The following is a 114,497-nucleotide window of genomic DNA, read 5'->3' as shown; positions in this document are numbered from 1 at the left end:
TCGGCAAGCCTACGCTGATGCTGGCCACGCAAAAACTGGCCCTGGGCTACCTGCGCAAACAGATACGCGATCCGGAATTGCGCCGTAAGCTGACCCCGGATTATGTGATGGGCTGCAAGCGCATCTTGCTCAGCAATGACTACTATCCCGCGCTTGCCCGCCCCAATGTTACCGTGCATACCAGCGGCATACGCGAAATACGCGCGGGCAGCATTATCGACAAGGACGGCCATGAAAGGCCAGCCGATGCACTGATCTTTGCCACCGGTTTTGACCTTGAAAGAGTGCTGGGTCCGCTGGAGTTGCGGGGCCGGGGCGGCATCAGCCTGCAGCAGGCGTACCAGAATGGGCTGGATGCCTACAAGGGAACGAGCTTGCACGGTTTCCCTAATTTCTACATGATCACCGGCCCCAATACCGGGCTCGGCCACAATTCGATGATTTACATGATCGAATCAGCGGTGGACTACGTGCTGCAGGCGATCCTGTCCATGCAAAAGCAAAACATCAAGTCGCTGGAAGTGAAAGAAGCTGCTGCCATTGACTACAACCGGCATATACAGCAAAAACTGAAAGGCACGGTATGGAGCTCAGGCTGCAAGAGCTGGTACCTGAACAGCCGGGGAAAAAACCTGACGATATGGCCGGGCTATACCTTTGAGTATCGGCGTTTGATGAAAAAATTTGACGTCGATAACTACCATGCGCAGACAGGTTAAAGCCTTTTTTCAGATACAGTCCCATCTTCCGCTCGTCGCTATTCTTTTTTGCTTGCTGATGCCGGCAGAGGCGACCGCGATGACCTTGACCTTGGGCGCCTCCGACGTGGATAGAGTGGTTGGCCGCGTCACGATGGAAGTGGTGACGCAGGCCTACGCCCAGCTCGGTATTACGGTCAATTTTGTGCGCGCTCCCACGCGTCGCCGCCTGCTCGCCGCAGAGCAGGGGGAAACGGATGGCATTGCCAGCACTCTCGATCAGTCTATTTATAACCCGGAAGGCAGAAGCAGTAATCTGATCCAGTTGCAGACACCGATAGGGCGCGAAGACTTTGTCGTCTTTAGCAAGCATACGATGCTGACTATCAATGGCTATGCCAGCTTGAGTCCGTATAAGATAGGCTATGTCATCGGTGTCAGGATGACTGAAGAAAGGTTCAAGGGCATGCGCACTGATATCGCCCCCAACCAGGAATCACTTTTTAAAAAACTGGATGCAGGCCGCACTGATGTGGTGATTGATGCGCGCTCAGGCATCTGTACAGCCAGGCGATTAAAATTGATGGATATTGTGGCACTGGAGCCTCCGTTGGAAACCCTGGATTTTTATCACTATGTGAATAAGAAGCACCGCGATCTCGTGCCCAGGCTGGAGGCGGTTCTGCAAAAAATGAAGCAGGACGGCAGCATCAAAAAGATCCAGGAAAAAGTGGAGCAGGAATACTACGCCCAGTGCAAATGAGCCCGCACCCACTCACAAAGTAAATAGCATCGCGATCACCGCCAGCGCCATCAACGCTGTCGCCAGCCAGCCGAGTATCCTGAGCCGGGTAGATATCACGAATTGGCCCATGATTGCCGGCTTGACTGCCATCAGCATCATCACGGCCATCACCGGTACCGAGATCACGCCGTTTATCACGGCGCTCCAGTACAGGGCTTTAATCGGATCTATGCTGCTCAGGCTGAATATCACGCCGATCAGCGTCGATACCGCGATCACTGCATAAAAACCCTTGGCCTTGCCGGGCGTGTATTCAAGGCTGTTTTCCCATTGGAAGGTGCCGGCGATCGCATACGCGGAAGAGCCGGCCAGCACAGGGATAGCCAGAAGCCCCGTGCCTATGATGCCGGCGCTGAATAGCAGGAAGGCGAATTCACCTGCAATCGGCCTCAGTGCTTGTGCCGCCTGTGCGGACGATTGTATGTCGGTAATTCCATGCGTATGCAGCGTGACGGCTGTAGTCAGCATGATGAAAAAAGCCACCATATTGGAAAATCCCATCCCTATGTAGGTATCTATCTTGATCCTGTGCAGGCTGGCCCTGGCTTGTTCTGGAGATTGCAGCAGGTCATGCTGTTCCGGCTTGGCGCGCATATCCTCCACCTCCTGCGAAGCCTGCCAGAAGAACAGGTAGGGGCTGATGGTGGTGCCGAATACAGCCACCACGGTGGTGATGTACTCGGCTTTTAAGGAGATGTGCGGCAGCAGCGTATGCATTGCGACCTGCTGCCAGGGGATGCGCACGACAAACACCGTGGCCACGTAAGCCAGCAGGGCCAGCGTCAGCCACTTCAGTACCCTGACGTAGCGGTGATAAGGTACCAGCACCTGCAGCATCACAGACAACAGGCCGAAGCCTATCGCATACCAGTGTGACGGGCCGCCGGCCAGCAATTTGGTGGCTTCGCCCATCGCGGCGACGTCGGCGCCTATGTTGATCGTATTGGCAATCAGCAGCAGGCTGACCAGACTGTACAGCAGCCAGCGCGGATAGTGTTTGCCGATATTGGTTGCCAGCCCATGTCCGCTGACCCGGCCTATGCGCGCGCTGACTATCTGTATTCCCACCATCAGAGGATAGGTCAGCAAGACTGTCCACAGCATGTTGAAGCCGAACTGCGCCCCAGCCTGCGAATAGGTAGCGATGCCGCTGGGGTCATCATCTGCAGCGCCGGTGATCAGGCCCGGGCCCAGTTTGGAGAGAAATGGCTGGTCGTCCTGGTCTTCAAGTGCCTTGTCCGCAACGGTCTGCATGTTCATCATCTCTTTCATTCTTGTTATTGTTGCCATTTTTCGTGTCTTTGGCTTGAAACCGCATGCAGCCGTTTTGCACATTCTGCCCAGTGATGGTGGAATAGCCATGAAATGCAGTCTGTTCGCAAGCGTACGGTGGTGCATCGCAGCAACACTGCTTTTTATAGGCGAATCATAGGCGAATAATAAATCTACCCGCCCACAGCAAATAAGCGATGTTGCAAAGCCGCACAGATTGACAGCGAAAGCGTTCAACTACAAATTGACAATACCGTTTAGCCTGTTTATCGTCTGTATTAACAATAAAAAATCCTGCACTCGATGACGGGATAAAGCTCATGATCAGGTACCAAGGGAGACACCGATGAAATTGCCTGTTGCACTCGTAGCATTGTTATCCGCCGCCTTTTCTCTTTCTGCGTCTGCGCAGACTGCTTGCAGCTATGTCGATCAAAAATATACTTGTGAAGACGCCAGCAATTACCAGGAAAAAATCCAGAAACCGGGCAATTCATTGTTGACTGCAGACAAGTTCAGCAATCCGCTGATCCATGAAAGCAGGGACAGTGCCTTTATTTCAGCCGACAACCGCAGCAAACAAAAAAACTCTGATCTGGCCATAGTGACCGACGGTCGAGGCATACAATGGACCGGCCGCCAGGTAGGCAGCCAGACTGTGTACATGAACAACAAAGGCAATAAAGTCACCTGCCAGACCATAGGTTCGCAACGCGCCTGCATCTGAGTGGCGGCAAGCAAGGACAGACCGTGCCTGCAACAAAATATCGTAAAACAGCGGCCTGCTTATCCAGGCCGTTTTCTTTAGTGTAAGGATTTTCCGGATAGCGTAGTTTGATTCGGATCAAGCATGCTCGTAGCTCCCCCGACAGCAAAACACCCCTCCAAAACGCGTTCTGTCCTGCTTTAACTGCATTTCATCGCATTCCTGATGTCTATTTATCAGCAGCCTGTAAGATTCAATCTCATCAAGTCAAGGCAAGTACCGCTCCAGGAGCCGCTTGCCGGCACGACAGACATTTATTGAACGAAGGAAGTCCTAGCCATGCAAGTACGCCACCGCCTGACACGAAGCTTTTGCGCTGTTGCGATCGCCTTTGGCAGTGCCGCTGCACTGATGCCTGTCCTAAGTGCGCACGCAGAGGGATGGAGCATAGGCTCATCCCGGATAACGGGTTCCGGCAAGGTGGAAAAGCAAAGCCGTGCCCTTAGCAATTACAGCAGCGTCTCGGTAGGTGTGCCGGCCAATGTGGAGTTGATACAAGACAACACCGAAGGCCTGACGATAGAAACCGATGACAACCTGCTGGCGCAGATAGAGACAGTGGCAGAACACGGCGAACTAAAAATACGTACCGTCAAGCGTAACCTGAACCTGGATACGAAGACGCTGAATATCGTCATCCATCTGAAAAACATCGAGCGCGTCAACCTTGGGGGCTCCGGCACGATTTCTGCGGGCAAGCTACACGCGTCCAACATGAATGTGAACCTGGGCGGAAACGGTACAGTTGATTTCAAGGCGCTGGAAGCAGGCAAGCTCGACGTAGCCCTGGGCGGCACTGGCGGCCTGAAGCTGGCTGGAAATGTGAACAGCATGTCTGTTGCGGTAGGCGGTGCCGGCAAGTTTGATGCCGGCAATTTAAAAGCCGGATCCGTAGATATTGCGATAGGCGGTTCTGCGAGCATGACTGTGGCCGCCAGGGATAAGCTGTCGCTGACAGTGGCAGGTTCCGGCGATGTTGGGTATTACGGTGATCCGCAAATCAGCAAAACAGTGGTCGGTTTAGGCAGCCTGAAACGTCTGGGGGCGTTTCCGCAGTAAAGAACATGGAAAGTCCGGATGCAGGCATCAGGACTTTCCGCAAGGTGTTATTGGGGGAGTAAGTTCGGTGGGCATTCGTGCCCACCTTTTTTTATGTGTTGCTGCACTTATATTACTACTCTTGTGCTGCAACGCCTACTGCCATAAAACAACAATTTATTGACGCCGGCCGAAGGAGACTGCATACGCATTTGCCCTGGCATTTGCCATCTGATCTTCTACCTCGATTCCCTTGGGGAGATTGTTCGGCATGAACAGCAAGGCTTTTTGTGCTGCATCGCTATCGGCGACGGCAGTGGTAATGGACAAGGTGCCTAGTTCCACTACGCGGCGGCTGTCGGGCCAGGCGATGGATGGATCATCAATCTTGTCATCCTTTTCTGCTATTTGCAGCATTAGCTTGAACTTGACGGGGCCTTTTTTGACGCGTTCGCGAATTTCATCTGCCAGGTAGCCGGGGGCCGCCTTGGCGGTCTGTTCATCGCTCAGGTAGGCTGCGTCGGCGACAGGGATGATACGGTAGCGGCCATAGGTCACCTTGTTCTGGGCGTTGATGAACTTGAAGGTATTGACTCCGAAGTAGGGCAAAGTGCCAAAGCTGACCGGGGCCGGTTTCGGCGAAGTGAGGAAGGTCTTGGCAATCGGATGGCTGCCCAGGTAGTTGTCCAGTTGAGTAGGTTTTGCTGCATCGGGGCCGCTTGCGGCAAGCGCCTGCAGCAGTTCGCGGAATTGATCGGTATTCGCAGTAGGGAAGCCATTAAATGAATGCGAAACGATGTCGGTAGAGCTGCTGTCCGGTAACTTGAATTTGATAGCCAGGCCGCGTGGCGACGCCAGCGGATGATTATCGGGAATATCCGGCAAACCGGCAAAATTGGAGAAGCGCACGGTGACCGGAACAGTCGTTTTTTGTAAATGCGCGGCCTTGGTCACGCTGGCAGCAGAGGGACTGGGCGCGAATGTGCCTTCCAGCACGATGCCCTTCGCATGGATTGCACGCACATGATGGTCGCCGAAGACACTATTGAGTGTATCGACCATCTGTGTCGGCGTGCTTTTCAATTCCGGCTGAGGTGTGGATACCTGTGCGCCGGCGAAGCCGCAAACCAGGGCGGTGGCAAGTGGGATGAGCCTGGGTGTCATGTAGAAAATATTTTTCATTTTGCAAATTCCTTGGTATTAGTTGGATAAAGTAAGGCTCTGGCGTCTGGCGGCCAATGTATGAACCGCATGCGCATCGTGTGCCAGCTTCGGTCGCGCAAGTTCGCGTGCAAGCGGGTGGAAAACCTACCGGCTTGCAGTCGTTTTTCAGGGGCACGCCCTGTTTTCGATCCGACGTATGCTGTTAAGTCGTCGTTGAATGGATTGTGTTACAGCTTTTTTCTGTCTGTTTTACAGATGGTGTGATTTCCGCAACCCAGGCCTTGGCCGGATGCCCGCCATCAATAATCGGCTTTTTGATTTTTATTGTTCGGAAATCCAGAAACCAGATCCGGAATATGCAAGCTATTGAGAAAGGCGTGCGATCTTCATACTATTGCCTCCGAGCCAGATCCAGCTAGACAAGTTCTCGGTTTTGCATGATTTGAATTTTTTGTGGTTTGCTGTGATTTGTGAGAAAAGCGCTGTTGCCCCATATCCTCTAATTAGAAAGAAGGAATAGATGAGACTTAAATTTGCCGTTTTGTTCGCAATGCCATGTGTATTGTCCGCCTGCGCACCTATGCCGGTGGGAGACGAAAGTAATGATATGCAAGAAGAGAAAGTGTATGTGACTGGCAGCAATTTGCCTCAGCGCAGCCGTAGCTCCAACCTGGGTAAGATGAGTGAACAAGACCTGGAAACGCTACGCCGCAACCAGACCATGACGGTCGCTCCATTGCCGAAGTAATTTTTCCGGCGAGACTCACATGCTGGAAAAGCTGGTCACGAATGCCTGGGCCGGCTAATCGGCCTGGCGATGCGAAATCACGCATTTCAGTCAATGCGTGCTTTCGCAAAAATGATGTTGCGCATGAGTTTGCATACGCAGCCGAAACTCCATTCATCGGTGAATGGAGCTCTCTGGAACGGGCCTTCGATTTTCAGCTATGGCTGGCGGTTTTCGCGTCAGTTGCCGAAGTGAAATGCTCTTCGGCTTGGGCTCTTACCACCGCAGGGTAGTCCCAGTCAGGCGCAAACAAGGTACCGTCCGCCCTGGCCATGGCTATTCCCGCTTTGACTTCCGCGCGTGTCTTGCCTGCGCCGCTTGGCGTTGCGGCGACGTGCGGGTAGTCGTAGTCGGTATCGGCAAACAGGCTACCGTCTTTTCTTGCCTCCTGGATGCCGGCAACAACCTGCGCACGGGACAAGGTGGATTGTGCTGCAGGGATGACAGGATAGTCGGCATCGGAAAAATTCAGCAATCCCTGCGCTCTTGCCTGATTCAATTCATTGACGACTTGCTGGCGGGTTTTTCCCTCGCCGGAATTTCCAGTTTGAACATCTTGAGAAAAGGCCACGGAGCTTGCAGCAGTCAAGGCCAACAGCATGATTAATTTTTTCGCATTCATTTCAATTCTCCAATAAGTGGTTGATGAAAGTCAGCAGGCATCGGGACGATTCGGAACTGGCTAACTTGAGTGCAAGTGTAGGCGTGGGGCAGGAACATGGAGATGACGCAGAAATGACATGTTTGTCATTTCCTTGCATGCCCTTGATGCGAATCCCTTGGCACTGCATAGGGACATTATCCAGTCGCAAGAAAGTGTTTGACCTGAAGTGCAGTTGAGGTTTTATAGTGAGCCTATCGCTAACCAATAGCCCTTGAAGGAAAACATGGCCAGCACAAATACCCGCCGCACCTCGCTCTCTTTCCTTAACCCGCAGGGTCTGTATGATCCCAGGCCTAATGGTTATACGCATGTAGTAGTGGTACAGGCGCCTGCGCGTTTGATTTACATTGCTGGGCAGGGCGGAGAAAATGCAGAGGGCCAGTTACCGGCGCAATTTGAGCAGCAGGTGCGCCAGGCATTGGGCAATCTCCGGCTTGCTCTTGCCGCCGCTGAAGCAGGGCTTTCCGATGTGGCGAAAATTACGGTGTTGATTGTCGACCATAGCGAGGAAAGGCTGGCGGTATTGAGCCGCGAGCTTAATCAGGCCTGGGGCGATCTGCCTGCGCCAGCCTGCACCCTGATACCGGTTCCTCGTCTCGCGCTGGATGGCATGCTGTTCGAGATTGAAGCAACGGCAGTATCGCAGCTTGGCACTGAGGGCCGAGGTGAAGGCTGGTATTCCTGGTGCGACTCATGCTGCAAGCGGTTTCGCAAAATCCATCTGCCTGTCATCGATGGGCAGGTGCAACAGGCTGGCCAGCAAGCCCAGCGCAATCGCGATCATCCATACCGCATGATATGAGTGGGTCGCATCAAACATATGGGCGCCCAGCCACACGCCGAAGAAGGCGCCCAGTTGATGGCCGAAGAAGACAAAGCCGAACAGTGTCGCCAGGTATTTCATACCGAACACCTGCGAAACGATGCCATTGGTCAGCGGAACTGTGCCCAGCCAGGTCAGACCCATCAATGCCGCAAACAGATAGACCGTGGTTGGCGATATCGGCAGCCATATGAAGGCGGCGATGGCAGCGGAGCGTATCAGGTACAGGCCGGACAGCAGGTACTTGCAGCTATATTTGCCGCCCAGGTAGCCGCAGTAATACGTGCCGACGATGTTCGTCAGTAAAATGATCGCCAGCGCAGTTACTGCGACGCCGGGCTGCATGCCCTTGTCCATCAGATAGGCGGGCAGGTGGTTGCTGATAAAGGCAAGCTGGAAACCGCAAGCCAGGAAACCGGCATTCAATAGCCAGAATCCGCGATGCGAAAAAGCAGCCCGGATGGCCGACGACATTGATTGCCCGGCGGCCGGCGGCTCCTGAAGCTGGTCTTGCAGCGCGAATGAGGTCGGTGCAGCGGCAACAAACAGCAGCGCAATCACGACTAATGCGGCGGCCCATCCCAGCGCACCCATCAGGCCGTGCGTTATCGGCACGATGGCAAACTGGCATAGTCCGCCAATGGCGCCGGTCATGCCCAAGGCCCAGCTACGCTGCGCCGGCGCAGCAATGCGGCTGACTGCGCCATACACCGTCGCAAAGGCGGTGCCGGACAAGGCCAGGCCTATCAGCAAACCTGCGCCCAGATTAAGGCTGGCGATGGAGCCGGCAGTTGCTTCCAGATACAGGCCCACAGCATACAGCGCACTACCGGCCAGCAATACCCTGACGGAACCGAAACGGTCTGCAATCATGCCCATCAGCGGCTGCGACAGACCCCAGACAATGTTTTGCAATGCTATCGCCAGGCCGAATTGTTCCCGCGTCCATCCGCGTTCGCTGATCATCGGCAGCATGAACAGGCTCTGCACGTTGCGCATACCCATGGACAGACCGAGCAGGATGCCGCCGCACAGGACGACTAGCACTGGGGTTTGCCAGTTGCGTGTGGTATTCATAAAGATTCTCCCAGAATAGTCCGGCTCTGATCCGATGTGGGGGCAAAGCTTGGTACAAAATTTAAGGCATCCGTCAGCCTGTCATTACCCCAGAACATTTCATCATTGACGATGAAGTTGGGCGCGCCGAACATGCCCAGAGCCTGTGCTCTTGCCGTTTGTTCCCGCAATTGCTGCTTGATGCCGTAGCTCTGCGCAAGCCGGATGATGTGTTCCGTTTGCGGCCGCAAATCAAGCGCCTGCAGGACTTCCCTCATTGCGGTTTCATTGTCGATATCGCGGTCATGCACGAAATTCAATTGCATCACCGCCTGGACAAATGTGGCTATCCAAGGCGCATCCTTGTGCGCGAGCGCAATGCGCGATGGCAGTATGGCCCAGCGTGGAAAAACCGTAGGCCGGCGAAACGGCAGGCCATACTTGGCGGCTTCGCGCGCCATGTCTTTCCACATGTAAGCGCCTTTGGCTGGATACAGCACGAAAGGGGAATCGTTCCAGCCCTGCTGCTGGAAGATAGGCCCTAGCAAAAAAGGACGGTAGTTAACTGCCATTCCAGCCTGCTGCGCCAGTGCAGGTAGGCGCATACTGGACAAATAGCTGTATGGGCTGCCGAATTCAAACCAGAAATCCATCGTCTTTATCCTTATTTTGAGATTGGTGTTGTGGACGCTGTCAGTGAAAACGGCCCCTCAACACTGAAGCGCGCCTGTGACGCCCATTGCGGTTGACGATACCATTTCTCAACAAAATTGACCGTCATCCGCTCAGCTTCCTTATCTGCTGCCGCACTGGATAGTGTTATCTCCACGGTCGAAGCTGAGAAGGCCTGGATCACCAGATCCTGGCCTGAGCCTACCTGCAACTGCTGGCCGGGACCCAATATGCTGTCTTCCGCATTGCCCAATTGAGTCACCCACAGAGATCCTTTGCCACACTGTATCAGCACACCCGCGTCATGACAGATCGCCAACGCGGAGCGTCGCTCCAGCTCCAGCGATGCACTGAGCCGGATGTGGCCGGTAGAGGAAATCACATTCCTGCGAAGAAAGTGAAAAATACGCTTTAAAAGTTCCATGCCTGCTATTAAAGTCTTAAAATACAAGCTGCTCAAGCGACTTATATGCATGCTTCGCATGCGTGCTGGGAATGCGTGCTGGGAATGCAAGAAAAATATCAAGAGGATGATTCTGACGGAGATATGACTATGCTCAGGATGCAGGAAGGACTAGCGCTGTGCCGGACCCGTTAAGCAAGTTGCCGCCGCTGGACCTGGTGCGCGGTTTTGTCGCGGTGGCGCGGCGCATGAGTTTTACCCATGCCGCTGAGGATCTGTTTGTGACCCAGTCCGCGATCAGCCGCCAGGTGAAGAACCTGGAAGAGTTTCTGGGAACCAGCCTGGTGATACGCAAGCACAGGGCGATAGAGCTGACGGACGACGGCATGCGCCTGTTCCGCTGCGCGGATGGTTGGCTGCAGCAATTGGCGGAGGTTACTGCCAGCATGCGCCGCGCAGATGAGCGGCGCCCAGTGACCATCACTGCCAGCCTAGGCGTGACTTCCCTGTGGCTGGTGCCGCGGCTGGGCGAATTTCAGAGCAGTCATCCCAGCATTGATGTGCGCGTTGCGGCGAGCAATAAAATTGTCAACCTGGAGCAGGATGACATGGACCTGGCGATACGCTATTGCCGCAATGCGCTGGTGCCGCCGGGCGCCATTCGCCTGTTTGGCGAAACCCTGGTGCCGGTCGCGCATCCTTCGCTGAAGATCAAGGATATAGAATCCACGAGTGCGCTGGCGAAAAATATCTTGCTGGATCTGGATGAGCCGCAGCGCCCCTGGCTGCAATGGTCGGACTGGCTGAGCGCCGGCCAGCTGGATAAGGTCAAGCCCAAAGGCGTGCTGCGCTTTAACCAGTATGACCAGGTAATCCATGCGGCACTGGCCGGCCACGGCATTGCGCTGGGCCGCATGGCGCTGGTGCAGCCCATGCTGCAGCAAGGGCGACTGGTAGCCGTCGGCAAACGTACTGGGCAAGTGGATCACTTCGCCTATTGGCTGATCATGCGCTCCGGCCAGATGAGGGCGGAGGTGCATGAGTTTGCCGAGTGGATCATGCAGGAGGCCAGGCTGGCGAACGAAGCGCTGGCCTGAGCGGCCAGGTTCGCTGCAGCCGCGGGTAGGCTACTGCTTGGGTTTGGCTTCGCCGCTGGCGGGTTTGCCGCCGGAACGCAAGGGCAGCAGCTTGCTGATCAGGTCAAACCAGAACGGCGCGCCCATGGTGGCGGCGCTGGCGGTAATCAGCCAGCCCACAACCAGTAGCAGCGCATCGCACAGCCATTGCCAGTCTGTCTTGGGCGCCGCATTCTTCTCCGACCAGGCCGCCGCCGGCCAGCCCATGGGAAGGGAAGGAGGCAGCGCATTCAGCATCTTCTGGCTTTGAGCAACCAGGTCCATATCCTGCAGGCTATTGTCCTGCAGGATGGCAGTACTGGTGATATTGTCCGCCTGCTTGACCATCATTTCACGCACGGTTGGTTCGCGCCAGAGCTGTTTGAAGATCTGGATGGAATCCACATTGAAAATGACAGCCACCGTCAGGCCGATCAGGAACAGCAATGCCTGCGTACGGCGCTTGTACCAGCCGCTGACCCTGTCCATTGCCTCATCAAACCAGGCCTCGATTGCTTTCTGCGCCTTGTCCATGTCGCCGCCGGCCTTGGTGATGAAAGATTGTAGGGTAGTCTTCAGTTCGCTGTCGGGCATGTTGGCGATAGCCTGGCTCAGGTCGGTAGGGTTGCCGTTTGTGTTCTTGTAGGTTTTGCGCACAGTGTCCAGCAAGGTGATCGCAAAGGTGGCGGATTTCAGATACGAGGGTTTGGTGTCGCCGCTGTTTGCGGTAGGCTGGCGGCTGCTGAATAGCCATTGGAACAGGTCGCGTATGCCGAACTTGTCTGGCACCTGGCCGCGTATCAGCGGATGCATCAGCATGTCTTGGGCGATCTTGTTGCCGGGGTCTTCCGATGAAACAACGGCTTTGGCCGGCGTATTGCCCAGCTTCATGTCGCCGGCGATCAATATGCTTTGTATTCCTTCCCACAGCGTCTTGCCGCGCAGGTTCAGGTAACCGGCGATCACTTCCTGCACCCCGGCACAGAACATGGCGACCAGGAAGAAAATCGTACCTAGTCCGATTGCCACATCCAGAAAAACAAAATTCATGATCTATCCCCTCATTTTGATGCTCGAAATATTATCATTCTTTTAATTGATATCGGCTATATTTGCAGCCTGTCATCGCATTTCTGCAACTTGTCGCAAACCGCTCTTTTTTTCTGCTGCCTGTGGGCATACTGGCGCTGTCGCTTATCCCTTACTAGTGCCCCACATAAACCCTTATTTAAACCTATAACCTGCCTGCCGGAAAATGAAAAATACACTACTGCGCTCACTGACTTCCGTTGCTGTCCTGTCTGTTCTCGCCGGCCTCGGCGGCTGCGTCATTATTGCTTCCAATGACGATGCCCATATCCACACCGCTTTTGATATAGGCAAGGGCGTTACAGGCAATGGCGACATCGTCCGCGAAGGGCGCCAACTCGCTGCTGCGGATGCATTGGAAGTGAATGGCCCGATCTCCGTGCAAGTACGCATGGGAGCAGTCAATTCGCTGGAGGTGGAGGCTGACTCTAATCTCCTGCCCCTGGTGAAAACCGAGGTGCGCGACGGTGTATTGAAGCTGCGCCTGGACGGCAGCGTTTCCAATAGCCGTGCACTGCGCGTCATCTACACGACGACTTCGCTGCGCGAAATCACGGTCAACGGTTCCGGCAGTGTGGATGCGGCAGCGCTGCAAAACGAGACGCTGGCAGTATCAGTCAATGCGTCTGGCAGCGTGCGCCTGGAAGGTGCAGGCAATAACCTTGACCTGCGCTCGCGCGGCTCAGGCAGTATTGATGCCTCTGGATACAGGCCGCAGCGGGCTAATGTCAAAATGTCTGCCTCCGGCGCGATAACGCTGGGGCAGATCAATGCAGCGCAGTTGTCTGCCGAGATCCGCGGCTCAGGTTCTTTCAAGGCCAGTGGCAATGTACGCCAATTGACGGCCAGCCTGCATGGTTCAGGCAGTGCCGATCTGCGCGGCCTGACAGCAGAATCTGCAGAATTGTTCAGCTATGGCTCGGGCAGCATCTCTGCCGCGGTCACCCGTTCGCTGGAAGCGCAGGCAGTGTCGTCCGGCAGCATCAAGGTGTATGGCAATCCTCAGCAAAGCAAGGTCAGCGGCAGAAATGTGCAGATTCTTGGCTAATCTCAAAGCTGGTATTGCCTGAGCAGATGATGGTTTAAGATGGTTTGAAAGGTTTGAGTGATCTCCCTCTTCCGCAAGCGGACGAGGGAGTTTTCGTTTGAGGCGGTTCAATTCCCAAACCGCCGCTGCGATCAGGCCAGTGCGCGCGCCAGGAAAGCACGCATCAGCGTACCGATTTCCGCTGCATGGGTCTCCAGCGCAAAGTGGCCGGTATCTAGGAAATGGACCTCGGCGCCGGGGATGTCGCGCTGGTAGGCTTCGGCACCCGGTGGCAGGAAGAAGGGGTCATGCTTGCCCCACGCTGCCAGCAGAGGCGGTTGGTGGCTGCGGAAATATTCCTGGAACTTGGGGTACAAGGCCACATTGCTGGCGTAATCCAGGAGCAAGTCCAACTGGATCTCATCATTGCCGGGGCGTGCCAGCATCCAGGTATCCATGGTGTAGGATTCCGGTTCTATCAAGGACGTATCTTTGACGCCATGCGTGTACTGCCATTTCAGGCTTTCCGGCGCCAGGAACTGGCGTAATACGTCACGGTTGGCCTGGGTCGGCTCTTGCCAGTATTTCTGGATAGGGTTCCAGCCTGTGCTCAGGCCTTCTTCATACGCATTGCCGTTCTGGGTAATGATCGCAGTCACGCGCTCAGGATGGGCCATCGCCAGGCGGAAGCCGGTTGGTGCGCCATAGTCAAACACATACACCGCATACTTTTTCAGACCCAGCGCAACGGTGAAAGCGTCGATGCTGTTGGCCAGATTGTCAAAGCTATACACGTAATTGCGTTCCGGCGGCACGACGGTAAATCCAAATCCCGGCAGATCCGGCGCGATCACATGATAGCGGTCAGACAATAAAGGAATCAGGTTGCGGTACATGTGCGACGAAGTTGGATATCCGTGCAGCAACAGGACTACCGGTGCATCTTGCGGACCGGATTCACGGTAAGCGATGCTCAGGCCGTCGGCATCGACGGTTCTTTGATAGACGGGAACGACATTCAGTGCGGAAGGCAAGGTTGACATGGCAAGCTCCAAAAAATTCAGAAAAGTGGCGAGATGGCATCGATGGATTATTTTGTAACCGGTAATCGATGTTTTATATGGTTATCTATAAAATGTAACTTGTCAAGTATATTTTTAGTGGTTACAATGTATCCATCTCATGTTTCAGGAAATATCCCATGAAAGCCCAAGAACCCGTTGCCATCCAGCCGGCGAATGTTGCTCCCTTGTTGGCAGACCATCCGGCCCTGGATTTTTTGAATACTCTTGTACGCGTGCGGGATGAAGACGTGGATTTCCTGAGCGATGATGCGGCAGTGATGGCATGGCTGCTGCGCACCGGTTTTACAGATGAAGATGCGCGTGAGGAACTGGCAGGTGAGCTTAGTTCGCGGCCGGGTGTATTGAAGGACATCACGGTGGGCTTACGAGAAAACAGCCGGCAACTGATCGCGCTTCACAAGACGGGTAAATGGGGCGATCCGGCCATCATCAACCGGTTTCTGGAACGTGGCGGCAGCTACCGGCAATTAGCCTGGAGCAAGGAGACATCGCCCGCGACATACAGCTATCGCAGACTCAAGACATTGGAAGATCTGCTGGTGCCGGTTGCCGAGGCGGTTGCAGATTTACTATCGCATGGCGATGTAGAGCTCGTCCGCAAATGTGAAAACCCGGAATGCAGGATGTGGTTCTACGACCGCACCAAATCACACAAGCGGCGCTGGTGCAGCATGGCGCTTTGCGGCAACCGGATGAAGGTTGCCGCGTTCCGTGCGCGGGAGCGCGGCTGAACTTACAGGCTTTGGCCGAGGTTCGTACGCTTGGTTCATGCAGGTAACTGATGCGGAAGTTCATGCGCATTCTTGGCCGTACGGTAGGCCAGGAATGCTGCCATCAGCAATAATATCGACGAGGCAATCAGCGTATGGACTACGCCATTGCTGATCTGGGCATTCGTTCCCAGGCTAACCATCGCACCGTACACGGCGACACCCATCGCGCCGCCCACCTGGCGTGCGGCATTCAATACGGCTGAGGCAGTGCCCGCCATGCTTTTTTGCACGCTGGACAGGATGGAGGTCGTCATCGCCGGCACTGCCAGGCCCATGCCTGCCGGGATCAGCATCAGCCCCGGCACCATGCCCGCAAAACCAGCCTGCGAGCCCACGCCTATGCCCATGGCCAACAAGGCATAGCCGCTGCAGCATATCAGGCCGCCAGCGATCATGGGCATGCGCAAGCCGAAATGCGCGGTCACTTTGCCGCTGGCGATATTGGAAAAGATAAAGGTTCCGGTCAGAGGCAGGAAAGCCAGACCGGTTTCCATTACGGAATAGCCGCGTATTTTCTGGAAGTAGAAGCTCAGCACGAAGATCACGCCATAGTAGGAAAAATTCACCAGTACACCAAACAATACCGCGCCCGAAAACGCCGCCTGACGGAATAACGGCAGCGGCAGCATAGGCGACGCCACCTTGTTTTCCACGATCAGGAATAGTGCGCCGGCCACCAGCGCTACTGCAAAGCCGCCTTGCACCAGGGGATGCGACAAGCCCAGCGCATGCACCTCTATCACTGCACCGATAAAGCCGGTGAGGGCAGCGATTGCCAGCAGTTGGCCTGCAATATCAAACGACTTGCCGTGTTCTGCGCGCGGTATGCGGGGCACGCTGAACCAGGTCAGCAAAAATCCCAGTATGCAAATTGGTACATTCACCCAGAAGATGCTGCGCCAGCCGCCGACCGATAGCAGCAGGCCGCCGACCACAGGACCGGCGGCGATGGATACGCCACCCGCTGCGGTCCACAGGGCGATGGACTTGGCCAATTGTTTTTTGTCATGCGCATAGCTGTAGTTCAGGATAGCCAGCGAGCTGGGCACCAGCAGCGCCGCTCCTATGCCCTGAATGGCGCGCGCGATATTCAGCACCATGCTGCTGGGCGCCAGTCCACAGGCGACCGACGCCGCCAGGAACAGGGAAAAACCAGCGAGAAACACCTGCTTGGGGCCGAACTTGTCGCCCAGCACCCCGGCAGACAACAGGAAGACGGCAAAGCCCAGCGTATACGCATCGACCACCCATTGCAGGTCTGAAACGCCGGCCCCCAGGTCAGCCCCTATGCGGGGCAATGCAACGTTGACGATGGTGACGTCGAGCTGGACGATGATGAAGGCAAAGCTGCTGGCCAGCAGTACCCAGAGTGCGGAAGGTTTGGCAGGGACTTGTTGCATATGGGCTCTCTGATGCTTTCTAATGCTTACTGATTGCTTTAAGGAATTGCTTGTAAAAACACAAAGGCAAGCCTGTTTCCTGGGTGAATGTGCCCATCATAAAACATTGCGTTCATCTCTAAAAATGATTAATAATGAAGATATATATCTTCATTTAAGAATGGTTGTCTGATATGGATCTGTCTGTCTTGCGCATTTTTAAGGCCGTGGCCGAGGAGGGCAGCGTCACCAAGGCGGCTGTCCGCACGCACAGGGTACAGTCAAACGTTTCTTCCCGCCTTGCGCAACTGGAAGAGAGCCTGGGGGTGTCGCTGTTTCACCGTTCCGGCCGCAATTTGATCATTACCGCGGAAGGCACGCGGCTGCTGGAGTATGCCGACCGCCTGCTGCAACTGGCGGAAGAAGCGGAAACGGCAGTGCGCGGCAGCGACAAGCCCAGCGGCAAGCTGCGCATAGGTTCAATGGAAACCACGGCGGCGGCACGCCTGCCGAAGATACTGGCAAGTTTTCACAAAAACTATCCGGAAGTGGACATGCTGCTAGAAACCGGCACCACCGACTATCTGGTGCAGGAAGTGCTGGGGCACCGGCTCGATCTGGCGCTGATCGCGGCGCCATTCTTTCATCCGGATCTGCAGCAAATGACGGTATTTGAGGAAGAGCTGGTGCTGGTCACCGACCATGCGCATGCTGTAGTAACGTCCGCGCATCAAGTGCAGAAAAAAACCTTGCTGGTATTTAAATCCGGCTGTTCTTACCGACGGCATCTGGAGCGCTGGTTTGCCGATGCCGGCTGCACGCCCTTGCGCACAATGGAGTTTGGCACCTATGAAGCGATCATAGGCTGTGTCGCCGCCGGCATGGGCGTGGCGCTGGTGCCCCGGACGGTATTGCAGCAGCGTGAACTCGGCGACAGCATACGCGTTCATACTATCGCCGCCGACATCGCCCGGGTAGAGACCCTGCTGATATGGCGTAAGGACGTCAGGCATCATCCAGCGCGGCAGGCGTTTGCAGAAAACCTTCAGGCTCTGAGCTGAATCCCACTTACGTTGCCGCTTGCCGGACTTGGCTGCGACGTAAAAAGCTTGTATCGTGGGGCCTGATTTTTACTGAGTGCAGAGACGGGATGCCGATGAAGATGCGAAGCAGGCTGCTGGCGATACTATGGACGGGATTGGCTACGTTGCAGGCCTATGCAGCAGACTATTCCCAATTTGAAAAAATTGACGTGCCGGTCAATGCAGCGCAACTGAAAAAAGATAAGGCCGTGCTGCAAGAGCTGAAGCGCGACAGTTTCAGTGCCGAAGCTTTTGAACCGGCACTGGGCAAGCCCTTGCCTTACCGCCTGCTGAGTCCGCTGTCGCCGCAGCCGGGAGTGCTGTATCCGGTCGTCATCGTCCTGCACGGTTCGGGTGCGGTGGGGGATGACAATGTATCGCAGCTTGGCGCGTTTGCTCTATCGTGGTCGGCACCTGCGATACAGAGCCGCTTTCCTGCCTATGTGCTGGTGCCGCAGTTCCCTGAGCGTAGTGCCAACTATAGTGAATCAATAAAGGATGGTTTTCTGGCCTCGCAGCCGGGAGCATCCCTGGGCCTGGTATCACAGATGCTGGATGATTTCATCGCGCAGCATCCTGTCGATACCCGGCGCATCTACCTGAGCGGTTTTTCCATGGGCGCCTCTGCCGCATGGAACCTGCTGTTGCACAGCCCCGGAAAATTTGCCGCATCGGTAGCGTACTCCGGCATCCCGCCGGAGCGCAGCACGGCGCTGCAACTGAAAGACGTTCCAGTGCTCATCGTGCATGGCAATGCCGATACGGAGAACCCCATACCACCGGACCGGGCGATGTTCGCAGCATTGCAGAAGGCGGGGGCAAAGCACGTATATTTTCGTGAGTATGAAGGGATGGAACACAGGGTTCCGGCAGACATGTTGCTGGATCTGCGCTGGCGCGAATGGCTGTTTGCGCAGCGCAAGGCCGACTAGCTGAACCGGCGAGGGCGTAAGCTAGTCCGGCTTATTCCGGTGTAGGCGGTGCAAAATACGGCGCAAGATGCCAGGTCACCAGCGTGTCGAAAGGTGTCCAGCGGCTGACTTTGATACCGGCGCGCTGCAGGCCGCTGCCCACCCAGGAATTGCAGGTATTTAACATGCTGTATCTGCCGCGCGCTTCATAGAAGGCATCCTGTCGGCTGTAGTGGCTGCCCGCCACAGGTACTGCCTGCTGCCCGATGATGACGCTGGAAGCCAGCACGTAATCGGCCAGTGCCCGGTAATTTTTTTCATCCAGCGCCAGCCGGTACGCATATTGCCGCAAGTCGGATTTATCCAGATAGGTCACATGCAGCAGCGTTGCATGCTGTCCGCTTATTGCCCCCAAGGCGCGGGCAATGGTCAGGTCTTTCCATTCGGGTGTGTTCAGGTAAAAATCGCGGTCTCCCCAGCCTATGGCGATATAGTTTGCACTGGCCGGTACCGCAATGAAATCCTTTCTGAGGAAGTATTGCTCCCAATCGATTACTGCTGACTTTATAGGAAACACCAGGTCAGTGTGCACGCCATTGGTCAGCACATATGCCTCAATGCGGGGCGAGCCTGCCGAAGGACGCGCATCCTGCGGGAAGAGGACCATCAGGTAGGCAGCGGCAATATACGCCGATGCCAGCGCTACCGGCAGCAATAGCGCCAGCGCGCCGATTTTCAGCAGGCGCCGCAAGAATTTCCCCGGTGTTTGTCCATCATGTGTTCCATTGTGTGTTGTGAGCTTGGAGGCGCAGCAACGCCAGGGTAATTTCGCAACAGTCTCTTATTTGATCAGCTTCAGGATTTGCTTAAATTGAGCATGCTCGCTATGCCGCATCCATTCAAACATTACCATTTCCGAAGTCACAATGTCGGCACCCGCTGCCTGCGCCCGCTGTATGGCGGCTGCTTTATTGGCATTGTCGCGCGAGCCTATGGCATCTGTGACTATCTTCACCTTGCGTTTCCTGTTCAGTAGTCCCAAGGCGGTTTGCAGCACGCACACGTGCGCCTCGCTGCCGGTGATGATTAATTCGTCCCTGTCGCCTTCCAGTGCGGCCAGAAAATCCTGGCTGGCGCAGGCGTCGAAACTGGATTTCTCTATCGTCTTGTCGAGCAGCGGCTGGATAGCTGCGACGGTGGGGCCCAGGCGCAAGGGCTGCTGAGCAGTTCCCAATACCGGTATCTGCAGCAGCCTGGCGGCCTGTGCCAGCAAGGCCGCCCGCTTCACCACATGCTCGCCGTCGGCAATTACCGGCATCAGTTTTTGCTGCAAATCGATCACGATCAGCAGCGAACGGGATGCATCACACAGATAGCTCATGGCTTATCCCCTATTTATTGGCTGCCGGCATGGCAGGCTTGGCCGGAGGCTGCATCAAGCGTCCGCCAAACAGCACGCAAACCAGCGAGGCGACCACCAAGGTAATGCCGGCCCACTGCCAGCCGGTAATCACTTCACCCAGCGCCAGCATGCCCGTTGTGAGCCCGACCACAGGAACGCCGAGGCTGAACGGTGCTACTCGGTTCACCGGGTGGCGCTTCAGCAGGCCGGTCCACATTGCGTAAGCCAGGATGGTGGCGATCCAGCCCAGGTAGGCAATGGAGGCCCAGCTACTCCAAGAGGCGGCCAGCCATTTCCAGTGGGTGGAAGGCGCATCAAACAGCAGCGACATGCCGATGAAAGGCAATACCGGGATAGTGCTGCTCCACACCATGAAGGGCACGATCTCGAAATTGGGCGTGGCTTTCTGCGCACGCCTGACCACGATATTGGACGCCGCCCACATCGCAGCAGCGACCAGGCACAGTGCAAAGCCCAGGGCGGTGGTGGTGCCTGTGGCGGCACCCGGATGCAGGTAGTTCATCGCAAAACAGGCCAGGCCCAGCGCTGCCAGACACAGCCCTGCTTGCAGCGGTTTGCTGACTTTTTCGTGCAGCAGCACATAGCCTAGCAGCGCGGTAAAGAAAACCTGGGTCTGCAGCAGCACGGAGGCCAGCGCTGCCGTCATGCCTATTTGCAGCGCAATGAACAATAGGCCGAATTGTCCGACTCCCTGGCACAGGCCATAGCCGAGCACCCATTTCCAATGCAGCTTGGGAGGGCGGATCAGGATAATCAGCGGAAGAGTGGCAAATACATAGCGCGCTGCACCCAGTTGCAAGGGGGTGAAATCATGCAGGGCCAGTTTCATTGCCACGAAATTGGTGCCCCAGATCAGGACGACGCCGATCGCCGATACCAGGTCCAGACCGCTCAGGCGGGTTTGGTTCATGCTTGTCTCTTTGTTTTTATCTATCTGTAGGGCAACGATACCATATCGATGGATTTCGTGATAATGCGCCTATTTCAGGCAATAGCTGTGTACCCAGAGGTACACTTGACCCGCGCTTGCTTGTTCCTGTACCGAGACGGTGTTAATCTAGCCACACTTTAGGCCTACCGGACGCCGTCTGCAGATGTTCATCCTTGATCTACGCACTGTCTTACTCCTGTCTTCGGTGATGTCTGTGCTGATGTCGATAGTCCTCTTTTCCGCCTACCGCAGTTTTCCTTCCACAATAAAAGGCCTGGGCTGGTGGGCTGCCAGTTGCCTGCTTATGCTGACTACGACCGTATTGTTTGCATTGCGCGGCATTGTCCCGGAAAGCTTATCCATTGTTGCCTGCAATCTGGCCATGTTTGTTGCGGTTGGCTTCCGGCTGATAGGAACCCAGAAATTCTATGGTCATGAGCCAGCCTTGCGCCGGGTGTCCCTGATCGTAGTCGTTGGCACGACCGGCGCTATCTGGTGGACCTTGCAGGTGCCCAATTTCCAGATGCGCTTGTTGCTGATTGCACCCTTGATTGCATTGTTATACGGCGAACAGCTCTATGTGATTGCCAAAACTGCGGAACGGCATTTCGTCAGCTATTTTTTCGGCGGCATCACACTGATCCAGATTGTTCTCGTTCTGATGCGCTTTGCCACCGGTTTTAATGACAACGTGAACTTTTCCGGCTTCCATGCAGTCGATCAGACCCTGAGCGTCTACCTGACAATCTATAGCCTGATGACAATAACAATGGCGGTCGGTTTCATAATGGTAGCAACACGCCGCCTGCACGTCGAACTGGCCCGCGTATCCAACGTGGATCCATTGACCGAGGCATTGAACCGGCGCGCATTCTCCGATATGTATGACAATGAGATGCGGCGCATCAAACGCCATGAACGGCCTATGAGCCTGATCATCATGGATCTGGATCATTTCAAACGCATCAATGACAAGCACGGGCACTCGGTCGGAGACCGGGTGCTGATCCATTTCTCGTCGACAGTGACGCGCCTGTTGCGCGAGACCGATCATTTTGCACGTTTTGGCGGCGAGGAATTTGTGGCGCTGCTGCCCGAAACCACGGCAGTGGAGGCGCAGGCAGTAGCGCGACGTATTTGCGAGTGCCTGCGGCAAGCTGGCAATGCGGAGATTCCTGCCTACACGGTCAGCATGGGTTTGGCTGAGGTAACCAGCGGCGAAGAAAACCTGGATAGTGTGGCGAGTCGTGCCGATGCAGCCTTGTACAAGGCCAAATCCGAGGGCAGGGACAGGCTGGAACTGGCGACGCCATTGAAACTGGTCAATAGCGGCAGTGAGCTTGCCTGCGGCTATGATCCCATCCTTGCGCTGAGCAAAACCGGCCGTTAAGCTGGCGGCAATTCGTAGAAATTTGCGCTAAAACACCGGGCTCAGGCCTTGCCTGAAGCGGAGGCCTTCTTTCCACGCTTCTTTGTCTTGCCGGCTTCCCAGGCTTGTAATTCCTTCCTGTAACGCTCCATCGCGTCTTCATAGATATCAAAGATGCACGGCACGCATCCGCTGCCGCAGCATTCCTCCAGCTCCGGCTGTCTTGGTGGGACCGGTGGCTTATTCTCGCTTTTAGGTGCAGATGGCATTACTGGCTTTCACACTGAGATGACGGCTAGGCCGGATTTCCCAGCGCCGTCCCGCAGTTGCCGCAAAATTTCGCATTGCTGCTTGCTTCGGCTCCGCAATGCGAACAAAAGCGGGCTTTTGCCGTGTAGCTGGGGGCGGCTATCTCGGAGGCAGCGCCTGCTGGCGTAGGCGTAGCGCTGGCTGTTAGGATGGCTGCTGCCAATCGCTCGCCGCCTGCTACATCTTGCTGTCCTCCCATCAACTTGTTCATCGCGCCGACCTTGTTGGCGCGATCCAGATCCTGGCTGGAAGTTGGCGCCACGACCATGGAGCGGGTTTCGCCAAAGCCCTTCAGCGTGCTGGCCAGCTCATCGGCTACCGCCTGCAAGCCGCGCATGCCTATCAGTTGGCGCGCCTCATCCTTGCCGAAGATGACGGTATCGATCTCGGATACCCAGACCCGCATCGTCATGCTTTCGATATTGATGACATTCTTGGTCGTCTGCACATTGCTGGAGAGCTGGTTGCCCAGGTGGACATTGGCCGACTCATAACTGCCGCTGATATCCACCCAGATCAGTTCGGACACAAAATCAAAACGTCCCCACAGTGCATGGGAGGCGCTGTAGCAAAAAATGCCGACGGCAATCTGGCTCAATGCAAAGGCGATGGCGGTGACCACCGGTTCTGCGCCGAGAATATTGCGGCAGGCGAGTATCGCGGCGAAAGCGCCCACGAACAGGTACACGGTGGCAAGGCCGGTCAACGCGGTGAGCCAGAAAAACTGCGGAGAAGATAAGGCGTGTCCTATGCCGGACGCAATCCGGTTAGGCTGCGGGCGCGGCTGGGTTTCTTCCAGCATCTCTGCGGTGAACTTGCCTTGTGCGCCGATGACTGTAGGGGTCTTGTGCGTATAGCGGCGGTTGGGAATGCGGCTGAACCAGCGTGTCATCAGCATCCGGTCCAGCTCTTCCATCAGCTTGTTCGGATGCGCATTCATGGTCAGCGTTTCCGTCACGCGGGCCGAACCTACCGCCTGCGGCGCAGCCTGCAACTGGTTCTTCAGTGCCAGGCCAAACACAGCGCAGCCTGCCAGAGCGCATACCAAAGCCACGCACAGAACACCATTAATCGACAGCTCGCCAAGATCCGACAAATGCGGGCTGGCCATGCCCAGCAGGACCGGCCCCAGTACCGCAAGTATGATCAGCACGATCAGGCTACCTATGCCCACCTGTACGGCATCGGTGACGGCACCGCCGGCCGGAGCGCGATGTTTTTGCATCATGGGCCGCATGATCTGGAAGAAGGCAAATGCGCCATAGACCAGGCCTATCCAGCCATTAGCGCTGTCCTTGCCCAGCAATAGCCAGCAGATCAGGAAGCTGATGAAGGTTGCAGCCAGCGACAGGAAATTATAAAACTGGGTTTGCGCGGTGCGCTGGATCACGCCAGGCGCAAAAATCAGGTTGGGTAGCCAGCTATACAGCAGGCCGTTCAGCGGACCCTTGGGCTCGGGGTAGGTAATCGCGTTTTGCCTCAGGGTTTCCTTATACGCGGCGGCAGCGGCACTGTCGCCATCCTTGTCCTGCGGCAGCACCGGCGCCAGGTTGGCAGGGCGGTTGCGTCCAAAAAAATAGCGCAAGCGGGTAAATGCGCGCGCCAGCAAGCCTATGCCCAGCAACAGCAGCAAGACCGATATGCCCAGCACCGCGACGGCCCTGCCGTCCATGCCATGACTGAGGCGTTCGCGCACCAGTATCATGGTCAGGCCGCCGGCCAGCAGCATCACCGCACCGGAACAGATCAGGGCTGTGTTTTCTACTTTGTAAGGATTGGGAAATTCAAAGACCTGGCTTTCCGGGTTGAATTCATAGCTCATGCGGTTTTGCCTCGGCAGAATGATATTTGGATGTCTGTCCGAGAATATCCGCGCATGCAGCTATTGTCAAACCCATATCTTCTGCGGCAGCAGGGGCTGGGCGGCTATGTCGTGCCGGCACCCCATTGCTTCAGATAGCTCTCAATCTCGAACACATGGCTGTCCTGCTTGCCCAGGGCGCGCAGGGCAGCGGCCAGATCCAGCAAATAGTCGCTGTTGCGGCCGCTGGGGCCAACCGATGCGGCGATCTGGCGGGCGATATCCACCTCGGGCGCTGGGCCCAGGTAGGCGGCATTGTCTTCCGTTGCGATGTACACCAGGCCTTCCACGCTGCTGCCGTCTTCAAAAATAATGTCTGTGCTCAGGCGCAGGTAGCCATTCTTTTCGCGGTAGTCCAGATGCTCGAACTCTTCCGGCGTGACCAGATAGGCCATGCCTTCGCAAACGGCATTTTCTTGCGGTGTGAGCGTCGCTACGCGGCCCGGTGCGTCCGCAGTACCGCGATGGTCATGCGAGCCTTGCCAGAAGCGACGCGTCCAGCCTTTGATCAGGGCAGGGCGGCGCTCGATGAAGGGGAAATCGGCCTTGAAGATCAGGGAGCCGTAGCCAAACAGCCATACGCTGTGATGGCCGTCAAATTTGTCCATCAGCTTGTTGATGGCGGTAGTGTCAAACGACATGGGGCAGGTCTTTGCTGTTTACTTGGAATTCGTTGCTGGGGCGGAATCGGGCCAAGTCTAGCTAGCTTGGCGACCTTGGCCAGCCTAAATGTTACCGGCTTACCGCTTTGCTTGCCGAGAGTTCTTATTGGTTTGCATAACAATAAATTTGACTTTTATGTCAGAATGAACTTTAATTTCTGTAATAACAGAAATAAATGAATTGGATGGTGTTTGTGGCAAGCAAGAATTTGTTAACTTTCAGAAGTAAAGGACCAGGAAATGAATCCCCCGCTATTGAGCTTGTATTTCGATGGAAACTGCCCTTTCTGTGCTGCAGAAATGAAAAGACTGCGTCACTGGGATACCCATGCGCGGCTGGGCTTCATTGATATTGCCGATCCGGCCTTCGATGCATCGGAGCAAGGCCTGGATTTGCATGCAATGAATCTTCAATTGCATGGCCGCCTGGCCAATGGCGACATCCTGGTGGGGCTGGACACGATGCTGGCAGCGTATACGCTGGCCGGAAAGTTATGGGTGGTCCTGCCGTTGCGGATCAAGGCTTTGCGCCCCTTGCTGTCCATGCTGTATCGGCAATTCGCGCTTAAACGTTACGCATTTTCACGCCTGATGGGTTACAAGCAGGTGCCTGATTGTGCAGAAGACGTATGCCGTAGCCGCCACCCCTTCCTCGGTAACTGACAAGATTGAGTAGCAATCAAAACAAGGAAAATAATAATGAATGACTTGGCAGATACTGAAACAAAGTTCGGCGCAAAGTTAGAACCAAAGCTAAAAACAAAGCTGGAGAAAAAGTTAGAAGTAGCGCGGCCCTGGCTGGTGCGCTGGATGTATGCAGTCGTTGCCGTGCATCTGCTGGTGGGGCTGCTATTGCCATGGATAGCGGGTCTGTCCGTGTTTGACGCGTATCACCATACTATCGCGCGTGCCTTCTGGGGCGATGCCGCCGTTACCGCAGGTTATGTGTCCGCGACGGCGCATGCGCAGCAGGTCTGGTGGATCAGCCTGTTTGGCCCTACCGTGCAGGGCATGTCTCTATGGATGGGGGCGCTGACCTATATCGGCGACCGCCAGCGCATCAGCTTTGCCTGGGCCTGGCTGATTGCAGGCGTCGTGTTATGGGCCCCGCAGGATATGCTGATTTCGCTGCGCGCCGATATCTGGATCCATGTCTGGATAGATTGCTTCGCTGTTGCGACGATGCTGCCGCCTCTCGTAGGCCTGTATCTGAATGATCGCAAACCGAAAGCATCCGTCTCTTTCTAATTAATAATCTTTATCGTCTATTCCATGAATACGCACACCGTATCTGCAAACCACCCTTCAGAGGGAGAGTTGTTCAGGAAAATTCTCGGAAAGGAATGGCTGAAGCTGCATCCGGATATCCAGTCGCGATTTGCCAAAAATCCTGAGCCGGGCAAACCCTTGCATTACCGGGGGCGGCTCAGCGAGCTGGCATGTTCCCCGATAGGCAAGCTATTCGGTTTCATGAGCAGGCCTTTTATCCACGGAGCCTTGATCCCTTTTAACGACAGCGATTTTCCGGTGGATATCCAGGTGTATAGCAAACCTGCATGCGGTGCCATCTTCAAGCAAAGGATATACCGCCTGAATCACCGCGAGTCCATCCAGTTCACTTCCTACATGCGTGAAAGCGAAAAAGGCGAAGTGCTGGAATACGTGGGCATGGGCCTGGGAATGAAACTCGTATTGCATGTGCATGAGGGAAATCTCTACTTTACTAGTGATGGCTATTTTTGGGACCTGTTGGGTTTCCGGGTGCCTTTGCCGGCCATCCTGACACCCGGAAAAACCTTCCTGTGCCATCGCAATGACAGTGCTACAGATTTCAATATCCGCATAGAAATAAGGCATGTGCTGTTCGGCACTACATTTACGCAGGTTGGCGCTTTTCATGAGGTGACAGAAGAAGCCGTGATGGCCGAAGGGAGCCCTTCATGAACACCCATTTATTGGCTTTGCAACTGATGGCGGCACAAGGCGTGCTTGGCGCTTTCGATACGCTATACCATCATGAGCTGACCGAAGCGCTGGCCCAGCGCAGCAGTGCGCGGACGGAGTTGGCTATTCATGCCTTGCGCGCGATGATCTATAGTGTCTTGTTCATAGGTTTGTCTGCCTGGACATGGCAGGGCGCCTGGGCTCTGGTCTTGCTTGCAGTATTCGGCGTAGAGATTATCCTGACCTTATGGGACTTTGTGGTGGAGGACAGCACCCGCCTGCTGCCGGCAAGCGAAAGGATAACGCATACTGTGCTGGCCATGAATGGCGGCGCGTTTGTGATGCTGCTGGCATTGAACACGCCTGCGTGGCTGGCGCAGCCTACGGCCTTTGTCTGGCAGCCGTATGGTTTGCTTAGCGTTTTTCTGGCCGTATGCGGCATTGGTGTAGGTTTGTCCGGCGTGCGGGATGCCTTCGCCGCGATGCAATTGGGAGTCACTGCAATGAAAGAAGAAAGCCTTCCGCTTATCCGTTTCGGCGATAAAGCTGAAAACGTCCTGGTGACTGGCGCCACCGGATTTATCGGCCAGCGCCTGGTCCGCGCGCTGCTCGCAGACGGCCATCGGGTCACCGTACTTAGCCGCGATCCACGCAGGGCAGCGTGGCTGTTTGATGGAAAGGTCCGGTGCATAGACAGCATGCAGGAGCTGGCATCGGGCTATCCGGTGGATGTCATCATCAATCTGGCGGGAGCCCGCATACTTGGCTGGCGCTGGACCGCCGCGCGCAAGGCAGTGTTGCGGAGTAGCCGCATTGATCTGACCAACAGCCTGGTTGAATGGATCGCCAGGGCCGAGCACAAGCCGAGACTGCTGCTTTCAGCCTCCGCGATCGGCTACTACGGCATACAGCGGCAAGGGGATGAGCGGGAATTGACGGAAGATGATCTTCCCCAGGATATTTTCATGTCTCAGTTGTGCCGCGACTGGGAACTGGCCGCACAGGCTGCGGCAACCCATGGAGTGCGCGTGATACGCATGCGTTTCGGTGTGGTCTTTGGACAGCAGGGCGCGCTGCCCATGATGCTGCTGCCCATCCGGCTGGGCATAGGCGGCCCATTTGGAAGCGGCAAACAATGGCTGTCCTGGATACATGTTCATGACCTGCTGCGCGGCATGGCGCATCTGTGGCACGCGCAGGAAGATGGCGTATATAACTTCACGGCGCCGGAGTGCGTCACGCAAAAGCGGTTCAGCGAACTGGCAGCAAGTGTCATCCATAGGCCCAGCTTTTTCCCTACGCCGGGTTTCCCCATGCGGCTGGGCCTGGGAGAGCAGGCTGACTTGCTGCTGGAAGGGCAGCGCGTCGTGCCGGCACGGCTCCAGGCTAGCGGGTTTGAGTTTTCCTATCCGGAGCTGCGTAGCGCCTTGCTGCAGATATTATGAGTTGCGGGAAAAGATGATGGTCGAGTTGGTAGTGCATGTTGCTCTCCTTTACATCCCGTCATCAAAGAAATCGAATTGCCCGCTTTTGCTTTTACTCCTGGTGCTTTCCGCTGCCGGCACGATCAGCGGACGCCGGAAGCGGGAGCCGTCCAGTGTGCCAAAACTGCCTGAACGCCTGGTAATGCCGAGCCGTTCTATGCATTTATCGAAGCGCTGCTTGATCAGGTCGGCCCAGATGCCTTCGCCGCGCATGCGCTTGCCGAAGTCAGCTTCATAGTCCTTGCCGTTACGCATATCGCGCACCCTGTTCATGACCCGCTGCGCCCGCTCAGGGAAGTGTGCCTGCAGCCATTGCTGGAATAGCGGGCTGACTTCCCACGGCAGACGCAGGATGATATAGCTGGCGCTGACAGCCCCGGCGTCTGCCACGGCGGCCAGCACTTTTTCCAGGTCCGGCTCGGTCACGAAAGGGATCACAGGGGCTATGCTGACGCCGACCGGTATCCCGGCATCGGTCAGCCGCCGTACGGTTTCCAGCCGCCTTGCCGGCGTGGTGGCGCGTGGTTCCAGTGTGCGCGCTATGCTTGTGTCCAGCGTAGTGATAGTGATTGCGACGATGGCTTGCCGCTTGGCCGCCATTGCAGACAGCAGGTCGATATCGCGCTCAACCAATGAGGATTTGGTGATCAGCGCCAGCGGATGTTCGCATTCGTGCAAGACTTCCAGCACGCGGCGTGTCAGCTTCAGCTCGCGCTCGCAGGGTTGGTAGGCATCGGTATTCACTCCCAAGGCAATGCCGTGCGGTACATAGGATGGTTTTGCAAGCTCGCGCTGCAATAGCTCGGGCGCATTGATCTTGGCGAATATCCTGCTTTCAAAATCCAGGCCAGGCGACAGGCCCAGATAGCTATGACTAGGGCGGGCAAAGCAATAAATGCAACCGTGCTCGCAACCGCGATAGGGATTCAGTGAGACGCTGAAAGGAATATCCGGCGATTGATTGCGGCTCAGTATGCTTTTTGCATGTTCTTCGACGACCTGGGTTTTCCAGCTCTGGGGCTTGTCATTGCCGTCGTCTATTTTCCCAGGCTCCTCTTCAACGAGCCTGTCCGACCAGTCGTCATAAAAGTCTTCCCGGGCATGGACTTCATAGCGGCCTTGCAAATTGGATACCGCACCACGCCCCTTGCGCGCCTGAAGCATGGGGATCAGGGGTTGCGGTTCTATGTCATCTGTAGGAGGTGGCTTGGGCATGATAAATCAAAATACTGTATATATGATCAGTATTTTAGTTTCATCGGCGCGCTAGATCAAGCCTGATTTGCAGGCAAGCCTTGATCTTGTCTGCAGGAATTTTTAAGCAAAGGACAATTGCATCCGGATCATCCGGGGATGGTCAAATCAACAAGTAAGCCACCAGGCCTGCTGCGATCAGCAGCGGCACCGAGAAAAAGTGGAAGCGCAGCCATATCCCTTTTTCATTCGCCATCCTGAGCGCAATCAGGTTAGCGAGCGAGCCCAGCACAAAACCAAAACCGCCCGCATTGACGGCATAGGCGATGATTTTGCTGGCGGGTACGTATTTGGTTAGCAGGATGGTGGCAGGAACATTGCTGATCAACTGCGAGCCGAGCAAGCCGGCCAGGAATAGCTCGTGCGGCGCATAGGCGGCAATGCCGTCCAGCCAGGTCTTTAGCGCGCCGATTTCGGTAAGCAGGCGGATATCGATAAACATCAGCACGAAAACGGCGATCAGGCTCCAGTCCACTTCCAGCAGGATGCCGCGCGCGAGGAAAAAGACGCAGACGATGACCACCAGCAAACCCCAGCCCGGCTGGCCGAACTCCACTGCGGTTAAAAATCCAAGATACAGCAGGCTACTATAGCCCAGCAAGCGAGCATCCCACTGCAGGTTTTTTTCCGATTCTTCGGCGTGGATTTTCAGGCTGGGGAAAGACAGCGCGGTCAGCGCGAGCAAAAGCACAAAGACGATACCAGCCAACGGTGCCATCTGGGCGGTAAAGGCAAAAAAACTCAGATGGGATTTTTGCCATAGCAGGATATTTTGCGGATTGCCTATCGGTGTCAGCAGCGAACCGGCGTTCACCGCCAGCGCTTCAAAGATGACCAGGCGCCCGATCGGCAAGCCCGCGATACTGCGTAGGCCAAGCGTGAGCGGGACTATGATGAACAACGCGATGTCGTTAGTCAGCACCGTGGACAGGAGTGCCGCCGCGCTCACGAGGAAAATCGCCAGCACGCGTTCGTTATTCAAGCGGTTGACAATATATCTGCCCAGGTAAAACAGGTAACCGCTGCTTTCTATGCCCTTAGTCAGTACGATCAGGCCGATCAGGGTCGCAATGGTAGGCCAGTTCACCCAGCCGGGATAGGCAACTATCCTGGCCGGCTGGAATGCAGTGAACAGGACGGCGATCAGCAGTAGTACCTGAAGCAGGCGGTCTTGCTGGAAAGGGCGGAGAAGGAGCTTGAAGCGGCTTGTTGCGGTGCTGGACAGGGATTCTGTGGTCATAGGGGGAAATCGTGGATATGGCTACGCCGGATTTACGGCGGATTGCCGCCGAATTGTCGCTGCTGAGGCCGCTTGCTTGAAGCTAGCGTATAAACCGCTATTTTACAGTGCGCCGGGGGCCTTGTATGCCCTGCCCTTGCGGCAGGCAGGATCCGGCGAAAGTGGTGCGTTACTTACCGGCGAGCGATGATAGCAGGGCGCCAAAACTGCAAGCTGTTCACTGTCGGCTGGCTCGGCTTATCTCAAATAAGCCGGCCGCGGCTTGCTCGGGCTATTTAAATGCGCCATCCCCCGCAGCATCTGGTCTTGGTTTCCATTTCAGCGAATAATAGGTATCCCTGTCGCGTGCCCAGGGATCGAACACGTTGACCACGCTATCCAGTTCCGGTGCCAGCTCAGGTGTCGTGCGCAGCAATATGCGTTTTAGCGGCGACATTTCCACGATATGCCCATTGGATGGATATCTTTCCATCACCTTGCCGTCCGGCCCGTTCTGGTTGACCCAGCTGACGCCGAACTTGCTGTAAAACTCGGGCCGGAAGCTGGACGTGAAAAAACGGTCGCTGAACAGGCGGCGCGATGCATTCAGGATGAAGACCTGGAACTGGGTTTCCGAAATTGCAAAGCCTTGCGGGCGGGTGAATTCCGACAGCCAGCCCACTATCGTGTCCACATCCTCGATATTATCGACCATGCTGCCGTTGCGGTTGCCAAGGCAATCGTTGATCGCCGTGCCATCGTCGTTGCGCTGGCTAGCGGTGATGATTTTGCTGGCATCGCAGCGGTGCTTGCCATAAACCTCGCGCAGCGTGCTGACCAGGTTTTCCTGCTCCTTGCGCTCGGTGGAGTTGGGTGGAAGCCTGCGATCTATAAAGTCGTCATAACTGGTCAATTGCTTCAGGCCATACTGGCGGCGGAATTCATTGAAGCGGGGTACGCCGCGTTCGCGGTCGCGCAGGATGTCCAGCGCGGCGATATCGATTTTCTGCGTAGGGCTTTGCAGGCGGGGCAGATTGATGTTCTGCATGAACTGCGGCGTATTTTGCAAGGTCAGCAAACCCAGACGCTGCCTGCCCATGGACAGCGCCCAGTTAGCCAGACCGCGTTCATCCATGGCGGCAGTCGCCTTGCCGCGGAAGGTTTCTATCACCGGAATCTTATTGCGTATCACATTCGGATTATTGTTCCACTCTCGGTATTCGATCAGGTCCGGCACCAGCGCGTGCAGCCGGTAAACCGACACGAACTCTTCTGGGAAATTGAAGGGTGAACCAAAATGGTTGACGCCGCCATTCACATGTTCCGGTTTTTTCAGGTCCCAGATATCGGTCTTGGAAGGATCATACAAGGCGAAGATGGCATCGTCAGCGTACACAACGCTGCCCAGGCCGAAGATGCCGGGGCCGGAAGCAAAGGCAGAGTACCACTGGGTCGCTTTCTTGGCCTCGGTCGATTTACCGAAATTATTCACGACGATCTGTTCCAGCGCGGCGGCAACGATGTCATGCCCTTGCAGCAAACCGTGCCAGTTGGAATTCATCGCCAGGTACAGCGGTTCGTCGTACAGCAATTGCGGTGTCCACTCCGTGGTATGGATTTTCGCAATCTCGGCCGATACCACCAGCCTGCCGATTTCAAACAGTTCATCTGCCGTCACATCCTGATATCGGATCTCGCGGTCCGGCCGGGCCGGATTGCGCAGGCCGGAATCCGCGTCCGGCGTGCGGCTGGCCTGCTTGCGGAAAGCATCGACAAAGGCGTTGTGCTCGCGAGTAAACAGGTTGTGATAAAAGCTGATGCCTATGCTCCAGTTGTCCGGAAAGGCTGCTGCTTCCTGTCCGCTCCATTGCGGATTGATAGGGTCATTCGGCTGGAACACCGGCAGATAGCCTAGCTTTTCACCTTCGCCGGGGCGTGAGCCCTGCGGCTGCAACAGAAACCTGGCCCGGTCGGCCGGATCTCGCTTGACCCTTTGCCGCGAAACCGCATCATAGCCATACAACTGCGAAGCGTCCCACCAGGCCGTGACCTTGTTGCTGGTGGTTTTGTAGGCGCGGTTCAGGTACTCCTTGTCGCCAGCTTTGAATGTGGCCGGATCGCCATCCTGGGCGATGTAACCCTTGTCGATCTGGTCATCCGGCCGGCAGCCCAGCTTGGCTACCTCGTCTGCGGTCAACGGCACATCGGTGACGCCATCGCCTTTGGCGATACGCTTGGTGCTGCAGCCTGCCGGTATCATCCTGGCGTCATTATGGCCTTCTTCCAGATGCGAGAACCAGTCATGCGTCATGAACTGTATCCAGTAAGCCGCCAGCACATTGAAGAACGGCGCTTTCTTGTAGTCGCAGTTGGCGTCGGCGGAGTAGCCGGGCAGGCCGAAACCCTGGTTGCATTTGGCCGGGTCGCTTTGCTCGCGGGTCAGCAATTTGCGGCTGATTACCTGCGGGTCCGGCGTCAGCAGCGTGAGCCGGTCGCCGTGGCGGTTGCGTGCAAGCTCATTCTTGCCCAGATCGGGGAAGGTGGATTCAAACGCTACATTGCGTGCGAAAGGCTGGCCGGTTGAGCCCATCACTGGATTGAACAAGTCATTGCAACTGCCGTCCAGGTTACGGAAACGGATCTGCTCGCCATTGCAGACCTGTGTTCCTGCGCCGCCGGCTTGCGCATAGAAGGGATGGCTGGCAGGCAGGCGCATCGCAGGCCAGCGCTTGATGGCCTTGCCGTCCACGCCGTCGCGGCCTTGTACGTAATCGGCAAAGGTGCCGCTATTGTCGAACAGGTTCAGCTTGACCAGTTCCATACGCTGGTATTCCAGATCCAGCAGTGCGCCGTCTATGCCGCGCCCATTCCGGGCCAAGTGAGAGCCCACTGCGGTCGTGCCGGGCGACAGCGTCGATGCATCACCGGCAGCCCAGTAATTGGACCAGTCGGTATAAGGTGTCTTGCGGAAAATGACGGCCTTGTCGCCGCCGCGGCATTCCGCCGTGGCTTCCTGTACCTTGCCGAGGAAGCGCTCATCGCGTTCTGACGCGATGGGCCTGAAGCCGCTGGCAACCATGCCGGCGCAGGCCGCCGTATCTTTCGCTGCATCGCCCGCGCTGGGCTGGGTGGCGCAGCCGGTCAATAAAAAGCTGAGCAGCAGGCTGAAGTAAACGGCGGATGTTCGCATGCTATTTCTCCGTGAAAAAAATCAGGGATACAGCAACAACGGGGGACTTGCGGGATTGGGAAGGTATTTGCTGCCTTGGCAGAGCAGCTTATTTGCGATTGTCAGTATAGGTACAAACCGACAGCGTTGGCAAAAATATATTTGTTGGTGTGCTGCTTTCATTGCCGTAGGGCCAATGAAAGCAAGCAAACTTACCACATAGTGCCGAGGGGAATTTATTCCTTGGGCAACTCAAAGAAAAATTGCGAGCCTTTGCCTGCAACGGAATGAAAGCCTATCGTGCCGTGCATATGTTCGATGATGGTCTTGCAGATATTCAGGCCCAGGCCGGTGCCGCCTTTTTTCTTGGTGTTGGAACTATCCACTTGGGAGAATTTCTGGAATATCTTGTCGTGGAAATCTTCCGGTATACCGCTGCCGTGATCTGCGACGGTGACCTTCACGGTTTTTTCCTTGTTTTCAACCAGCACTTCTACAAATTCTCCGGTATTGGAGAATTTGATCGCATTGGACAGCAGGTTGGTCAGCACTTGCACAAAGCGGTCGCGGTCCAGTTTCACATTCAAGTCTTCACCTGCATATTCAAACTTCATCACTACGCCATACTGCTCGGCAAAGGCTTCGCTGGCCGCGACTGTCTCCTTGATCAAGGGCACAAGCGGATTGGATTTGAGATCGAATTCCATATTGCCGGATTCAATTTTTTCTATATCCAGGATGTCGTTGATCAGGCGTACCAGCCTGTCTGCATTACGCAAGGCGACTGTCAGCAGCTCCTTGGCTTTCGGTGCAATTTCTCCGGTTACGCCGGCCACGATTAGTTTCAGTGCACCGTTGATGGATGTGAGCGGAGTACGCAATTCGTGACTCACAGTGGAAACGAATTCGTTCTTCATCGCTTCCACCCGTTTGCGGTCGGTGATGTCGAAGGTCATCGCATAAAAACCTTCGACCTGTCCTGCGGCATCTTTGGCAGGGATATAGTTGTACTGGTAGTTGCGCTGATTATCCCCTATGCCCGTCATTTCAAAACTGATGTTTTCGCCTTGCAGCGCCGCCTGTATATGAGGCTTCATCACTGCATAGGCTTGTTCGCCGCTTATTTCTTCCAGCGTCTTTCCTATCATCTGATCCGGCATCACGCCGAATACGCTGGTGGCGTGCGCATTGACGAAGCGATAGCGCTGGCCGGCGTCTATGTAAGTGATCACTGAAGGCAGGTTGTCGGTGATGGCCTGCAAACGCAATTGCGTGCTTTGCTGCTGGGCCAGTGCTTTTTCCAGTTCCTGTGCCTTGTTTTCTATTTCCCGGGTGCGTTCTGCAACGGTTGACTCCAGGCCTTCGTTCATTTTGCGCAGCGCCAGCACATGCTGTTCTTCATTACGTACCATTTCACCGAGGATCACCGACAGCACATGGGCTTCGTGAAAGCTTGTTACCACCGGGATAGCTTGCCCGCTGGCGCCTTTGCCGCGTTTTTCGATTGCTGCGCTGAGTTCGTTCAATGGCGCTGCCAGGCGGCGGGCCAGTATTGCTGCAATCCCGGCAAGCAGCAGGCCCAGCACGCTGCCCAGCAACAGAATGTCGTGCCGCAATTGCCTCGACGCTTGCAGCGCCACTTCTTTCGGCTGGCGCACCAGGATGCTCCACTTCAGGCCGGGGAACTCTTTGGAACGCCCGGTCTGCGAATAACCTGTCAGGTAACTATTGCCGTCTGCCCAGGTTTCTTCCGTTGCACCGGTCTTGCCGGAACGGGATAGTTCTACACTTTGCGACGTGATTTTTTTTTCTTCCAGCGCCTTGGGGCCGAGGATGACCGTATTGTCTTCGCGGACCACGATGATTTCAACGCCATATTGGCTGTCTGTCGGCGCCAGCAGGTTTTTTGCCAGGTCGCGCGCCCAGTTCCAGCTCAGATGCACGCCCATGATGCCGCGGCTGCTACCGTCCGAGCGTAGCACCGGGATGGAAACATCCACGAAGCGCCAGGGGTCGGCGTTGTAAGGCAGCTTTTTTTCCAGCAGCAGGGCAGGGTGATAGTCGCCGGCATACAGGCCCAGCTTGCCGCTTTTGAACCATGGGCGCTGGCTGACATCCTGGCCTTCCAGCACAGCGTGTGTTGCTGCGAACACTTTGCCGTCCGGATTGGCCAGGCCTATCCATGCATAGGAAGGAAAGGTTTTTTGCAGGTTATCCAGGATGCTGCCGACTTCTTTTGGATCCTTGGCGTCTTTCACCTGGCTCAGTTGCGCCAGCAGGCTGACGTCGCCCACTGCTTTTTGCATTACCAGATCCAGAGAGTCGCGCATTTGCCAGGAAAGCTGTTGCAGGCGCTGCTTGGCTTCTTTTTTGGCGTAGTCGACTGCAAAATGATCCACCAGGAAAAGCAGGGAGAGGACGATGACGGCAACCGTAGAGCAAATGCTGACAGTGAGCAGGGTGGTAAGTCGTGGACGTGATGGTAATTTGAAGTTAAGCATGTAATCTGTCTTTGACTTATTCAGTGGGCGTGCCACATCTTGGTGCTTCTACCACAGAAGTGTATTTCTTTCAGAAAACTGGATATTGCATTCAATGCATGATTTTAATAAGAATATTGCCTTTTGTTATTAAAATCCATGAATAAATATAAACCAGCAATGCCGATTGCGGGTAATCCTGCGCATCTTGTTACAAAGAGAGAGTTTGACCTGCAGAACCAGTGTGCGCTACGGCAAGTAGCCGGAGTTTTGTAAATCTTCATTAAAAGTGTGTCGGATATGTCGAATCGCGCCAGCCTGCTTCGTCGTAGCAATGGGGCCGCCTGAATAAATTATTTGCTGTATCTGCAGCAAAGACTTTTTTAACTAAGCAGAAAGGAAATAAGCATGCGTTTCATGATCATCCGCAAGGCGGACAAAAATACCGAGGCAGCCAAGATGCCCAGCGAGGAATTGCTGGCAGCGATGGGGCAGTACAATGAAGAATTGATGAAAGCCGGCGTGATGGTGGCGGGTGAAGGCTTGCAGCCCAGTGCCAAGGGCGCGCGCATCAAGTTCTCGGACGGCAAGCCGCAGATTACCGACGGACCCTTTGCCGAGGCCAAGGAACTGATCGCCGGTTTTACGATGATAGACGTCAGGTCCAGGGAAGAGGCGATGGAGTGGGTCAAGCGCTGGCCGCCGCTGGATGGCGAAGGCGAGGTGGAACTGGAGCTGCGTCAAGTCTATGAGGCCTCCGACTTCGGTGCTGAATTCACGCCGGAGCTACGCGAGGCGGAGGAACGCATGCGCGAACATCTGATTCAGTCCGGCAAGCAATTGGGAGGCAAGTCCTAGCAAATCGCCAAGGATGCGGCAGTGCCTTATTTAGTGTTGTACCAATGGCCGCTCGCCGAACAGCGAGCCTCCATTGCGTATGGTGTCTTGCACCAGTTTGAACATTTTTGCGCGGTCGGCATAGACGGATGCGACGAACTGCTGGGGTGCGGTGGTTTCCTTATCGTACTGCGCGCTCCAGCCTGACATCTCCAGCAGGATGGGGATCAGGGCCAGGCCTTTTTCAGTCAGGCTGTAGATGTCTTTGCGTTTGTCTGCCGGATGCGGCCCTTTGGACAGCATCCCTCTTTGCTCCAGATGGGCGAGGCGGGCGGCGAGCACATTGGTGGCGATGCCTTCGCTGGAGTCCAGGAATTCCCCATAGGTTCTCTTTCCCCAAAACACGATGTCGCGCACGATCAGCAGCGACCAGGCATCGCCAAAATTTTCCAGCGCGAAGTTCACTGGGCAATGGGATTTGTTTTCGCTGCGTTTCATACTACTTAGCATAGCACACTTGCATAAAGCAAGTGAAATGCTATACTGAAGATGTTAAATATTAGGCAATATTTGGAGGGGTATCCGCAGTTGGGAAAAGCGGTTTCGCAAGCCCCGATGACACGCTGGTGAATTATTTTATTTATTTTATATTTCGCTGTCGATTTCGCATGCTCCCATTCGTCGTAGAGTAGAGCAGGAAACAATCCTGCCGGTTTTGATGCTTTGGCCGGGTCTTTTGTCCGGCCATGATTTATCACCCATTAGGAGGATTCACAATGAGCAACGCAAAAGTAAAACCTATTCCCGAAGGCATGCATTCCCTGACTCCGCATCTGGTATGCGACGATGCCGCCAAAGCGATTGAATTTTATAAAAAAGCATTCAATGCGGTAGAGCTGATGCGCTTGCCTACACCGGACGGCAAGCTGATGCATGCGGCAGTACGCATAGGCGATTCCACGCTGATGCTGGTGGATGAGTTTCCAGAGTGGGGTTCGCTGGGCCCTAAGGCTCTGAAGGGCACACCTATTACCCTTCATATGTATGTGGAAGATGTCGATGCCAGCTTTGCGCAGGCAGTTGCTGCCGGCGCCACAGCCAAAATGCCGCCGGCGGACATGTTCTGGGGCGATCGCTATGGCCTGGTGATTGATCCATTCGGCCACCAATGGTCGATCGCAACGCATACCCGTGACCTGACACCCGAGCAAATCCAGGAGGGAATGAAACAGCAGATGACACAGGGCTGCCCAGAACAATAAATACTGATTCTGAATAAATAAGCGAACACGATAGAGGGTAGAGGGCTAAAGGCCCTCGCCGAATTTGAATAAAAGGAAAACATTATGCGATTCATGATCATCATCAAGGCAGACAAAAATACCGAAGCGGGCGTGATGCCGGACGAAAGGCTGCTGACCGAAATGGGCCAGTTCAATGAAGACCTAGTCAAGGCCGGCATCATGCAGGCCGGCGAGGGTTTGCATCCCAGCTCCAGAGGTGCGCGGGTCAAGTTCTCCGGCAACAAACGCGAAGTCATCGACGGTCCTTTCGCAGAAACGAAAGAGCTGATCGCCGGCTTCTGGCTGTGGCAGGTGAAATCGAAAGAAGAGGCGATAGAGTGGGTCAAGCGCTGCCCCAATCCTACCGGTGCCGAATCGGAAATCGAAATCCGCCAGATCTTTGAAGCAGAGGATTTTGGTGCTGAATTTAATCCTGAGTTGCGCGAGCAGGAAGAGCGTTTGCGCGCACAAATTACAGCGAATCAAAAATAAATAAAAACACCATCATACGGAGTATATGCATGTTCAAAACCATAGGCCTTATTGTCCTTGCCGCCATCGCAGCGGTGCTGCTATTTGCCGCCACAAAGCCGGACACCTTCCGTGTCGAGCGCACGCTCAGTATCAAGGCGCCTCCGGAAAAGATATTCCCGCTGATCAATGATTTCCATCAGTGGGCAGCATGGTCACCTTATGAAAAGCTGGATCCGGCAATGCAGCGCAACTTCGGCGGCGCAGCCAGCGGCCTGGGCAGCACCTATGCATGGGAAGGCAATAGCAAGGCTGGCGCGGGCAAGATGGAAATTACAGAGTCTTCGCCGGCAAGCAAGGTCATCATCAAGCTGGATTTCGCCAAGCCGTTTGAAGCGCACAACACCGCCGACTTTGCCTTGCAAACCCAGGGCGACATCACCACTGTCACCTGGGCCATGCACGGACCTAGCCCATATATCAGCAAGCTGATGGGTTTGTTCTTTAATATGGATCAAATTATAGGCAAGGATTTTGAAACGGGCCTGGTCAATTTGAAAGCAGTTACTGAAAAGTGAAGGCTGTTGTAAACTGGGTTACTGGTCTTGTCCGCAGCATTTGACCTAAGCCCAACCTACCATTTCAGTCATCCACTCATCATGAGTTCATCCAGCATACATCGCGCTATCGAAGCAGTGTGGCGCATGGAGTCGGCGCGCATTATTGCGTCGCTGGCTCGCATGCTGCGCGATGTCGGTCTTGCCGAAGAGCTGGCGCAGGATGCGCTGGTTACCGCGCTGGAGCGCTGGCCGGAAACCGGCGTGCCGGATAACCCGGCGGCCTGGCTGATGGCGGCTGCAAAGAACCGCGCGCTGGATCGCCTGCGGCGCGCGCAGATGCTGGTGCGCAAACATGAAGAGCTGGGGCGCGAACTGGAAATAGAGCAGGAGCTGGCGCCGACCGAATTTGACGTGAAACTGGCTGGCGATGTTGTCGAGAATATCGACGACGATTTGCTGCGTCTGGTGTTTATCTCCTGCCACCCGGTGCTGTCGCCTGATGCCCGAGTGGCGCTTACCTTGCGCCTGCTGGGCGGCCTGACTACCGATGAAATAGCGCGCGCCTTCCTGGTGCCGGAGCCCACCGTTGCGCAGCGCATCGTGCGTGCCAAACGTACTTTATCGGAGGCGCGGGTGCCGTTTGAGGTGCCGCAAGCGGCAGAGCTGGCCAGCCGCACCGCCTCGGTACTGGGTGTGATTTACCTGATCTTTAACGAAGGCTATTCTGCCACCGCCGGCGATGACTGGATGCGGCCGACGCTGTGTGACGAGGCCTTGCGCCTGGGGCGTATCCTTGCTGAACTGGTGCCGCAGAATGCGGAAGTGCATGGGCTGGTGGCATTGATGGAAATCCAGGCTTCGCGCTCCAGGGCAAGGCTGGGGCCATCCGGAGAACCTGTGCTATTGCTGGAGCAAAACCGCACGCGCTGGGATCAGTTGCTGATACGGCGCGGTTTTGCGGCCTTGCAAAGGGCGGAAGAATTGGGCGGTGCATTCGGCCCCTATGCCTTGCAGGCGGCGATCGCTGCTTGCCACGCCCGTGCATTGACTGCCGGCGATACGGACTGGCAGCGTATCGCCGCCTTGTACGATGCGTTGTCGCAACTGGCGCCGTCACCTGTGGTGGAGTTGAACCGCGCGGTGGCGCTGGCGATGGCCTTCGGCCCTGCAGTGGGGCTGGAGCTGGCGGATGAGCTGATGGCGGAACCCAGCCTGAAGTCTTATCATCTGCTGCCCAGCGTAAGAGCAGACCTGCTGGCCAAACTGGGGCGCAACGATGAGGCGCGCCTGGAGTTTGAGCGGGCCGCATCGCTAACCCGCAATCTGCGCGAGCGCGAATTGCTGCTGGGCCGCGCTCAGGCCTGCATCGCCAATTCCTGATTTCCCTTCCCGGAGGACGCTCAGTCTTCCTCTTATTGCCTCGTGGCACATTTCCTGCATGTCATGGTTCACTGCGTTATAGCGTTTGTTAATTTGTCAATAAAAATCCCTAAAAAAATTATCAATACAATTAAGCAAAAATCTGTGTACATCTTGTTACAACTATATTGCTATGCCAACTTTTCCGTGGCAGCATACATGCTTTAATGAAACAGCATGCTCAGAGGAAACCCTGCACCAGCAAGGCTTGCGGCGATCCGGCATGTGGCAGTATCCGGTTGCGAAGTGCACCTTTGCGGCGCAGGGACGGATCAGTTTTTGTGAAGGCTTGGTAAATATTGGGTAGTTATTGAGTAGTTGTAGGGTAGTGACTGGCGGTAAGTAGTGGAGTGGATCGACCTGGCTTTGGTATTCGGTTTTTTACTGGAAACAATATGGATAAGGTAGTCAAAAACAACATGAACAAAATTGGTACCCTGCTATTGAGTCTTTTGTGTGTCGCCGTGCTGGCAAGCGGCTGTTCCAAAAAGCCTGCACCGGAAGAGGTGGCAAGTGCTCCTCCTGCTTCCGGCTCAGAAGCAGCCAAACCTACGGGCCTTGTTAAAAATGCGGTCCGCCATACCGATCAGACCGCCGACGTGACCAAGTGGATGGATCAGGCTGCGACCAAGACGCCAGCCCAGATAGCTTTGGAAGAAAAACAGGCCAAGGAAGCGAAGGCTGCGCAAGAAGCGAAAGCCGCCCAGGAAGCGAAGGCTGCGCAGGATGCCAAGAACCTGACAGCTAAAGCAGCCTCGGGTATCCGCGAGACCGTCAAGCCTATACCGGTAGCCGCAGCGCCAACGCCTCAGGCTGTGGCGCCCAAGGTCGTTGAAACCCCTGCTTCCACGCCGGTGGTAGTCGCCGCGGCCCCCAAAACCGCTCCTGCGCCGGCACCCGCGCCGGTAGAGCAAAATGTACTCAAGCTGCTGACCAGTACCCAACCTGGCTTTCCTGGTGCTGCGGCCCGTGCCGGCCTGACCGAAGGCGTGGTCAGCGCCCGCATTCATGTTGAGACGGATGGCAAAGTATCCCGGGTAGAGATCATCAAAGCCCTGCCGACCAAGTATTTCGACAAGGAAGTGATTGCCGCTGCGATGGCCTGGAAATATGCGCCTATCAGCAGCCCGCAAACCAAGGTGCTGGAATTTCATTTCAAGCTGGATAATTAAGCTACGCACAGTCTTAAACGCCTATTCCGCCGCAGCGCCTCCCGAATAGCGGAGCGCTGCGGCGATTTTTTCCCCGCAAGCTTTTCCGCATCTTTCTACTTTTCCCTTTATGAATACAACTGTGAGCGGACCTGCCGGTATCGTGCAAAGGCAGCTGGATGCCTATAACGCCCGCGACATCCATGCCTTCATCGCCTGCTGGGCCGACGACGCGCAATATTTCGAGCATCCATCTACGCTATTGGCCGAAGGCGCCGAACAGATACGCGAGCGCCATGTCGCCCGTTTCCAGGAGCCTGACCTGCATGGAAAGCTAGTGCAGCGCATGGTGGTCGGTAATATGGTGGTGGACCAGGAAGAGGTCACGCGCAACTTCCCGGAAGGCAAGGGCCAGCTCGATGTGATCGCCATTTACGAAATCGCCAACGGCAAGATCGCGAAGGCCTGGTTTAAAATGGGAGCGCGCACTTTGCTGCGCTAGCAGTGTTTTTTCGGAAGGGGCGTCTATGGCAGAGCTGGTCTTATACGGTGCGCAGGCTTCCGGTTCTATTGCGGTAGAAGCAGCCCTGACTTTGCTGGGCATACCTCATCGCATCATAGAATGTACGACCTGGGCCGATGCTGCGGCGCGCGAGCGCGTAGCAGGAGTCAATGCAATGCGCCAGGTGCCTGCGCTGGTCTTGCCGGATGGCGAAGTGATGACCGAGAGTGCCGCAATCCTGATTTACCTGGCCGATATGTATCCGTCAGCAGCACTGGCCCCGGCGCCGGATGATCCTCTGCGCCGGCAATTCCTGCGCTGGATGCTGTATGTGTCTTCCGCTATTTATTCCCTGCACTGGATCAAGCCCGATGTGTCGCGCATAGGCGCACCGCTTGTCGCGCGCGACGCAGTAGTGGATGCAGTGCATGAGCGGATTGCTTTTTGCTGGCAGCAGATGGACGCGCAACTGAATCCTGGACGGTATTTGCTGGGGGAGAGCTTATCGGTGCTGGACCTGTATGTAACCGTGGTATCGCGCTTCGGTCCCTGGCGGCCGCGCTTTTACCAGGCAGCGCCAAAGATGGCGGCCGTGGTTAGAAGGGTGGATGCCGATCCGCGCCTGACGGCTTTCTGGGCCAGCCGCTACCCGTTCGGGGAAGATGAATAAGTTTGCCTTACCCCGCACACCTCAAATGATGCTTTGATCTGCCTGTCGCTGTTAATGAGGATCATTGCTATTTGCGAATAAGAAGTGTTATCATTTGAAAATCTGGCCAGGCGCTAGCCTAGCCGTCCATTTTGCCCGCAGCCATTGCTTTTCCTGTTTTTAGCTCGGTGTTGGGCTATTGATAACACAGGAGTCACTTCAGCATGGCATCGCTTCCCCCTTCCTTTTCTTCCCGCAAGACTTTTTCAGAACTGGCCTTGAAGCCTTGCGCTGCCGCGGTGGCACTGGCAATGCTGAGTATGCCGGCACTGGCGCAGGCACAGCAGGCAGAGGGGAGTTCCGCCGATAATCCCATGGTGCTGGAAAGCATACAGGTGACAGGCAGCTGGCTTGGCAGCGGCTTGCAAAACAGCGTGAAAAACTTTCCCGGCGCCCGTACCGTTGTAAAAAAGGAAGACATCGACGACACCGGTGCGATGAGCATAGGCGATGTGATGCGCCGTATTCCGGGCGTGCAAACTACCGATAACTCTGGCACGGCAGGTAGCGCCATTTCCCTGAACATAGGCGTGCGCGGCCTGACAGGGCGCTATTCTCCGCGTTCCACGGTCTTGCTGGACGGCATACCGCTGGCAGTGGCGCCTTACGGCCAGCCGCAATTGTCGTTTGCTCCGGTCAGCCTGAATAATATTGAATCGATAGACGTGGTGCGCGGCGGCGGAGCAGTCCGCTACGGTCCGCAAAACGTGGGCGGCATCATCAACTTCACGACCCGCTCGATTCCGGATACAGTTGGCTTCCAGGGTGATGCATCGGTGCGCTATAACGGTTTCAGCCAGGGTGGCGGCCATAATGAACAATACAGCGCCTTCCTCGGCAACCAGTTGCAAAACGGCCTGGGCCTGGCCTTGCTGTATTCCGGCATGGATGGCACCGAGTGGCGTGCCGGCAGCAATGAAAAGATCGACGATTTTGCACTGAAGATGCGCTACCAGATCAATCCTGATTCGCAGGTCTATGGCAAGCTGTCCTACTACGACGTTACTTCCAGAACGCCAGGCGGCCTGACGGTAGCGCAATATAACGCAAACCCTTTTCAAAATACCCGTCCTACCGATTTCTGGAGCGGCAATCGCAAGGAAGCAGATCTTGGCTACCTGAACACGCTGTCGGCAACGCAGGAATTTGAAGTCAAAGCCTATTACAACGAGAGCTTCCGCCAGAGCGCTCTGATCAATACCGCCAATACGCAATTAACGCACCAGCCGCGCAACTATCAGGTGCTGGGTTTTGAACCGCGCTATACGCAGCGCATCAAATGGGGCGCGACTACGCATGACGTCACCGCTGGCTACCGCTACCTGCGCGAGCGCGGCAGCGATAGCAGCTACGTGGAGACGATCAGCAGCCATGGTACCGGCGCGGTATCCGTCTTCAACAATGCGACCGATGCGCATGCCGCCTATATCGATGACCGCATCGCCTATGGCGAATGGCGCATCACGCCGGGTGTGCGCTTCGAGCACATCTCCTCGGATCGTGACGACCTCAGCGCGCGCAAGACCTTTGAGACCCGCAACAACAAATCCTTGCCTTCACTGAATATCGCCTACCTGGTCAATCCGGCGCTGACGGTATTTACCAATTACACGACCTCATTTGGTCCTGTGCAAAACTTGCAATTGAATTCGCAAACAGCAGCCAATCCGCTGCAGCCTGAACTGGCCAAGACTGCCGAACTGGGCGCGCGCTGGAAGACCCGCGAGCTTAGCGCTGAAATGACAGCCTACAGATTGCGCTTCGATAACCAGATCCTGCAGGTGCCCGGTACCACGCTGGCAGTTTTCCAGAACATCGGCGCCACTCACCATGACGGTATAGAAACCGCAGTTGACTACAGCTTTGACGATGCGGGCAAGCTGGCCGGCCTGAACCTGTATGCCAACTATAGCTACACCGAGGCAATCCAGAAATCCGGAGCGACGGCAGGCCTGGATGTGCCGTTCTATTCGCGCAATGTCGGCACCCTGGGGGCGAAATACCGCGTCAAGGCATGGACCTTCAATCTGTCCGGCACGCAGCAAAGCTCGCAGTTTTCCGATACCGCCAATACGGTGGCTGAAACGGCAAACGCCGGCGTAGGGCGCATTCCCGGTTTCCGTGTATACAATGCGCAGGTTAGCTGGAGGATGCCGGGCAAGCCGGGCGTGGACGTAATGGCCGGTGTGGATAACCTAAGCGATACGCGTTACTACACCCGCAACGTCGACGGTAATGCCGGCCGCATGGTTGGTGCGCCGCGTACCGTCTATCTGCAGTTGCGCATGGCAATCTGATCGAAGAGTTGAGTCTATGCCGCGCCGGATCAGGGGCGGCATTCGACTATTTCACCCAGGCATGCTCGTATGCCTGGGTTTGCCTCCAAATATTGCACAAAGCCCTGAGCAAAGCTGGCGCTTTTGATTCATACTATTGTCCATTATTAAATTGATGGGATAGTAGTCATGGCAATTTCCGATGAAATTATCGCAAAACTGGATCCAAAGGCATTGCAAGCCTTTGTGGACGGCAAATGGGACAAGGAAATTGTTCCCAATCTCACCCAATACATAGAAATTCCGGCCAAGAGCCCGATGTTCGATGCTGCCTGGGAACAGAACGGCTATATCGACAAAGTGGCGCGCGATGCGGCCGACTGGATACGCTCGCAAAAAGTGCAGGGCCTGACGCTGGAGCTGATCAAGCTGCCCGGCCGCACGCCGGTATTGTTCTTTGAAGTACCGGCAACCGGCAATGCCGGTACAGACACCGTATTCATGTATGGCCACCTGGACAAGCAGCCCGAGTTTAGCGGCTGGCGTAATGGCTTCGGCCCGTGGACCCCTAGATATGTGGACGACAAACTGTATGGCCGCGGCGGCGCCGATGACGGCTACGCGGTATATGCCGCGCTGACCGCGATCCAGGCGCTGGATGCGCAAAACCTGGCCCGCCCGCGCTGCGTCGGCCTGATCGAAACCTGCGAAGAATCCGGCAGCTATGACTTGCTGCCTTATATCGATGCATTGAAGCCGCGTTTGGGCGAAGTGTCGCTGGTGGTATGCCTGGATTCCGGTGCGGGCAATTATGACCAGTTGTGGCTCAGCACTTCCCTGCGAGGCGCAATCAGCGGTTCGCTGGAAGTGCAGGTGCTGGAAGAGGGCGTGCACTCCGGTGAATCCAGCGGCGTGATCCCTTCCACTTTCCGCATCATGCGCCAGTTGATCGACAGGCTGGAAGACAGCAAGACCGGCCGCCTGCTGCCGTCCAACTTCCATTGCGAAATTCCTGCAGAACGCCTGCAGCAAGCCAGACAGACTGCAGAAATCCTCGGCGATGAAGTCTGGAAAAATTATCCGTGGTCTTGCGGTGCAGACGGCAACTCCGTGCTGCCTATGGTGGACGATCCTTTCAAAGCGCTGATCAACCGTACCTGGAACCCGACGCTGTCAGTGACAGGTGCAGAAGGTTTGCCGCCGCTGGCGGATGCCGGCAATGTGCTGCGCCCGCGTACGGCCTTCAAGCTGTCCATCCGTCTTCCGCCCTTGGTAGAGGCAGCGCCGGCTGTGGAAGAACTGAAGAATTTGCTGGAAGTGGATCCGCCGTATAACGCCAAGGTCATCTTCAAGCCTAGCCAGGGTTCTGCCACCGGCTGGAATGCACCGACCACAGAGCCTTGGTTGTCGCGGGCGCTGGATCAGGCGTCCAACCAGTACTTCGGCGCTCCTTGCGGCTATATCGGCCAGGGCGGCACGATACCGTTGATGAACATGCTGGAGAAGGGTTTCCCGAAAGCCCAGTTCATGGTGTGCGGCGTACTGGGACCAAAATCCAATGCGCACGGACCGAATGAATTCCTGCACGTACCTTTCGGCAAAAAACTGACCGCAGCGGTGGCGCAGGTGATCGCTTCTGCGGCGACCAAGCAAGTAGCCTAAGTTAGTTCAACGGGGCACGGTGTGCCTCCCTGAACTTCAGTCGGGATAAAAAAAGCCGGGTTCGCAAACCCGGCTTTTTCTTTACTGCTGTTTGGCATTTAGTCTGCCGTGATTACTGCTCCAGGCAATACGCGTGCCGCCAGCTTGTGATTGGTCTTCAGCAAGTCCACTTCATCACCCAACACATTGGCTGCTTCATTCAGGATCACGTCCTTGGCATCCTTGCGGGCCTTTTCGGCAGCGAGGTCAGCCGTCAGGTTGCGTTCATTGGCTTGCAGGCCGTCATCCTGGTAATCGGACTTGTCCTTGCCGCCATTGGCTTTTTCGCGTGCCTTGGTCTTCGCTTCTTGCGTATCGCGTTCCTTGCGGCGCTCAGCTTCATTCAGTGAGATCAGGTTTTTCTTGCGCTGCGCTTTCGCCTCGTTGACATCTTCCAGCAGGTACTGGAAATCCTTCTCTTTGGCGATGCGTGCCTCATAGCGCATTTGCAGCAGCGGCAGCATGTCGGTCAGGTCGCCGGTAGGCTTGTAGTCAGCCGGTTTGATCTGTACCCAGGCCAGTGCATTGTCGTAGCTGGATTCGCCAAAGCTCTCCGTATCCGAAATGACAGGGAAGTTGATATCCGGCGTCACGCCGCGCAACTGCGTAGTGCCGCCATTGATGCGGAAGAACTGCGCTACCGTCATTTTCAGCTCGCCAAACTTGGGCTTGTCGCTCTGTGCGATCTGGTCCAGGTCCACCATGGTTTGCACGGTGCCCTTGCCGAAGCTAGGCTCGCCGATGATCAGGCCACGGCCGTAATCCTGGATGGCAGCAGCAAAAATCTCGGAGGCCGATGCAGAACCGCGATTGACCAGTACGCCCAGCGGGCCATTCCAGACCACACCTGCATTATTGTCGCTTTCCACGGTGACCTTGCCTTGCGAATTACGCTGCTGGACGACAGGGCCTTTGCCGATGAACAGGCTGGTCAGTTCCACCGCCTCGTTCAGCGAACCGCCGCCGTTATTGCGCAAATCGATCAACACCGTATCGACCTTGTCTTTTTTCAGTTCTTCCAGCAGGCGCGCAACGTCGCGGGTGGCGCTCTTGTAATCCTTGTCACCTTTGCGGCGCCCATCGAAATCCTGGTAGAAGGTAGGCAGAGAAATCACACCGACCTGGCGGGTCGCTGTGGCAGTCTTTACCTTCATGATGGATTTTTTCGCCGATTGCTGTTCCAGCGTGATCTTGTCGCGCACCAGCGTGATCATTTTGTGCTTGCCGTCCGGGCCTGCATCTGCCGGCAATACATCCAGCAACACCTTGGAGTCCTTGTCGCCACGGATCAGTTTGACCACGTCGTCAATGCGCCAGCCCATTACTTCGGTCACTGCGCCTTTTTCTCCCTGGGCCACGCCGACAATGCGGTCGCCTACCGCCAGCTTGCCGGAAGAGGCCGCAGGGCCGCCGGGTACCAGCTCGCGTATCGTCGTATATTCATCGCGTTCCTGCAGTACCGCGCCTATACCGACCAGCGACAGCTTCATCTGGATGTCGAAGTCTTCCGATGCTTTAGGGCCCAGATAATTGGTATGCGGCTCTATCGACATCGCATACGCGTTCATGAAAATCTGGAATACATCTTCGCTCTTCACCTTGTACACGCGCGAGATGGAGTTGTCGTAACGCTTGGTCAGCGTTTCGCGTATCGCTTTTTCATCCTTGCCGGCCAGTTTCAGGCGCAGCCAGTCGTTCTTGACACGCTTGCGCCAGATGTCACGGACTTCATCTTCGGACTTCGGCCAGGGTTGTTTTTCCCGTGTCAGCTCGTAGCTTTCCTGCGTATCAAACGTGAAGCCCTGCTTCAGCAGGCTGCGCGCATAGGTCAGCCGTTCTACCGTACGTTTTTCGTACAGGTTGAAAATCAGGAAAGGGATGTTCAGGTCTTCGCTATAGATCGCATCATCGAGCTTGGTGCGGGCGCTGGCGAACTGGTCTATGTCGGCCTGCACAAAGAAGAGTTTTTCCGGGTCCAGCGATTTCAGGTAGCGGTCGAAAATCTTTTCCGACATCGCATCATCCAGCGGTACCGCCTTGTAGTGGAAGCGGGTCAGGAAACGCGCAGACAGGTTGGCGGCCTGGGATTGTTGCTGTAATGGCAGTAACAGCGGCGGCGCAGCAGGTTCCAGCGCGAACGCCTGAGTCGCCGTAGCAAACGCAAGCGCTATCCATAACAGTTTCTTCTTCATGCACAATCTCCAAAAATGTTCAGCCAAGTATATATATTAGCTGTACGGATGCCAAATCAAGCTCAACTGCATACTTTGTTGCAATGATTTACAAGTAGGCTGCAACTTGTATATCAAATCCAGGTGGCGGTTGCGAAATTACTCTGAATTTACTCTGGTTCTGTATCCCGCCTGCCTGGCATTCTGCCAGCCGCCGATGAAGGCAAGTGCCGCGGCACACCGAGTGGGAGCAGCAGCGCCAGAGGGATTTCACAACAGTCTTTATGAATTACTTAAGTATTCCCTGAGCATTAAACCATGCATTGGCTTGGCGCGTGGTTGGACACGCAAATTGTAAAGATAGTTCAGAGAGATTTATTCGATGCAGCGGCAAGGGCACTAAATTGGGTCTTAAATATATTAATTTGGATATTCAAGCCTGAACAACGTCCGTATTATCTAAATAGTATGGTTCAAGCCTGCTATTTATATATGAGCATTAGATATTCATACCCATCCAGATGACTGCCTCGGTAGACAGTGCCACCACCGGTGTAATCAGTTTGCTCCAAAGATTGCCGGTCGGCAGATAGGATGCAGACTGGTCATGATGCAGCCTTTCTTCCACGACGATCGCCGAGATGGCGGCTACTGCATCCTGGTCTTTTCCATGCAAATCGGTTAATTGGTGTTCCAGATGCTTGAGCACGACGCTTTCCACTGCGACGGTAGTTGCCGCAATCGCCCGCTTTCCAAACAGGCCGGTAAGCAGTCCAAGTGTGTAGCCCCCGGCGGCACACAACCAGTAGCTGCGGCAGCGGGGAAGGCCACGGCGTTTTAATTCTGCGGCGAAGATCGCGCGATGAGCTTCTTCGTGCGATTTGAACTCACGCAATTCGGGGACCAGCGTAGGAGTGGTAAGGCGGGCCATGAATATCTGCCCGGCATAAATATTGACTGCACCCTGCTCACCGGCATGATTGACTTTCAGGATACGTCCGCCAAGGGTGGTATGGGCATTCATGGAAACGGCAGGAATCATGGTTCTCCAAGCTTGGAATGTCGTTTTGCCAAGTTGCAAGCTTATCACTGAAGCTGCTTCAAACGGCTAAATCGCCATGGTGCATGGTGTAGAATGCTGGTCGCGAATCGTCACAGGGCGATGCTTTTTCCAGCTTGAGATGGAAAAAATTGTGTTCCCTGCCGCATAAAAGAATTGAAAGAAAAGTATGAACATCGTTATCAATGAAGAATTGCGCGCCTACATAGACCCGTTGACGCCGAACGAGTATGCGGCGCTGGAACGCAGCATGCTGGCCGAAGGCTGCCGCGATGCACTGGTGCTGTGGGGAGACACGCTGATAGACGGGCATAACCGCCTTGCCATTTGCCAGAAGCACGGCATTGAATACAAGACCGTGCAAAACTCTAGGTTCGGCTCGATAGAGGATGTGCAGTTGTGGATGATAGATAATCATCTGGCACGCCGCAGCGTGACCGATTTCCAGCGTGGCGTGCTGGCTTTGCGCAAGAAGGAAATAATCGCCACGCGCGCCGCTGTCCAACAGGAAAGTTCGCCCGCCCCCGCAGCGGATGTTGCTGATTCGGCGGCGGAGCCTGGTGCAGAAGCACCCCAGGCCGGCAAGCGCAACACCCGCGAAGATCTGGCCAAGGCTGCCGGCATCAGCAGCAATACCATAGGCCAGATAGAGAAAATTACCAAGACCGCAGCGCCTGAACTGGTGGCGGCGGTAAGGGCAGGCACCATTTCCATCAACGCGGCTGCTGCCGTAGCTTCATTGCCGGCATCTGAGCAGGCAGCAGCGGTTGCAGGCGGGCGCAAGGAATTGCAGCAGGCCGCAAAACAGGTGCGCGAAATGAAAGCTGCCAGCAAGCCGCCGAAGCCGCCGAAAGAGGGCGACACGGCAGAGGTTAGCGGTGCAGCTAATACAGTTGGCAATCATAGCGCCCAGGATGGCAGCGACGTCTCCCTGCTGAATCGCAGGATCAGTGAATTGAGCGCCGAAAATGCAGCGCTCAAGGAGCAGATCGCCATGCTGAGCGCCGCTTTGGAAGATGCAAGAAGAGCGGCCTGATTCCTTGCCTGATTCTGCAATGCAGACCTTAGTAAGAAAGGTGCGACAAGTACCATAGAGCCAGATAGATGAAGCAAGCAGTCCAGGCGGCTGTTTCCGCGTCCGGTTTTGTTGGTTGATAGAATGTCATCATCTGGTCATGCAGGCAAATTAGCATGGCTCCAGTTTTTCCAACTGGAGATGTGATCATGCTGAATAAAAAAATCCTGTCGCTACGTCCGCTGGGAATTTCCCTGGCTGTAGGCGGCAGTTTGCTGATGAGCGCTTGTGGCGGCAGCAATACTCCGCTGCCGTTTTCCACGCTGAATGCCGAAATGCCCCTGGTTATCGGACATCGCGGCTTGCCTGGCCTGTTCCCCGAAGAGACCCAGCCTTCCTATGAAGGCGCGGCCGACGCTGGTGCCGATTCGCTGGAAACCGATTTGCACCTGACCAAGGATTGCAAACTGGTTGCCCGCCATAATCCATGGCTGAGCGATAACACCAACATTGCCGATGTGGCAAAAACCAATGCTGACGTGGCCTCGCGCAAGCGCACTGTGCCTGGCGTGATGGTGAATGTGAAATATCCGGTCACTGCCGATAGCGGTCCAGCCCAGTACCTGAGCGACCTGACCGATCCTAACGATCCGAAGTCAGTGTTGAAATCCCTGATCGTTGATGGTGAAGACCATACCAATGACTGGTCCATCACCGACTTTACACTGGCAGAATTGAAGCAATGGTTCGGCGGCACGACCTACGATGCGCGCGACCAGCGTCCTACTGTATTGAATGGTAAATATCCTGTGCTGAGCTTCCAGGAAATCATCGATATCGCCAAGGCCAAGAGCAAGGCTACCGGCCGCACGCTGTCCGTCTATCCTGAAACCAAGAACCCGATCTGGAACAATGCGCAGGCAATCGCCAACGGCTGTGGCGCACCAGGCAGCCATCCGCTGGAAGATGCCTTGCTGAAGGCCTTGAACGACAATGGCCTGAACGCCAAGGATGCTCCAGTATTTGTGCAGAGCTTCGATCCGGTCAGCCTGAAATACTTGCGCTCCGCAGGGATGAAAGCCAAGGCGGTGCAACTGGTGGACGGTAATGACGTCAACTACAAGACCGGCGAGATGATCTATAAAACCAACGATGTGTATATTTTCGTTGATGGCCGTCCGTATAGCTGGACCCTGGCAGGCGATGCACGCTACTTTGGCGTGATGCTGACTCCGGCCGGCCTTGCTGAAATAAAAACCTATGCAGATGGCATAGGGCCTTGGAAGCCGCAAGTGATGTCATGGAAGGTCGTGCCGTTCAAGGACAAGAACGCCGACGGCACACCTTACACTGGCTCGCTGGCCGACGTGAACAGTGTCACGCCAACCAGCCTGATTGCCGACGCGCACAAGGCTGGCCTGTTCGTGCACAGCTACACTTTCCGTAACGAAGGCAAATACCTGGCCGGCATCTACAAGGGTGATCCTACACCGGAATACCTGGACTTCTACCGTGCTGGCATAGACGGCGTATTTTCCGACTTCAGCAATACAGCGTTTGCTGCCAGGGCCGCCTACCTGCGCGAAACCGGGCGCTGATCAAGCCGTTCACGCAATCTGCAAAAAAAGGAGGCCGCTGGCCTCCTTTTTTTTCGCCTGTGCTTGCAGACGGATGCCGACAAGCTCACACCATGCGGGTTTCGGCGCTCATTACATCTACGCCTGCGCTCGCAAAATTTGCCAGGTCGGCTGCCGTAGCCTGGCCCTGCTGCGAAGCCATCGCCGCACCTATGGCTTCCATCGAATCGAAGCCCAGTATCGCGACCAGATAGACTGCATGCTTGCCTCCCATGCCCATCACATCCCCGCTTGTTACTTCATAACTGCGCAGGCCGGGAATGGTTTTGGCCAGCGGCACATGCTTGTTGAAGTAATATTCATCGAACTTGGCGGGGTCGGCAGGCTGTTGATAAATCGCAAATAGTTTGGCCATGATGCAGGTCTCCGTTTTAATTGTCGTGTACTTCCAGGGGCTTGAGTGGCAATAGCAAAGCAAGGTGGACCGCTTGCTCGCCCCATTCTACTCCGGCGAGGCGGCGGGGTTTTTAAGCATGCTTATTCATGTTTTTGGGCAAGTTTTTAAATAGGCCGGGGCACGCATGCTATGATCGCCAGACGGCTAGATTGATGCATGGCGCAGGTTTTTTTGTTCGTGCCGGATAGCCGCCGTTTCCATGGATGCCAATACCTACAAACTTAAATTTTTCCGCGAACGCATCCCTTCGTTTGCGTGTGTGCCCGGCTGCCATGATTGCTGCGGGCCGGTGACTACGTCTACGCTGGAAATGGCCAGGCTGCCGGTCAAGACCGATGCCGAGCATGATGCGGCGCTGGCGGAACTGAGTTGCCCGCACCTCGGCCCGCAGGGCTGCCAGGTATATGACGAGCGGCCACTGATCTGCCGCCTGTTCGGTACCACGCCGCGCCTGTTGTGCCCGCGCGGCCAGAGGCCGGAGGTGATGACAGACCCAGCCATAGAGCAGCAGATCCATCAATATTTCGTCGAGGCGAGGCATGTACTGGTATGACTCATCCCAGGGACTTGAATAAAGGAAGACATAGTGCTGAACGGTTTTGACGAGCTGGCAGAGCAGTCCGTTTCCGGCAAGCCCTTTGTGCACAAGAGCCGGCGCACGGTGTCCCTGCTGTTTGATGTATCCGCAATTCAGAGCGAGATGCACCTGGACTATCCGGATCACCTGACGCTGGCCTATACCAAGGCGATGATGGGTTTTTTGTTGTTCAACAGCGAGCCGCAACTGATCGCCATGATAGGGCTGGGCGGCGGATCGCTGACCAAATACTGCTACAACCATTTACCGCTGGCATCCATCGTGGTGGTCGATAACGACCCGCGGGTGATTGCGCTGCGTGACAGCTTTTGCATTCCCGAGGATGATGCTCGCCTGCAGGTGCTGTGCCAGGACGGCGTGGAAATGGTTGCACAGGCCGATGCCGCCTATGATGTGCTGATCGTGGACGGTTTCGACAGGCATGGCCAGCCGCCGCCACTGTGCAGCCAGACTTTTTACGATGCCTGTTTCCAGTCCATGAAGGAGGATGGCATCCTGGTAGTCAATCTGTTGGGGGAGAAGCAGGATATGGAATTGTATGTGGACCGCATCCGCCGCAGCTTTGACGAGGCCGTGCTTGCGATTGACGTGCCGGATTCCAATAACAAGATTGTGTTCGCCTGCAAGGGCACGCTGCTGGACATCCCGGATCAACAAATCATCGACCGGCTGAGACTGCTGGAACCCCAGCATGATGTCGCCTTGCGCCTGACTGCACAAAACCTGCTGCAGCAACGCAGGAACAACTGGCAGCCGGTGGACTGAGGCCAGCTGAATTTAATTACGGAGCCTGTAAAAAAACATGCCGCTTCTTTACCTGCGCCAATTAACCAGCAACAAACGCGATAGCCGCAAGGACAGGCATCTGGGCTATGTGCTGGCTTTTGTCGCCGGTGCAGTGAATGCCGGAGGCTTTCTTGCGATAGGACGATATACCTCGCATATGACCGGCATCGTCTCAGGCATGGCGGATAGTGCCGCACTGGGAGAGTCGGGACTTGCACTGGCGGCACTGGCGGCGTGGATTGCCTTTGTGCTGGGAGCCGCCACGACGGCTCTGCTGATCAATTGGGCGCGCCGCAGTCAGTTGCGCAGCCAGTATGCATTGAGCCTGTTGGTGGAAGCGGCATTGCTGCTATTGTTTGGACTGGCGGGGCTCAACCTGGCGGCAATGCGGGATCTGTTGGCGCCCATCACCGTATTGCTATTGTGCTTCATCATGGGTTTGCAAAACGCGATCATCACCAAGGTCAGTGGCGCGGTGATCCGGACTACACATGTAACAGGGCTCAGCACGGATATAGGCATAGAACTGGGCAAGCTGTTTTACTACAATCGCCGTCAAATACCGGGCCAAATCGTGTATGCCAACCGCAGTAAACTGAGGCTGCACGCAACCCTGATCTTTTGTTTTTTCATCGGCGGGGTTTCCGGTGCGCTGGGCTTCAAGCACATAGGCTATTCGGCGACAATTTTTCTGTCCGCGTTGCTGGCTCTGCTGAGCTTCGGGCCTATCTGGTATGACTTGCGTTTGCGCTGGAGATTTTTTCGGCGCAACAAGAGAGAAAAGCCGGGCTGAGGAATTGGCCCGGACTTATCGGTCTCGATGAGTTTGTTGGCTCAGGGCTTAAACTCAGGCGCGCGGCCTATGGCTTCCGGCATATTGGACAGGTACCAGCTCATCATTGCCATCAAGGCTACCTGGCGGCGCAGATTGTCCGGCTCCACCTTGTCCAGCGTGTCAGCCGCGCTATGGTGGTAGTGGAAATAAGTATGCCTGTCCAGCAGTGGTTCAAAGCTGGGCACCCCACCCAGCTCCAGCGGTGTGAGGTCGCCGGTGTGCAAGGCATCCGCACGCCGCATGACAGGTGCGCCCAGCGGCAGCAAGGCTTTTTGCAAAGGGGCGAACAGCTTTACCGATTCCGGCCGGATGGCCGCAAACATGCCTTCCGGCTTGCCTGCGCCGCTGTCGCTTTCTATTGCGGCAAAATGCGATGCCAGCTTGTCCTTGTTGGCGTCAAAATAAGCCTGGGCACCGCGTCCGCCGTTTTCTTCATTCATCCATGCAATCACACGTATCGTACGACGCGGTTGCAAACCCAGTCGCTTGATAATCTCCAGCGCTCCCATGGCGGCAGTGACACCGGCACCGTCATCGATGGCGCCATGTGCCAGGTCCCAGGAATCCAGGTGACCGGAAATAATGACGATTTCTGCATTCGGATCGCTGCCGGGCAGATCGGCGATCACATTGTGGCTATCAGCATCCGGCAGTGTTTGCGGCGTCAGCGTCAGGTGCATGCTCAGCGGCCCTTTCGCTGAAAGACGCGCCATCAGCATGGCGTCTTCCGTGCTGACGGCAGCCGCCGGCAACTTCACGCCTTTTTCAAAACCGGTATTGCCGGTGTGCGGCATGCGGTAGTCTATGCCGGTCACCGAGCGCATCAATGCTGCAACGGCACCCAGCTTGGCCGCCGCGTTAGGGCCGGCTGAGCGATATTTCGCTGCCAGCCCATAAGCCTCTCCCGCGTGTCCGCCGTCCGCCAGGTCCTGGTCGAAGGGCACGTTGAACAGCACGATACGGCCCTTGACCTCAGCGGCGCGCGCCTGCAATTCGTCAAAGCTGTTAATCACCAGCACCTGGGCCGTGATGCCGGTGGTGGGAGTCGCTGAAGATCCGCCTAGCGTCGTCAGCACCACTTTTTGCGTAATGCCCGCAGGGCGGCCTGCATACTCCACCAGCTCTGCCGCCTCCGCGCCGCGCACCCAGTGCGGTACCTTGACCGGCTGCAAACTGACTTGCGCACCTATCTTCTTCATCGCTTCCGCAACCTGAGTCACCGCCGCCGCCGCTCCGGGCGAGCCGGACAGGCGCGGGCCGATGCGGTCGGTCAGGTCTTCCAGCCTGTCATAGGCCCAGTCGCTGCTCATGGCCGCTGCACGGATTTTGTCCAGCGTGGCTGGATCTACGGCGGGCTTGCTGCTTTCTGCTGCAAAGCTGCTTTGGCCCGCAGCCGTTGCCAGCAGACAGGCCAGCGCTACGGCACGGCTGATGCGTTTAAGCCGGGTGATGGCGGTATTTTTTGTCATTGTTTGCCTATGAATAGAAGTCAGTACTTTTTTGCGCGGCGATAATGATATCGCATACGGCGCAAAATTGTCCTGCGGGCATGCACTCATCTGCTGATATCAGGCGCTGAAAGTCAGCCAGTAAGCTACCGCTTCATTGAAGGCATGCGGCTGTTCCTTCATCACCCAATGGCCGGAGTCGATTCCCAGCACTTCGGAGCCGGGATGTTCCGCCAGCTCCAGCAGCCATGCCGGGGAATGGAACATGAAGGGTTTGTGCTTGCCGTAAATGTACAGCATAGGGCAAGCGGGCTTGAATAGCTGCGTGTTCTTGTAGCCGCCATGGGAGCCCGTCCAGAAAATATCGTAGGGATAGCACATGCGGGAACCGATGTCCCGGGGCCGTGCGTAAGCTCTTGCTGCACGCGCCATGCCGCGGGTCATCGCATCGCCTATCCTGCCGCCCAGGCGCCAGGCCGCAGCCAGCCATAGCTGGTAGCTGACTATCATCAGCCTGGCTTTCAGCGTTGGCTGGTAGTCGGGGGAGTCCACATCGCCTATGTCCACGCCGACTATCCTGGACACCATGGATGGATGTCGCATATAAAACTGGTAACCGAACACACAACCCCAATCGTGCAGCATCAGTATCACTTTGTGTCCGTGACAGACCTTGTCGATGATGCGCCGGAAAATTTCCATGGTTTCCTCCAGCGAATAGGCGCGGCGCGGTTTACCGGCGTCGAAGCCCGGCAGCGTGAAGCGCACGCAGCGGTAGCGGTCCCTGAGCGCGGCCACTTGCTCATCCCACAGACGGTGCGTGTCCGGCCAGCCATGGATCATGACTATCGTTTCGCGTCCACGGCCTTCCATATAGACGTCGATTCCTTCCACCGTCACATGCTCGGAAAATTGCCCAGCCGGGCTGTTTTGAGTGTGCGCTGCATGCCCCATATTGCGGTCTCCTGGCCGAGTCATAATGTTGGCGAAGTAAATGATGAATAGCTTGATGAAGCGGGTGCAGATTCGGCATTTTCAGCCTTTGCGGACATGTTCGCTACCGTACAGTTTAGCTGCCGCTGAGAAGTTATCATCAATGATCTATAAGTGTATGGAAGAAGGGCTACCATGAATATCCTGATGATACTGACATCACATGATCAATTGGGGAATACCGGCAAGAAAACCGGTTTCTGGCTGGAGGAATTTGCCGCGCCGTACTATGTATTCAAGGATGCGGGCGCTGTGATCACGCTGGCGTCGCCCAAGGGCGGACAACCGCCGCTGGATCCCAAAAGCGATGATCCCGATGCGCAAACCCCGGCCACCGAGCGTTTCAAGCATGATCTGGCAACGCAGGCGGCCCTGGCCGCCACGATCAAGTTGTCCGCTGTTTCTGCTGCAGACTATGATGCGGTGTTTTATCCGGGCGGGCACGGCCCCTTGTGGGATCTGGCCGAAGACAAGACATCCATCAAGCTGATCGAGATCATGTATGCGGCAGGCAAGCCGGTTGTTGCGGTATGTCATGCGCCGGGTGTTTTGCGGCATGCAAAGTCTGCCGATGGCCAGGCCCTGGTGAAAGACAAGAATGTCGCCGGATTCACCAACTCGGAAGAGGCTGCCGTGCAATTGACGGATATCGTGCCGTTTTTGGTGGAGGACGAACTGGTTCGGCTGGGCGGGAAATATAGCAAGCGTCCAGACTGGCAGCCATATATCGTCGTCGATGGAAATCTGATTACCGGACAAAATCCGGCTTCGTCAGAAGCAGCGGCGCTGGCCTTGGTAAAAAATCTGGGGCAAGCCTAGTAGGCTAGTACTCAATGCCTTGCCTTAATAGGCTTGTGTTTTGATCCGCGAAGTGGGACGGCAATGTCAATGTGCTCTAAGTCGGCGTATCAACGCATCTGCTTCCATTGCGGAGATCAGAGCAGCCAGGCTGGAGTCAGGAACGAGATCTTCGTCATCGTCGGCAAATTCTTCTGCCAGGTTGCGCCAGCCCTTGCTGGCGGCAAATTCGTTGAAGGGTTCCGGTGCCTGCAATACGATGAGCCTGTCATCCTGCAAGCCGGCATCGGCGAGGCCGAAGTCAGGGCCGCGGTAGCCGAGTGTTCGTAGCCGGCGGATTATCGCGTTGATCAAAACTTGATCCTCATGCAGCGGATCGTCTTCAAAACCGGAAGCGAAATCCACATACACGTCTATCATGCCGTAGCCCTCATCAAAGATACGAATACCTTTGATATTGCGCAACTGCCCCGAAGAGTCCTTCGCGCTGAACGGACCGCTGAGCTTAATGTCGGTTTGATTGTTCATAAGAATTAATATACATCAAGATTGGCTTACTGCACTTTTTGTTTTGAAAAATATTGTACCGGTGTTGTTTCAGAAGATCAGCCTGTTCAACAGGCTATCCGCATGCATCTTCCTTATCCGTACGCTGGCGCGCTTAGACATTTGGGTATCTGTGGTCAAATCTGAAGCATGCATTTACCCGATACTTTTTCTGTTTTAAGCGGATGCCATGATCTCTGATCCACTCTGGTTCTTGCTGGTGGGAGGCTTGCTGCTGTTCATGGGGCTTACTTCGGCCAGGCTGAAGCTGTTGCCGGTTACGTCCGCCATCATCTACCTGGCAGCCGGCTTGCTGGTCGGACCGACGGTGCTCAACCTGTTCCATTTCAATCCCTTGAAGGAATCGGCCTTACTGGAGGTGCTGACCGAAATCGCCGTGCTGATATCACTGTTTTCGGCTGGGGTGAAAATGCCGGTGCCCATCAATTTTCGGCGCTGGCGCACGCCGGTGCTGCTGGCAACGGTATCGATGACCGCCAGCGTGGCACTGGTTGCTGCTTTCGCTTATTACGTATTCGGCTTGCCTGTCGGCGCCTGTGTGCTGCTGGGGGCCATTGTAGCGCCTACAGATCCTGTGCTGGCGACCGACGTGCAGATTCGCCACCCGGGCGACCATGATCAACTTCGGTTTACGCTGACCTGCGAAGCTGGCATGAATGACGGCAGCGCCTTTCCGTTTGTGATGCTGGGCATGGGCCTGCTGGGTTTGCATGAGGTAGGGGATACGGGGTTGCGCTGGGCTTTGCTGGATGTGCTGTGGGCGACGGTAGCTGGCATCCTGCTCGGTGTGGTATCGGGAGTATTGCTGGCGCGGCTGATCTGGAAGATACGCGGCCAGCAGCAGAGCAGGGACTTGATGGATGATTTTCTGGGATTGGGATTGATAGGCGTGGTGTATGGCGTCAGCGTACTGATTAATGCCTGGGGATTCCTTGCGGTGTTCTTCGCTGCGGTCGCGCTGCATCAGACAGAGCTGAAGCTGGCCGGAATCGCCAGGAGCAAGCAAAAGCACTCCCGGCCCGAATCTCCACCTGATCCTTTGCCAGCGTCAGCGCTGGCCGTGCCCCTGTCGAGCGGCGTCGATGCTGTTCAGATTGCTGCCGACCCGGAAGACACGGTCAGCGAAAGTTCGCTGATCTTCAAGGAACACCTGGAGCGCCTGTCGGAAGTGATTCTGATCCTGCTGGTAGGCGGCATGCTGTTTGTCAATTCCTGGGATTGGCGCGCAGTAGGTTTCGCTTTTTTCCTGTTCCTGGTGGCGCGTCCGCTGAGTGTGATGCTGGGCATGCTGGGTAGCGGCGCCTCCTGGCGCATGCGCGGCTTGACGGGTTGGTTTGGTGTGCGCGGGATAGGTTCGCTGTACTACCTGATGTACGCGATACAGCACGGCTTGCCAGAGGCGCTGGCGCTGCAATTGATACAACTGACGCTGATCGTGATTACCTTGTCCATCGTGGTCCACGGCATCAGCGTCAAGCCTTTGATGAATATCGTCTGGCGGCACAGGAGGCCGCCGGAGAGGAAAGCCCAGTGATTATTTGAAATCTGTCGCTGCGACGAAGGCGGCAAGCAGCGCTTCAAGTCCCTGCTGGTCTTCTTCGCTGAAGCGGTTCAGGCTGGGGCTGTCGATATCGAAGACGCCAAACAGTTCGCCGTCCTTGATAACAGGAATCACGATCTCCGCATTGGATGCTGAATCACAAGCGATGTGGCCGGGGAAGGCGTGCACATCAGGGACCAGGATAGTGCGGCGCTCGGCTGCCGAAGTGCCGCAAACGCCGCGGCCAAAAGGGATGCGCGCGCAGGCAACCTTGCCCTGGAAAGGGCCGACCAGCAGTTCCTGTTCCTGTCCGCCTTTTTTTGACGGCCTTGCCAGATAAAAGCCGGCCCAGTTCAGGTCGGCAATGGTGTCGTAGATGAAGGCAGAGAATTGCGACGCATTGGCGACCAGATCGCGCTCGTCTTCAAGGATGCTGGCCACTTGGCGGGCAAGCAAAGCATAGTCTGGTTTGATACTGGCGACAGGAGTGGTGAACATGATGTAATATAGTTAATGTGTGATAAAAAATGCAATTAAAAATGCAAGCATATGGCGGTGCCGGCGCTCCATTATATATTCAGCAAGGTCTTGCCGCTGCCAGCATTGCCGTGTGGTAAGAAGATGTTACAGCGGTTGACGCTGCTGATGCATTCAACGATATTGGGTACTTGCCTGAAGTGCAGATGCGGGCGGATCTGTGAATAAAAAGCGCCGGTATGGCGAACTTTTTCGGAGATTTCTCACGTGACCAGTAGGCCAATTCCGACAGTGCCTGAACGCAAATGAATCTATGATGCGAATTGCTTTTTGGAAATTTCTTGGTCGATTGCCACTATGAGCTCCATAGAATAAGACGATGACTTTCTTCCCATGCACGACATTGTATAGGGAGCAGGAATGGTCTAAATTTAAACATTGGCAGATTGCTTGGCACTGCGGCAGGGTTTGCATCAGAAATACTGCTTCAATTTTCTACACAACTTTTATCAAGCGTACATGGTCAATAGCGAAGACATTTTGAGAGCACATATCCTGGTCGTCGACGATAGTCGCGACAATGTGGAAGTGCTTTCCATGCTATTAAATGCGATGGGCTACATGAACGTGGACGGGACCACCGACCCGGCTGCGGTGTGCAGCCTGCATCTGCAAAACGACTATGACCTGATCCTGCTGGATATGCAAATGCCAGGGATCAGCGGATTCCAGGTGATGGAAGAAATCAAGAGCCACTGCACGGAAGACTACCTGCCTGTGCTGGCAATTACCGGCAATAGCGATTTGAAGATACGCTCGCTGGAAGCGGGGGCCAGGGACTTCATCGCCAAACCCTTTGATGCACTGGAATTGGAAAAGCGTATCCACAACATGCTGGAAGTGCGCTTGCTGTACAAGCAGGTGACGGCGCATAGCAAGGCCCAGGAAGCGCTGGCGCTGCAAGATGTATTGACCGGCCTGCCCAACCGGCGCTTGCTGAGCGACAGGCTGGACACCGCGATCAAGCATGCCAGCAGAAATGAACTCTCGGTCGGCGTGCTCTATCTGGATCTGGATGGTTTCAAGCAAGTTAATGACAGCTACGGACACGATTGCGGCGACAAGCTGCTGAAGATCGTTGCCGACCGCCTGCTGTCTACCTCCCGGGAAGAAGATACGATTGCCCGCATAGGCGGCGATGAGTTCGTCATCGTGCTGGCACAGATACGGCAGGCCAGCGATGCGCACAGGCTGGCATCGGAGCTGGTGCGGGTCTTGTCCAGCCCCTGCATCATCGATGGGCATATGGTCAAGGTCACGGCCAGCATAGGGGTCAGCTTTTATCCGCATAATGCCACTGAAGCGGAAGACCTTATCAATTATGCCGATAAGGCCTTGTACGAAGCCAAGCGCTGCGGCAAGAACCAATATCTGGTAGCCGGCCCCGAATGCAGCAACGACAGCTGCGCCAACGATACATCCAGCATGACGATGGCCTCGGCTAGCTGGGGCAGCCGGGCATAAGCCAGGGGGCAGTATTACCAGCGCTTGCGCGCCGTTCCAAATCGCAGGCCCAGATGTGCCTTGCGCCTGCGTAAATATTTCCCATGCTGATAGCGTGCCCGCAGGCGCTCATTGGTGACCACCAGGCCCACCGTTTCACCGATTACCAGCACGATGCCAAACACCGGCAGCACCAGCATCAGGCCGGCGATACCGGCAACCGCGCCGCCGATAAAAATCATGACAACTGAAATCAGCGGATGGATGCGCAGGCTTTTGCCTATCGTCATCGGCATGTACAGGAAATCGTCCAGCAGGCGCAATACAATGAACAGGCCTGCTGCCCAGTAAGCCATGGTCGGATCGGTTGGGAAGGCCGACGCCGCCACCGTCACCACTATAAAGCCGCCCACCACGGAGCCGATATACGGTACCCAGGCCAATACTGCCGAAAGCAGGCCAAGCGCTAGTGGTGCCGGCATGCCTATCACCCATAAGCCGACTGCCAGTGTCGCAGTGTCCAGCACCGTCAGTTGTATCAGGCCGCGGAAATAGGCCAGCGCCGCCCGGTCCACTTCATGCAGCAGTTGTAGCGTGGTCTCGAAAAAAGCGTTAGGCACCGAGCGGCTGAGGAAAACCTTGAAACGCTGGCCGTCCTTCAAGAAAAAGAAGGCCAGCAGAGGCACCAGCAGCAGCGCCGGTGCCCAGGTAGCGGCTCCCATCAATACCGGTTCGACGATCTCTGAAATAGTGCCGGTCGCATGGCCGAAGCGGCCATTGAGCGTCCTGGATAAATGCGCTTGTGCCAGCACGCTGAAATTTTCCTCCAGCGCGGCGACCGTATTCAGCGCAAGCGATACCGCTCCATTCACATAGCGGCCTATCAGCGCCTGGCTATTGGACAGCCGCATCAAGACCCGTGGCAGGAACAGGATAGTGGCAAGGAAGCCGACCGTGACAAAACCGAGAATCACGGACAGCGCCGCACGCTCGCGGCTAAGGCCCAGGAACATCAGTCTTTCCATGAAGGGAAACAGCAGGTAGTACAGTATCAGCGCCAGCAGGAAGGGCGTTACCAGCCACAGCAGTTTCTGGAACAGGAACAGCAGTACGCAGGTGGTAGCGATCACGCTTAGCAATACAAACGGGCCGGATGCAGTAGTGCCGCGTGCATACTGGTTGATGTCAAAGTCGCTTTTCTCGTCATCCCTGTCAAAATACTTACTTTCTTCCCCGCTATCACTGAATGCCGGCTCCTGTGCCCTGGTATCCGCCTGCGTTTTGGCGGCGGCTTGTTGCACGGCCGCGATCATATGTTCTTCAGTCACTTTTCGCTCCTACAGATGCAGCGTAGTGCCGGTACGCATCGCAGTTTGCCTGACAATATGCGCAAGGTGGCGCGCCATCTGCAGCAAGACTTTATTCGATAGCACGACGTGGGTTTCGGCCAACGCTGCCAGGTCGGCGCGGAACATCACTACCAGCTTGCAATCTTCTGCGGCACGCGCAACGGCGGAGCGCGGTGCATTGTCCAGCAAGGCCAGTTCGCCGAAAAAACCTCCTGGTTGAAAACGGACGATTTCTTCTTCCACTCCGCTGGACCTGCGCGATACCGAGACAGCGCCCGACAAAACGATGTAGATCGCCTGGCTGTCTTCGCCTACGTCGAAAATCAGCTCGTCCTTGACATAGTCCCTCTCATGCAGCATTGCATCAATGGTGCTGAACTCCCGCTTGTTCAGTGTTTCGAACAGCATCACAGAGCGAAGCTGCTCATAACGCAGGCTAAAATGTGGCTTAAAGAAAGGAAATTTGGACATGGAGCTGGTCTGTAGTAGAGGCTGGAAGAGTTTCAGGCGCTAGACTGCTCGCCACTGCAGATTATCCGACACATTGCCGAATCTGCGGCATTTGCCCGGAAATATTTTCTCCAGGCATTAAAAAATAAGACGCGCCCGATCCGCCTGAAGGGCAGGGAGCCGGCTCACTTGGCGAATGCAACAAATTCGCCACGCAGATGGCCAGCGGGTTTTCCTTCAAACTCCAGCACCGCCGTGACAGCAATGCGGGCGCGTCCCTTGCGGCCCAGCATGCGCAAGAAGCCCTGCCAATCCGCATCGCTGATCTGCGAGCGTGCGCTGAACGCGCCGCTGACCGGTAATTCATACTCCATGGTGTTGCGCTGTATGATCAGGTCGTTCTTGATGCCAGCCTGTTTCAACCTTACCTGGACCAGCGACCACGCGGCCAGAATGGCCACGGCGGAGGCGCTGCCGCCAAACACGGTTTCCTGGTGGTTGATATTGGGTGCCAGGGGAGCGGTCAGCACGATGCTGTCCTGGCTGCTGTGCGCGACTTCTACCTGCATGGCCTTTGATAGCGGAATGTGTTCGTACAGATATTGCTGCAGATCGATTTCTTTCACTCTTGGTCCTTGCTTGGCATGGTCGACAGATTAAGACTGGTTCGGAAACACGACTGGTTCGGTGCCGCGGTGTTTTAACCTCACCACGACAGTGCCGGCAAGCTTGTCATGCCAGCCTTGTTTTCTTTTGTCGAACAAGACCCAGAAAAAGCCGAGGCATAGCGGTATCAAGGAAATGTAATAAGCGATATAGCGGATGATATGCTGTTTGGTAGTGGGTGGCAGTCCGGTATTGGCATCGACTATTTTCGCGCCTATCGCCATCTTGCCCGGTGTCGCGCCTTTCAACAGCCAGAATGCCAGGATGATCAGGGCAGGGAGTACATAGCTGAAAAATATATTGGTCCAGCCCGTCAGTTCCAGGCCACTGGCCAAACTGTCGGCGCCATACCAAACGAGCAGGATTGCAATCAGCAGGATAGTCAGTAGTACGGTGTCTATGATACTGGCCCACAGGCGCGGGCCGAATCCTACGTATTCGAGTTCTGTCACATCCATTATTTATCCCTAAAGGCTGGCCGTCACATCGACGGCAGGCATCATGTTACGCCAGATTGCATTCCACTAAGTATTCACCAAGTATTACGTCTTCTTTGATATCGGCTGTCTCTCCGCCGTTGCCACGCATCCTATAGATTTCGCTGAATTTCATCTCTTTTATTTCGTCTCTTGTATTTCACATCATTTATTATCATTGTAATATTTTCATCATACAATCGCGTATCCGCGCTAAAGCGCGGATTTTATGCACTGGTGAACCTTCTTTCCATTCTCCCTGGATTTCTACTGTGAAAAAAATCTTTGCGCATACAGCCATCGCTGCTTCCCTGCTGTGCTCCATTCCTGCTTTTGCGGGTGACGCTGCCGTGGTTGCCGCTGCGCCTGCTGTGCCCGCGCCGGTACCTGCATTCAAAACCGATAAATATGAGTCTTCTGAACTGGTACAGGCAATGCGAGCCGTTAGTGCCGAACTGAAGGCTTTGCAGGCGTTGAATTTGGCGCCCAAGGCAAAGATTGCAAAATACAACAGCTTCGACTTTTCTCCGGCAACCCGGCAAAAACTATTGAAGGTATTCGGCACCGAAAAACCCTGGAAGTTGCAGGCGGTGCCGCGTGCCGATGGAAAAGTGGATGTTTCCCTGGCGGTGGACGCGCTGAATTACACGGATCCTGTCATACAAGGGAAAGTGCAGTGGGCCGCGCTCAACGGCGTCTCTACCTACGATTCCACTTTTCATCATGCAGACATCAAGGGGACCTTGCCCTGGTTCAGCCTTGAACACAATGACGGCTGGACCTTCAAGGCAGAAGACATCAGCGTACAGAGCGCGCAAGACCTGAATGCGCACCGTTTGTGGCTGGGCGATGCCAGTTTCAGGATTGCTTCGATGCGGGTGGATAACGCCGGGTCCAGCACGCTGGCGCAGATCAATGACACGCAAGTGCAGGTGGGTCTGTCGCAGCGGGCCCAATTGGTCGATATGAGCTATTCGATTTCTACACAGTCGGTCAAATGGGAGAAAGATGAGCTGGGGCCGACACGTGCGGCCTTCAAAATGCATAACCTGAGCGAAAAGGCGATGGCCCAGTTGCAGCAGGAAGTGGAAAAGCAGGCGCGCGGCAAAGCACCGGTCAAAAAGCAAAATGAAGCCATGCTCGCCTTATTCAAAAAAGATGGCTTGAAATTGCTGACGCCGGCTACCTCCCTCGATGTACAGGAAATTTCTGCCGTTTACCGTGGATTCAAGGCCATGATCAGCGGCAAGCTGTTTTTTAAAGATGCGCGCCAAAGCGACCTGACATCCTTTGCCAAAATCAAGGAAAAGCTGGTCGCTCATTTTGACTTTGAAATGCCTATGGGTCTGGCAGAGGAAATTGCACGGCTGTTTTCCCGAAAATCGCTGGAGCAAAAAGCAGAGAAAGGCCAGCCGGTGGCGGATGATGCGGTGAACCAGATGGCTAACCTGATGGTGACCCAGATGGTGGAAAATTTGCGTAAGCAAAACCTGATACTGGTGGATGGCGACACCCTGCGTAGCAGCGTGGATTTTGCCAGCGGAAAATTTTCCGTCAACGGCAAGCCTGTGCCATTCAATTTGCCGAAAACAGGGAAGTAAAATCGGGGGAACGCGCGTCTCCCGGTTCAGGCGTAGGTATCGATAGTCGGGGTGCTTGTGCTGGCGCTGGTGTTGCTGCTGCTCTTGATAATGCCGGTAGCAGTAGCCGTGGCATTACCCGCAGGGATGCTGGAAGTGCGGGAGGCCGGCACCGGCATGGGCTTGATTTTTAGCGCGGCCTTGTTCGTTCCGCCATCCGGCGCGGATTCCTGCGCCACTTCTGCGCCCGATGTCTTGCCTTCCTGTCTTTTCCCTTGCCTGGCCTGCTCTGCCAGCAGGCGAGTCAGCGACTGGTTCATCAGCGTCAATTCCGCCTGCATCAGCTTGAGCTGTTCCAGCTTTTGTTTAGGATCGCCCGAATTATCGTTGATCCGCTTCTTGATATCCTTCTGCAATTGGGCAATGCGTTTCATCAGCGCAGCGACCTCGTTGGCGCTATCGCCGCCGCTTGAGCCAGCGACGGTAGTGACATTGATGCCACGGGAAATGGAAAGGCTGGAGTCTATCATCGCTTACCTGTCAATTTGCTAACAATGTAAATAACGGCAATGGACAGATAAACTTTAGACAACGCAGGCCTGTTGTCTAAAGTTTATTTTTGCAGCAGATGTTTTCTACTGAGGAGCAGCGACGACGGTATTACGACCGGTTGATTTGGCCGTTTGCATGGCCTTGTTGGCGCTTTGCAGCAAGTCTTCAAAGCTGCGCTTGTGTTCGGTCACGGTGACCACGCCGAAACTGGCCGTCACTTTGACCGATAGCGGCCCGACATGGACTACGATGGCGGCGATCTTGCGGCGTGTTTTTTCTGCGACGACCATAGCCGCCGCCAGCGTGGTGGCCGGCAGTATCAGTGCAAATTCGTCGCCGCCCAGGCGACCGATTACGTCGGTATTCCTGGTCGCTTCACGGCAGCAGTCTGCCACCGCGCACAAGACCTTGTCACCGGCATCGCGGCCATAATCGGCATCGATTTTCTTGAATTGATCCAGGTTGATAACCACGACAGACAGCGGATGCGAGTAACGCTTGGAGCGAGCCACTTCGGTCTCGCCGCAGGTATTCAGGAAGCGCCTGTTATTCAGCTTGGTCAGGTCATCGATGTGGATGATCTCTTCCAGCTTTTCTACCGCGTGTATCAGATCAGACTGGTCGGCATAGGTCAGCATGCTGCCGCCGCGCGGCAAGGGTACGCATTCGAACTTCAAGACCCTGTCGTCGGACAGGCTCAGCAGCCGGGGGCCGTCATGGCCGGATTTCACTTGCGCGACACGATCGGCGATGTAGCTGTCCAGATGTTGCGGAGCAATGGGATAGGCGCCGGTCTGCGATGCGTGCTGTATCAGGGATTCAAAGGTATAGGTTTCGCCGCGCACATAGTCCGGCAGGGCCCACATTTTTCGGAAGGAGCGGTTGATGAAGCGGGCTCTCAGGTCTTCGTCCAGCAGTACGATGCCATACTCGACCAGGTCCAGCGCGTCACGCATATTATCCAGCAAATTGTCCATTTTATTTTTTATAGCGATGTTGAAGAATTTTTATCCGCTAAACATGGATGAGACGCTGCGGCATTTCGGCCATGCCCCAAGATTTTCAGGGCATGGCATGCCGTATATTACTACCGGGCCTACACTCTGGCAAAAGAGTTTGCCCGGTTCCCCCGTTATGGTTTCGCCAGTGCGACAGTTTTGCCGCTGCCGTTTCCCTTCAGGTGGGCATCCAGGAACTCCAGTATCTTGCGGTTGGCCTCCATCTGATTTTTCTTCTTGGAAAAACCGTGGCCCTCATCGGCAAACACCACATACTCTACCGGTACGCCATTCTTTTTGACCGCATCGACGATTTCATCGCTCTCCGGTTTGATCACGCGCGGATCATTGGCGCCCTGTATCACCATCAGCGGCGCGCGAATTTCCTTCGCATGGAAAAGCGGTGAGGTCGCAATCAAAAAGTCCTTGTCGGCGACAGGGTCGCCTATCTCTTCATACAGGGCCTTGCGGAAGGACTCCCAGTACGGCGGTATGCTTTCCAGCGTGCGCAGCCAGTTGCTGACACCAAAAATGTCTATGCCCACTTTGAAGGCTTCCGGCCGGAAGGCCAGGGCTGCCAGCGTCATGTAGCCGCCGTAGCTGCCGCCGATGATGCCTACGCGCTCGGGATCAATGTAGCCCAGGCCGGCGAGGTAGGTTTTGGCCTCAACGCAATCCCATAATGGCTCGCGGCCATGCTTGCGGTCATCCGCCTTGTAAAAGCTTTTTCCATAGCCGCCACTGCCGCGATTATTAATGCCTAGCACTGCATAGCCGTGATTGACCAGGTATTGGATCTGCGCACTGTAGCCGCGCTTGGTCTGGCCGCCGGGTCCTCCATGCACATACACCAGCGCCGGCACCTTTGCACTGGCGGAGGCGCCGCGCGGTTTATAGTAAATGGAAGGCACCACCATGCCGTCAAAGGACTTGAAGCGTACAACTTGCGCTTCCACCAGATCGGCTGGATCGATTTCCTTGCTCAGGCTTTGCGTCAGTTGCTTTACCTGTTTGCTCTTGAAGTCATAAACGAACAGATTGCTGGGAGACTGGTCGCCATTGACATAAAAGGCCATGCGGCTGCCTTTGCCGGAAAACTGGAGGCCGCGTATCTCGCCCTTGGGCAGCTTCGGCAGTTTGACTGCTTCTTCCCTGGTACCTTGTACCAGGCGTATCGCAGTGCTGCCGTCTTCGTTGACGCCGGTGACCCGGAAACGCCCGTCCTTGGAATAATAGGTAAATACAATATCCCAATCAGCTTTTTCCACATCCTTGAAGGTGCCGCTGCCCAGATCATAGCTGCGCAGCGCGGTAAATTCCCCATTCTCGTCGGTAGTAAACAGCAGCCGCTGCGATTGAGGATCGAAGCTCTGAGCGCCATAGTTGATGCTGCCCATGTGCGGGGTCAGGTTCTTCAGTATCTTGTTGCTGATGTCATACAGATAGATTTCGTTATCGGATGTCGTATTCGGCTTGCCCAGCGCTACCCAGCGCTGATTGCGGCTGATATCCGCGATGTTGAAGCCCTGTTCGTTTTTGAACAGCAGTTCGCGCGAGAAGCTCTTTGTGTCGTAGCGGTAAAGGTCGAAATATTTGGGGTCGCGTTCATTGGTGGTCACAAAAAAGCTGGTGCCGTCTTCAGACCAGGATACGAAGCTGGCCTTCAGCTTGTCGCCCGGTGTGATGTCCTTTTCGCTGCCGTCTTCATTGCGCACATACAGATGATTATTTTCATCGCCGCCCTTGTCATGGGTGAACATGATGCGGTCGTCATTGGGGAAAAAGCTGACCGAGTAGGTGCTCTCGCTTGTCGATTTGGTCAGTTGTTCGGGCTTGCCGCCGGCAACAGGAATGACATAGACATTGAAGATGCCGGTTTCATTGCTGCTATACAGGATGCGATTTTCATCTGCGCTGAAGGATGCGCCGAGGATGGACGTCGTCGCCATGAATTGCTCTATCGTGTAGCGCTTGACGGCCTTGCTGCCGGCTTTGGGGCTTTCTTTGGCCGTAGCGGATGCGGTGCCTGATTCTGCAGCACCGGCGCAAATAGCCAGAATGCCTAAACTGGCTGCGCAAGCCATGGCAGTGAGCTTCTTAAACAAAAAAGACGACTCCATATTATTCTCCCTGAAGTGGATGGCCCCGGTTTGTTGCAGCTTGACGCGAATTAAAGGATATTAGTCCAAAAAAGTTCAAAAACAACAATAATTTGCGCCGGTGTTGGTATCTGGTGATACCCGGGCTCATTCTTTTGCCTCCGGTCAAGAACGGGGCAAGCCTGATATCATGCCGGGTGGCTGACGCTGGTCAGCATTTTTTTTGAGGAAAAAGGAATGAAATTAGGTCTGTTGACGCTGGGCGCTGCACTGGTCACGAGCCAGGTGCTGGCCGCCGCTGCAGATGCGCCGGCTGCCAAGGCAGCGCGCGGTTTTACGGTAGAAGATCTGGTCAGCATGGAACGGGTAGGCAACCCGGTGCTGTCACCGGACGCAACACGCATGGTGTATGCCGTGCGTGCCACCGAGCTGGACAAGAACCGCGGCCATACCGAGATATGGATGCTGGACCTGCGTTCAGCCAAGGCAGTGCCGCAACGGCTGACGCAAAGCGAAGCCAGCAATAGTGATCCTGAGTGGTCTCCCTCTGGCGATGCGATCTATTTTCTGTCGGCCCGTTCCGGCAGTTCCCAGGTATGGCGCCTGCTGCTGAGTGGCGGCGAAGCTGCCAGGGTGACCGATTTTCCGCTGGACGTGGATAATTTCCGCCTGTCGCCTAAAGGCGATGGCCTGGCATTGAGCATGGCGGTATTCCGCGATTGCGCAGACCTGGCTTGCACCAAGGCGCGCCTGGATGAACAGGCCAAGAACAAGGCCAGCGGTCGCATGTTCGACAAGCTGTTTGTACGTCACTGGGATACCTGGGCCGACGGCCGCCGCTCTGTGCTGTTCTCGGCCAAGCTCGACGTCAATGGCCGTCTGACAGGCACTCCGGTCAATTTGTCAGGTTCACTGGATGCCGATGTGCCGTCCAAACCTTATGGTGACCATGAGGAATACCGCTACAGCCCCGATGGCGCCAATATCGTATTTTCCGCGCGCATCGCCGGCAAGACCGAAGCCTGGTCCACCAACTTCGACATCTACCAAGTACCAGCAGCAGGCGGCAAGGAGCCACGCAACCTGACGGCCGACAATCTCGCCTGGGATACCCGCGCGATCTACTCGCCGGATGGCCGCACCCTGGCCTACCTGGCCATGACCCGTCCCGGCTTTGAAGCAGACCGTTTCCACCTGGTGCTGATGGACATTGCCAGCGGCAAGAAACGCACGCTGGCAGACCAATGGGACCGCTCGGTAGCGGATTTCCTGTGGGCGCCGGATGGCAAGAGCTTGCTCGTCGGCGCTGATGATCTCGGCCAGCACAAGCTATTTTCGATTGCCGTTGCCGACGGCAAGGTGACACCGCTGACCGGCAAGGGCTGGGTCAATGGCTACGACGTGCAGGGTAAGACCACCGTTGTTTCCTATGCCAACCTGAGCGCAGGCGCGCAGTTGTTCAAGCTCAATCCTGGCTCGGACAAAATGACGCAATTGACGCACTTGAACGAAGAGGCTCTGGCCAATGTGCGTTTTGGCGAATATGAGCAGTTCTCGTTTGCCGGCGCCAATGGCGATACCGTGCATGGCTATGTGATGAAGCCGTGGAATGCGCAGCCGGGTGTCAAATACCCGGTTGCCTTCCTGGTGCATGGCGGCCCGCAGGGCAGTTTCGGCAACGAGTGGGGCTATCGCTGGAATCCACAAACCTATGCCGGTGCAGGCTATGCATCTGTATTCATTGATTTCCACGGTTCAACCGGTTACGGCCAGGCTTTCACCGACGCCATCAGCGGCGACTGGGGCGGCAAACCATTGGAAGACCTGAAAAAGGGCCTGGATGCCGCGGTGAAGAAATTCCCTTGGCTGGACCGCGACCGCAGTTGCGCGCTGGGCGCTTCCTATGGCGGTTATATGATGAACTGGATACAGGGCAACTGGTCCGACGGTTTCCGTTGCATCGTCAACCATGACGGCGTGTTCGATACCCGCGGCATGTATTACTCGTCCGACGAGATCTGGTTCACCGAGTGGGAAAACGGCGGCCCTTACTACAAGGCGGCAGAAAAACACGAGAAATTCAACCCGGCCAACTTCGTCACCAACTGGAAGACGCCTATGCTGATCGTACAGGGCGAACTGGATTTCCGTATTCCTACGACCCAGGCTCTGGGTGCCTTTACTGCCCTGCAGCGTCAGGGCGTGGAAAGCAAACTGCTGGTTTTCCCGGATGAAAACCACTGGGTACTGAAGCCGGCCAACTCGGTGCTGTGGCATCACACAGTCAATGACTGGCTGGATCATTACCTGAAGCCGCAGGCAGGCAAGTAAGCAAAAGTAAGCAAGCAAGACCAGGCAAACAACATAGGCCGGCATGAGTGTCATATTCATGCCGGCCTGTTACATCTTCCAGTATCTCCCCCATGATATATTAGCGGCTGGTGCATAAGCGGCCGATTCGGGATGCGGGCATCGGACCGACCTTCTATTTCGTGGGAGCATTATGAGACTGGCCAAGTTCATCATCAGCAGCATGGAGCCTATCCTGGCCGAATGGGAAGCCTTTGCCAGGACGCTGATGCCGGAAGCGCGCAGGATGAGCTCACTGACTCTGCGCGACCATGCCAAACCCATCCTTACCGCGATTGCCAATGACATAGACCGCAGCCAGGCCGCCAGCCAGCAGCGGCATGAAGGCTTGCCCGTCAAAGGCAGTACCGATTATGAAACTCCTGCAGCAGCGCACGGTGCCCTGCGCAGGACCAGCGGTTTTGATATGCAGCAACTGGCGGCAGAATACCGCTCCATGCGCTCCAGCGTTATCAAACTCTGGATGGCGCAATTGAGCGATGACGACAACTGGTCGCTGGATGAAGTACTACACTTTAATGAGGCAGTAGACCTGGCGATGGAGCAATCGATTATCAGCTATGGAGAAGAAGTATCGCGTTCGCGCAATACCTTCCTGGCTATCCTTGGCCACGATCTGCGTAGTCCTTTGTCGGCGATAACGATGGCAGGCTCTTACCTGCATGTCGCGACCACACTGCCGGACGGCAAGCAGGCGCAGATTGCAACCACCATCAGCCGTAGCGCCGCTACGATGGCACGCATGATCAAGGATTTGCTGGATTACTCCAGTACCCGTCTGGGCAAAAGCCTGCCGCTGAATCCGGTCAGGGGCAACCTGGCCACTTTATGCCAACTGTCCATCGATGAAATCAGTTCCGCGCATCCGGAAAAACAGTTAATGCTGAGCACCTCAGGTGATCTGGAAGGTGTGTTTGATCCTGACCGCGTGCAGCAGGTCTTGTCCAATCTGCTGAACAATGCGGTGCAGCACGGCGCCATCGATTCTCCCATTCGTGTCAGTCTGAAGGGCGGACCGGAATCCATTATCTTGCAAGTGCAAAATTTTGGCCCGCCGATCGCCAAGGAAGATATCCCGTCGGTATTTGATCCGCTGGTCAGAATACCGACCGATGAGGTATCGCAAGACAACTGGCAGGACACCAGCCTTGGCCTGGGCCTGTACATTGCACGCCAGGTCATGATAGGACATGGTGGAACGATTAATGTGGAGTCTGACGAGGCCAGCGGCACCGTGTTTACCTGCGTGTTTCCACGCCAGTAGAGGCAAAAACGGCGAGCCTATACCGGCCCGCCTATCCGTATCGGATCAAGTCCAGAGTATCAGCTTGCGGCCTTCCTTGTCGCTGAAACTGCCGATGACGATCATGATGAAATCAACCAGCGCCCAGATGCCAAAGCCGCCAACTGTCAGCAGTTGCAGTATTCCTGTACCTATCTTGCCGACATAAAAGCGGTGCACGCCGAGGAATCCCAGGAAAAAACAGAGTATCGCCGCCGGTAGTATGCGTTTTTCCGAAACAGGGCCGCTACTCACCGCTTGCTGTGGCGCGCCGCATTGTGGACAGTTAATTGCGGTCTCGTGGATTTCCTTGCCGCAGCCTCTGCAAAATACCATTGCCATATGTTTACCTTATTTATTCTGTTGATATTATCGCAAGGCAATGTACGCGATACCTGTGTGTTTGGCAAGCCTGTATTTGTCTGTGTCCTGACGTTCATCCGGCTTTGTGTTGCATGAAGCCCGCCAGTATCTGCAGCAGATTACGGGTCGCGCCATCGACTACTGCGTGCGGCCGATGCGCAATGCCTATATGCCGCATCAGGGCAGGTTTCAGCGGAAGCACCTGCATCTCCGAGTGCAACTCCACTTTGCCAGGATGCTCCAGCGGCAGCAGGGCCGCGCCATAGCCTGCGGCGACCAGGCTCTTCATCGCTTCGGTATAGTTCAGCTCTATCCGTGCCCGCGGTGAATAGCCGGCTGCCGCAAACCATCCCATGGTCAGCTCATACATATGCGTGGTCGGCTCATTGAAGATCAGCGCCTTTTCAGCCAGCCATTGCGGTGTGATGCGTTTGGGAGCGGCCCAGCGCGCCGGCAGGAAAGCCATCATGGGATCGCTGCGCCAGTGGCTCAGCACCAGTTCCCTGGACGGTGGCTGCGGCGTCGCTACCAAGCCAATCTCCAGGCTGCCCTGATGCAGCCTGGCCATGGTTTCGCTGGAGCCCAGGATATTCACCTCAACATCGATATCCGGGTAAGTACGCTGCATGGTGTCCAGCACTTGCGGCAACAGATGCACCACTACACCGGTGGATGTGCCCAGTCTGACCCGGCCGGTACGGCCTTCCACCTGCTGCTTTACCGCATCAACGGCATCGTCCGCATCACGCAGCAGGCGCCGTGCGCGCTCCACCAGCGTCGCACCGGCAGCGGTGGGCAGCACGCGCCTTCCGCCGCGCACCAGCAATTGCGCATTTACCCTGGCCTCCAGCTCACTGATATGCAGGCTGACGGTAGGCTGGGCCAGATGCAGCGCGGTTGCCGCTGCAGAAAAAGTACCCAGGTCGGTGATGGATACCAGCGTACGTAGCTGGTCCAGGTTTAGTTCTCTCATCAGTTTTTCTGATAGCTTGAATCATAAATTTCAACTTCCCTAATTCTACCTCATGCCGCAACATGGAAGCCTCGAATACAGGAGGCACATCATGTTATTCAATCTCTTTGCAACGATCTTCGGGCAGCGATGGAGCCGCCGCACCCAAGGCCAGGCGCAGCAGTTGCGCGGCATGAGCGACCTGGAACTCAGGGACCTGGGGATGGGGCGCAGTGAAATACCCGCTATGCTGAGCGAGCATATCCGGGCCTGCGAGGAAAAGGCCTGGGGGAACAGGCTTTAAGGCGTGTTCCTAAGGTTTTTGAGCAGGGACGGGCAATATCAGCGTCACGGTCAAGCCGCCGCCTTCGCGGTTGCTCAGGCTGATCCTGCCGCCGTGCGCTTCAATGATTTCCCTGGTCAGCGCCAGGCCCAGACCAGTGCCGCTGCGCTTGGTGGAGTAGAAGGGCACCAGGGCATTGGACATTACCGCGTCTATCATGCCGCTACCTTTGTCTGCTACTTCTATGCGGACCAGATTCTGTATGCGATGTATGGCCAGCGTTACATCTTGCGCTGCCGAGCCGGATTCATGCGCATTTTTCAGCAGGTTCAGCAGAGCGTGTTCCATCTGCGCGAGGTCAAAACTGATCCTGTCTTCCGGCAAGGAGCTGGCCAGCGTGAACGCCACCTGGGACTGCAGGCCGGCGACAAAGCTGCGCCAGTCGGTGCTTTCCATCCTCGGAGTAGGGAGCTTGGCAAAGCTGGCATAGCCGTGGATAAAGCTTTCCAGGTGGCGGGTGCGCTCTTCTATGGTTTGCAGAATTTGCGGCAGGCGCTCGGTTTGTCCGCGCCTTACCAGTTCGGCGCCGGAATGGGCAAGCGAGGCCACAGGCGCCAGCGAATTATTCAATTCATGGCTGATCACGCGTATCACTTTTTTCCAGGTCTGCACTTCCTGGCGGCGCAGTTCTACGGTCAGGTGGCGTAGTAGCAATAGCTCATGGCTGCGGCCGTTCAGGCTGAAACTGCGGCGGGCCAGGTGATAGACTTCTTCTTCCTCATCGCTACCGGCGCTTTCCGGATCATCTGCCGGGTTGGCAGTGAACAAACCGTCTCCGCCTTTGTCTATTGCTTCGCGCAGCGAGACCGATGCCTGCTGCAAGATATCTTCCAGCGTATGTCCCTCCAGCTTGCGGCCCTGATTCAGTAGTTGGCGGGAAGCCAGATTGGCAAAGACAATATGCCCGTGGTCGGCAACCAGCAGCATTGCCACCGGCGTGTTTTGCACCATGGTATCCAGCAGCAGTTCGCGCTGCATCAGGTCCAGCCTTTGTTCGCGCAGCACATTGCCCAGTTCATTATGTGCCTGCACCAGTTCCTTCAGCTCATCTTGCCGGTGCCAGTGCAAGCCAAAGGAATAGTCGCCATCCTGATAGCTGATGACGGTGCCTCCCAGTGCGCGGAACAGCGCCAGCATAGAGCGCAACTGGCTACGTACCAGTGCAATGCCCACCGGCAGCGTGATTAGCAAGGTGACGGCGGCGGCCAGCACAGGCTCCTTGGGCATGGCCTTGTCCAGTGCCAGCATCAGTCCTATTGCCAGCGCCATCATCAACGCTATGATCAGTGAAAAACGCGCAGCCAGCGACAAGGGGAGGCCGCGTCTGGCGCCGGGCTGTTGATTTTCTGGCAGCTTGCTCATCCGGTCCGGCTGATGCCCAGCCTGTCCATGCGCCGGTACAAGGCTTGCCGGCTCAGGCCCAGTTCTGCCGCAGCCTGTGCAACTACTCCCCCGGCCCTGGCCAGCGCCTGTTCTATCGTGGGCCCGTCCAGTTCTATGTCGATATTGGCAGTGTTCAATATGGGCGCAGGCAAACCCAAGTCAGCCGCCTTGATCTCATTGCTCTTGGCAAGCAGTCCGGCGCGCTGCATTACGTTTTTCAGTTCACGCACATTGCCTGGCCAGCGATGCTGTTGCAGTGCCGCCATAGCAGCAACATCCAGCGTCTTGCCTGTACCCAGAAAGTACTCTGCCAGCGGAATGATATCGTCCGGCCGCTCTGCCAGTGCCGGCAAGTTGAGCTGTATCACATTCAGCCGGTATAGCAAATCCTCGCGGAAACTACCGGCCCTGATCATGGCCGGCAGGTCGGCATTGGTCGCGCTGATCAGCCTGACCTTCACCTGCCGTTCACGGTTGGAGCCCAGACGCTGGAAGCGGCCGGTCTCCAGCACGCGCAGCAGCTTCATCTGCCCGGCCAGAGGCAGGTTGCCGATTTCATCCAGGAAGAGTGTGCCGCCATCTGCAGCTTCGAACTTGCCGTCACGCGCCTTGCTGGCGCCGGTATAGGCGCCGGCTTCGGCACCGAATAATTCAGCTTCTATCAGTTCGGAGGGAAGGGCGCCGCAGTTCAGTACCACAAAAGGCCCATCCTTCACGCTGGAATTGGCCTGGATGATTTCCGCAATGCGCTCCTTGCCGGAACCATTGGGGCCGGTGATCAGCACCGATACGTCGGAGCGCGCGACCTGGCAAGCCATGTCCAGCACTCTTTCAGTTGCAGCATCCTGCCAGACCAGCTTGCGTAAATCGTAATTCTGTTCCAGCTCACGCTTTTGCTTGCGCTCGCGCTGCACCCGTTGCTGCAAGGCCCGGTTAACCTGGCCCAGCTCCATCAGGTTCTGCACTGTTGCAATCAGGCGCTGGTCATTCCAGGGCTTGGCCAGATAATCCGCGGCACCCGCCTTGATCAAATCTACCGCCGCATCCAGATGGGTCCATGCCGTCAGCAAGATCACCGGCAAGTCAGGATGGCTCTTGCGTATCTTCTGAAACAGCTCCACGCCTTCGACGCCGGAGGTGGTGTCTGCAGTGAAGTTCATATCCTGTATCACCAGATCCACCGGCGACTTTTCCAGCACCGCCAGGCCTTCTTCCGGCGAAGACGCGCTGATGGCTGCAATGTCGTGCAGGGATAGCAGTACCTCCAGCGCGATAGCTACGGAGTGGTTGTCGTCTATGATGAGTACGGTGGGCATGGGCTTAGGATAACATTTAGGTAATGTGTAATCAAACTTACTTATTGTTTGGGTTGGTGGTTATTGAGATTGCTGGCCGGGGGTAGCCCGGCGGCTACTCACTTTCTTTGCTTCGCCAAAGAAAGTAAGCCAAGAAAGGCGACCGCAAGCCTCGCCCCTTCGGGGTACCCGATTATGCGGCACAAAAAATGGGAAACAGGCGAAACTCGCTGCGCTCAGACACACCTGTTTCTGATCCATTTTCTGTACCGCACAATCGGCGAGGCTCCGAGCGGTTTAAGGTCAAAATCCAAGTCAAAAACAGCTGCAACCAGATTCTCTAATTTTGAAGAGACGCAATCTCATAAACTCCAGCGGCTTGATTTTGATGTTGGGGTTGTTTTTGAAGTGCCTCCGCTGGGGACGCAGCATTTTGTGCATTACAGAAAATGAATCAGAAATGAACGTTGTCTGAGGTGTAGCAGGGGTTTCACGGAGCACTGCTCCGTGCCTGCGGAACGGTATCCGCTTGCAAGCGGATATGCGCCCTGCAAGGGAAGCGAGTTTCGTTCATTTCCCATTTTTTGTAATGCAGCAAAATGTGATGGCGCGAAGCGCCATCACCCGAAGGGCAAGTCTGCGGTCGCCTTTCTTTGCTTCCTTTCTTTGGCGAAGCAAAGAAAGGAAGTAGCCGCCGGGCTAACCCCGGCCAGCAATCTCAAAACCCCTGCAACCTTGAGCGAGAGCATCCAGCATAAAGTATGCTTCGCCAAGCGCCATCACGCGCTACGCGTAGCCGTAGCCGGCGAGATACTCGCCGCCCGCAACGCCGGCCCATATACCGCAAATATCCCCAGCAACCAGAATATCGCTGCCCCAGTCAGCATATAGCTGACAGGCAGCTTGGCCAGTTCCAGTTGGCTGACCAATAGCTGGTTCAAGGCGATAGCCAGCAGCAAGCCGCTGGCGATGCCGCCGGTCGTGATCAGGATGTTTTCGGTGATGAAATAGCGCAGGATGTCTATCTTGCGCGCGCCCAGTGCGCGGCGTACGCCGATTTGCTTGCGGCGTTGCGCCACCCATAAGGTAGTCATGCCGACGATGCCGCTGGTGGTGACCAGCAATAGCAGCGCGCTGACGACGATCAGCAGGCCAGCCAGTGCCTTGTCGGCGCGGTAGCGGGAATTGCGGTCGCTTTCTATCGTCTTGATCTTGATGGAGACTGCGCCTGGGCCTATCTTGCGCATTGCGGCTTCAGCTTCCTTGATGATGCGGTCGCGCTGGCCGGGTTCCGTCCTGACCAGGTATTGGGCAAAATCCCTGCGCTCCGGCAGGATGGTGGAGTATTCGCCACGTATGCCGGCTTGGGCGCCGATAGTTTGCAGACGTTCCACCACACCGATGATGCGGACCTCTTCAGCATCGTCGCCGGTACCGAAGTACATAGGCTTGCCGACTACGCTGCCTGTATCCGGATAAAGCAGTTTGGCCAGCTCTTGCGTGATAATAACGACTTTCGCACTGGCATCGCTGACGCTGGGATCGGTTTCCAGTACGTCATCCGGGGTGAAGTCGCGGCCTTCCAGCAGTTTGAGACCCAGTGTATTGATCAGGGAGTCCGATGTAAAGTAGTTGGATGCCGGTGTTCCCTGGGCCTGCTTCCTGTCGGATGCTACACCGGTAGTGCCGCCGGAGCGGCTCATCGGAACCTGGTTGGTGGCGGCAACGGAGAGCACGCCGGGTATGCCTTTCAATATCTGATGCGCCCTTTGCTGCTGGGCGATGTTTTCATTGAAATTCATCTTGTTGACGGTGTTGATCGCCAGCCTGAACACCGAGCTTTCGTCCGCAATGCCGCTCGGGCGGGCCGATACTGCCTGCCGGATGTTGACGATATATAGCGAATTGGTGAGTATTGCCAGGCTGATGGCGACCTGGATTGCCACCAGCAGCGGTGCGGTTTTATTGCGCAGCAGCGCAGAAAAAATAGGGCGAATTTCCATGACAGTCCTTTTCGATTGTCTATATTTACTGGGACTTCAATTGCAGCGCAGGCGTTACCTGGCAGGCGCGCCAGGTCGGCAATAGCCCTGCCAGCACGCTGGCCGATACCGACAGCAGGAAGGTGATGCCCAGCATCATCCAGTCCATGCCCGGCACGACCGACAGGCCGGCCGACTGGTCCGCAATGATGCGCATACCGAGAAAACTCAGCGGCAAGCCGAGCAATCCACCAGCCAGGCCGACGACGGCGGTTTCAATCAGGAATTGCTTGAAGATTTCGGCGCGGGTGGCCCCCAGCGCACGCCGCACGCCGACTTCGGATGCCCGTACCGAAAACTTGGCCAGCAGCAGGCCTACGGTATTGACCAAGCACAGCAGCAGGAAACCGAAGGACAACCACACCGACAATTTGCTGTCGCTGCGGACGATGCTCAGGTTGTCCATCCATTCCATCACATTGAACAGCTTGTTCGGCGCATTGCGCGGCAGGCGGCCCAGTTTTCTTTGCTCGTTCGCATAAGCATTCAGGTAATTTTGCAGGTCCTGACGATCGGATTCCGTTTTGGTTTCGAACCAGAATTGGAGCCAGGTGCATTCTGAATCCAGGAAACCCTGGAAGCCCGGCGTGACATTGTCACGACAGGTCACACTGCCGCTTTGGCCGAATTCCATGCGCACTGCGGTAGCGAAAGGAATGAAGATGCCTTCTTCGCCATTGAAGCTGCCGCCGCTGCCGTTGATCAGATGAGTGTAGCGAGGAACAGGGTTCCAGGTATCCAGCACGCCGACGATCTGGAAATCATTGCCATGCAGGCGCAGATGCTTGCCGAGCGGGTTGGTCTTGCCATACATTTTTTCGCTTTGCAGGCGGCTCAGCACGATGACGCCGGTGGCGGCCTTGTCTTCCGCTTCGGTCCATGGCGCACCGTACAGAAAGGGCGTCTCAAACATCGCAAAGTAATCGCTGGAAGTGGCTAGGCCGGCGACTTCCATCACAGGCATATCAGCACGCTCGGGTTCTATATTGTCTGCGATGCCGGAGATGACAACCCTGCGCACTCCTTGCTTGCTGGCGAGCAGATTCATTGCGTCCCTGTAGGTCATCTGGTTGTCTTCGGCCTTGTTGCCCGGCGAGTAGCCTTTCAGTGGGCCGTTATCCAGCAGCGGCACCAGCAATCTGCTGCTTTTATGCGGAATAGGGTCGCTGGACATCACTTGCAGGATGGTCAGTGTGGATACGCTGGCTGCCACGCCGACTGCCAAGGTTAGCACCATCAGCGCGGTTAGTGCCGGATTGCGGCGCAGGCTGCGTACGCCCAGCAAAAAATAATACTTGAACATGGCGCCTCCTTATGATGCTGCCGCAGCGGCAGTGTGCACTGCGTTGGCATCGAATAGCGACGGCGTCTTGCGCACCAGGTCGCTGACCTGGCCGTCGATGATATGCACATTGCGTTGCGCGCGTACTGCCAGTTCAGGATCATGCGTGACCATCAGTATCGTGGTGCCGCGCGCATTGATATCTTCCAGCAGTTCCATCACGCTGCGCGCCATCTGGGTATCCAGGTTGCCGGTAGGTTCATCCGCCAGCAGCAATTTGGGGCTGCCGGCCAGTGCGCGCGCAATAGCGACCCTTTGCTGCTGCCCGCCGGACAGCTCGGCAGGATAGTGCTTCATGCGCGACGCAAGGCCCACTTGGCTCAGCGCGTCTTCTATACGTTCTTTGCGTTCGGCAGCGTTGAAGCCGCGATAGCGCAGCGGAACATCGACGTTATCAAACAGGCTTAGATCGGGAATCAGGTTGAAGCCCTGGAAGATGAAGCCCAGTTTCTCATTGCGCAAGCGGGAGCGTGCATTGTCGTCCATGCCTTTGACGTTGACGCCGTCCAGCAGGTAATCGCCGCCGGTGAATTCTTCCAGCAGGCCGGCAATATTGAGGAAGGTCGTTTTTCCGGAACCGGAAGGGCCGGTCACGGTAACGAACTCTCCTTCCTTCACATGAATTTCAAAACCACGCAGTGCGTGTGTTTCTATCATATGGGTGCGGTAAACTTTGCTCAGGTTGTTCATGCGTAGCATAACGGGCCTTCCTTCTATGAATTGATTTTTGTTGTCTTGTTTGCTGGCTTGCTGGTTTATTCGGTTATTCAGTTACTCAGTTGTTGATCGAAACGCTTGCTGCATTTTCAAAATTGTCGGTACCGGCGATCACGACCTTGTCGCCTTCCTTCAGGCCTTCCAGTATTTCCACTGCCGTCACGCTGGTGGCGCCCATTTTGATAGGCTTACGGCGGGCTATGCCGTTTTCCAGTACATAGGCAAAGCGTCCTCCTTCGTTTTCCACAAAAGGGCCGCGCGCCAGCATCAGCACGTTCGGCTTTTCTTCTATGAGCAGGCGGGCGGATACACGCTGGCTCTGGCGCAGGCCGGGTGGCTGGTCACCGCTGAAGCGCACGCGCGCCAGCACGATGTTTTTCACCACTTCGGGCGACAACGCAGACAGCTTGCCCACTGCTTTCACGCCGTTGATATTGAGTTCCACATTCATGCCCAGGCCCAGGTCGGCCACGTAGCTTTCTGGAATTTCCACTTCCACTTCCAGTTGCGATAAGTCCACCAGCGTCATCAGCGCAGTATTGGCGGCTACCACGCTGCGGTTGGCGACCGACAATGTGCCCACCACGCCGTCTACCGGCGCGCGCAATTTCAGTTCATCCACGCGGCGCTGCGCATTGTCGCGTGTCAGCCTTTGCTGTTCCAACTGGCTGATCTTGGTTTTCAGTGCCAGATCCACGTCTTCATTTTCCAGCCCGGTTGCCAGCTCCGCGTGTTTCGAACGTATCTCGGCGGATTTCAGCGCATCCTGCGCCTTGAGGAAATCGATCTTGGCGACTACGCCCACAATGCCGGCCGCTTCTATGCGCTGGTAAGTGCGTTGGGCGGATACGCGATCAATCTCGGCCTGGTCGGCATCGCGCCTGGCCAGCAGTTTTTGCTTGCGCGCCAGGATGCGCTGGCGTGCTACTTCCGCCTCTAGTTGTTCATAGCTGGCCTGTTCGCGTTTCAGCTCATTGCTGAGGTCGGGTGACTCCAGTTCTGCAACGATATCGCCTTTCTTGATCGAGTCACCGGCCTTCACCTTCAGGGTCACGGTGCTGGGGGCGGTGGAATACAGGGTAGGGCTGACTGCCGCGACCATGCGGCCATTGACTGCTGCATCCCGGACCAGAGTGCCGCGGCTGACTTGCGCCACGCTCAGGCGTGCCAGGCTGACAGACTGCGTGCTGCCGCGCCACGCAGACAGCAAGAACACGGCTGCGACGGCGGCGATCACGGCTGCACCACCCCAGGCGAGGAATTTCTTGTTGCGCCAGCCCTGTGGTGTGGCAATTACTGAATCTTGTGCGGAAGTGTCACGGATCATGGTCGTATAGGAAAAAATAGCTTATTGCCTTATAGGCATGAAATGTGCCAACGTGCGCTGTGGGCTAAGTGATTGATTTTTATGGGTTTGTTTTTGTGCGGCGTTTGTCCGCAGTGTCCGCAGACTGTCCGCTTGCTGCGGGCGGACAAGGGTGGCTGGAGAGAAAAGAGGGGCAGGGAGGACGGGCCAAGGGCCAGTGCCTCATCAGGCAGTACGCTGCGTATGCTGGCGCAGGTAAAAGAACTGGAATTGCCCACAGACGTCCACCTTCAGCGTCACCATGCTCATGCCCGGAGCGACATGGGCTTCTACATGGCAGTGTTCAATGATGTCCGCTGCTTCAGCGATAGACCTTGGGAGCATGTGCTGCATACTCATCGTTTCCAGCCGGTAGACGCTGACGCTATCCTGATCGTTGAACCAGATGAAACCCAGCAACAGAGTCGCCGCCAGACCGCACAAGCCGGTGGCCAGCCTGGCTGCAAGCAGGCCGGCAGAGCGTTTCAGTTGTGAAAAGGAGTTGGGGTTCATGTCAGTATCCTATTGGTGGACAGTGACAGTTGTGCATAAAGCGTGCCAGCGTTGCCTGGTGCGCAAGTATTTGATTTATAAGAGAAATTGAATTTTCCCTACGGAACGTTTCTGCGGGCGGACAGTGTCCGCGCTGTCCGTAACCGCCGCCGGACAGCATGGAGTTGTGAGTGGAAGATGCAAAAAAATCGCGCCCGATGTCGGGCGCGATGTGGGGTACAAATAACAGCTGGGACCTAGCCCGGCTTAATGTGCATGCTTGATGGCTAGTCCGGCTTTTTTCAGCGCATCTACCGTGCGCATGCCGCTGCGCCGGTAAAGCCGGTAAAAGGACATGAAGAGGCTCATTTCCATACTTTGGCTTTCAGGTGGTTCCAGTTACCGACCAGGCGGTTCACGCTGGACAGTTTGGCTGCCTGGCGGCATGCGGCGCAATCGCATACAGGTTGCTTGCGATCGCGTACGCCGGCGGCATAGGCTTTGGCTTGTTCAAAGGTCATGATTGCACCATCAGGGAAACGCCGAGTACGCCCGGCAGGTTGTAAGCGGCATCCATCACCGCATTGCGTTCGCCTATGCTGGTGTAGACCACGGTGGCCGTCTGTGTTTTTGCTGTGATTGTGTAGCTCATAATGTTCGCTCCTCAGATCTTTAATGGCAGATCAATGTTTTTCTGGAACAGCGCATTGATCAATGTGGCCAGTGTAGGGAGGAAGCGGTTTCCGATAAAGGAGGCTATCTGAAATTCATTATTAATAGTCATGGAATAATCGCTTTTCGCTATCGTCATGATAGGAAAGTCTTTATTCCGAAGCATCGGTGATCGGTGAAGGGTGAAGAGTGAAGAGGGGCGAGGCACGACACTCGCGCCCCTGAGGCAGGGCCTGCTTACAGAACTGCGTCTATCAGTAGTTGCGGCGATAGCAGGCGTATGCGCCGGTCTACAAAGTAGCCTCCGGCCTCGGTATAGCGCAGGTAATGGCGCCCGCACTTTTTGCAGACGGCAACGGTGCAGCGGTTATACGGATAATACAGAGGTGCAATCGGCGCATCCGGCGAATCGTAATGCGTGCCGGCGGGGTGGTATTCGGTAAAGGTGGGTTCGGCGTAAGGGTCTTCAAACAAGGTACCCACGTCCTGCAGGTTTTCTTCATCCAGCGAGAGCGGCACGCTGATCCAGCTTTGTAGGTCCAGCTTGCTGCATGCACAGTCGCTGTTCGTATGCTCAGGTTTTCCAGCCAGTGCGGCCAGCGCGGAAAAATCCAGCTTGGGGAGGTCGGTCATTGCGAAAATCTTTTCTTGATGGGTGTCGCCAGCAGTTTACCGCAGTTTAGCTTAGGTGCCTGAATCGGGTTTGTCCTGGCCCCTTGCCGGAGCGCCTGATTGCAAATCGCTATATTTTTAGATATATTGCGCTTATATATTTCTCATTCACGGCTATCCAGGATACTTACCATGACCTTCAAAAAAACAGGCTTCGCGCTGGCAACTTTCATCACCATGCTGTTTGTTGCGATGGCGCAAGCGCAGGCCGGCGACCTGACTGTTTCCGGCGCAGCCAGCCTGACAGATGCCTTCAAGGAAGTGGGCGCGGTGTTCCAGGCCAAACATCCTGCGGTTAAAGTGCAGTTCAATTTTGCCTCGTCCGATACCCTCCTGCAGCAAATCGCCAAAGGCGCACCGGTAGATGTTTTTGCGTCTGCAGACCAAGGCACCATGAACAAGGCTGAGGCGCAAAAGCTGATCACCACGGCCTCTCGCAAGAATTTTGTCGGCAATAGCCTGGTCGTGATTGTGCCCAGCGATAGCTCGGCGACGGTCAAGGCAGTGGCTGATCTGAAGCAGGCCAACTTCAAGCGCATAGCCATCGGCAATCCAGCCAGCGTGCCGGTAGGGCGCTATACCAAGGAAGTGCTGGAGGCAGCAACCGTCTGGCCTGCGCTGGAAGGCAAGATGATACTGGCGCAGAACGTACGCCAAAGCCTGGACTACGTGGCGCGCGGTGAAGTCGATGCCGGCTTTGTGTATGGCACCGACGCGGCGATACAGCGCGACAAGGTAAAAGTGGCGCTGACCGTGCCTACGCAAAAGCCGATCACCTATCCTATCGCCGCAACCAGCGCTGCCGCCAATGCTGCAGAGGCGGCGCAGTTCGTCGAATTTACTCTGACGCCTGAAGCTCAGGCCATCTTCGCCAAATACGGATTTACCAAACCCTGATACCCTGTCTGTTTTTGGCATTGAAGAATTAACATGGGTTCAACCTGGACGGCGCTATCGCTGTCGCTGACTGTCGCACTATGGGCCACCGGCATCTGCCTGGTGACCGGCACCGCTACGGGCTACCTGCTGGCTCGCACCAGGTTTCCCGGCCGGGATATTCTGGATGCAGTATTGACCTTGCCGATGGTGATGCCGCCTACGGTGCTCGGCTATTATCTGCTGGTGCTGCTGGGCCGCAGGGGGCCGCTGGGTGCCTGGCTGCAAAGCCAGTTCGGCATCAACCTGATTTTTACCTGGCAGGGCGCGGTGATCGCTTCGGCGGTGGTAGCTTTTCCGCTGGTATTCAAGGCAGCGCGGGCAGCTTTTGAAGTGGTTGATCCGCAACTGGAAAAAGCCGGCCGCATACTCGGCGTTTCTGAAACAGCGATTTTTTTCCGCGTGACACTGCCGCTGGCCTGGCGCGGCGTATTGTCCGGTGCCTTGCTGGCCTTTGCCCGTTCCATGGGCGAGTTCGGCGCCACGCTGATGGTGGCCGGCAGCATACCCGGCAAGACCCAGACCCTGTCCATCTCCGTGTATGAAGCTGTGCAGGCAGGGCAGGATGATGCGGCGCTGACGCTGGTGGTGATCACCTCCATTACTTGTATGGCGGTATTGCTGGCGGCAGGACGGCTGGCACCCGGACAGGTAGCATCACGATGACAACTGAACACATCAAGGTCGATATCCGCAAGACGCTGAAGAGTGACAAGCGCGAATTCATGCTGGACGTTCACTTTGCGTCCAGCAGCGATAGCCTGGTGATTTTCGGTCCTTCGGGCGCCGGTAAAAGCCTGACTTTGCAGGCGATTGCCGGGCTGCTGACGCCGGATAGCGGCAGGATAGAATTAAGCGGAGCTACGCTGTATGACAGCAGCCGCAAGCTCAATCTGGCACCGCAGGCGAGGAAGGTCGGCTTCCTGTTCCAGAACTATGCCTTGTTCCCGCACCTGAACGTGCAACAGAATGTCGGCTTCGGCCTGCATGGCGGCTGGCGCAACCCCGGCCGTCATCAGCAGGATGAACGCGTCGCGCACTGGCTGAAAATGTTTGAGCTGGAAGCCGTGGCCGGACAATATCCGCATCAGTTATCCGGCGGGCAGCAGCAGCGCACTGCGCTGGCCAGGGCGCTGGCCAGCGATCCGCGCGCGCTGCTGCTGGATGAGCCCTTTGCCGCACTGGATAGCGGCCTGCGCAACCGGATGCGGCATGAATTAATGGAGCTACGCTCGCGCCTGAAAATCCCGCTGATCATGATTACGCATGACAGCGAAGATGTACGCCTGTTTGGCGACGAGGTGCTGGAGATACGCGATGGCCGCATAAAGGACGATCAAATCGATGAGCAAATGGATGCACAAATAGATGAGCAACCGGACAGCCAGGATGTGCGCTCTGCCTGAGCGCATTTCCCAAATTAAACCTTAGCATCCCCTAGGCAGCCATTCCAGAAAACGCCTCATCGATAGTCTCGGCCACCAGATGCTCTGCAATGCCGAGCAGTTTTGCCACCGCTTGCAACGCATGGCTGTCTGCAGACTGCTGGGAAGACAACTGCAGATATTCATTGATGATTCTTTGTTTGGAAATGATCATAAAATTGATGGTTTCTTTCAAATAGATGGAGATAGGGTCGTGCGGGGCTTTCACCATGTCCCCCATGGAGCCGTATAGCGCTCGGCCGTCGCTCTCCTGCTGCCAGCACACCGTGGATAAGCTGGGCACTTCTTTATCGCAGCGCTATAGACGCCTGGGAACCGATGTGATCCTGCATGGCACAGCCTAAAAATCCGGCTGCACCGTAATAAAAATGGCAGGGCATACAGCCCGGCTATCGTCCCCACCAATGAGCCTTATAGTTCAAATATGACGCAGGTCTAATGTGGGAGTGCGGCGATAGCGGCTGCTTTTTCAGATAAGTCATTTGCTGATCTGCAGTTCTGCTCCTGCTGCCGATGGAAAGAATTATACGTGAATGAATAATCATGTCAATGCATGAATGAATTAAAATTCAAATTAATTTATTCGCGTATAGATTGACGTGCAAGCGGGTGGATAGGCGCAACCCGGATGATGAGTAATGTATGAGGCAGTGCTGAATGAATAAGGGCAAGCGCTTGGCTTGCCCTCTTGCTTTGCACGCGGATGCTCCGCCATGCTGGTGGTGATAGCCGAACTTAGATTTCCGGCCGCTTTCCTGCGCTCTGCAGCAGTTTGACCTTGGCGTTTGCCAGGTTGGCCTGAGCTTGCAGGTAGCTCATGTAGATGTCATCCGCAGTGCGCTGGGCATTCAGCAGATCGAGTAGCGACGCCGAGCCTTTGCGATAGCTCAGGCGCACGCCTTCCAGCAGACGTTCTGCGTCGTCCAGTACATGTTCGCGGTAGCTTTGCATATTCTGCGCTGCCGCCTGATATTGCATGAAGCTGCTGCGTACATCGGTTTCCGCTTTCAGCATGACCGAGCGCATCTGCAATTGCGCCTGCGTCAATGCAGACTGTGCCTGCACCAGCTCGCCGCTCTGCAGGCGCGACAGCGGAATAGGGATGGTAACCGTCAGGCCCAGTGTATTCGAATGTTCTGCCGGGCTATTCGTCACGGCGCCGCTGGCATCCTGGATGGGATAAATCCTGGGTGTATTCTTGACGCCGACATTGACCACCGGGTCTATCCAGCGATTCGCCTTGGCCAGACCGATATTATCCCTGGCGTTGTCGATGGCGGATTGCGCCAGTTGCACGTCCTCACGCTTGTCCAGTGCCTTGCGTATCAACTCGTCCACGTTATCCGCTGTATCTTGCTGGCTACGTTTGTCATTGAAAGCGCAATCGACCTTGTCTCCCAGCACTTCCTGGTAGGGCCTTCCCAGAAATACCGACAGGCTCATTTCCGCGCTGGAGGTATCCGCGCGTGCACTGACCACATCGGTGCCGAAACGGTCAGCCTCCACCCTGGACTGCACCAGTTCCAGCTTGCCGATATCACCGGCCTTGAAGCGCAGTTCGTTGGCACGCACGATGCCGCGCATCGCGTCCAGGCTGGACTCGCGCCGCTTCAGCGCCGCCGAAGAACGGCAGGCTTCAATAAAGGCAGTTGCCGAGTCGGCAAATAGCTGGCGCCTGAAGGCTCCTACGGTCGCATCCGACAAGCGCACATTGCTTTCCGCTGCGCGAATACGTGCGTCCCGTTTGCTTGCTGTCTCTATCGTGAACGCGATGCCGGCAATGGTCGTGGTTGCCGCATTTTTCTTGTTCGGTCCGTACAGCTCCTTGGAGTCTATTCCGGCAGTCAGTTGCGGATCTGGCCGCACACCCGCGATAGAGACGCCCGCCTGTGCGCTGGCCACGGTCTCGCGCTGCGCTTGCAGGTCAAGATTGTTTTGTTCCACCGCGGCCAGGTAGCGCTGGAAACCGGTCGTTGCGGCCGCCGGTTCCTGAGAGAATGCAGGTTGCATCGCTGCGCATAGCAGTACAGAAGCCAGGTAGTGTTTTTTGTAAGTAAAGCTAGTCATGATCATTTCCTAAACCGGGCCAGACGCCGTTTCAGCATTGCCGCTATCGATGGCGAGCTTGCGGTTTTTGATTTCCGTATTTTTTTCTATCCAGCGTTCAATCAGGTAATACAGGGCCGGCAGCCACACCAGGGTCAGCCCGGTAGCGGTCAGCAGGCCACCTACCACCACCGTCGCCAGCGGGCGCTGCACATCGCTGCCCAGGCCGTGGGCAATCGCGGCAGGCAACAGGCCCAGCGCAGCGACCGAAGCTGTCATCAGTACCGGGCGAAAGCGCTCGCGGGCGCCTTTGATGACTGCGTCTTTCAGGGGCAGGCTTTCTTCCGCACGCAAGCGGTTCAGGTTGGATACCATCAGTATGCCGTCCATCACCGCCACGCCGAACAGAGCAATAAAGCCGACCGCACTGGATACGTTCAGCGTCATGCCGCGCAAATGCAGCGCCAGCAAGCCGCCGAGAGCACCCAGGGGCACGGCCATCAATATCATCGCCGGCTGCCTCAGATTGCGGAATTGGCCAAACAGCAGTACAAACATCAGCGCCACCACTACCGGCAAGATCACCGCTAGCCTGGCTTGCGCGCGCTGCTGGTTCTCAAACTGGCCGCCCCAGGTGATCTGGAATTTGGAGTGATCGTATTTGACCTTCGATTCCACCTGGTTCTTTGCGTCATCCAGGAACGAGGCCAGGTCGCGCCCCTTCAGGCCCAGCCCGACTGTCAGGTGGCGCTTGCCCATTTCGCGTGTGATCGTACTTTCTCCATCGTCCAGCCGGATGGAGGCGACTTGCGCCAGCGGGATGCGGGCTCCGGTGGGCGTGGTCAGCGTCAGATTGCCGATGGCCTCGGGATCGCTGCGTGCTTCGCTGGCAAAGCGCACGCCGATATCGTAGTGGCGCTCGTCGATGAACAATTGGCCGACCGGCTTACCGCCTATGCCGGTACCGATCAGGTCCGCAATATCGGCAACGTTGATGCCATAACGCGCAGCCGCATTGCGGTCCACTTCTATGCGCACCTGCGGTAGCGGCGGTTCCTGCTCGATGATCACGTTTTCAGCGCCGGGCACGGTGCTGAGTGCCTGCTGTACTTCACTGGCAATGCGGCGCGACTCCTTGAAATCGTTGCCATAGATCTTGGCCACCAGATCGCTATGCGCACCGGCCAGCTTGTCCAGGACGCCGTCTATCATCGGTTGCGTAAAACCGACATGGATGCCGGGCAATTGCGCGAAGCGCTGGCCCATCTTTTCTATCAGCTCCTGCTTGCTCCAGCCCGATTTCCAGCTGTCATACGGATGCAGCGTGACACTGACCTCGATATGCGAAGGCGTCCACGGGTCGGTGCCTTCATCATTGCGACCCAATTGGGTCACGATTGCGGCAACTTCAGGAAATTCCATCGTCGCCTGCCGCAGCTCATTCGACATGCCGGCAGCCTTGTCCAGCGACACGCCGGGCGGCAGGGTTACCTGCAGCCAGATCGAGCCTTCATCCAGCGTGGGCAGGAAGTCCCTGCCGATAGTCGCTCCCATCGCGATCACTGCCGCCACGGCAAATATGAAGGCGCAGATGGTCAGGCGCGAAGAGTTGATGGCCTTTGACAGCACCGGATCGTAGAACGCAGCCAGCTTTTGCAGCGCAGGATTATGGAAAATCTTCCGCGGCTTTTTATAGGCCTGGTAAGCCAGGCCCGGTATCAGTACCAGCGACACCACCATCGCCCCCAGCAACGCAAAGCCTATCGCAAACGCCATAGGCGAGAACAGTTTGTACTCAATGCGCTGGAACATGAACAGCGGCAGGTAGGCAGTGATGATGATGACCATGCCGAAGAAGATGGGTTTGCTGACCTGCAGTGCGGCGCGTATCACATCCTGCGGTGTCAGCGGCTTGCCGCCGTTTTCTTCAAACTTCCTGAGTATCTGCTCCATCACGACGATGGCGCCGTCCACGACGATACCGAAATCGATGGAGCCCAACGAAAGCAAGTTGGCCGGTATCTTGAAATGATGCATGAAGATAAAGGCCGTCAGCAGCGACATGGGAATCGTCACAGCAACGATCAGCGCGGCACGCGGGCTGCCCAGGAACAGCAGCAGGATCACGGTCACCAGGAACATGCCTTCCATCAGTGTCTTGCCCACCGTGTGCAGCGTGGCTTCCACCAGCATGGTGCGGTCAAGATACGGAACAACCTTCACATCCTTGGGCAGGATATTGTCGTTCAGGTCACGCACCGCTTCATGCACGCCTTCCAATACTTGCGACGGATTTTGCCCTTTCAGCAGCAGCGTGATGCCTTCCACGGCATCGGGATTATTGTTCTTGCCCAGGATGCCGCTGCGCTCCTGGTTCCCCAGGCGCACATTGCCCAGATCCTTGATCAATACCGGAACGCCGTTCTTTTGCGAGACGACGATATTGCCCAGGTCTTCCAGTCCGGTGATCAGGCCCACGCCGCGCACCACAAAACCTTGCTGCCCACGTGTCATCACGCTGCCGCCCGCGCTGGCGTTATTGGCATTGACTGCCTGTGTCACCTGGGCCAGCGTCAGATTGTATTTACCCAGCTTTTCCGGATCGAACTCCAGCAGGAACTGGGTCGTGATGCCGCCGAAATTGGTCACATCGGCCACGCCGGCAACCTGCTTCAGACGCGGGATCACTTTCCAGAACTGCAGTTCGGACAGTTCGCGCAGGTCGCGGCTCTTGGATTCCAGCGTGTAGCGGTAGATCTCTCCTATCGGCGAGGTCAGCGGGTCCAGCCCCGGTTGCGCACCGTAGGGCAGGGTGACCGCACCTATGCGTTCCTGCAGGCGCTGGCGCGACCAGTAGTCTTCCACGCCATCCTGGAATACCACGGTGATCAGCGACAGGCCGAAGGTGCTCTTGGAGCGCATCACATGCATGCCCGGCGTACCCATGATCTCTCGTTCCAGCGGGATCGTGATCTGCTTTTCCACTTCTTCCGCAGCCAGGCCGGGCACTTGCGTGACTACCTGCGAGGTAGTATCTGCAATATCCGGATAGGCTTCCAGCGGCAATTGCTTCCAGCTATATACGCCGTACAGTGCCACCAGCACAAAGACCAGCCAGACTATGCCGCGGCGTGCAAAGCTGACCTTGACGATATTTTCAATCATTGAGAAGCACTCCGTCTTTCGCAACGATTTTTTCGCCTGCTTTTAGTCCTGACAATATTTCTATGTTGTTGCCCATTTGCGCACCGGTCTTGACGATGCGCGGCTCAAATACCCATGGCGACTTTTCCACGAATACACGGGTATTGAAACCGTTCTGCACCAGTGCGGCAGCAGGTACTGCGGGGGCAGGGTGGGGCTGGCCGCTAAATACGACCTTGGCAAACATGCCGGGCTTAAAGCGGCCGGATTGATTATCGATAGCGATGCGCACCTTGACCGTGCGCGTATCCGGGTCCAGCACGTCGCCGATATAGCGTACCTTGCCTTCTATGCTTTCGCCTTCAAAGGCGTTCACCGATATTTTTGCCGACTGGCCAATGAATACCAGCGGCAAATCCTTTTCCTGTATGCTGGCGGCCATCCACACGGTGGACAGGTCGGCCACCGTCATGACCGGTGCATTGGTATCGTTCCAGAAGCCGCCCTGGGAACCTGTGAGTTCGATTACCTTGCCCGAGATAGGCGAACGCAGCTGGTACAGATGGCCGGAGCCAGGGCCTAGAGAGGCGCCTAGTTGCGATAGCCTGGCCTTGGCCCGGTCGGCTTCGCTGACTGCTTGCGTATAGTCGCTCTCGGCTTGTTCAAGGTCCTTGCGCGCTGCGATATCCGCATCGACCAGGTCCTTTTGCCTTTGCAGATTGCGCCGGGCCAGGTTCAGCGTTGCGCTCGCTTTGCCGGCGTCGCTGTAGGCGCTGGCCAGATCGGCAGAGTCCAGCGAAAACAGCGCATCACCTGCCTTCACGCTATCGCCCAGCCGCTTGTTCAGTTGTACGATGCGCCCGGACACCGGCGGTACTACCTTGATCAGCCGTGCTGCATCGGCCTCAATGGCGCCCGGCACGCTGATGGAGCGCTCTATGGTTTGCTCAGTGACAATCGCAACGGAAATGGCTTTGCGCAGCGGCGACGCGGACGGCAGGCGTATGCTTGCTCCATCCCTGAGCAAAGGAGCGGCCGATGCCTCTTGCCCTGCATCTGCTGCAGTTTTTTCATTTTTTTTTTCGCAGCCCGAGAGCAGGCCGGCGGCTGCGGTTCCTGCCAACATCAGTGCAATACCATGACGGTATAGTGTATTTTTCTTCATCTCAACCTCGGTGTCCTGCAGCCCGTGCTATCAATGCGGGTGCGTGGTTTCAAAATTTTGGCTGAGAATAGCAAGCCTATCTGTCGTCAACATGACGGGACGCTGACAAAACCCTGACAAGGGGTGAAAGAAGGTGAAAGAAGGTGGCAAAAGTTTTCAGATGATAAATAGCCCTGTTGCCCCGTATCAAAGAGGTAAAATGTCATCATTCGGTCATGTCGCCGTGCGCCTCAGATCATGTCTCACACGAAAAATATGGATTTCCTATGCATGTCCTCCTGGTAGAAGATGATTCCATCATTGCGGATGGCGTCACGCGAAATTTGAAAGCACAAGGCATGGTGGTCGATGTCGTCAATAACGGCAGCGATGCCTTGTCGGCGCTGCAGCGCTCTGAAATTTCGGTGATGGTGCTGGATATAGGCCTGCCCGGAATAGACGGCTTTGAAGTGATACGGCGCTTGCGCAGCCAGGGCAGCCAGTTGCCCGTCTTGCTGCTCACCGCGCGCGACTCCATTCAGGACCGCGTGCATGGGCTGGAACTGGGTGCGGACGATTATCTGGTGAAGCCTTTTGCCACGCCTGAGCTGGTGGCGCGCATCAAGGCGCTGGTGCGCCGCAGTGCACCGGAAACCGTCAAGCTGCAACTGGCCGGCCTGTCGCTGGACCAGACTTCCAAGCGCGCCAGGGTCAACGACCAGCCTATAGAGCTGTCAGTGCGTGAATGGGCGGTGCTGGAATACCTGATGCAGCAGGTTTCTCGTGTGGTTTCCAAGCAGCAGATCATTGATGCCATCCTGCCTTGGGGCGAGGATATTACGCTGAACGCGGTAGAGGTCTACGTCTCGCGCATACGCATCAAGATTGCCGACGCCGGTATTACCATACGCACGATACGCGGCTTCGGTTACATGCTGGAAAAGACCGGCGAATGAGGGGGAGGGTGCATACATGAGCATACCCATGACGACCAGCATACGCCTCAGCCTGCTGAAATGGCTGATCCTGCCGCTCCTGATCATCAATGTGATCGCCGCAGTGCTGATCTACCGCATGGCCTGGGAGCCGGCGAATAATGCGTTTGATGAAGGCCTGACCGATACCGCCTGGGCGGTAGTGCCGCGATTGAAACAAACCAATGGGCAGGTCATGATAGATCTGCCGCCGCAGGCCGAGCAGGTATTGCGTGTGGGCCATTTTGACCCCATCTATTTTGTCGTACGTGACAACACCGGAAAAACCATCGCAGGCGATGGCGATTTCCCTTCGCTGAAAACCAGCGACAAGCTGGATTACCCGACCGCGTATGACGGCATGATGCGCAGCGGCGGTATACGTGTGATCACGCTGAAGACGATGATAGGTTCGGAACCTGTGTCGATAGGCGTTGCAGAAACGCTGAGGCGGCGGCACCAGATACGTTCTGAAATTGTCGCTGCGCTGCTGGTGCTGGAAGGCTTGCTCGCACTGATGTCCATGGCGATAGTCTGGCTGGCGGTTTCCCGCGGCTTGCATCCTCTTAAAAAAATGCAGGCGGCGCTGGATTCCCGCAATTACAACGACCTGTCTTTGATTGCGCCTGATTTCCTGGCACTGGAATTGCGCCCCGTTGTCAATGCGCTGAATGATCTGCTCGGGCGGGTACAGGTTGGTGCCGCTGCGCAAAGGGACTTCGTCGCCGATATTGCGCATCAGTTGCGTACACCGCTGGCCGGTCTGAAGATGCAGATAGAGTGGTTGCAGCAGCGCTATGCTACAGAGGCAGAAACCAGTCATTCCATTCAGCTGATGATGTCGTCCACAGAGAGGCTGATACGGCAGACCAACCAGTTCCTGTCGCTGGCGCGAGCTGAATCCAGCCAGTTTGAACAAACCCATCTGGAGCAGGTGGAACTGAACAAGCTGGTGGAAGAATCGGTGCAGCATTTCATTGAAGAGGCCGACAAAAAGAATATCGACCTGGGCTTCGACCTGCACACCAGCGAGGTCACCGGCAACCGTTTCCTGCTGCGCGATATGATAGACAATCTGATCGACAATGCGATCCGCTATTCGCCACCACAAGCCAGCGTGACAGTCAGTTGCCGGCAAGAGGGCGGGCGGGTGACGCTGATCGTGGAGGACTCCGGCCCCGGCATCGCCGCGTCCGAGCAGGAACTGATCTTCAACCGGTTTTACCGCATCAGCGACAAGACCACGGGCAGTGGCCTTGGTCTTTCCATCGTGCGAGATATCGCCAAGGACCATGGCGCAGAAATCAAGCTGGCGGCCGGCGCCGACGGCAAGGGCACGGTGTTTTCTGTGCTTTTTCCCAACGACTCCCAGCCAGCCTCAGCCAAGCCCAGCTAAGTCCAGCTAGCTCATTATGCGCTTGCCGAGTATGCAGGCGTGGTCGCCTTACCTCGACGGGCGGCGGCCATTTCGCAAGAACGCCCTTTATCCTGAATTTGCAGGCAGGTATTTCAGAAGGAAACAATTCTGGAGTACCTTCCTCTGCAATACAGTGCGATACCGCCATGGCATTGCCGGGGATTTTATTTCCCGCATCCTGGGATCCAAGCGCCTGGCGCAAAAAAATCATTCCATGTTGAATCTGAACTGCCGTCCTTTGCGTATGAGTTAAGTAGAAAGCCTCATACGGGGTTTCGTGCCGCACGCTCTAGAGCGGCAGGTCTGTTTCTTGCTAATGCGGTTGCGAGTATGAAAATTTAAATATTCTTCATACATGCTAAATAAAATATTAATTCGGGGAAACTATGCGGTCGAGCTGGAAGAAACTTTCCATTGCAATTGCCGCGGCTGTGATGATCTGCTGCGTGCAGGCGGGCTGGGCGGAGGAGGCTCCTGTGGAGACCGTAACGATAGTCGGCAACTACAATAATTCCGTAGGTACATCGGACGCGGCCAGCCAGGGATCTGTCACGTCCAATCTGATAGTCAACCGGCCAGCCTTGCGCACCGGCGAATTGCTGGAATTCGTGCCCGGCATGATTGTCACCCAGCACAGCGGCGACGGCAAGGCCAATCAATATTTCTTGCGCGGCACCAATCTGGATCACGGCACCGACTTTGCGACCTATGTGGATGGCATGCCGGTGAATATGCGCAGCCACGCACATGGACAAGGTTATTCCGACCTTAATTTCCTGCTGCCGGAACTGGTGCAGCGCATCGACTACAAGAAGGGCACTTATTTTGCCGACGAGGGAGATTTCGCATCGGCGGGAGCTGCGCATATACGGCTGGTCGATAGCCTGCCGCAAGGCATTGCCAGCCTGTCCCTGGGCAGCTACGGGTATCAGCGCGCAGTGCTGGCCAATTCGCTGGCTGCGGTCAACGGCACGCTGTTATATGGGCTGGAACTGAACCGTAATAACGGCCCGTGGGATAATCCGGAAGGCGTGCGCAAATACAGTGGTCTGCTGCGTTATAGCCAGGGCAATCATGAAGACGGCTTTGACATTACGGCAATGGCCTACACGAATAACTGGAACTCCAGCGACCAGATTCCGCTGCGCGCGGTGCAATCGGGATTGATAGACCGCTACGGCGCGATTGATCCTACTGACGGCGGCCGCAGTTCGCGTTATAGCCTGTCGTACGCCTTGCATAAGCGCAATCAGCTCGGGCAATTTGAATTTGATGCGTACGCAGTGCAGTCTGCGCTGGAACTGTTCAGCAATTTTACCTATTACCTGAATGATCCGGTTAATGGCGACCAGTTTAACCAGAGCGAGTACCGCCGCATGCTGGGCTTCAATATGAGCCAGGCCTGGGATAAGCAACTGGCCGGTCTGGAAATGCAAAACCGGATAGGCCTGCAGGTCCGCTACGACAAACTCTCGCCGGTAGGTATCTACAACACATTGGCCCAGCAGCGAATTTCCACGATACGCCAGGATGAGGTCAAGGAAAGTAGTGCCGGGCTGTACGCAGAAAACATCATCCAGTGGCTGCCAAAATTGCGTACCGTTGCCGGTGTCCGCTATGACGCCTATCGCTTTGACGTCAATAGCAGCGTAGCAGGCGATTCAGGTAAAGTAAGCGACCATATCGTTTCACCCAAGCTATCGCTGATTTTCGGCCCCTGGGACAAGACCGAATACTTTATCAACTACGGCACCGGTTTCCACAGCAATGATGCGCGCGGCACGACCCAGACCAGGCTGCCGGATGGCGGTGCTTCCAACCCGGTTACTCCACTGGTCAAGACCCGCGGTGGAGAGCTCGGTGTGCGCACCGAGATCATTCCCGGCCTGCAGTCTTCGCTGGCGCTGTGGCGGCTGGATATAGATTCGGAACTATTGTTTGTCGGCGATGCGGGCGAAACCGAGCCCAGCCGCGCCAGCCGTCGCACCGGCATAGAATGGAATAACCATTACATTGCCGCCCCCTGGCTGCTGTTTGACCTGGATCTGGCGATATCCCGCGCGCGCTACACGCAATATGATCCTGTCGGCGCCTATATTCCCGGTTCCCTGGACAAGGTGGCCTCTTTCGGCGTCACTGTCACCGATATAGGCCGCTGGTATGGCGGTGTTCAGTTGCGCTATTTCGGGCCTCGGCCGCTGATAGAAGACGGCAGCGTGCGTTCTGCGTCCACCACGCTGGCCTACGCGCGCATAGGCTACAAGATTGCACCCAGGACCAGGCTGACGCTGGATGCCTTCAATCTGTTCAATAAGCAGGCCAGCGACATCGACTACTATTATCAGTCGCGCTTGCGCGGGGAGACTGCGGATGGCGCTAACGACATTCATTTCCATCCGGTGGAACCGCGCGCTTTAAGATTGACGCTTACCCACAATTTTTAACCATAAGGTGCACCATGCGGCGTTTAACCATTTCGGTCGATGACGACCTGGCAGATGCATTTGATCAACTGGTAGAAGGCAAAGGCTATCTGAACCGCTCCGAAGCTTTTCGCGACCTGGTGCGCAAGGAGCTGGGAGCATCCGAGGTGGCCACCGGCAAGGCCAAATGGTGCGTTGCCACCGTCAGCTATGTGTACGATCACCATGAGCGCCAGTTATCCAACCGCCTGACGCAAATGCAGCACGACCACCATGATATTGCCGTAGCCTCGCAGCATGTGCATCTGGATCACGACAACTGCCTGGAAACGGTGGTGCTAAAGGGCAGGATAGACGACGTGCGCGCTTGCGCCGACAGCATCATCTCGCAAACCGGTGTCCGGCACGGCAATGTGCATATCGTGTCGGTGGATATGAAGAAAGACAAATACATCCACGCCGGGCATACGCACGTGCACCCGCATCGCTGATGTGTTGCTTCAGGATTTTGTTTTTTCCTTAGCCGAGAAGGCTAGGCGTTTTCTAGCACCAGCGCCGGGATTTGCACGAAGAAGGTGCTGCCTTTTCCAAGCACCGAAGTGAATCCTATCTGTCCGCCCATTTTTTCAATAATAGGCTTGCAAATACTCAGGCCCAAGCCCGAGCCGCCTTTCTTGCGTTTATTGGTGCTGTCTGCCTGGGAAAATTTTTGGAAAATACTGTCGTAAAATTGCTGCGGTATGCCGCAGCCATGATCGGTGACAGCGACCCTTATAAAATTCTCTTCCAGCGTCAGCGCCACTTCAACCGTGCCGTCAGATTCTGAGAATTTGATCGCATTCGATAGCAGATTAATCAGCACCTGCAAGAACCTGTCATGGTCCAGCCTGGCGAACGCGTTTCCTAGCTCCGTGACCAGGTGCATGGTGACACCGTATTGCACCGCATAGGATTTGCTGGATTCTATCGCCTGTAAAATGATAGATGCGACATCACATGTGGCGATATCAAAAGTCATGCGGCCCGTTTCAATTTTTTCTATATCCAGCATGTCGGTAATCATGCGCACCAGCCGTTCCACGTTGCGCTGGCCGACCAGCAGCAAATCCCTGGCTTTTGGCGGCAAATCTCCCATTACCCCGGCTGTCAGCAGGCCCAATGCGCCATTGATGGAGGTGAGCGGCGTGCGTAGTTCATGGCTGACGGTGGAGATGAATTCATCCTTCATTGTCTCGATTCTCTTGCGATGGCTAATGTCAAATGTCATTGCATAAAAACCGATGACTGTGCCCGCATTGTTTTGAGCTGGAACAAAGGTCGATTCATAGTGCGAGATTTTGCCGTCCTTGCTGACCTCACCTTGAAACCGGACTTTTTCTCCTGCGAGCACCCGGGCAACGAAAGGCTGCACAAAAGCGTTGATTTCAGCGCCGCGTCCTTCCAGCATGCTCATGCCTACCATCTGCTCGGGAGTGAGCCCGGTTACCCTGGCGAGATGGCGGTTCACAAATACATAGCGTTGCCGGGTATCGATAATGGCAATTTGTGCCGGCAGGTTGTCTGCCAATGTGCGCAGCCGCTCTTCCGATTCCGCCTGGCGCAGTTCCGCCTCCTTGCGGTCGGTAATGTCCAGTCCCATCACATACAGGCCGATGACGCTGCCGTCCTCAGCAAAATCGGGATTGTAGTCAACCGCCAGGTGCTTGGTCTTGCCATTGGCAAATTGGCTACGCTCAACATGGACACGCCGTCCCTGCAAAGCCAGCGCGCACTGTTCCGCAATTTTGGCAAAGTTGTCGGCACCGTACACATCCAGCACAGGGCGGCCTATCATTTTTTCCGGGTCGAAGCCGAAACTGGTGCGGTAATAGCCGTTGGCAAACTGGTAGACCAGATCATTGTCAACATAGGAAATCAGCGCCGGCAGGTTGTCGGTGATCATGCGCAGGCGTTTTTCGCTGTCGGCCAGCTTTCTTTCGCTGAGCTGCCTGTCGCTGATGTCGCGGATGAAGGCATTGGAAGTGTATTGTTCCCCCTGCTTGATTCCGGCAATCGTCAGCTCTATGGGGATTTCCTTGCCATCCTTGCGCATTGCGCTGACGACGATGCGCTTGTTCAGAATGGCGCCTTGCCCCGTTTTGACAAACTGTGCCAGTCCCCGGTCGTGGGCTTCGCGCATTCTTAACGGTACTATCAGATCGCTGAGCATTTTTCCCAGCACTTCTTCCCGCGTCCATCCAAAAGTTTCTTCTGCCTGGCGATTCCATTCCGTCACTCGGCCCTGCGCATCGCTACTGATGAAAGCATCTCCCGCATGGGCCAGGATACTGTTCATATGCTGGGCGCCGGCCGTCGCTTCTGCGATCGCGTTCTCCCTGTCGCGCATCAGGGCGTCGAAGGCAATGGCGAGGCTGCCTATTTCATCGTCATGAAAGCTGCCGCCCAGCGGCAGATAGGTTTTCTTTTCGCGTACAATTTTCATATGCCTTGCCAGGCGCAGCAAAGGTTCAAGCTGCCTCCAGGATGCCCACCACACCAGCATGCCGGCGCACACAGACAATATCAATGCAGCTCCCAGTGCCTTGCGCTGCATCAGCTCAATCGGCGCAAAAGCTTCGCTGGCGGGGAAAATTGCCCCCAGTATCCAGTTAGTGCTCTGCAGCCGCTTGAACGAGTACAGGCCATATACACCGTAACGGTTCAGGGCCTCAGTGCTGCCTTCAAAGCCTTTGAGCGCTTTTTCTGCTGCCGTCGTCGAGAACCCGTCGGCATTGCTGGCCTTCAGAATGCGGTCTTTTCTCGGATGATCCACGACGATGCCATCGGTGTTGAGGATAAACATATAACCGCTCTTGCCGAACTTCAGGTTGGCAAATTCGCCCAGGAAATTGGGTTCATGCAAATCGATGGCACCGGTAAGTACGTAAGCAATTGCTCCGCTTTTATCATGTACCGGCTGACTCATTACTACCTGCGGTTTGCCGTTGATGCGGTTCGCTAAAGGCTGGGAGATGGTTGCGGCATCGTTTTTTATCGCATCGATAAAATAACTGCGGTCGGCCAGATTGATTTTGCCCACAGGGGTTTGCCGATTGTAGTTGGCGACAAGTAAGCCATTCAGATCAAGTAGCGCAACGTTGTCGAACGCATCCTTCAGCGTCGTGAAGCTAGCAAGGTAAGCCTGCAATTGCTCCGGATGGCGCAGCTTTTCTGCCGGGATGGCCTGGGCGAATGTTTCCAGCAAAATCTGGCGGCTGTGAAATTTCTGATCGATCGCGTTTGCAATATTGCTGAGCCGCGCAAATTGCTCTGCATTGATGGTTTCTTTCATCCCTTCCTTCAACACGTACTGCGAAGCGGAAGTGATGGCGAAAGCGGTAGAAAATACGATAGCAACAACCAGCAAAGTAATGCGGGTCTTGATACTCATAGTCAATAGACGAGGCCAAAACGGGGTCGCGGATACCATGGGGTTCAGTCGAATCACCGTGTGCTTGCAAGATTACTCTCGGAAATGATAAATATATACCAATATATTTGTCATTGCATTTTTATTAAATTAATTCAGCGTATATGGCAGGCCGTGCTTGGCTATCGCTCGAAGAACATTGATAGAGGGCTGCTTGGCTGGACCGCTTGTCCGGATCAAAGCGAGGGGAAGGCTGGTTGGGGTGGGCTGCGATAAGTGACAGGAATGCGGCGCTCTGCGACGCTGAATTTTGGGAGACTACTGGTGGCGGAAAGCGTCCGGCAAAGCCATCTGCACTGATGTCACACCGTTTTCCAGAATGATCGTCACATCCAGCGTATCGGTGTGTTGGTCTGATGTCACCCTGTCAGGAAGGCGCGCCCGACCTTCGAGGTGGGCAGGCGGATCATTAATTGTTAAAATATCCACGATTTTTTCACTGTCGTGCGAGAGTTCCGACAGCGCGCGCAGCGTTCGTGGAGTAAAGTTCAGCATGTATCTTGTCATAGAGACAGTTCCTTCGATTGCAGAAATAGCTACCCAATCTAAAATAAATATAGCAGGGTCTGCCAACGGCAATCGTTAGAAACTGTTAATTCTTGCAGGTTGACAAGCAAGGAGATGTAGAGCAGTCGCGGCAATCGCATTACCTGAGTCCGCGCGATTGCTGTACCGGTAACTTCTACTAAGTTTGCGGCAATCGCAGCCTTGCAGGCTGGCAAGAAGGGGCCACAATTATTTTTGAACCTTTGCATCTTGTTTTAACCCCCTTTTGCGATTTGCTCCGTTTAAGTCCATAAGCCATTTGGGCCGACGATATGGAGAACAATATGTCGCAACGCATTTTTTTGGGTTTTATACAATTTTTTTTACTTGTACTGATGGTTGCATGGAAACCGGCCAGCGCGCTCGGCTTGCCGCCACAGCAGGACAAGCTGATCACCACCATTAATGGCGAACAGCCTATCGTATTGCAAAGCATGCGGGTGAGTGCCGACATCAGCGGCCGCCTTGCGCAGACCACCGTGGAGATGGTGTTTTTCAACCCTAATTCGCGTCCTTTGGAAGGCACCCTGCAATTCCCGTTGCAGGAGGGGCAGCAGATTACCGGCTTCTCGCTGGATATAGAAGGCGCACTGAGGCCTGCAGTGCCGGTCGAAAAGGCCAAAGGCCGGCAAGTATTCGAGGCGATAGAGCGCCGCCGGGTGGACCCTGGCCTGCTGGAAAACACGCAAGGCAACAACTTCAAGCTGCGCATTTTCCCGGTACCGGCCAAAGGCACGCGCAGCGTTCAGATCAAGTACATGGAGGCGCTGTCCCAGCGGGACAAGCAATTGCAATACAGCCTGCCGCTGAGCTACGGCTACCGGCTGCAGGATTTCCAGCTTAGCGTGGCTGTGCACAGCAATGCCGATGGAAATGCCGCGCCGCAAGCTGCCGGCTTGTCCGGCCTGGGTGAACTTCGTTTTGAACGTACGGCGGAAGGCTATCAGGCCAATATCAGCAAGACCCAGTTCACACCCGGCGGCGCGCTGAATGTACGCTTGCCGGCCAGCGATAGCATACAAACTGCCATCCAGGAGCTGGACGGCAGCACCTATTTTGCGACTGAGGTCCCGGTGCCGGACACGAGTACCGCACGAAAGTTGCCCGGCGTGATAGGCCTGTTGTGGGATAGCTCGGGCTCTGGCATCAACCGCGCAGTGGATGCGGAGTTGAGTGAGCTGGATATCTATTTCAAGGCGGTGGGCAGAGCTGAAGTACGGCTGATACGCTTGCGCGACCGGCCGGAAGCGACCCAGGTGTTCAAGATCAGCAATGGCAACTGGAGCGCTTTGCGCGCTGCGTTGCAAGCTACCGTGTATGACGGCGCCAGCGCCCTGAACAACTGGCAGCCGCAGTCTGATGTTGGCGAATACCTTATGTTCAGCGATGGCCTGAACAACTATGGCGCTGTGGCAGCTCCTGTGCTGGCAGCGGGTCAGCGTCTGTATGCACTGAATTCGTCGGCGTCGGCAGATACTGGCCGGCTGGCGGCACTGGCAGAGCGCAGCGGCGGCAAGCTGATTCAGGTTTCCGCGCTTGCGCCCGGCGAGGCGGCCAAGGAACTGCTGATGGAGGGCACCCGCGTAATCAGCGCCAATGCGGTCGGCGCCAGCCGACTGCAATTGGAGTCGATGGAGGCGCGCCAGGGTGTGTTGCGTATCACCGGCATATTGCAAAACCAGGATGCGCAAATACAACTCAGCCTGTCGCAGGGCGGCAAGCTGCGCCAATTGACGATACCGGTCTCCGCCAAGGCGCCGGCTGATCCCATGGCGGCCTATTTGTGGGCCAATTACCGCCTGCATGCATTGGAAGCCGACTACGAAAACCAAAGGGCCGAAATCCGCCGCGTGGGCCAGCAATTCGGCATCCCTACACGGGAGACTTCACTGATCGTGCTGGAAACCATGGAAGACTATGCCCGCTACGATATCACTCCGCCGGCAGCCTACCAGAAGGCCTACGGCATGCTGAAAACCTTACGCAACAAGCAATTGCAGCAAGAGCGTGATATCCATCTTGAAAACGTGGTGCGGCAATTTGCACAGAAACAGGCATGGTGGGAAACCCCGTATCCGAAAGATGATCTGCATTTGCCGCAGGTAACAGGCAAGCCTCTGGCGCGCCTCAGCCTGCCCGGTGGAGGGACGGCGATGTATGCTCCCCCTAATCCAGCAGCGGCACCCGCACCCGAGCCGGCACCGGCCATGGCGTATGCGAGAGAGAACCAGGATGCCGCTGGTACAGAGGCACGCAGAGCGCAGAAGCTAGAAAGGGTGATGGTCACCGGTAGCAGTATCCGGCGTGAAGTAGGCGTGCCAGTGCAGAGCGAGATCGGTATTTCGCTGAAAAAATGGACCTCGGATGCGCCATATATTGAGCGCATGAAGGCTACTGCGGATAATATCTATGCGATCTACCTTGATGAAAAACCCGGCTATGCCAATAGCAGTGCCTTTTTCCTGGATGCGGCAGATCTGTTGCAGGAGAAGGGAAAGCATGACCTGGCTTTGCGCGTGCTGTCCAACCTGGCAGAGATGGATTTGGAAAACCGCCAGGTGCTGCGCATCCTCGGTTACCGCTTGCTGGAAATGAATGCGCCGGACCTTGCAATCCCGGTTTTCCTCAAAGTACGCCAACTGGCCGAAGAAGAGCCGCAGTCCTGGCGCGATCTGGGCCTGGCCTATGCCGCCAACAAGCAATACCAGGCTGCGATAGACCAGCTCAATGAAGTCGTCATCCGCAAATGGGATGGCCGTTTCCGCGACATAGAACTCATTACACTAGGTGAGCTGAATGCGATCGTGGTAAAGGCGGGCGCGCAAAAAATCAGGCTCGATACCAGCCGCGTCGATCCCCGCTTACTGAAAAATATGCCGCTGGACGTGCGCGCGGTGATGACCTGGGATGCAGATAACAGCGACATGGATCTGTGGGTGACCGATCCGAATAATGAAAAATGCTTCTACGGCCATCAACTGACCTATCAAGGTGGGCGCATGTCGGCCGACGTGACGCAAGGATATGGACCGGAGGAGTTTTCGCTGCGCAATGCCAAGGCCGGAAAATACAAGATACAGGCCAATTTCTACGGCAACCGCCAGCAGGTCGTGGCAGGCGCGACGACCTTGCAATTGAAACTGACTACCGGCTTCGGCACCCCGGATGCGAAGGATCAGATGATCACCTTGCGCCTGAAGGACAGGGGAGATACCGTGTTTGTCGGCGAGTTTGAGGTAAAACCGAAAGGAAATTAAATCAATGCTGCTGAAGCGACATTGAGCAAGAGCCGTTCCCTGACAAGGAACGGCTTTTTACTTTTGCGGGGTTTTGAATTGTTCGCTGACGGTATCTGGCACTGGGTAATCAGGATAGGCCTTGCGGAATTTTTTCCATTCCGCAGTCGCATCGCGGCGTAAATCCGCTTTCAGCAATTCTTCTATCACGGCTAGCCACTCGTTCGCTTCCCTGACTTGTTTCTTGTTGAAGAGTGTTGCCTCGTCGTTTTGCGGTGATGCGATTTTTCTGGCATCCACTACTACGGCGCGGCGTGCATACTGCTCATTCTGCTCGTTCAACGCCAGGGAGGTAGCCGGTGCTGCAGGCTTTGCCATTGCGGGTGCGGGAGCATAGGCGGCCACCGCTGCAGGAGCCGGAGCCGGGGCAGGGGGCGGTACCGGTGCCGGTGCAAAGGCCTGGGGGGGCAAGGATTGCACAGGGCTTGCACTTTCCTTCTTGGCCAATGCGGTAGACTCCGGTGCAGCCGCTTCCCTCTTGATGCTGCTACCTGTGATTTCCACCCTGGTGGTTCCGTTCGCTTTATCGGCAAGTTGCCCCGCTGTGGAGATGTCCCGGTCGCTCGTGCCGCCAGTAGCCCAGCCTGGAGCGGCCGCCTGTGCCGGCGCTGGCGCTGGCTTTGCTGCCGCAATTGGCGGAAGTGTCGCTGGCAGCAATACTTCAGGCTCCTGTGGCCGTTGCGTTGTTTTTTGCCTTGCGGCTGAAGCAACTGGCGCTGGTGGCTGCGATGCCTGCACCACTTGCGATGGCGCCGGTAATTCCTGCGCGGCAGGGACAGTGGCTTTCGCCTGCAATGGCGGGCTTGTCGGTTCCGGTCTGGATACTTGCGTGGATTGCTGGCGGGCTACCTGTTCCGTCACCACTGGCGCTTCCGAATGGACTGCAGGTGCGGGCACCGGTACATCCAGTTCCAGCTGATGCCGCCATTGCATGCCCAGGAAGCCTACTACCGCCACGCTGGCGGCGGTTGCCAATGGGGCGCTCCAGCGGCGGGTAAATGGTGCGCGCCCGGCAACTGGCTTGGCGGCCTGCCGCTCGGGAATCACAGGGTCATTGGCGGCCAGCATGGGGGCAGGCATGCCTTGCTGCATGGCGGCTTCCACCTTGGCAAAGATAGCCTGGTCCAGTTCCGGCGAAGGGCTTGCCTGAGGCAAGGCCTGCAGATGCGCCGCCAGATCGCCTTGCCCCAAGAGGAAAGCCTCGAAGTCCGCGTCGTCGTCGTGATGGATTTCTTTACTGCTCATGCCTGTTCCTCCTGCGCGACTGCCGGCGCCATCATTTGCCGCAATTTGCGCATTGCATAGCGCAAGCGGCTCTTGGTCGTTTCCACAGAAACGCCGGTCAATTGCGCAATTTCTTCCAGACTCATACCGCTGAACTGCTGCAGCACCAGTGCTTCCTTCTGTTCTCCCGGCAAGGCTTTTACTGCTGCATACAGACCGGCGAGCTGCTGCTTGTTTTCCAGCAGCGCATCGGGCGGCAGCTCTTCCGCGCTATCGTCGGCCAGCCGCTCAAAGATATCTTCGCCGTTTGCCGTATGACCCAGTTCGCTGGCCAGCAAGACCTGCTGCTGGCGCAGCAGATCGATCAGGCGGTTGCGCGCAATCTGGTACAGATAGGTACGAAAACCCGCCTCGACACGGTAGCGCTCACGGGCGTGGTGCAATCCTGTCCAGCTATCTTGTGCGATCTCATCCACCCATTCCCGCCGCGGCGAACGCCATGCGAGAAAACGATACAGGCCCTGGCTATGACGGCTGTACAATTCCTTGAAGGCAAGCAGATCACCTTCGCAATAAAGCGTCATCAGGGTTTCATCGGATAGTTGGGCGAGCATACTTACCAGTTTAATGGAGTTGTACTGCTGCGACAATGACGAGCTTGTTTCAAGTAGTAAATAGATGTTCTCCACGCTAGAATCTGCTTCTTCCCAATACCTTTTTGACCTCCGCCTATGCCTGCATTGTTCATTACGCCAGACCTGGCTTACCGGCTGGAGCGCGCCGAGGCGCAGCACTTGAAGCTGCAGGTGGAGACTTGCGCGCTGCTGCAACCGGAAATGGGAGCGCATACCGTCGCTATCGGTGGCGGTGTGGCTGCGTTCACCGCTACTGCGTATGGGCGCAAACTGAACCATGTGACCGGTTTTGGTCTTGGCAGCAGCATTCCTGAGACCGATCTGCTTGCACTGGAAGCAGCCTATGCCAGGCTGGGCCTAGCGACGGAAATAGATATCTGCCCCTATATCCATGCCGATGCACTACAACTGCTGGCCGCGCGCGGCTATGTCGTGAATGCTTTCAGCAACACCTATGTCAAAGTGCTGGGTGACAGTCTTAACGGATCGCCGCCGGATTCCGGCGTGCAGGTGGAAACTGTCACAGCGGCGAATTCGGAGGACTTCGTGGCCGCCTGCATTGCCGGGTTTTCGCTGCAGACGCATACCAGACCGCGCGCCTTGCTGGACATATTGGCGCGGGTAGCCATCGCACGCGACGATACCCGTCTGTATATTGCCCGCGTGGATGGAGAGATTGCCGGATCGGCCGGCCTGGCATTGATTGATTCCGCTGATACCGCAGTGGCCCACCTGTATATTGCCAGCACCTTGCCGGCCTATCGTGGGCGCGGCATCCAGCAGGCTTTGCTGCAAGCCAGACTAGCGGATGCGCAGAACGCCGGCTTCAAGCTAGCCAGCATTACGGCAAGGCCAAGCAACACCAGCGCGCGCAATGCGCTGCGCGCCGGGTTTGATCTGGCCTATAGCAAATCGACTTTCGCCAGACGGGGTATTAGTTCGCCTGGGGAGTGCTGAGGCAGGCATCGATGGCCTGCATTAATTGCTGTACATCCAGAGGTTTGACGAGATGCATGTCGAAGCCGGCTTTTGTTGACAGCTTTCTGTCTTCCTGCAAGCCATAGCCGGTCAAGGCGATTAGGAAAATGCTTCTGGTTTCCTTGTCTGCACGCATATTCCGGGCGATTTCATAACCGTCCATGCCCGGTAGTCCTATGTCGATGATGGCAACGCCAGGCTTTTCCGCCTGCGCCAGGGCTATGCCCTCGGGGCCTGATGCCGCCTCCAGCACGTCAAAACCATGCGAGCGCAGCAGGCGCGTCATCATGTCGCGGCCGTCATCGTTATCTTCTATCAGCAACAGCTTCTGCATAGTCGCGTGGCTTCGTGCTTCGCCGCTGGGGGGCGCTGTTTCCTGCATGGAGGAGCCCGGCATGCTGATGGTAAAGCTGCTGCCCAGGTTTTCACCGTCGCTGCTGACCAGGATGCTGCCGCCATGCAGTTCCACCAGTTGCCTGACCAAGGCCAGGCCGACGCCCAGCCCGCCCTTGGCGCGGTCCAGGGAATTTTCACCTTGTACGAAAATATCGAAAATGCGCGGCAAAAGCTCTTTGCTGATGCCTATGCCCGAGTCGCTGATGGTCAGGCTGGTCTGGCCGTTATCCACGCTGCTTTCCAGCGTAATGGTGCCGCCGGCCGGCGTGTATTTGATGGCATTGTCTATCAGGTTGGTAATGATCTGCTCTATGCGCGTCAAGTCTGCCTCTATCCAAGCATCTTTCTCGTCAATTTGCCATTGATAGCTGTCCACGGGGCGGCTCGCGCGCAAGCTTTCCAGGCAAGACAGCACAATTTCCCGCATATTGACGGGCTTTTTGTTCAAGACTATTTTCCCCGACATGACCCTGCCCAGGTCCAGCAGGTCGTCCACGATACGGGTCAGGTGCTGCGCCTGCCGTGCCAGCACCAGCTTGGCACGGTTAACGCTTTCTTCCTTGGCGCCGGGAAAACCGATCAGCGACGCCGCACTGGTAATCGCGCTTAAGGGATTGCGCAATTCATGTCCCAGCATCGCCAGGAACTCATCCTTGGCGCGGTTTTGCTCCACGGCGAGCTTTCTCTCGCGTATTTCCCGTTGCAGCCGGGAATTGGTTATTTCCAGATCGGCAGTGCGCTGGGTCAGCGCATCGGCTTGGGCTTTCAGTTCCAGGTTCTTCTTTGCCAGCGACACAAAGACGGATACCTTGGCCTGCAACACCTGCGGGATGATGGGCGTAAACAGGTAGTCGACAGCGCCTTGCTGATAGGCTTTCAGGCGATTCAGTTCATCTGCCAAGAAGGCGGTAATGAAAATAATCGGAATGGAGGCAGAACGGGGCCGCTGGTGGATCGCTTCTGCCGTCTCAAAACCATCCATGCCGGGCATGTTGACATCCAGCAGGATGACCGCGAATTCGTCCTGCAATACATTACGTAGCGCTTCTTCGCCTGAGCGTGCCGGTATCACCAGGCATCCATTCTCTTCTGCCCATGTACCCAGCAAGCCGGTCAATGCAAACAGGCTCGCTGCATCGTCATTAACGACAAGTATCTTTGGCTTATATTTTGACGACACTCGTTTCCTCGCTTACGTCAATGTTCAGTTTCAAAATCTCGGACCGGCGGGTAAAACCACAGCAAGTTCGGGGCCTGTTGTGGTTTTACCCGCCGGCGACATGAAAACAAATACTTAGGCTAGATTGAATTGTCACAAATTATTAAAAATTTGCAGTAAATTATGTCACCGGAACAGGCTCGGTGGGAAATAAATCATCGTTTTCGGATTTTGGAATATTGTGCCCCCGCTCTCATCACCATACCGCGCAATATTGCGGTGCAAAAACATGCATCTCGCGCTCGATAGATGGATTGATTGATAGATTAATTGATGCAGTAGCGGTATTGCCTGTCCTCTTTGTGCCTTATTTGTGCCGTATGCAGAGTATATTTTTCGTTCAGTAGGTTTCCCAAAATCTTATTTGGAGAAAAGCAGGATGAATACGATCACCGATCTGTCTGAAACACTGGACGTGAAGCTTTTGCTCGCTGCATTGACGGCGCTGAAAAAAGGCGATTTCTCCGTCAAGATGCCGTCCGACCTGACTGGGCTGAGCGGCAAGATTGCCGACACACTCAACGAAATCATTGAAAACAGTGCGCATATGACCCAGGGCATCTTGAGCGTCAGCCAACTGGTGGGGCAGGAGGGGCGCTTGCTGCAGCGGGCCACTTCGGTTAGGGCGGAGGGTGACTGGGGCACGATTGTTAATTCCGTCAATTCCCTGATTGACGATCTGGTGCGCCCGACGACCGAGATGGCGCGCGTGATCGGTGCGGTGGCCAAGGGCGATCTGTCACAGAGCATGGCGCTGGAAGTCGATGGAAGCGCCTTGAAGGGCCAGTTCCTGAGCGCGGCAACTACCGCCAATACCATGGTGAGCCAGCTCTCTTCATTTGCATCCGAAGTAACCCGGGTGGCGCGGGAGGTGGGCACCGAGGGCAAGCTGGGCGGCCAGGCCAATGTGCCGGGCGTGGCGGGTATCTGGAAAGACCTGACCGACTCGGTAAACTCGATGGCGGGTAACCTGACTTCGCAGGTGCGCAATATCGCCGACGTGACGACAGCGGTGGCCAATGGCGACTTGTCCAAGAAAATTACCGTGGACGTGCGCGGCGAGATCCTGCAATTGAAAGACACGATCAATACCATGGTGGATCAGTTGCGCTCATTTGCGTCGGAGGTGACGCGGGTGGCGCGTGAAGTGGGCACCGAGGGCAAGCTGGGCGGCCAGGCCTATGTGCCGGGCGTGGGCGGCACCTGGAAGGATCTGACCGATAACGTGAACTTCATGGCGTCCAACCTGACCGGCCAGGTGCGTAACATCGCCGAGGTCACCACGGCGGTGGCGAACGGCGACTTGTCGAAAAAGATTGCAGCCGACGCCAAGGGCGAAATTCTGCAGTTGAAAGACACGATCAACGTGATGGTGGATCAGCTCAGCTCATTTGCATCGGAAGTAACGCGGGTGGCGCGGGAAGTGGGCACCGAGGGCAAGCTGGGCGGCCAGGCGCAGGTAAAAGGCGTAGGCGGCACCTGGAAGGATTTGACCGATTCGGTGAACTCCATGGCGGGTAACCTGACCGGCCAGGTGCGCAATATCGCCGAGGTGACCACGGCGGTGGCGAATGGCGACTTGTCCAAGAAGATCACAGTGGACGTAAAAGGCGAAATCCTGGAACTGAAAAACACCATCAACGTGATGGTGGATCAATTGAACTCATTTGCGTCCGAGGTAACGCGGGTGGCGCGGGAAGTCGGTACCGAGGGTGAGCTGGGCGGCCAGGCGAACGTGCCTGGGGTTGCAGGTACCTGGAAAGATCTGACCGACTCGGTGAACTCGATGGCGGGTAACCTGACGGGGCAAGTGAGGAATATCGCGGACGTGACGACGGCGGTGGCGAACGGCGATTTGTCGAAGAAAATCACTGCTGATGCCAAGGGCGAAATCCTGGAGCTGAAAAACACCATCAACGTGATGGTGGATCAGCTCAGTTCGTTTGCCTCCGAAGTAACGCGGGTGGCGCGCGAAGTCGGTACCGAGGGCGAACTGGGCGGCCAGGCGAATGTGCCTGGGGTTGCCGGCACCTGGAAGGATCTGACCGACTCGGTGAACTCGATGGCGGGTAACCTGACCGGGCAGGTGAGGAATATCGCGGACGTGACGACAGCGGTGGCGAATGGTGACTTGTCCAAGAAAATTACGGCTGACGCCAAGGGCGAGATCCTGGAGCTGAAGAATACGATCAACGTGATGGTGGATCAGCTCAGCTCGTTTGCGTCTGAAGTAACCCGTGTGGCGCGTGAAGTGGGTACCGAGGGTGTATTGGGCGGCCAGGCGAACGTGCCCGGTGTTGCCGGTACCTGGAAAGAT

At 56.0% G+C, this 114,497-nt stretch carries 103 protein-coding genes (2 of these 103 cut by a window edge); 48 read left to right on the top strand and 55 right to left on the bottom strand.

The features are described 5' to 3' along the window. Both IEW12_RS07205 and IEW12_RS07200 read left to right on the top strand, forming a co-directional pair. Positions 1 to 719, top strand: partial view of a flavin-containing monooxygenase gene (locus tag IEW12_RS07205; protein WP_188565243.1) — the final stretch only. It extends 763 nt beyond the left edge of the window; only the last 719 of its 1,482 coding nucleotides appear in the window; its start codon lies beyond the left edge, outside the window; it ends in the stop codon at positions 717 to 719. Positions 720 to 798: 79 nt separating this feature from the next. Then, complete coding sequence (locus tag IEW12_RS07200; protein ID WP_188565242.1) at positions 799 to 1,461, top strand: substrate-binding periplasmic protein; 663 nt, start codon at positions 799 to 801, stop codon at positions 1,459 to 1,461. A 12-nt stretch (positions 1,462 to 1,473) separates the two neighbouring features. Here IEW12_RS07200 and IEW12_RS07195 read toward each other — a convergent pair whose 3' ends face one another. Continuing rightward, positions 1,474 to 2,763 carry an NRAMP family divalent metal transporter gene (locus IEW12_RS07195; protein WP_371874519.1) on the bottom strand — a complete coding sequence of 430 codons (1,290 nt, stop codon included), beginning with the start codon at positions 2,761 to 2,763 and terminating at the stop codon, positions 1,474 to 1,476. A gap of 358 nt (positions 2,764 to 3,121) precedes the next feature. Here IEW12_RS07195 and IEW12_RS07190 point away from each other — a divergent pair, with 358 nt between their 5' ends. After that, positions 3,122 to 3,502: a hypothetical protein gene (locus IEW12_RS07190; protein ID WP_188565241.1), complete on the top strand. Its 381-nt coding sequence runs from the start codon at positions 3,122 to 3,124 to the stop codon at positions 3,500 to 3,502. A gap of 318 nt (positions 3,503 to 3,820) precedes the next feature. Then, positions 3,821 to 4,600 (top strand): head GIN domain-containing protein, encoded by a 780-nt coding sequence (locus tag IEW12_RS07185; protein ID WP_188565240.1) that lies wholly within the window; start codon positions 3,821 to 3,823, stop codon positions 4,598 to 4,600. 156 nt (positions 4,601 to 4,756) lie between these two features. Here IEW12_RS07185 and IEW12_RS07180 read toward each other — a convergent pair whose 3' ends face one another. Beyond that, positions 4,757 to 5,761: a catalase family peroxidase gene (locus IEW12_RS07180; RefSeq protein ID WP_229750968.1), complete on the bottom strand. Its 1,005-nt coding sequence runs from the start codon at positions 5,759 to 5,761 to the stop codon at positions 4,757 to 4,759. Between the two features lie 502 nt (positions 5,762 to 6,263). On the opposite strand from IEW12_RS07180, the gene IEW12_RS07175 reads away from it, so the two are divergent. Further along, positions 6,264 to 6,491 (top strand): hypothetical protein, encoded by a 228-nt coding sequence (locus IEW12_RS07175; RefSeq protein WP_188565239.1) that lies wholly within the window; start codon positions 6,264 to 6,266, stop codon positions 6,489 to 6,491. Between the two features lie 193 nt (positions 6,492 to 6,684). Here the strand turns inward: IEW12_RS07175 and IEW12_RS07170 are convergent, their stop codons facing one another. Next, positions 6,685 to 7,152 carry a DUF4148 domain-containing protein gene (locus tag IEW12_RS07170; protein ID WP_188565238.1) on the bottom strand — a complete coding sequence of 156 codons (468 nt, stop codon included), beginning with the start codon at positions 7,150 to 7,152 and terminating at the stop codon, positions 6,685 to 6,687. A gap of 265 nt (positions 7,153 to 7,417) precedes the next feature. Between IEW12_RS07170 and IEW12_RS07165 the strand changes: the two genes are divergently transcribed. Next, positions 7,418 to 7,996 carry a RidA family protein gene (locus tag IEW12_RS07165; RefSeq protein WP_308789116.1) on the top strand — a complete coding sequence of 193 codons (579 nt, stop codon included), beginning with the start codon at positions 7,418 to 7,420 and terminating at the stop codon, positions 7,994 to 7,996. Here IEW12_RS07165 and IEW12_RS07160 read toward each other — a convergent pair. Genes IEW12_RS07160 through IEW12_RS07150 form a run of 3 tightly spaced genes read right to left on the bottom strand, consistent with a single transcriptional unit; the run spans position 7,886 to position 10,169 of the window. Beyond that, positions 7,886 to 9,094: an MFS transporter gene (locus IEW12_RS07160; RefSeq protein ID WP_188565237.1), complete on the bottom strand. Its 1,209-nt coding sequence runs from the start codon at positions 9,092 to 9,094 to the stop codon at positions 7,886 to 7,888. The two genes, IEW12_RS07165 and IEW12_RS07160, sit on opposite strands and share 111 nt — an antisense overlap. Next, the gene (locus IEW12_RS07155; protein ID WP_188565236.1) at positions 9,091 to 9,726 is read right to left on the bottom strand and encodes a 2-hydroxychromene-2-carboxylate isomerase; all 636 of its coding nucleotides are present in this window, start codon (positions 9,724 to 9,726) and stop codon (positions 9,091 to 9,093) included. Before IEW12_RS07155 ends, IEW12_RS07160 begins: the two co-directional genes overlap by 4 nt. An 11-nt stretch (positions 9,727 to 9,737) precedes the next feature. After that, positions 9,738 to 10,169 carry a DUF2917 domain-containing protein gene (locus IEW12_RS07150; RefSeq protein WP_188565235.1) on the bottom strand — a complete coding sequence of 144 codons (432 nt, stop codon included), beginning with the start codon at positions 10,167 to 10,169 and terminating at the stop codon, positions 9,738 to 9,740. A gap of 158 nt (positions 10,170 to 10,327) precedes the next feature. On the opposite strand from IEW12_RS07150, the gene IEW12_RS07145 reads away from it, so the two are divergent. Further along, positions 10,328 to 11,245: a LysR substrate-binding domain-containing protein gene (locus IEW12_RS07145; RefSeq protein ID WP_188565234.1), complete on the top strand. Its 918-nt coding sequence runs from the start codon at positions 10,328 to 10,330 to the stop codon at positions 11,243 to 11,245. A gap of 30 nt (positions 11,246 to 11,275) precedes the next feature. Here the strand turns inward: IEW12_RS07145 and IEW12_RS07140 are convergent, their stop codons facing one another. After that, entirely contained in the window at positions 11,276 to 12,313 is a 1,038-nt protein-coding gene (locus IEW12_RS07140; protein WP_188565233.1) for a hypothetical protein, read from the bottom strand. Positions 12,314 to 12,518: 205 nt separating this feature from the next. Here IEW12_RS07140 and IEW12_RS07135 point away from each other — a divergent pair, with 205 nt between their 5' ends. Next, positions 12,519 to 13,400: a head GIN domain-containing protein gene (locus IEW12_RS07135; RefSeq protein WP_188565232.1), complete on the top strand. Its 882-nt coding sequence runs from the start codon at positions 12,519 to 12,521 to the stop codon at positions 13,398 to 13,400. Between the two features lie 131 nt (positions 13,401 to 13,531). On the opposite strand, the gene IEW12_RS07130 is transcribed toward IEW12_RS07135, so the two are convergent. Next, on the bottom strand, positions 13,532 to 14,422 hold the full coding sequence (locus IEW12_RS07130; protein ID WP_188565231.1) for an alpha/beta fold hydrolase: 891 nt from the start codon (positions 14,420 to 14,422) through the stop codon (positions 13,532 to 13,534). A 158-nt stretch (positions 14,423 to 14,580) separates the two neighbouring features. Here IEW12_RS07130 and IEW12_RS07125 point away from each other — a divergent pair, with 158 nt between their 5' ends. Next, entirely contained in the window at positions 14,581 to 15,195 is a 615-nt protein-coding gene (locus IEW12_RS07125; RefSeq protein WP_188565230.1) for a CGNR zinc finger domain-containing protein, read from the top strand. 35 nt (positions 15,196 to 15,230) lie between these two features. Here IEW12_RS07125 and IEW12_RS07120 read toward each other — a convergent pair whose 3' ends face one another. Next, a complete protein-coding gene (locus tag IEW12_RS07120; RefSeq protein WP_188565229.1) occupies positions 15,231 to 16,637 on the bottom strand; it encodes an MFS transporter in 1,407 nt (468 codons plus the stop codon). Positions 16,638 to 16,810: 173 nt separating this feature from the next. Between IEW12_RS07120 and IEW12_RS07115 the strand changes: the two genes are divergently transcribed. Both IEW12_RS07115 and IEW12_RS07110 read left to right on the top strand, forming a co-directional pair. Then, complete coding sequence (locus IEW12_RS07115) at positions 16,811 to 17,677, top strand: LysR family transcriptional regulator (protein WP_188565228.1); 867 nt, start codon at positions 16,811 to 16,813, stop codon at positions 17,675 to 17,677. A 95-nt stretch (positions 17,678 to 17,772) separates the two neighbouring features. Next, positions 17,773 to 18,630, top strand: coding sequence for a carboxylesterase family protein (locus IEW12_RS07110; RefSeq protein WP_188565227.1), 858 nt, complete (start codon positions 17,773 to 17,775; stop codon positions 18,628 to 18,630). Positions 18,631 to 18,661: 31 nt separating this feature from the next. Here the strand turns inward: IEW12_RS07110 and IEW12_RS07105 are convergent, their stop codons facing one another. The 3 genes from IEW12_RS07105 to IEW12_RS07095 all read right to left on the bottom strand — a co-directional run bounded on the left by IEW12_RS07105 (position 18,662) and on the right by IEW12_RS07095 (position 20,942). Next, entirely contained in the window at positions 18,662 to 19,360 is a 699-nt protein-coding gene (locus tag IEW12_RS07105) for a TIGR02117 family protein (RefSeq protein WP_229750967.1), read from the bottom strand. Between the two features lie 90 nt (positions 19,361 to 19,450). Next, positions 19,451 to 19,990, bottom strand: a complete 540-nt coding sequence (locus IEW12_RS07100; protein ID WP_188565226.1) for an isochorismatase family protein — start codon at positions 19,988 to 19,990, stop codon at positions 19,451 to 19,453. A 10-nt stretch (positions 19,991 to 20,000) separates the two neighbouring features. Beyond that, entirely contained in the window at positions 20,001 to 20,942 is a 942-nt protein-coding gene (locus tag IEW12_RS07095; protein WP_188565225.1) for an EamA family transporter, read from the bottom strand. 241 nt (positions 20,943 to 21,183) lie between these two features. Here IEW12_RS07095 and IEW12_RS07090 point away from each other — a divergent pair, with 241 nt between their 5' ends. Beyond that, the gene (locus IEW12_RS07090) at positions 21,184 to 22,353 is read left to right on the top strand and encodes a GGDEF domain-containing protein (protein ID WP_188565224.1); all 1,170 of its coding nucleotides are present in this window, start codon (positions 21,184 to 21,186) and stop codon (positions 22,351 to 22,353) included. 41 nt (positions 22,354 to 22,394) lie between these two features. On the opposite strand, the gene IEW12_RS07085 is transcribed toward IEW12_RS07090, so the two are convergent. The 3 genes from IEW12_RS07085 to IEW12_RS07075 form a co-directional block, all read right to left on the bottom strand. Next, positions 22,395 to 22,601, bottom strand: coding sequence for an oxidoreductase-like domain-containing protein (locus tag IEW12_RS07085; RefSeq protein WP_188565223.1), 207 nt, complete (start codon positions 22,599 to 22,601; stop codon positions 22,395 to 22,397). Between the two features lie 26 nt (positions 22,602 to 22,627). After that, a complete protein-coding gene (locus IEW12_RS07080) occupies positions 22,628 to 24,463 on the bottom strand; it encodes a zinc ribbon domain-containing protein (protein ID WP_188565222.1) in 1,836 nt (611 codons plus the stop codon). A gap of 104 nt (positions 24,464 to 24,567) precedes the next feature. Then, positions 24,568 to 25,143 carry a gamma-glutamylcyclotransferase gene (locus IEW12_RS07075; RefSeq protein ID WP_188565221.1) on the bottom strand — a complete coding sequence of 192 codons (576 nt, stop codon included), beginning with the start codon at positions 25,141 to 25,143 and terminating at the stop codon, positions 24,568 to 24,570. A gap of 261 nt (positions 25,144 to 25,404) precedes the next feature. On the opposite strand from IEW12_RS07075, the gene IEW12_RS28780 reads away from it, so the two are divergent. The 4 genes from IEW12_RS28780 to IEW12_RS07060 are packed head-to-tail and all read left to right on the top strand — an operon-like array spanning position 25,405 to position 28,553. Next, positions 25,405 to 25,827 (top strand): thiol-disulfide oxidoreductase DCC family protein, encoded by a 423-nt coding sequence (locus IEW12_RS28780; protein WP_268237229.1) that lies wholly within the window; start codon positions 25,405 to 25,407, stop codon positions 25,825 to 25,827. A gap of 36 nt (positions 25,828 to 25,863) precedes the next feature. Continuing rightward, complete coding sequence (locus tag IEW12_RS28775; protein WP_229750965.1) at positions 25,864 to 26,412, top strand: cell division protein; 549 nt, start codon at positions 25,864 to 25,866, stop codon at positions 26,410 to 26,412. Positions 26,413 to 26,436: 24 nt separating this feature from the next. Further along, complete coding sequence (locus tag IEW12_RS07065) at positions 26,437 to 27,108, top strand: DUF4166 domain-containing protein (protein WP_188565220.1); 672 nt, start codon at positions 26,437 to 26,439, stop codon at positions 27,106 to 27,108. Beyond that, a complete protein-coding gene (locus IEW12_RS07060; RefSeq protein WP_188565219.1) occupies positions 27,105 to 28,553 on the top strand; it encodes a TIGR01777 family oxidoreductase in 1,449 nt (482 codons plus the stop codon). The genes IEW12_RS07065 and IEW12_RS07060 overlap by 4 nt, the downstream gene beginning before the upstream one ends. A 48-nt stretch (positions 28,554 to 28,601) precedes the next feature. On the opposite strand, the gene IEW12_RS07055 is transcribed toward IEW12_RS07060, so the two are convergent. The 4 genes from IEW12_RS07055 to IEW12_RS07040 all read right to left on the bottom strand — a co-directional run bounded on the left by IEW12_RS07055 (position 28,602) and on the right by IEW12_RS07040 (position 36,735). After that, positions 28,602 to 29,807: a PA0069 family radical SAM protein gene (locus IEW12_RS07055; RefSeq protein ID WP_188565218.1), complete on the bottom strand. Its 1,206-nt coding sequence runs from the start codon at positions 29,805 to 29,807 to the stop codon at positions 28,602 to 28,604. A gap of 142 nt (positions 29,808 to 29,949) precedes the next feature. Then, positions 29,950 to 31,086 (bottom strand): SLC13 family permease, encoded by a 1,137-nt coding sequence (locus IEW12_RS07050; protein ID WP_188565217.1) that lies wholly within the window; start codon positions 31,084 to 31,086, stop codon positions 29,950 to 29,952. A gap of 271 nt (positions 31,087 to 31,357) precedes the next feature. Beyond that, positions 31,358 to 34,255 carry a peroxidase family protein gene (locus IEW12_RS07045; RefSeq protein ID WP_229750964.1) on the bottom strand — a complete coding sequence of 966 codons (2,898 nt, stop codon included), beginning with the start codon at positions 34,253 to 34,255 and terminating at the stop codon, positions 31,358 to 31,360. A gap of 215 nt (positions 34,256 to 34,470) precedes the next feature. Then, a complete protein-coding gene (locus tag IEW12_RS07040) occupies positions 34,471 to 36,735 on the bottom strand; it encodes a sensor histidine kinase (RefSeq protein WP_188565216.1) in 2,265 nt (754 codons plus the stop codon). 387 nt (positions 36,736 to 37,122) lie between these two features. On the opposite strand from IEW12_RS07040, the gene IEW12_RS07035 reads away from it, so the two are divergent. Beyond that, entirely contained in the window at positions 37,123 to 37,572 is a 450-nt protein-coding gene (locus IEW12_RS07035) for a YciI family protein (protein ID WP_188565215.1), read from the top strand. A 30-nt stretch (positions 37,573 to 37,602) separates the two neighbouring features. Here IEW12_RS07035 and IEW12_RS07030 read toward each other — a convergent pair whose 3' ends face one another. Then, complete coding sequence (locus IEW12_RS07030) at positions 37,603 to 38,049, bottom strand: winged helix-turn-helix transcriptional regulator (protein ID WP_229750963.1); 447 nt, start codon at positions 38,047 to 38,049, stop codon at positions 37,603 to 37,605. Between the two features lie 278 nt (positions 38,050 to 38,327). Here IEW12_RS07030 and IEW12_RS07025 point away from each other — a divergent pair, with 278 nt between their 5' ends. From IEW12_RS07025 to IEW12_RS06985, 9 genes are all read left to right on the top strand, one after another. Continuing rightward, a complete protein-coding gene (locus IEW12_RS07025; protein ID WP_188565213.1) occupies positions 38,328 to 38,813 on the top strand; it encodes a VOC family protein in 486 nt (161 codons plus the stop codon). 84 nt (positions 38,814 to 38,897) lie between these two features. Then, positions 38,898 to 39,326, top strand: a complete 429-nt coding sequence (locus IEW12_RS07020) for a YciI family protein (RefSeq protein WP_188565212.1) — start codon at positions 38,898 to 38,900, stop codon at positions 39,324 to 39,326. A gap of 29 nt (positions 39,327 to 39,355) precedes the next feature. Continuing rightward, complete coding sequence (locus IEW12_RS07015) at positions 39,356 to 39,883, top strand: SRPBCC family protein (protein WP_188565211.1); 528 nt, start codon at positions 39,356 to 39,358, stop codon at positions 39,881 to 39,883. A gap of 81 nt (positions 39,884 to 39,964) precedes the next feature. Continuing rightward, positions 39,965 to 41,245 carry an RNA polymerase sigma factor gene (locus IEW12_RS07010; RefSeq protein WP_188565210.1) on the top strand — a complete coding sequence of 427 codons (1,281 nt, stop codon included), beginning with the start codon at positions 39,965 to 39,967 and terminating at the stop codon, positions 41,243 to 41,245. A 434-nt stretch (positions 41,246 to 41,679) separates the two neighbouring features. Further along, complete coding sequence (locus IEW12_RS07005; RefSeq protein WP_188565209.1) at positions 41,680 to 42,456, top strand: energy transducer TonB; 777 nt, start codon at positions 41,680 to 41,682, stop codon at positions 42,454 to 42,456. Positions 42,457 to 42,577: 121 nt separating this feature from the next. Next, on the top strand, positions 42,578 to 42,937 hold the full coding sequence (locus IEW12_RS07000; RefSeq protein ID WP_229750962.1) for a nuclear transport factor 2 family protein: 360 nt from the start codon (positions 42,578 to 42,580) through the stop codon (positions 42,935 to 42,937). Positions 42,938 to 42,962: 25 nt separating this feature from the next. Next, positions 42,963 to 43,607, top strand: coding sequence for a glutathione S-transferase family protein (locus IEW12_RS06995; RefSeq protein WP_188565207.1), 645 nt, complete (start codon positions 42,963 to 42,965; stop codon positions 43,605 to 43,607). A 290-nt stretch (positions 43,608 to 43,897) separates the two neighbouring features. After that, entirely contained in the window at positions 43,898 to 45,943 is a 2,046-nt protein-coding gene (locus IEW12_RS06990; RefSeq protein WP_371874518.1) for a TonB-dependent receptor family protein, read from the top strand. Positions 45,944 to 46,111: 168 nt separating this feature from the next. Beyond that, positions 46,112 to 47,584 carry a M20 family metallopeptidase gene (locus tag IEW12_RS06985; RefSeq protein ID WP_188565205.1) on the top strand — a complete coding sequence of 491 codons (1,473 nt, stop codon included), beginning with the start codon at positions 46,112 to 46,114 and terminating at the stop codon, positions 47,582 to 47,584. A 98-nt stretch (positions 47,585 to 47,682) separates the two neighbouring features. Here IEW12_RS06985 and IEW12_RS06980 read toward each other — a convergent pair whose 3' ends face one another. Both IEW12_RS06980 and IEW12_RS06975 read right to left on the bottom strand, forming a co-directional pair. After that, positions 47,683 to 49,815 carry a carboxy terminal-processing peptidase gene (locus IEW12_RS06980; protein WP_188565204.1) on the bottom strand — a complete coding sequence of 711 codons (2,133 nt, stop codon included), beginning with the start codon at positions 49,813 to 49,815 and terminating at the stop codon, positions 47,683 to 47,685. A gap of 478 nt (positions 49,816 to 50,293) precedes the next feature. Continuing rightward, positions 50,294 to 50,836 carry a demethoxyubiquinone hydroxylase family protein gene (locus tag IEW12_RS06975; RefSeq protein WP_229750961.1) on the bottom strand — a complete coding sequence of 181 codons (543 nt, stop codon included), beginning with the start codon at positions 50,834 to 50,836 and terminating at the stop codon, positions 50,294 to 50,296. A gap of 187 nt (positions 50,837 to 51,023) precedes the next feature. Between IEW12_RS06975 and IEW12_RS06970 the strand changes: the two genes are divergently transcribed. Next, entirely contained in the window at positions 51,024 to 51,890 is an 867-nt protein-coding gene (locus IEW12_RS06970) for a hypothetical protein (RefSeq protein WP_188565203.1), read from the top strand. A gap of 188 nt (positions 51,891 to 52,078) precedes the next feature. Continuing rightward, on the top strand, positions 52,079 to 53,467 hold the full coding sequence (locus IEW12_RS06965) for a glycerophosphodiester phosphodiesterase family protein (RefSeq protein ID WP_188565202.1): 1,389 nt from the start codon (positions 52,079 to 52,081) through the stop codon (positions 53,465 to 53,467). A gap of 85 nt (positions 53,468 to 53,552) precedes the next feature. Here the strand turns inward: IEW12_RS06965 and IEW12_RS06960 are convergent, their stop codons facing one another. After that, on the bottom strand, positions 53,553 to 53,861 hold the full coding sequence (locus IEW12_RS06960; protein ID WP_188565201.1) for an EthD family reductase: 309 nt from the start codon (positions 53,859 to 53,861) through the stop codon (positions 53,553 to 53,555). 241 nt (positions 53,862 to 54,102) lie between these two features. Between IEW12_RS06960 and IEW12_RS06955 the strand changes: the two genes are divergently transcribed. From IEW12_RS06955 to IEW12_RS06945, 3 genes are read left to right on the top strand one after another with little or no spacing between them, the layout of a single operon-like run. Continuing rightward, entirely contained in the window at positions 54,103 to 54,456 is a 354-nt protein-coding gene (locus tag IEW12_RS06955; RefSeq protein WP_188565200.1) for a YkgJ family cysteine cluster protein, read from the top strand. A 33-nt stretch (positions 54,457 to 54,489) separates the two neighbouring features. Next, entirely contained in the window at positions 54,490 to 55,266 is a 777-nt protein-coding gene (locus tag IEW12_RS06950; RefSeq protein WP_188565199.1) for a spermine/spermidine synthase domain-containing protein, read from the top strand. A gap of 37 nt (positions 55,267 to 55,303) precedes the next feature. Further along, positions 55,304 to 56,080: a YoaK family protein gene (locus tag IEW12_RS06945; protein WP_188565198.1), complete on the top strand. Its 777-nt coding sequence runs from the start codon at positions 55,304 to 55,306 to the stop codon at positions 56,078 to 56,080. Positions 56,081 to 56,121: 41 nt separating this feature from the next. On the opposite strand, the gene IEW12_RS06940 is transcribed toward IEW12_RS06945, so the two are convergent. Together IEW12_RS06940 and IEW12_RS06935 are read right to left on the bottom strand one after the other, a co-directional pair. Further along, complete coding sequence (locus IEW12_RS06940) at positions 56,122 to 57,591, bottom strand: M20/M25/M40 family metallo-hydrolase (protein WP_188565197.1); 1,470 nt, start codon at positions 57,589 to 57,591, stop codon at positions 56,122 to 56,124. 99 nt (positions 57,592 to 57,690) lie between these two features. Beyond that, on the bottom strand, positions 57,691 to 58,524 hold the full coding sequence (locus IEW12_RS06935; protein WP_188565196.1) for an alpha/beta fold hydrolase: 834 nt from the start codon (positions 58,522 to 58,524) through the stop codon (positions 57,691 to 57,693). Between the two features lie 174 nt (positions 58,525 to 58,698). On the opposite strand from IEW12_RS06935, the gene IEW12_RS06930 reads away from it, so the two are divergent. Continuing rightward, positions 58,699 to 59,382, top strand: a complete 684-nt coding sequence (locus tag IEW12_RS06930; protein ID WP_188565195.1) for a type 1 glutamine amidotransferase domain-containing protein — start codon at positions 58,699 to 58,701, stop codon at positions 59,380 to 59,382. A 66-nt stretch (positions 59,383 to 59,448) separates the two neighbouring features. On the opposite strand, the gene IEW12_RS06925 is transcribed toward IEW12_RS06930, so the two are convergent. Next, the gene (locus tag IEW12_RS06925) at positions 59,449 to 59,889 is read right to left on the bottom strand and encodes a hypothetical protein (RefSeq protein WP_188565194.1); all 441 of its coding nucleotides are present in this window, start codon (positions 59,887 to 59,889) and stop codon (positions 59,449 to 59,451) included. Positions 59,890 to 60,097: 208 nt separating this feature from the next. On the opposite strand from IEW12_RS06925, the gene IEW12_RS06920 reads away from it, so the two are divergent. Then, positions 60,098 to 61,462, top strand: a complete 1,365-nt coding sequence (locus tag IEW12_RS06920; RefSeq protein WP_229750960.1) for a cation:proton antiporter — start codon at positions 60,098 to 60,100, stop codon at positions 61,460 to 61,462. Here the strand turns inward: IEW12_RS06920 and msrC are convergent, their stop codons facing one another. Next, positions 61,463 to 61,966 (bottom strand): free L-methionine (R)-S-oxide reductase MsrC, encoded by a 504-nt coding sequence (msrC, locus tag IEW12_RS06915; protein WP_188565193.1) that lies wholly within the window; start codon positions 61,964 to 61,966, stop codon positions 61,463 to 61,465. A gap of 519 nt (positions 61,967 to 62,485) precedes the next feature. Here msrC and IEW12_RS06910 point away from each other — a divergent pair. Further along, positions 62,486 to 63,469, top strand: coding sequence for a diguanylate cyclase domain-containing protein (locus tag IEW12_RS06910; RefSeq protein ID WP_229750959.1), 984 nt, complete (start codon positions 62,486 to 62,488; stop codon positions 63,467 to 63,469). Between the two features lie 14 nt (positions 63,470 to 63,483). Here the strand turns inward: IEW12_RS06910 and IEW12_RS06905 are convergent, their stop codons facing one another. From IEW12_RS06905 to IEW12_RS06890, 4 genes are all read right to left on the bottom strand, one after another. Then, positions 63,484 to 64,776 (bottom strand): AI-2E family transporter, encoded by a 1,293-nt coding sequence (locus IEW12_RS06905; protein ID WP_229750958.1) that lies wholly within the window; start codon positions 64,774 to 64,776, stop codon positions 63,484 to 63,486. A gap of 9 nt (positions 64,777 to 64,785) precedes the next feature. Next, positions 64,786 to 65,205 (bottom strand): cyclic nucleotide-binding domain-containing protein, encoded by a 420-nt coding sequence (locus IEW12_RS06900; protein ID WP_188565191.1) that lies wholly within the window; start codon positions 65,203 to 65,205, stop codon positions 64,786 to 64,788. Between the two features lie 227 nt (positions 65,206 to 65,432). Continuing rightward, a complete protein-coding gene (locus IEW12_RS06895) occupies positions 65,433 to 65,873 on the bottom strand; it encodes a YiiD C-terminal domain-containing protein (RefSeq protein WP_188565190.1) in 441 nt (146 codons plus the stop codon). A 30-nt stretch (positions 65,874 to 65,903) separates the two neighbouring features. After that, positions 65,904 to 66,371 carry an RDD family protein gene (locus IEW12_RS06890; RefSeq protein WP_188565189.1) on the bottom strand — a complete coding sequence of 156 codons (468 nt, stop codon included), beginning with the start codon at positions 66,369 to 66,371 and terminating at the stop codon, positions 65,904 to 65,906. 290 nt (positions 66,372 to 66,661) lie between these two features. Between IEW12_RS06890 and IEW12_RS06885 the strand changes: the two genes are divergently transcribed. Further along, positions 66,662 to 67,990 carry a DUF945 family protein gene (locus IEW12_RS06885; protein ID WP_188565188.1) on the top strand — a complete coding sequence of 443 codons (1,329 nt, stop codon included), beginning with the start codon at positions 66,662 to 66,664 and terminating at the stop codon, positions 67,988 to 67,990. Between the two features lie 26 nt (positions 67,991 to 68,016). On the opposite strand, the gene IEW12_RS06880 is transcribed toward IEW12_RS06885, so the two are convergent. From IEW12_RS06880 to IEW12_RS06870, 3 genes are all read right to left on the bottom strand, one after another. Further along, positions 68,017 to 68,499 (bottom strand): FlxA-like family protein, encoded by a 483-nt coding sequence (locus IEW12_RS06880; RefSeq protein WP_188565187.1) that lies wholly within the window; start codon positions 68,497 to 68,499, stop codon positions 68,017 to 68,019. A gap of 105 nt (positions 68,500 to 68,604) precedes the next feature. Beyond that, positions 68,605 to 69,498, bottom strand: coding sequence for a GGDEF domain-containing protein (locus tag IEW12_RS06875; RefSeq protein ID WP_188565186.1), 894 nt, complete (start codon positions 69,496 to 69,498; stop codon positions 68,605 to 68,607). A 155-nt stretch (positions 69,499 to 69,653) separates the two neighbouring features. Next, on the bottom strand, positions 69,654 to 71,639 hold the full coding sequence (locus IEW12_RS06870) for a S9 family peptidase (protein WP_188565185.1): 1,986 nt from the start codon (positions 71,637 to 71,639) through the stop codon (positions 69,654 to 69,656). A gap of 216 nt (positions 71,640 to 71,855) precedes the next feature. On the opposite strand from IEW12_RS06870, the gene IEW12_RS06865 reads away from it, so the two are divergent. Then, positions 71,856 to 73,949, top strand: coding sequence for a S9 family peptidase (locus tag IEW12_RS06865; RefSeq protein ID WP_188565184.1), 2,094 nt, complete (start codon positions 71,856 to 71,858; stop codon positions 73,947 to 73,949). 172 nt (positions 73,950 to 74,121) lie between these two features. Further along, positions 74,122 to 75,252 carry a sensor histidine kinase gene (locus tag IEW12_RS06860; protein ID WP_188565183.1) on the top strand — a complete coding sequence of 377 codons (1,131 nt, stop codon included), beginning with the start codon at positions 74,122 to 74,124 and terminating at the stop codon, positions 75,250 to 75,252. Between the two features lie 45 nt (positions 75,253 to 75,297). Here IEW12_RS06860 and IEW12_RS06855 read toward each other — a convergent pair whose 3' ends face one another. Beyond that, positions 75,298 to 75,612: a TM2 domain-containing protein gene (locus IEW12_RS06855; RefSeq protein ID WP_188565182.1), complete on the bottom strand. Its 315-nt coding sequence runs from the start codon at positions 75,610 to 75,612 to the stop codon at positions 75,298 to 75,300. A gap of 94 nt (positions 75,613 to 75,706) precedes the next feature. Beyond that, complete coding sequence (locus IEW12_RS06850) at positions 75,707 to 76,606, bottom strand: LysR family transcriptional regulator (RefSeq protein ID WP_188565181.1); 900 nt, start codon at positions 76,604 to 76,606, stop codon at positions 75,707 to 75,709. A gap of 91 nt (positions 76,607 to 76,697) precedes the next feature. On the opposite strand from IEW12_RS06850, the gene IEW12_RS06845 reads away from it, so the two are divergent. Then, positions 76,698 to 76,889, top strand: a complete 192-nt coding sequence (locus IEW12_RS06845; RefSeq protein WP_188565180.1) for a YjiS-like domain-containing protein — start codon at positions 76,698 to 76,700, stop codon at positions 76,887 to 76,889. Between the two features lie 9 nt (positions 76,890 to 76,898). Here IEW12_RS06845 and IEW12_RS06840 read toward each other — a convergent pair whose 3' ends face one another. The 10 genes from IEW12_RS06840 to IEW12_RS06800 all read right to left on the bottom strand — a co-directional run bounded on the left by IEW12_RS06840 (position 76,899) and on the right by IEW12_RS06800 (position 86,849). Then, positions 76,899 to 78,290, bottom strand: a complete 1,392-nt coding sequence (locus IEW12_RS06840) for a sensor histidine kinase (protein ID WP_229750957.1) — start codon at positions 78,288 to 78,290, stop codon at positions 76,899 to 76,901. Then, positions 78,287 to 79,627 (bottom strand): sigma-54-dependent transcriptional regulator, encoded by a 1,341-nt coding sequence (locus tag IEW12_RS06835; RefSeq protein ID WP_188565179.1) that lies wholly within the window; start codon positions 79,625 to 79,627, stop codon positions 78,287 to 78,289. Before IEW12_RS06835 ends, IEW12_RS06840 begins: the two co-directional genes overlap by 4 nt. Positions 79,628 to 80,385: 758 nt before the next feature. Then, a complete protein-coding gene (locus tag IEW12_RS06830) occupies positions 80,386 to 81,609 on the bottom strand; it encodes an ABC transporter permease (RefSeq protein WP_188565178.1) in 1,224 nt (407 codons plus the stop codon). 25 nt (positions 81,610 to 81,634) lie between these two features. Next, on the bottom strand, positions 81,635 to 82,951 hold the full coding sequence (locus IEW12_RS06825; RefSeq protein ID WP_188565177.1) for an ABC transporter permease: 1,317 nt from the start codon (positions 82,949 to 82,951) through the stop codon (positions 81,635 to 81,637). A 9-nt stretch (positions 82,952 to 82,960) separates the two neighbouring features. Continuing rightward, positions 82,961 to 83,689 carry an ABC transporter ATP-binding protein gene (locus tag IEW12_RS06820; RefSeq protein ID WP_188565176.1) on the bottom strand — a complete coding sequence of 243 codons (729 nt, stop codon included), beginning with the start codon at positions 83,687 to 83,689 and terminating at the stop codon, positions 82,961 to 82,963. A 76-nt stretch (positions 83,690 to 83,765) separates the two neighbouring features. Beyond that, positions 83,766 to 85,034 carry an efflux RND transporter periplasmic adaptor subunit gene (locus IEW12_RS06815; protein ID WP_188565175.1) on the bottom strand — a complete coding sequence of 423 codons (1,269 nt, stop codon included), beginning with the start codon at positions 85,032 to 85,034 and terminating at the stop codon, positions 83,766 to 83,768. Between the two features lie 204 nt (positions 85,035 to 85,238). Beyond that, a complete protein-coding gene (locus IEW12_RS06810; RefSeq protein ID WP_188565174.1) occupies positions 85,239 to 85,565 on the bottom strand; it encodes a hypothetical protein in 327 nt (108 codons plus the stop codon). Between the two features lie 344 nt (positions 85,566 to 85,909). Further along, the gene (locus IEW12_RS06805) at positions 85,910 to 86,065 is read right to left on the bottom strand and encodes a hypothetical protein (protein WP_188565173.1); all 156 of its coding nucleotides are present in this window, start codon (positions 86,063 to 86,065) and stop codon (positions 85,910 to 85,912) included. Beyond that, entirely contained in the window at positions 86,062 to 86,196 is a 135-nt protein-coding gene (locus tag IEW12_RS28995; RefSeq protein WP_268237228.1) for a hypothetical protein, read from the bottom strand. The genes IEW12_RS06805 and IEW12_RS28995 overlap by 4 nt, the downstream gene beginning before the upstream one ends. Positions 86,197 to 86,453: 257 nt before the next feature. Further along, the gene (locus IEW12_RS06800; RefSeq protein ID WP_188565172.1) at positions 86,454 to 86,849 is read right to left on the bottom strand and encodes a hypothetical protein; all 396 of its coding nucleotides are present in this window, start codon (positions 86,847 to 86,849) and stop codon (positions 86,454 to 86,456) included. Between the two features lie 171 nt (positions 86,850 to 87,020). Between IEW12_RS06800 and modA the strand changes: the two genes are divergently transcribed. From modA to IEW12_RS06785, 3 genes are read left to right on the top strand one after another with little or no spacing between them, the layout of a single operon-like run. Then, on the top strand, positions 87,021 to 87,785 hold the full coding sequence (modA, locus tag IEW12_RS06795; RefSeq protein WP_188565171.1) for a molybdate ABC transporter substrate-binding protein: 765 nt from the start codon (positions 87,021 to 87,023) through the stop codon (positions 87,783 to 87,785). A 33-nt stretch (positions 87,786 to 87,818) separates the two neighbouring features. Then, positions 87,819 to 88,490, top strand: a complete 672-nt coding sequence (gene modB, locus IEW12_RS06790; RefSeq protein WP_188565170.1) for a molybdate ABC transporter permease subunit — start codon at positions 87,819 to 87,821, stop codon at positions 88,488 to 88,490. Then, positions 88,487 to 89,230 carry a sulfate/molybdate ABC transporter ATP-binding protein gene (locus IEW12_RS06785; RefSeq protein WP_188565169.1) on the top strand — a complete coding sequence of 248 codons (744 nt, stop codon included), beginning with the start codon at positions 88,487 to 88,489 and terminating at the stop codon, positions 89,228 to 89,230. Before modB ends, IEW12_RS06785 begins: the two co-directional genes overlap by 4 nt. A 31-nt stretch (positions 89,231 to 89,261) precedes the next feature. On the opposite strand, the gene IEW12_RS06780 is transcribed toward IEW12_RS06785, so the two are convergent. The 4 genes from IEW12_RS06780 to IEW12_RS06765 form a co-directional block, all read right to left on the bottom strand. Beyond that, positions 89,262 to 89,552, bottom strand: a complete 291-nt coding sequence (locus IEW12_RS06780; protein WP_188565168.1) for a hypothetical protein — start codon at positions 89,550 to 89,552, stop codon at positions 89,262 to 89,264. Between the two features lie 452 nt (positions 89,553 to 90,004). Next, positions 90,005 to 91,336, bottom strand: coding sequence for a TolC family protein (locus IEW12_RS06775; RefSeq protein ID WP_229750956.1), 1,332 nt, complete (start codon positions 91,334 to 91,336; stop codon positions 90,005 to 90,007). Between the two features lie 9 nt (positions 91,337 to 91,345). Beyond that, positions 91,346 to 94,480: an efflux RND transporter permease subunit gene (locus IEW12_RS06770; RefSeq protein WP_188565167.1), complete on the bottom strand. Its 3,135-nt coding sequence runs from the start codon at positions 94,478 to 94,480 to the stop codon at positions 91,346 to 91,348. Continuing rightward, the gene (locus tag IEW12_RS06765; protein ID WP_188565166.1) at positions 94,473 to 95,624 is read right to left on the bottom strand and encodes an efflux RND transporter periplasmic adaptor subunit; all 1,152 of its coding nucleotides are present in this window, start codon (positions 95,622 to 95,624) and stop codon (positions 94,473 to 94,475) included. Before IEW12_RS06765 ends, IEW12_RS06770 begins: the two co-directional genes overlap by 8 nt. Positions 95,625 to 95,890: 266 nt before the next feature. On the opposite strand from IEW12_RS06765, the gene IEW12_RS06760 reads away from it, so the two are divergent. The 4 genes from IEW12_RS06760 to nikR all read left to right on the top strand — a co-directional run bounded on the left by IEW12_RS06760 (position 95,891) and on the right by nikR (position 100,908). Then, positions 95,891 to 96,559 (top strand): response regulator transcription factor, encoded by a 669-nt coding sequence (locus IEW12_RS06760; protein WP_188565165.1) that lies wholly within the window; start codon positions 95,891 to 95,893, stop codon positions 96,557 to 96,559. A gap of 16 nt (positions 96,560 to 96,575) precedes the next feature. Continuing rightward, positions 96,576 to 97,973 carry a sensor histidine kinase gene (locus IEW12_RS06755; RefSeq protein WP_229750955.1) on the top strand — a complete coding sequence of 466 codons (1,398 nt, stop codon included), beginning with the start codon at positions 96,576 to 96,578 and terminating at the stop codon, positions 97,971 to 97,973. A gap of 407 nt (positions 97,974 to 98,380) precedes the next feature. Next, the gene (locus tag IEW12_RS06750; RefSeq protein ID WP_188565164.1) at positions 98,381 to 100,438 is read left to right on the top strand and encodes a TonB-dependent receptor; all 2,058 of its coding nucleotides are present in this window, start codon (positions 98,381 to 98,383) and stop codon (positions 100,436 to 100,438) included. Positions 100,439 to 100,452: 14 nt separating this feature from the next. Then, entirely contained in the window at positions 100,453 to 100,908 is a 456-nt protein-coding gene (nikR, locus tag IEW12_RS06745; protein ID WP_188565163.1) for a nickel-responsive transcriptional regulator NikR, read from the top strand. A 41-nt stretch (positions 100,909 to 100,949) separates the two neighbouring features. On the opposite strand, the gene IEW12_RS06740 is transcribed toward nikR, so the two are convergent. Both IEW12_RS06740 and IEW12_RS06735 read right to left on the bottom strand, forming a co-directional pair. Then, positions 100,950 to 103,847: a PAS domain S-box protein gene (locus IEW12_RS06740; protein WP_188565162.1), complete on the bottom strand. Its 2,898-nt coding sequence runs from the start codon at positions 103,845 to 103,847 to the stop codon at positions 100,950 to 100,952. Between the two features lie 297 nt (positions 103,848 to 104,144). Next, the gene (locus tag IEW12_RS06735) at positions 104,145 to 104,381 is read right to left on the bottom strand and encodes a hypothetical protein (RefSeq protein WP_188565161.1); all 237 of its coding nucleotides are present in this window, start codon (positions 104,379 to 104,381) and stop codon (positions 104,145 to 104,147) included. 335 nt (positions 104,382 to 104,716) lie between these two features. Here IEW12_RS06735 and IEW12_RS06730 point away from each other — a divergent pair, with 335 nt between their 5' ends. Further along, on the top strand, positions 104,717 to 107,689 hold the full coding sequence (locus IEW12_RS06730) for a DUF2135 domain-containing protein (RefSeq protein WP_229750954.1): 2,973 nt from the start codon (positions 104,717 to 104,719) through the stop codon (positions 107,687 to 107,689). 57 nt (positions 107,690 to 107,746) lie between these two features. Here the strand turns inward: IEW12_RS06730 and IEW12_RS06725 are convergent, their stop codons facing one another. Continuing rightward, a complete protein-coding gene (locus IEW12_RS06725; RefSeq protein WP_188565160.1) occupies positions 107,747 to 108,973 on the bottom strand; it encodes a hypothetical protein in 1,227 nt (408 codons plus the stop codon). Beyond that, positions 108,970 to 109,566 (bottom strand): sigma-70 family RNA polymerase sigma factor, encoded by a 597-nt coding sequence (locus IEW12_RS06720; protein ID WP_229750953.1) that lies wholly within the window; start codon positions 109,564 to 109,566, stop codon positions 108,970 to 108,972. Before IEW12_RS06720 ends, IEW12_RS06725 begins: the two co-directional genes overlap by 4 nt. Positions 109,567 to 109,683: 117 nt before the next feature. On the opposite strand from IEW12_RS06720, the gene IEW12_RS06715 reads away from it, so the two are divergent. After that, complete coding sequence (locus IEW12_RS06715) at positions 109,684 to 110,544, top strand: GNAT family N-acetyltransferase (protein WP_188565159.1); 861 nt, start codon at positions 109,684 to 109,686, stop codon at positions 110,542 to 110,544. On the opposite strand, the gene IEW12_RS06710 is transcribed toward IEW12_RS06715, so the two are convergent. Next, positions 110,522 to 112,141 carry a response regulator gene (locus IEW12_RS06710; protein ID WP_188565158.1) on the bottom strand — a complete coding sequence of 540 codons (1,620 nt, stop codon included), beginning with the start codon at positions 112,139 to 112,141 and terminating at the stop codon, positions 110,522 to 110,524. The genes IEW12_RS06715 and IEW12_RS06710 overlap by 23 nt on opposite strands. Before the next feature lie 586 nt (positions 112,142 to 112,727). Here IEW12_RS06710 and IEW12_RS06705 point away from each other — a divergent pair. Next, on the top strand, positions 112,728 to 114,497 hold the beginning of the coding sequence (locus IEW12_RS06705) for a HAMP domain-containing protein (RefSeq protein ID WP_443098504.1). The gene runs 4,347 nt beyond the window's last position; the window shows 1,770 of its 6,117 coding nt (coding positions 1-1,770); its start codon is at positions 112,728 to 112,730; its stop codon lies off the right edge, out of view.

Source organism: Parundibacterium terreum (assembly GCF_014636315.1).
In the GTDB taxonomy this organism is placed as follows: Bacteria; Pseudomonadota; Gammaproteobacteria; order Burkholderiales; family Burkholderiaceae_D; genus Undibacterium; species Undibacterium terreum.
This window is presented reverse-complemented; position numbering and strand designations above follow the sequence as displayed.

Coding starts and splice junctions, on each gene's coding strand:
- IEW12_RS07200 (WP_188565242.1), top strand. CDS start 799: ATGACCTTGACCTTGGGCGCCTCCGACGTGGATAGAGTGGTTGGCCGC.
- IEW12_RS07195 (WP_371874519.1), bottom strand. CDS start 2,763: ATGAACATGCAGACCGTTGCGGACAAGGCACTTGAAGACCAGGACGAC.
- IEW12_RS07190 (WP_188565241.1), top strand. CDS start 3,122: ATGAAATTGCCTGTTGCACTCGTAGCATTGTTATCCGCCGCCTTTTCT.
- IEW12_RS07185 (WP_188565240.1), top strand. CDS start 3,821: ATGCAAGTACGCCACCGCCTGACACGAAGCTTTTGCGCTGTTGCGATC.
- IEW12_RS07180 (WP_229750968.1), bottom strand. CDS start 5,761: ATGAAAAATATTTTCTACATGACACCCAGGCTCATCCCACTTGCCACC.
- IEW12_RS07175 (WP_188565239.1), top strand. CDS start 6,264: ATGAGACTTAAATTTGCCGTTTTGTTCGCAATGCCATGTGTATTGTCC.
- IEW12_RS07170 (WP_188565238.1), bottom strand. CDS start 7,152: ATGAATGCGAAAAAATTAATCATGCTGTTGGCCTTGACTGCTGCAAGC.
- IEW12_RS07165 (WP_308789116.1), top strand. CDS start 7,418: ATGGCCAGCACAAATACCCGCCGCACCTCGCTCTCTTTCCTTAACCCG.
- IEW12_RS07160 (WP_188565237.1), bottom strand. CDS start 9,094: ATGAATACCACACGCAACTGGCAAACCCCAGTGCTAGTCGTCCTGTGC.
- IEW12_RS07155 (WP_188565236.1), bottom strand. CDS start 9,726: ATGGATTTCTGGTTTGAATTCGGCAGCCCATACAGCTATTTGTCCAGT.
- IEW12_RS07150 (WP_188565235.1), bottom strand. CDS start 10,169: ATGGAACTTTTAAAGCGTATTTTTCACTTTCTTCGCAGGAATGTGATT.
- IEW12_RS07140 (WP_188565233.1), bottom strand. CDS start 12,313: ATGAATTTTGTTTTTCTGGATGTGGCAATCGGACTAGGTACGATTTTC.
- IEW12_RS07135 (WP_188565232.1), top strand. CDS start 12,519: ATGAAAAATACACTACTGCGCTCACTGACTTCCGTTGCTGTCCTGTCT.
- IEW12_RS07130 (WP_188565231.1), bottom strand. CDS start 14,422: ATGTCAACCTTGCCTTCCGCACTGAATGTCGTTCCCGTCTATCAAAGA.
- IEW12_RS07125 (WP_188565230.1), top strand. CDS start 14,581: ATGAAAGCCCAAGAACCCGTTGCCATCCAGCCGGCGAATGTTGCTCCC.
- IEW12_RS07120 (WP_188565229.1), bottom strand. CDS start 16,637: ATGCAACAAGTCCCTGCCAAACCTTCCGCACTCTGGGTACTGCTGGCC.
- IEW12_RS07115 (WP_188565228.1), top strand. CDS start 16,811: ATGGATCTGTCTGTCTTGCGCATTTTTAAGGCCGTGGCCGAGGAGGGC.
- IEW12_RS07110 (WP_188565227.1), top strand. CDS start 17,773: ATGAAGATGCGAAGCAGGCTGCTGGCGATACTATGGACGGGATTGGCT.
- IEW12_RS07100 (WP_188565226.1), bottom strand. CDS start 19,990: ATGAGCTATCTGTGTGATGCATCCCGTTCGCTGCTGATCGTGATCGAT.
- IEW12_RS07095 (WP_188565225.1), bottom strand. CDS start 20,942: ATGAACCAAACCCGCCTGAGCGGTCTGGACCTGGTATCGGCGATCGGC.
- IEW12_RS07090 (WP_188565224.1), top strand. CDS start 21,184: ATGTCGATAGTCCTCTTTTCCGCCTACCGCAGTTTTCCTTCCACAATA.
- IEW12_RS07085 (WP_188565223.1), bottom strand. CDS start 22,601: ATGCCATCTGCACCTAAAAGCGAGAATAAGCCACCGGTCCCACCAAGA.
- IEW12_RS07080 (WP_188565222.1), bottom strand. CDS start 24,463: ATGAGCTATGAATTCAACCCGGAAAGCCAGGTCTTTGAATTTCCCAAT.
- IEW12_RS07075 (WP_188565221.1), bottom strand. CDS start 25,143: ATGTCGTTTGACACTACCGCCATCAACAAGCTGATGGACAAATTTGAC.
- IEW12_RS28780 (WP_268237229.1), top strand. CDS start 25,405: ATGAATCCCCCGCTATTGAGCTTGTATTTCGATGGAAACTGCCCTTTC.
- IEW12_RS28775 (WP_229750965.1), top strand. CDS start 25,864: ATGAATGACTTGGCAGATACTGAAACAAAGTTCGGCGCAAAGTTAGAA.
- IEW12_RS07065 (WP_188565220.1), top strand. CDS start 26,437: ATGAATACGCACACCGTATCTGCAAACCACCCTTCAGAGGGAGAGTTG.
- IEW12_RS07060 (WP_188565219.1), top strand. CDS start 27,105: ATGAACACCCATTTATTGGCTTTGCAACTGATGGCGGCACAAGGCGTG.
- IEW12_RS07055 (WP_188565218.1), bottom strand. CDS start 29,807: ATGCCCAAGCCACCTCCTACAGATGACATAGAACCGCAACCCCTGATC.
- IEW12_RS07050 (WP_188565217.1), bottom strand. CDS start 31,086: ATGACCACAGAATCCCTGTCCAGCACCGCAACAAGCCGCTTCAAGCTC.
- IEW12_RS07045 (WP_229750964.1), bottom strand. CDS start 34,255: ATGCGAACATCCGCCGTTTACTTCAGCCTGCTGCTCAGCTTTTTATTG.
- IEW12_RS07040 (WP_188565216.1), bottom strand. CDS start 36,735: ATGCTTAACTTCAAATTACCATCACGTCCACGACTTACCACCCTGCTC.
- IEW12_RS07035 (WP_188565215.1), top strand. CDS start 37,123: ATGCGTTTCATGATCATCCGCAAGGCGGACAAAAATACCGAGGCAGCC.
- IEW12_RS07030 (WP_229750963.1), bottom strand. CDS start 38,049: ATGAAACGCAGCGAAAACAAATCCCATTGCCCAGTGAACTTCGCGCTG.
- IEW12_RS07025 (WP_188565213.1), top strand. CDS start 38,328: ATGAGCAACGCAAAAGTAAAACCTATTCCCGAAGGCATGCATTCCCTG.
- IEW12_RS07020 (WP_188565212.1), top strand. CDS start 38,898: ATGCGATTCATGATCATCATCAAGGCAGACAAAAATACCGAAGCGGGC.
- IEW12_RS07015 (WP_188565211.1), top strand. CDS start 39,356: ATGTTCAAAACCATAGGCCTTATTGTCCTTGCCGCCATCGCAGCGGTG.
- IEW12_RS07010 (WP_188565210.1), top strand. CDS start 39,965: ATGAGTTCATCCAGCATACATCGCGCTATCGAAGCAGTGTGGCGCATG.
- IEW12_RS07005 (WP_188565209.1), top strand. CDS start 41,680: ATGGATAAGGTAGTCAAAAACAACATGAACAAAATTGGTACCCTGCTA.
- IEW12_RS06995 (WP_188565207.1), top strand. CDS start 42,963: ATGGCAGAGCTGGTCTTATACGGTGCGCAGGCTTCCGGTTCTATTGCG.
- IEW12_RS06990 (WP_371874518.1), top strand. CDS start 43,898: ATGCTGAGTATGCCGGCACTGGCGCAGGCACAGCAGGCAGAGGGGAGT.
- IEW12_RS06985 (WP_188565205.1), top strand. CDS start 46,112: ATGGCAATTTCCGATGAAATTATCGCAAAACTGGATCCAAAGGCATTG.
- IEW12_RS06980 (WP_188565204.1), bottom strand. CDS start 49,815: ATGAAGAAGAAACTGTTATGGATAGCGCTTGCGTTTGCTACGGCGACT.
- IEW12_RS06975 (WP_229750961.1), bottom strand. CDS start 50,836: ATGATTCCTGCCGTTTCCATGAATGCCCATACCACCCTTGGCGGACGT.
- IEW12_RS06970 (WP_188565203.1), top strand. CDS start 51,024: ATGAACATCGTTATCAATGAAGAATTGCGCGCCTACATAGACCCGTTG.
- IEW12_RS06965 (WP_188565202.1), top strand. CDS start 52,079: ATGCTGAATAAAAAAATCCTGTCGCTACGTCCGCTGGGAATTTCCCTG.
- IEW12_RS06960 (WP_188565201.1), bottom strand. CDS start 53,861: ATGGCCAAACTATTTGCGATTTATCAACAGCCTGCCGACCCCGCCAAG.
- IEW12_RS06955 (WP_188565200.1), top strand. CDS start 54,103: ATGGATGCCAATACCTACAAACTTAAATTTTTCCGCGAACGCATCCCT.
- IEW12_RS06945 (WP_188565198.1), top strand. CDS start 55,304: ATGCCGCTTCTTTACCTGCGCCAATTAACCAGCAACAAACGCGATAGC.
- IEW12_RS06940 (WP_188565197.1), bottom strand. CDS start 57,591: ATGACAAAAAATACCGCCATCACCCGGCTTAAACGCATCAGCCGTGCC.
- IEW12_RS06935 (WP_188565196.1), bottom strand. CDS start 58,524: ATGGGGCATGCAGCGCACACTCAAAACAGCCCGGCTGGGCAATTTTCC.
- IEW12_RS06930 (WP_188565195.1), top strand. CDS start 58,699: ATGAATATCCTGATGATACTGACATCACATGATCAATTGGGGAATACC.
- IEW12_RS06925 (WP_188565194.1), bottom strand. CDS start 59,889: ATGAACAATCAAACCGACATTAAGCTCAGCGGTCCGTTCAGCGCGAAG.
- IEW12_RS06920 (WP_229750960.1), top strand. CDS start 60,098: ATGATCTCTGATCCACTCTGGTTCTTGCTGGTGGGAGGCTTGCTGCTG.
- msrC (WP_188565193.1), bottom strand. CDS start 61,966: ATGTTCACCACTCCTGTCGCCAGTATCAAACCAGACTATGCTTTGCTT.
- IEW12_RS06900 (WP_188565191.1), bottom strand. CDS start 65,205: ATGCTGTTCGAAACACTGAACAAGCGGGAGTTCAGCACCATTGATGCA.
- IEW12_RS06890 (WP_188565189.1), bottom strand. CDS start 66,371: ATGGATGTGACAGAACTCGAATACGTAGGATTCGGCCCGCGCCTGTGG.
- IEW12_RS06880 (WP_188565187.1), bottom strand. CDS start 68,499: ATGATAGACTCCAGCCTTTCCATTTCCCGTGGCATCAATGTCACTACC.
- IEW12_RS06875 (WP_188565186.1), bottom strand. CDS start 69,498: ATGGACAATTTGCTGGATAATATGCGTGACGCGCTGGACCTGGTCGAG.
- IEW12_RS06870 (WP_188565185.1), bottom strand. CDS start 71,639: ATGGAGTCGTCTTTTTTGTTTAAGAAGCTCACTGCCATGGCTTGCGCA.
- IEW12_RS06865 (WP_188565184.1), top strand. CDS start 71,856: ATGAAATTAGGTCTGTTGACGCTGGGCGCTGCACTGGTCACGAGCCAG.
- IEW12_RS06860 (WP_188565183.1), top strand. CDS start 74,122: ATGAGACTGGCCAAGTTCATCATCAGCAGCATGGAGCCTATCCTGGCC.
- IEW12_RS06855 (WP_188565182.1), bottom strand. CDS start 75,612: ATGGCAATGGTATTTTGCAGAGGCTGCGGCAAGGAAATCCACGAGACC.
- IEW12_RS06850 (WP_188565181.1), bottom strand. CDS start 76,606: ATGAGAGAACTAAACCTGGACCAGCTACGTACGCTGGTATCCATCACC.
- IEW12_RS06845 (WP_188565180.1), top strand. CDS start 76,698: ATGTTATTCAATCTCTTTGCAACGATCTTCGGGCAGCGATGGAGCCGC.
- IEW12_RS06840 (WP_229750957.1), bottom strand. CDS start 78,290: ATGAGCAAGCTGCCAGAAAATCAACAGCCCGGCGCCAGACGCGGCCTC.
- IEW12_RS06835 (WP_188565179.1), bottom strand. CDS start 79,627: ATGCCCACCGTACTCATCATAGACGACAACCACTCCGTAGCTATCGCG.
- IEW12_RS06830 (WP_188565178.1), bottom strand. CDS start 81,609: ATGGAAATTCGCCCTATTTTTTCTGCGCTGCTGCGCAATAAAACCGCA.
- IEW12_RS06825 (WP_188565177.1), bottom strand. CDS start 82,951: ATGTTCAAGTATTATTTTTTGCTGGGCGTACGCAGCCTGCGCCGCAAT.
- IEW12_RS06820 (WP_188565176.1), bottom strand. CDS start 83,689: ATGCTACGCATGAACAACCTGAGCAAAGTTTACCGCACCCATATGATA.
- IEW12_RS06815 (WP_188565175.1), bottom strand. CDS start 85,034: ATGATCCGTGACACTTCCGCACAAGATTCAGTAATTGCCACACCACAG.
- IEW12_RS06810 (WP_188565174.1), bottom strand. CDS start 85,565: ATGAACCCCAACTCCTTTTCACAACTGAAACGCTCTGCCGGCCTGCTT.
- IEW12_RS06805 (WP_188565173.1), bottom strand. CDS start 86,065: ATGACCTTTGAACAAGCCAAAGCCTATGCCGCCGGCGTACGCGATCGC.
- IEW12_RS28995 (WP_268237228.1), bottom strand. CDS start 86,196: ATGAGCTACACAATCACAGCAAAAACACAGACGGCCACCGTGGTCTAC.
- IEW12_RS06800 (WP_188565172.1), bottom strand. CDS start 86,849: ATGACCGACCTCCCCAAGCTGGATTTTTCCGCGCTGGCCGCACTGGCT.
- modA (WP_188565171.1), top strand. CDS start 87,021: ATGACCTTCAAAAAAACAGGCTTCGCGCTGGCAACTTTCATCACCATG.
- modB (WP_188565170.1), top strand. CDS start 87,819: ATGGGTTCAACCTGGACGGCGCTATCGCTGTCGCTGACTGTCGCACTA.
- IEW12_RS06785 (WP_188565169.1), top strand. CDS start 88,487: ATGACAACTGAACACATCAAGGTCGATATCCGCAAGACGCTGAAGAGT.
- IEW12_RS06775 (WP_229750956.1), bottom strand. CDS start 91,336: ATGACTAGCTTTACTTACAAAAAACACTACCTGGCTTCTGTACTGCTA.
- IEW12_RS06770 (WP_188565167.1), bottom strand. CDS start 94,480: ATGATTGAAAATATCGTCAAGGTCAGCTTTGCACGCCGCGGCATAGTC.
- IEW12_RS06765 (WP_188565166.1), bottom strand. CDS start 95,624: ATGAAGAAAAATACACTATACCGTCATGGTATTGCACTGATGTTGGCA.
- IEW12_RS06760 (WP_188565165.1), top strand. CDS start 95,891: ATGCATGTCCTCCTGGTAGAAGATGATTCCATCATTGCGGATGGCGTC.
- IEW12_RS06755 (WP_229750955.1), top strand. CDS start 96,576: ATGAGCATACCCATGACGACCAGCATACGCCTCAGCCTGCTGAAATGG.
- IEW12_RS06750 (WP_188565164.1), top strand. CDS start 98,381: ATGCGGTCGAGCTGGAAGAAACTTTCCATTGCAATTGCCGCGGCTGTG.
- nikR (WP_188565163.1), top strand. CDS start 100,453: ATGCGGCGTTTAACCATTTCGGTCGATGACGACCTGGCAGATGCATTT.
- IEW12_RS06740 (WP_188565162.1), bottom strand. CDS start 103,847: ATGAGTATCAAGACCCGCATTACTTTGCTGGTTGTTGCTATCGTATTT.
- IEW12_RS06735 (WP_188565161.1), bottom strand. CDS start 104,381: ATGCTGAACTTTACTCCACGAACGCTGCGCGCGCTGTCGGAACTCTCG.
- IEW12_RS06730 (WP_229750954.1), top strand. CDS start 104,717: ATGTCGCAACGCATTTTTTTGGGTTTTATACAATTTTTTTTACTTGTA.
- IEW12_RS06725 (WP_188565160.1), bottom strand. CDS start 108,973: ATGAGCAGTAAAGAAATCCATCACGACGACGACGCGGACTTCGAGGCT.
- IEW12_RS06720 (WP_229750953.1), bottom strand. CDS start 109,566: ATGCTCGCCCAACTATCCGATGAAACCCTGATGACGCTTTATTGCGAA.
- IEW12_RS06715 (WP_188565159.1), top strand. CDS start 109,684: ATGCCTGCATTGTTCATTACGCCAGACCTGGCTTACCGGCTGGAGCGC.